The organism is Flavobacterium sp. ov086, from assembly GCF_900187965.1.
Classification (GTDB): Bacteria; Bacteroidota; Bacteroidia; order Flavobacteriales; family Flavobacteriaceae; genus Flavobacterium.
In genome coordinates this window covers 230686-346028 of record NZ_FZNL01000002.1, presented here as the reverse complement: position 1 = coordinate 346028, position 115343 = coordinate 230686, and the positions used below count along the sequence as shown (strand labels likewise).

Annotated in this window: 75 protein-coding genes (2 of these 75 only partly in view); 11 read left to right on the top strand and 64 right to left on the bottom strand. The window is 34.2% G+C overall.

Translation table 11 applies throughout. The features are described 5' to 3' along the window. From CHB81_RS03400 to CHB81_RS03350, 11 genes are all read right to left on the bottom strand, one after another. A protein-coding gene (locus CHB81_RS03400; RefSeq protein ID WP_089350480.1) for a SusC/RagA family TonB-linked outer membrane protein crosses the window boundary here: on the bottom strand, positions 1-1573 show its 5' portion. Its footprint begins 1454 nt before the window's first position; the window shows 1573 of its 3027 coding nt (coding positions 1-1573); its start codon is at positions 1571-1573; its stop codon lies off the left edge, out of view. A 45-nt stretch (positions 1574-1618) separates the two neighbouring features. Continuing rightward, a complete protein-coding gene (locus CHB81_RS03395) occupies positions 1619-3508 on the bottom strand; it encodes a RagB/SusD family nutrient uptake outer membrane protein (protein WP_089350479.1) in 1890 nt (629 codons plus the stop codon). A gap of 10 nt (positions 3509-3518) precedes the next feature. After that, on the bottom strand, positions 3519-6722 hold the full coding sequence (locus CHB81_RS03390) for a TonB-dependent receptor (protein WP_089350478.1): 3204 nt from the start codon (positions 6720-6722) through the stop codon (positions 3519-3521). A 675-nt stretch (positions 6723-7397) separates the two neighbouring features. Continuing rightward, entirely contained in the window at positions 7398-7643 is a 246-nt protein-coding gene (locus CHB81_RS26790) for a hypothetical protein (RefSeq protein ID WP_176427479.1), read from the bottom strand. 27 nt (positions 7644-7670) lie between these two features. Continuing rightward, positions 7671-8945, bottom strand: a complete 1275-nt coding sequence (locus tag CHB81_RS03380) for a glycosyl hydrolase family 8 (RefSeq protein WP_089350477.1) — start codon at positions 8943-8945, stop codon at positions 7671-7673. A 245-nt stretch (positions 8946-9190) separates the two neighbouring features. Next, entirely contained in the window at positions 9191-10153 is a 963-nt protein-coding gene (locus CHB81_RS03375) for a glycoside hydrolase family 43 protein (protein WP_089350476.1), read from the bottom strand. Between the two features lie 88 nt (positions 10154-10241). After that, entirely contained in the window at positions 10242-12851 is a 2610-nt protein-coding gene (locus CHB81_RS03370; RefSeq protein ID WP_089350475.1) for a TIM-barrel domain-containing protein, read from the bottom strand. 91 nt (positions 12852-12942) lie between these two features. Next, a complete protein-coding gene (locus CHB81_RS03365) occupies positions 12943-13257 on the bottom strand; it encodes a hypothetical protein (RefSeq protein WP_141130357.1) in 315 nt (104 codons plus the stop codon). A gap of 816 nt (positions 13258-14073) precedes the next feature. After that, positions 14074-16002: an RICIN domain-containing protein gene (locus CHB81_RS03360; RefSeq protein WP_089350473.1), complete on the bottom strand. Its 1929-nt coding sequence runs from the start codon at positions 16000-16002 to the stop codon at positions 14074-14076. An 837-nt stretch (positions 16003-16839) separates the two neighbouring features. Next, a complete protein-coding gene (locus tag CHB81_RS03355; RefSeq protein WP_141130356.1) occupies positions 16840-17475 on the bottom strand; it encodes a hypothetical protein in 636 nt (211 codons plus the stop codon). Further along, entirely contained in the window at positions 17475-18362 is an 888-nt protein-coding gene (locus tag CHB81_RS03350; protein WP_254920949.1) for an RHS repeat domain-containing protein, read from the bottom strand. The genes CHB81_RS03355 and CHB81_RS03350 overlap by 1 nt, the downstream gene beginning before the upstream one ends. Before the next feature lie 424 nt (positions 18363-18786). Between CHB81_RS03350 and CHB81_RS03345 the strand changes: the two genes are divergently transcribed. Then, positions 18787-19266 carry a CAP domain-containing protein gene (locus tag CHB81_RS03345; protein WP_089350470.1) on the top strand — a complete coding sequence of 160 codons (480 nt, stop codon included), beginning with the start codon at positions 18787-18789 and terminating at the stop codon, positions 19264-19266. 335 nt (positions 19267-19601) lie between these two features. Beyond that, a complete protein-coding gene (locus CHB81_RS03340) occupies positions 19602-20360 on the top strand; it encodes a glycosyl hydrolase (RefSeq protein WP_089350469.1) in 759 nt (252 codons plus the stop codon). Positions 20361-20623: 263 nt separating this feature from the next. Here CHB81_RS03340 and CHB81_RS03335 read toward each other — a convergent pair whose 3' ends face one another. From CHB81_RS03335 to CHB81_RS03275, 13 genes are all read right to left on the bottom strand, one after another. Further along, positions 20624-21676, bottom strand: a complete 1053-nt coding sequence (locus tag CHB81_RS03335) for an exo-alpha-sialidase (protein ID WP_089350468.1) — start codon at positions 21674-21676, stop codon at positions 20624-20626. 91 nt (positions 21677-21767) lie between these two features. Further along, positions 21768-23357 carry a SusD/RagB family nutrient-binding outer membrane lipoprotein gene (locus CHB81_RS03330; protein ID WP_089350467.1) on the bottom strand — a complete coding sequence of 530 codons (1590 nt, stop codon included), beginning with the start codon at positions 23355-23357 and terminating at the stop codon, positions 21768-21770. A 17-nt stretch (positions 23358-23374) separates the two neighbouring features. Then, complete coding sequence (locus CHB81_RS03325; protein WP_089350466.1) at positions 23375-26470, bottom strand: SusC/RagA family TonB-linked outer membrane protein; 3096 nt, start codon at positions 26468-26470, stop codon at positions 23375-23377. A 265-nt stretch (positions 26471-26735) separates the two neighbouring features. Next, on the bottom strand, positions 26736-29393 hold the full coding sequence (locus CHB81_RS03320; RefSeq protein WP_089350465.1) for a glycoside hydrolase family 3 N-terminal domain-containing protein: 2658 nt from the start codon (positions 29391-29393) through the stop codon (positions 26736-26738). Positions 29394-29407: 14 nt separating this feature from the next. After that, entirely contained in the window at positions 29408-31648 is a 2241-nt protein-coding gene (locus CHB81_RS03315; protein WP_089350464.1) for a GH92 family glycosyl hydrolase, read from the bottom strand. 8 nt (positions 31649-31656) lie between these two features. After that, entirely contained in the window at positions 31657-33141 is a 1485-nt protein-coding gene (locus CHB81_RS03310; protein WP_089350463.1) for an alpha-L-fucosidase, read from the bottom strand. A gap of 207 nt (positions 33142-33348) precedes the next feature. Further along, the gene (locus CHB81_RS03305) at positions 33349-35667 is read right to left on the bottom strand and encodes a glycoside hydrolase family 20 protein (RefSeq protein ID WP_089350462.1); all 2319 of its coding nucleotides are present in this window, start codon (positions 35665-35667) and stop codon (positions 33349-33351) included. Between the two features lie 7 nt (positions 35668-35674). Further along, a complete protein-coding gene (locus CHB81_RS03300) occupies positions 35675-38815 on the bottom strand; it encodes a glycoside hydrolase family 2 TIM barrel-domain containing protein (protein ID WP_089350461.1) in 3141 nt (1046 codons plus the stop codon). A 274-nt stretch (positions 38816-39089) separates the two neighbouring features. Beyond that, the gene (locus CHB81_RS03295; protein WP_089350460.1) at positions 39090-40169 is read right to left on the bottom strand and encodes a putative glycoside hydrolase; all 1080 of its coding nucleotides are present in this window, start codon (positions 40167-40169) and stop codon (positions 39090-39092) included. Between the two features lie 6 nt (positions 40170-40175). Then, complete coding sequence (locus CHB81_RS03290; RefSeq protein ID WP_089350459.1) at positions 40176-41243, bottom strand: carbohydrate-binding family 9-like protein; 1068 nt, start codon at positions 41241-41243, stop codon at positions 40176-40178. 8 nt (positions 41244-41251) lie between these two features. Next, a complete protein-coding gene (locus CHB81_RS03285) occupies positions 41252-42217 on the bottom strand; it encodes a glycoside hydrolase family 130 protein (protein ID WP_089350458.1) in 966 nt (321 codons plus the stop codon). Positions 42218-42377: 160 nt separating this feature from the next. Further along, positions 42378-44255 (bottom strand): sodium:solute symporter family protein, encoded by a 1878-nt coding sequence (locus tag CHB81_RS03280; RefSeq protein WP_089350457.1) that lies wholly within the window; start codon positions 44253-44255, stop codon positions 42378-42380. A 48-nt stretch (positions 44256-44303) separates the two neighbouring features. Continuing rightward, positions 44304-46547 (bottom strand): GH92 family glycosyl hydrolase, encoded by a 2244-nt coding sequence (locus tag CHB81_RS03275; RefSeq protein WP_089350456.1) that lies wholly within the window; start codon positions 46545-46547, stop codon positions 44304-44306. Between the two features lie 121 nt (positions 46548-46668). Here CHB81_RS03275 and CHB81_RS03270 point away from each other — a divergent pair, with 121 nt between their 5' ends. Both CHB81_RS03270 and CHB81_RS03265 read left to right on the top strand, forming a co-directional pair. Further along, on the top strand, positions 46669-47727 hold the full coding sequence (locus tag CHB81_RS03270) for a sensor histidine kinase (protein ID WP_089350455.1): 1059 nt from the start codon (positions 46669-46671) through the stop codon (positions 47725-47727). A gap of 68 nt (positions 47728-47795) precedes the next feature. After that, a complete protein-coding gene (locus CHB81_RS03265) occupies positions 47796-48509 on the top strand; it encodes a LytTR family DNA-binding domain-containing protein (RefSeq protein WP_089350454.1) in 714 nt (237 codons plus the stop codon). Between the two features lie 562 nt (positions 48510-49071). Here CHB81_RS03265 and nagB read toward each other — a convergent pair. The 15 genes from nagB to CHB81_RS03190 form a co-directional block, all read right to left on the bottom strand. After that, complete coding sequence (nagB, locus tag CHB81_RS03260) at positions 49072-50985, bottom strand: glucosamine-6-phosphate deaminase (protein WP_089350542.1); 1914 nt, start codon at positions 50983-50985, stop codon at positions 49072-49074. 139 nt (positions 50986-51124) lie between these two features. Beyond that, positions 51125-53224 carry an alpha-L-fucosidase gene (locus tag CHB81_RS03255; RefSeq protein WP_089350453.1) on the bottom strand — a complete coding sequence of 700 codons (2100 nt, stop codon included), beginning with the start codon at positions 53222-53224 and terminating at the stop codon, positions 51125-51127. Positions 53225-53419: 195 nt separating this feature from the next. Continuing rightward, positions 53420-54451, bottom strand: coding sequence for a LacI family DNA-binding transcriptional regulator (locus CHB81_RS03250; RefSeq protein WP_089350541.1), 1032 nt, complete (start codon positions 54449-54451; stop codon positions 53420-53422). A gap of 304 nt (positions 54452-54755) precedes the next feature. Then, the gene (locus CHB81_RS03245; RefSeq protein ID WP_089350452.1) at positions 54756-55610 is read right to left on the bottom strand and encodes a fumarylacetoacetate hydrolase family protein; all 855 of its coding nucleotides are present in this window, start codon (positions 55608-55610) and stop codon (positions 54756-54758) included. 81 nt (positions 55611-55691) lie between these two features. Then, positions 55692-56276, bottom strand: coding sequence for an LUD domain-containing protein (locus CHB81_RS03240; protein WP_089350451.1), 585 nt, complete (start codon positions 56274-56276; stop codon positions 55692-55694). Between the two features lie 26 nt (positions 56277-56302). Then, entirely contained in the window at positions 56303-57670 is a 1368-nt protein-coding gene (locus CHB81_RS03235; RefSeq protein ID WP_089350450.1) for a lactate utilization protein B, read from the bottom strand. 36 nt (positions 57671-57706) lie between these two features. Next, the gene (locus CHB81_RS03230; RefSeq protein WP_089350449.1) at positions 57707-58444 is read right to left on the bottom strand and encodes a (Fe-S)-binding protein; all 738 of its coding nucleotides are present in this window, start codon (positions 58442-58444) and stop codon (positions 57707-57709) included. Between the two features lie 7 nt (positions 58445-58451). Then, complete coding sequence (locus CHB81_RS03225) at positions 58452-59216, bottom strand: SDR family NAD(P)-dependent oxidoreductase (RefSeq protein WP_089350448.1); 765 nt, start codon at positions 59214-59216, stop codon at positions 58452-58454. Positions 59217-59243: 27 nt separating this feature from the next. Continuing rightward, positions 59244-60899 (bottom strand): UxaA family hydrolase, encoded by a 1656-nt coding sequence (locus CHB81_RS03220; RefSeq protein ID WP_089350540.1) that lies wholly within the window; start codon positions 60897-60899, stop codon positions 59244-59246. A 13-nt stretch (positions 60900-60912) separates the two neighbouring features. Beyond that, on the bottom strand, positions 60913-62202 hold the full coding sequence (gene fucP, locus CHB81_RS03215) for an L-fucose:H+ symporter permease (RefSeq protein ID WP_089350447.1): 1290 nt from the start codon (positions 62200-62202) through the stop codon (positions 60913-60915). Between the two features lie 288 nt (positions 62203-62490). Next, on the bottom strand, positions 62491-63270 hold the full coding sequence (locus CHB81_RS03210; protein ID WP_089350446.1) for an SDR family oxidoreductase: 780 nt from the start codon (positions 63268-63270) through the stop codon (positions 62491-62493). A 54-nt stretch (positions 63271-63324) separates the two neighbouring features. Further along, positions 63325-64155 carry an amidohydrolase gene (locus CHB81_RS03205; protein ID WP_089350445.1) on the bottom strand — a complete coding sequence of 277 codons (831 nt, stop codon included), beginning with the start codon at positions 64153-64155 and terminating at the stop codon, positions 63325-63327. After that, entirely contained in the window at positions 64142-64489 is a 348-nt protein-coding gene (locus CHB81_RS03200; protein ID WP_089350444.1) for an L-rhamnose mutarotase, read from the bottom strand. The genes CHB81_RS03205 and CHB81_RS03200 overlap by 14 nt, the downstream gene beginning before the upstream one ends. 368 nt (positions 64490-64857) lie before the next feature. Next, positions 64858-65724 carry an AraC family transcriptional regulator gene (locus tag CHB81_RS03195; RefSeq protein WP_089350443.1) on the bottom strand — a complete coding sequence of 289 codons (867 nt, stop codon included), beginning with the start codon at positions 65722-65724 and terminating at the stop codon, positions 64858-64860. A gap of 142 nt (positions 65725-65866) precedes the next feature. Next, positions 65867-66802 carry an aromatic alcohol reductase gene (locus tag CHB81_RS03190; RefSeq protein ID WP_089350442.1) on the bottom strand — a complete coding sequence of 312 codons (936 nt, stop codon included), beginning with the start codon at positions 66800-66802 and terminating at the stop codon, positions 65867-65869. Between the two features lie 365 nt (positions 66803-67167). Between CHB81_RS03190 and CHB81_RS03185 the strand changes: the two genes are divergently transcribed. After that, positions 67168-67578, top strand: coding sequence for a helix-turn-helix domain-containing protein (locus CHB81_RS03185; RefSeq protein WP_089350441.1), 411 nt, complete (start codon positions 67168-67170; stop codon positions 67576-67578). A gap of 253 nt (positions 67579-67831) precedes the next feature. Next, the gene (rsgA, locus tag CHB81_RS03180; RefSeq protein WP_089350440.1) at positions 67832-68884 is read left to right on the top strand and encodes a ribosome small subunit-dependent GTPase A; all 1053 of its coding nucleotides are present in this window, start codon (positions 67832-67834) and stop codon (positions 68882-68884) included. Between the two features lie 148 nt (positions 68885-69032). Here rsgA and CHB81_RS03175 read toward each other — a convergent pair whose 3' ends face one another. Next, positions 69033-69650 carry a Crp/Fnr family transcriptional regulator gene (locus tag CHB81_RS03175; RefSeq protein ID WP_089350439.1) on the bottom strand — a complete coding sequence of 206 codons (618 nt, stop codon included), beginning with the start codon at positions 69648-69650 and terminating at the stop codon, positions 69033-69035. Between the two features lie 105 nt (positions 69651-69755). Here CHB81_RS03175 and CHB81_RS03170 point away from each other — a divergent pair, with 105 nt between their 5' ends. Then, the gene (locus CHB81_RS03170; RefSeq protein WP_089350438.1) at positions 69756-70481 is read left to right on the top strand and encodes a hydrolase; all 726 of its coding nucleotides are present in this window, start codon (positions 69756-69758) and stop codon (positions 70479-70481) included. Between the two features lie 163 nt (positions 70482-70644). Here the strand turns inward: CHB81_RS03170 and CHB81_RS03165 are convergent, their stop codons facing one another. The 7 genes from CHB81_RS03165 to CHB81_RS03135 form a co-directional block, all read right to left on the bottom strand. Continuing rightward, on the bottom strand, positions 70645-73017 hold the full coding sequence (locus CHB81_RS03165) for a right-handed parallel beta-helix repeat-containing protein (protein ID WP_089350437.1): 2373 nt from the start codon (positions 73015-73017) through the stop codon (positions 70645-70647). A gap of 351 nt (positions 73018-73368) precedes the next feature. Continuing rightward, positions 73369-75006 (bottom strand): alpha-L-fucosidase, encoded by a 1638-nt coding sequence (locus CHB81_RS03160; RefSeq protein ID WP_199232489.1) that lies wholly within the window; start codon positions 75004-75006, stop codon positions 73369-73371. Between the two features lie 506 nt (positions 75007-75512). Next, entirely contained in the window at positions 75513-76766 is a 1254-nt protein-coding gene (locus CHB81_RS03155; RefSeq protein WP_089350436.1) for an alginate lyase family protein, read from the bottom strand. A gap of 338 nt (positions 76767-77104) precedes the next feature. Then, positions 77105-79198 carry a T9SS type A sorting domain-containing protein gene (locus CHB81_RS03150; RefSeq protein ID WP_254920945.1) on the bottom strand — a complete coding sequence of 698 codons (2094 nt, stop codon included), beginning with the start codon at positions 79196-79198 and terminating at the stop codon, positions 77105-77107. A gap of 719 nt (positions 79199-79917) precedes the next feature. Continuing rightward, on the bottom strand, positions 79918-81504 hold the full coding sequence (locus CHB81_RS03145; protein ID WP_089350435.1) for a glycoside hydrolase 43 family protein: 1587 nt from the start codon (positions 81502-81504) through the stop codon (positions 79918-79920). A gap of 506 nt (positions 81505-82010) precedes the next feature. Continuing rightward, on the bottom strand, positions 82011-82367 hold the full coding sequence (locus CHB81_RS03140; protein ID WP_089350434.1) for a hypothetical protein: 357 nt from the start codon (positions 82365-82367) through the stop codon (positions 82011-82013). A gap of 540 nt (positions 82368-82907) precedes the next feature. Beyond that, positions 82908-83954 (bottom strand): cellulase family glycosylhydrolase, encoded by a 1047-nt coding sequence (locus tag CHB81_RS03135; RefSeq protein ID WP_217899709.1) that lies wholly within the window; start codon positions 83952-83954, stop codon positions 82908-82910. Between the two features lie 741 nt (positions 83955-84695). Here CHB81_RS03135 and CHB81_RS03130 point away from each other — a divergent pair. Then, positions 84696-85619 carry a hypothetical protein gene (locus CHB81_RS03130; protein ID WP_089350432.1) on the top strand — a complete coding sequence of 308 codons (924 nt, stop codon included), beginning with the start codon at positions 84696-84698 and terminating at the stop codon, positions 85617-85619. A 138-nt stretch (positions 85620-85757) separates the two neighbouring features. On the opposite strand, the gene CHB81_RS03125 is transcribed toward CHB81_RS03130, so the two are convergent. The 8 genes from CHB81_RS03125 to CHB81_RS03085 all read right to left on the bottom strand — a co-directional run bounded on the left by CHB81_RS03125 (position 85758) and on the right by CHB81_RS03085 (position 101310). Then, positions 85758-87257, bottom strand: a complete 1500-nt coding sequence (locus tag CHB81_RS03125; RefSeq protein WP_089350431.1) for an aminotransferase class V-fold PLP-dependent enzyme — start codon at positions 87255-87257, stop codon at positions 85758-85760. A 19-nt stretch (positions 87258-87276) separates the two neighbouring features. Further along, positions 87277-89277, bottom strand: a complete 2001-nt coding sequence (locus CHB81_RS03120) for a cytochrome c biogenesis protein CcdA (RefSeq protein ID WP_089350430.1) — start codon at positions 89275-89277, stop codon at positions 87277-87279. A 118-nt stretch (positions 89278-89395) separates the two neighbouring features. Next, a complete protein-coding gene (locus CHB81_RS03115; RefSeq protein ID WP_089350429.1) occupies positions 89396-92185 on the bottom strand; it encodes a pitrilysin family protein in 2790 nt (929 codons plus the stop codon). A gap of 163 nt (positions 92186-92348) precedes the next feature. Further along, entirely contained in the window at positions 92349-93482 is a 1134-nt protein-coding gene (locus CHB81_RS03110) for a TlpA disulfide reductase family protein (protein WP_089350428.1), read from the bottom strand. 145 nt (positions 93483-93627) lie between these two features. After that, positions 93628-94830 (bottom strand): TlpA disulfide reductase family protein, encoded by a 1203-nt coding sequence (locus tag CHB81_RS03105; RefSeq protein ID WP_089350427.1) that lies wholly within the window; start codon positions 94828-94830, stop codon positions 93628-93630. Positions 94831-94897: 67 nt separating this feature from the next. Continuing rightward, positions 94898-96304, bottom strand: coding sequence for a RagB/SusD family nutrient uptake outer membrane protein (locus CHB81_RS03100; protein WP_089350426.1), 1407 nt, complete (start codon positions 96302-96304; stop codon positions 94898-94900). 17 nt (positions 96305-96321) lie between these two features. Next, the gene (locus tag CHB81_RS03095; protein ID WP_089350425.1) at positions 96322-99900 is read right to left on the bottom strand and encodes a SusC/RagA family TonB-linked outer membrane protein; all 3579 of its coding nucleotides are present in this window, start codon (positions 99898-99900) and stop codon (positions 96322-96324) included. 258 nt (positions 99901-100158) lie between these two features. Next, positions 100159-101310: a FecR family protein gene (locus CHB81_RS03085; protein ID WP_089350424.1), complete on the bottom strand. Its 1152-nt coding sequence runs from the start codon at positions 101308-101310 to the stop codon at positions 100159-100161. Positions 101311-101602: 292 nt separating this feature from the next. Here CHB81_RS03085 and CHB81_RS03080 point away from each other — a divergent pair, with 292 nt between their 5' ends. Next, positions 101603-102199 (top strand): RNA polymerase sigma factor, encoded by a 597-nt coding sequence (locus tag CHB81_RS03080; RefSeq protein WP_089350423.1) that lies wholly within the window; start codon positions 101603-101605, stop codon positions 102197-102199. Between the two features lie 97 nt (positions 102200-102296). Here the strand turns inward: CHB81_RS03080 and CHB81_RS03075 are convergent, their stop codons facing one another. Next, complete coding sequence (locus tag CHB81_RS03075; RefSeq protein ID WP_089350422.1) at positions 102297-103070, bottom strand: response regulator transcription factor; 774 nt, start codon at positions 103068-103070, stop codon at positions 102297-102299. Positions 103071-103171: 101 nt separating this feature from the next. Between CHB81_RS03075 and CHB81_RS03070 the strand changes: the two genes are divergently transcribed. Both CHB81_RS03070 and CHB81_RS03065 read left to right on the top strand, forming a co-directional pair. After that, complete coding sequence (locus tag CHB81_RS03070; RefSeq protein WP_089350421.1) at positions 103172-103927, top strand: DUF1349 domain-containing protein; 756 nt, start codon at positions 103172-103174, stop codon at positions 103925-103927. Positions 103928-104023: 96 nt separating this feature from the next. After that, positions 104024-104860 (top strand): hypothetical protein, encoded by an 837-nt coding sequence (locus tag CHB81_RS03065; protein WP_089350420.1) that lies wholly within the window; start codon positions 104024-104026, stop codon positions 104858-104860. Between the two features lie 220 nt (positions 104861-105080). Here CHB81_RS03065 and CHB81_RS03060 read toward each other — a convergent pair whose 3' ends face one another. The 8 genes from CHB81_RS03060 to CHB81_RS03025 all read right to left on the bottom strand — a co-directional run. Further along, positions 105081-105503 carry an SRPBCC family protein gene (locus CHB81_RS03060; protein ID WP_089350419.1) on the bottom strand — a complete coding sequence of 141 codons (423 nt, stop codon included), beginning with the start codon at positions 105501-105503 and terminating at the stop codon, positions 105081-105083. Between the two features lie 90 nt (positions 105504-105593). Next, positions 105594-106469, bottom strand: a complete 876-nt coding sequence (locus tag CHB81_RS03055; RefSeq protein WP_089350418.1) for an AraC family transcriptional regulator — start codon at positions 106467-106469, stop codon at positions 105594-105596. A 217-nt stretch (positions 106470-106686) separates the two neighbouring features. Next, on the bottom strand, positions 106687-107121 hold the full coding sequence (locus CHB81_RS03050) for a response regulator (RefSeq protein ID WP_089350417.1): 435 nt from the start codon (positions 107119-107121) through the stop codon (positions 106687-106689). 135 nt (positions 107122-107256) lie between these two features. After that, on the bottom strand, positions 107257-110295 hold the full coding sequence (locus CHB81_RS03045) for a PAS domain S-box protein (protein WP_089350416.1): 3039 nt from the start codon (positions 110293-110295) through the stop codon (positions 107257-107259). A 2-nt stretch (positions 110296-110297) separates the two neighbouring features. Then, a complete protein-coding gene (locus CHB81_RS03040; RefSeq protein WP_089350415.1) occupies positions 110298-111440 on the bottom strand; it encodes an FIST signal transduction protein in 1143 nt (380 codons plus the stop codon). Then, on the bottom strand, positions 111415-112797 hold the full coding sequence (locus CHB81_RS03035) for a sigma-54 dependent transcriptional regulator (protein ID WP_089350414.1): 1383 nt from the start codon (positions 112795-112797) through the stop codon (positions 111415-111417). Before CHB81_RS03035 ends, CHB81_RS03040 begins: the two co-directional genes overlap by 26 nt. 433 nt (positions 112798-113230) lie before the next feature. Further along, the gene (locus tag CHB81_RS03030) at positions 113231-113647 is read right to left on the bottom strand and encodes a hypothetical protein (RefSeq protein WP_089350413.1); all 417 of its coding nucleotides are present in this window, start codon (positions 113645-113647) and stop codon (positions 113231-113233) included. A gap of 61 nt (positions 113648-113708) precedes the next feature. Next, positions 113709-115343: the 3' portion of a beta-galactosidase gene (locus CHB81_RS03025; RefSeq protein WP_089350412.1), read on the bottom strand. It continues 450 nt past the right edge of the window; 1635 of the gene's 2085 nt are visible here — the last part of the coding sequence; the start codon falls outside the window, past its right edge; its stop codon occupies positions 113709-113711.

Genomic DNA, 115343 nt, shown 5'->3' with positions numbered 1-115343 from the left:
AAGCAACCGTTTGAGAAAGAGAGCTTCCACTAATATTCTCAATTCCAGTTTTTGAATCTTTTCCATACTTTGTTAAAGATGTAATCTGGTCTATGCCTGCATAATTATTCCAAGATGCTTCATAAGTCGCATAACTATTATTGTAAGATTGGTTATACGAATTAGAATAATCAACTGCAAAATCAGTATGAAAAGTCAGTCCGTTAATGACATCACCTAACTCAACATTAATACCTGTATTAAACTGAAACTGACGACTTACAAAGGTGTTGTGCCCACCTGCGTATATGGCTGCAAAAGGATTTGTAGGATTAAGCTGTGTGCCGCCCAATAAATATTGTCCATCAACTATATAATTACTATTTTTTACAAGCGCCATTGATGCATCATCAGTAGACTCAATCATACTAATAGGTACTAACGGACTAAATAAATAAGGACGTAAAGTAGCAGCACTGTTCCAGTAGTCTGTATTTACCCCTCTTGAATTACTGTATATTGCATTTGCCCCGATTGTTGCCGAGAAGCGGTCATTAATCCTAAGGTCTACATTACCTCTTACATTAAATCTATTATTTTTATTTTTTGCAGCTTCACCAAAATCTTGTAGAGGATCTTCTTGAGACGAAAAATTAACAACAGTATAGTATTGTGCAGATTTATTTCCGCCTGTTATCTCAACATTTGCATCATAATTAAAATAAAACTTCTTAACGTATTCTGGCGCATAATAATTAACATCGGCATATCTATATGGATTTTTACCTGTTGAATAATTGTAAATGGTTTCATCAGAATATGTTGGGTCTAAACCATCATTAACACGTGCCTGATTATAATAATGCATATATTCTGCAGAGCCTAAATATTTTGGAAGGCTCTTTGGAATAAATACTCCATTGTCAAATCTTGTGGTAATTTGTTGTTTTTGTACTTTCCCCTTTTTTGTTGTAATATAAATTACCCCTTTTGCAGCACGGCTTCCATAAAGTGCGATCGCAGAAACTCCTTTTAGAAAAGTAATTTGTTCAATTTCAGTAGATAATACTGTATTAATATCGCGGGGCACTCCATCTACTAAGACTAAATAACCTCTCATTCCCCAGATACTCTCATTATTATATCCTCCAACAAGAGCCTGAACTCCGTCTAAACTAGAAGTTGTATAGTTTTTTTCTAAAATTTCAGGCACATTTACAAAAGAAATGCCTCCTATTAAATCCTTACTTTCTTGCTTCTTAAAAGCAATCTGAACTAAACTTGAATTTTCTTTATCTAAATTTATGTCAGTTATATCAGTTGATGCTTTTATTACAAGTGTAGTATAACCAATAGCACTAATCTCTATATCAGTATTAGCTGTTACGCTTATTGAATAACTTCCGGTTTTATCCGTGGCTGTTGTAATATTATCTTTTTTACTAACAATAGTTGCATTTTCAAGTGGCTTTCCTTCTGATCCAATAACAATTCCGGCTAAATTTATTTTCTGATCAATTTGAGCAAAAATTTTGGCAGGTAAGAAAGTAAATAACACAAAACATAACACTATTTTAAGTTGTATATATCTCATTATTCTATAGTTTTATTTTTAAATTTTTTAAAACAATCATTTTAATTACCATCCCGGATTTTGTGAAAACTCTAAATACATATTTACATCTGCATTTTTTAACGGAAGCCAATAATGCTTTTCGCTAAAATTTCTCACCAAGATCACTTCCTCGCGAATATTGACAACTTTATTTTCGCTTGGTTTTGTTGCATCAAATGAAGATGCACGGTCAAATTCTATAGATTTTTTGATCGTATACGGACTTTCAATCAATAATAACCAACGACGTAAATCATTGAAGCGGTGTCCTTCAAAACTCAACTCTACAGCACGTTCACGTCTAACCTCGTTCATAAAAGAATCTAACGAACCTAAATACTCTGGTGCAATGTGTCCAACTCCGGCTCTGTCACGAATTACATTTATAGCATCTGTAGCATTTCCAGAATATTTTGGATCTTTTCCTGTAGCAGAACCATAACCTTGAGCTGCAGCTTCGGCATACATTATGTATATATCTGACAAACGCATCCAAGGAAGGTGGATATTTAAATTGTTACCATATCCAAATCCGTCGTCAAACTTATTTGCGCTTCTGGGAATAAACTTATAAAGCAAATAACCAGTTCTGCTTCCCGTACTAATATTTCGGTAGCTTCCGTTTGTATACAGGTTTGCATAACGGTTATTCTCTTCGGCAGCCGGCATAGAACCCGTGACACATTTTACACCATCATATACAATATCATTGTAAAAACGAGGATCACGGCCTTTCCAAGGGTAGTTTGGATCATATCCTGAATCTGGATCCGCTTTAGTTATGTCTTTAATAGGTTTTCCATTCGCCATTCCGTAATTATCAACATAATTAGCTGTAGGCAGGAATTTCACATCTCCATCACATATTTGAGGCGCTGGCTGATATTGTTTAGAAGTACCCCAATTAGATCCGTTTGCTCCCCAGTAAGGACCTCTAAAAATAGCTTCGGTACCTCCTGGCATTTTCCAGTTACTTCCGGTGGTATAAAAATTATCACTGTATTTTGTAAACGGCATTAATTTATATTGAGAAGCACCGCTTTCTGTAATACTTAATAATTCGGCAAAAGCTGCTGCTGCTTTTTTACAATATTCTTGATTATAACCGGCATTTCCAGTGGATACTTTATTCATTAGCGGACTTCCTGCCCACAAATAATTTTTACCTAAATATCCCAAAGCCATTATTTTATTGATCCTAAGTTCATTTTTTCCTAATGTTCTTTTTCCAATAACTGTATTATCCCAATTGACAGGAAGTAAGTCAGCTGCTGCTCTGAAATCACTGGCCGCTTTATCAGCACATGCTTGATAACTAAGTCTTGGTAATTTAAGTGGCTGATCACTAGGAAGTACTTCATCAATATAAGGAAGACCTCCAAAATACTGCATAAATTCAAAATGAAACCATCCTCTAAAAAACAATAATTGTCCTTTGATTAAATCTTTTTCTTCTTGAGTATATTCTGTCATCTTATCAATATTTGCAAGACCTATATTTGCCTTACGAATACCTGCCCAGCCCAATGTCCATAAATCCTTATGCATACGGTCATTATCCGTGCTTACATTATTTCTGTTCATCCAGCCTGCCTGCCATCCGTCATACTCTCTTTGCCAACCCCAAAAATCTCCTTTTTCTATCTTACATATAAAGTGAAAATCACGAGCAGTAGACTGAATTTCATCTTCTCCCCAATTCCATGAATTGGTCCAATATCCATTGGTAAAATCTGGAATGCATTGGTACAATTCCTCGGTGAATCCTTGAAAATTTTCAAAATTTTTAAAAGCCTCCTCAGGAGATATATCTGAATCAGGAGATTTATCAAGATAATCACTGCAAGATCCTGAAAGTATAAATAAGCCTAAAACTAAGCTGTACTTTAATATTATTTTAATATAATTCTTCATAATTAAAATTTTAGAATATAATGTTAGCCCCTAAATTGAACCTTTTTACAGTTGGATAAGCACCTTGTGATGCCCAGCCTGTTCCTGCATAATTTGCTTCTCTATCATCGGGCATATTAGACCATAGAAACAAATTATTTCCATTTAAATAAAATCGTATGCTTTGAAGCCCTGATGATTTTATCCAATTCCTTTTTCCGTCGAAAGTATAAGCGATTTCAGCATTTTTCAAACGAAGGTAGGATCCGTCATACATATACCTGCTCCCGTCGTTATATTCACTAGCTGTAGCGAGCCAACGAGGCATTGGTTGACTTGCATTTGTATTATCTTGTGACCAGTATGCTCCTTGATCATACACAACATGATTTTGACCTGATAAACTGGTAAGAACAACTTGTCTGGTCACATTATTTACACCATAAAACTGCACAAACGCACTGAACCCTTTCCAATTAACACCAACTGTATTATTATAAGTGTTTTGTGGTGTTCCTGTATAGCCATAAGGAATATTATCTTTAGCATCAATGATACCGTCACCATTGTAATCAAGGATATTAAAATTACCTGGAAGCTTAGTCGCATCATTTGTGCTATGAATTGTACTGGCATACAACTCATCCCAAGTATTGTAGTAGCCCTGGCTTACATACGAGTGAGCCTGACCAATAGAATATCCTTCGCTTTTTTGATAATTTGGCAACAACTCAGGATTATCTGCATTTATAATTTTATTTTTTGAATGAGTAAAATTGGTTGTCCACCATACATTTAATCCATTCCCAAAAGTATGATTGAACTTTAATTCTAATTCATATCCTCTATTTTGAACTTCACCTAAGTTTGCTACTGGTGCTACCGCACCGTAATAAGAGGGTATTGCTCTACTATTGCCCGGTAATAAAATATCTGTTCTATCTTCTTGATAATAATCAAATGTACCCGAGACGAATCCTTTAAAGAAAGCAAAATCAAGACCTATGTCACTTTTCTTTGCTTTCTCCCAGTGTACATCTTCATTACCAACTGTTGCTTGTTTATACCAAGTATAAGGGCTTGCTTCTGCTCCTTCTCCAGTTGTTCCTAAAACCGAATTACCGCCATAAGCCCACTGAGATTGATAAAGAAATCTGCCATTAACATTATCATCACCGATCTCACCGTAAGTAGCTCTAATCTTTAATAAATCAAGGAAAGATTCCGTACTCTTCATAAAATTTTCTTTTGAAACAATCCAGCTTAGTCCACCAGAAGAGAAAAATGCAAAACGATTCTCCTTGCTAAACTTTTCAGATCCGTTGTAAGCTCCGTTATATTCTATAAAATATTTATTGGCATAATTATAAGTAGTACGGAATACCCAGTCTTCTCTATAATGCGGAATTTCACTTCCAACAGCATACTGATCTCTACTAAAAAGTCCCAAGGCTGTTACATTATGATTTTCAGCAATTTTTGTTTGATAGTTTAACTGCAATTGATAAAAAAGTTTACGTGAAGTTGCAAAATCTCTTACACTGCCTCCTGTGGTTGTCCACTTTATACCTTCTTGAAAATCAAATCTGTTATTAGAATCATAATCTTTTTTGAAAAGAACAACGCCAGTAACCGGATCTATATACTTTTCTTGTACATCATTAAATAAATCACTTATTCCTCTATCACCCTCTACAAATGTGTTATCCAGAGCAACCATTCCTTTAAAACTTAGTCCTTTCAGCAATTTGTCAAAATTTTGTTCAATTGTAAAGTCCGTATTTAATCTTGTTGTTGTAACAAATTGAATACCGCTTATCGCAAGATTTCTCACAGAATTTGATGCTTTTCCTTGATTTGGCGCATAATATCCCCAAGAACCATCCTCATAATAAGGAAGAAAAACATCCGGAGCAGTTGAGTACGCAGCATCCCACATCGTATATTCACCACCAGAAGCACCCCAAGGGCTTTTCTTCTCTCCATGAGAGCCAGCAAGACCAATTTTAAACACTGTACTGGGGGTAACTTGGAAATCTAAATTACTCCTAACATTCAAACGATTATAGCCATACCCTGGATCATATCCTCTATTATTATTATATTTTTTAAACAAATCACCTTCACTTAAAAAATCAGCACTTGCAAAATATTTTACAGATTTCGTTCCGCCGCTTACATTTAAACTCGCATTATAAGACATGGCATAGTCATTAAATAAAGCCTTCTGCCAGTCTACATTAGGATAACGCTCAGATTCTTGCACATTTGCCGGGTATCGATACTTATCAATGATAGCCTGAGGGACATAATCACTCCAACTCGATGGACTTAATGCCAACTCGTTTTCGATGACCCTGTTTTTAACCATTAATCCATCATAAGAATCTAGCTTAGCAGGCAATTTAGAAAGGGTTTTAACAGTTGAATTAAAAGTAGTCCTTATTAATGCTTTACCAGATTGACCGCGTTTAGTAGTAATAAGTATTACACCATTTGCACCTCTAACTCCATAAACTGCAGTAGCTGACGCATCTTTTAATACCGAAACAGATTCTACCGAAGTTATCTCAACACTATTTATTGGTCGCTCTACACCGTCAACCAAAATAAGAGGTTGTGCGTTATTCCAAGTACTTGCGCCTCGTATAAAAAGCTGAGGATCTTCCTCACCAGGCATACCTGAACTGGCTGATGTTATCAAACCTGGCACATTACCAGTCAATGCGGCGCCGATACTTTGAACACCTCCGGCACGTTCTAAAACTTTTCCAGAAACCTGAGTAATTGCAGCTACTAAACTTTCTTTTTTCTGTTTTCCATACCCTACTACAATAACCTCATCCAGGATTGTTTTCTCAGGTGTTAATACCACGTTGATCTCTTTGTTATTGCTAACTTGCCTTTCAACAGTTTTAAACCCTACAAAACTGAATACTAAAACAGCATCAGAAGGTACATTAATTGTATATCTTCCATCGAAATCAGTAGTAACGCTTAAATTGGCTGTGCCTTTTACCAAAATAGTAGTTCCTGGCACACCGTTACCATCTTCTGATGATGTTACCCTACCACTAACTGTAATTTCCTGCTTAATAGTACCGTTTGTAATATATCTTGAATCAGAGAAGCGATTCTCCGCAGCTGATAATTGGGTGATAAACAAAAACTGAAACAAAACTCCTAAAGGCAGATACATGGCTCCGTTTAGAATTTTAGATAATTTTATTTTCATGTTATTTAAATATTTTGAACTTGATCTATACTTTATACTGCTATCAATATTTATCGACAAACAGATACAGACTTGATTAAATTAATTTTATATTTTTTCCAGCCGGAAATTGATAATACTTTTTACTTTAATTCAGGCTGCTATTTACAATCCCATATATTTATAGTTGTCACTGCCTAAATGAGATTATCTGAATCCGTGAATGATAAATTGTCTTTACAAAACTGACTGTACCCAGCCTCCAGTTGTTGAGCAAATAATTCTTGAATAGCTCTTTTGTTTTGCTACTCCTACATTCCTCATAAAGTTTGAGGGTTTCAGGCTGGTAAAGAAAACCAGCTCTTGAGTTTTTTTTCCGAAAAAATAAAATTTTGGTCATAATGGTTAGTTAATAAAGTTTTGGTTAATTATTTGGTTGTTTTTTTTCATTCTTAAATAGAAATTCTTTGCAATATTCACATAGGCCAATCACTACTCTTTAAATAAAAGAGATGCCATTTCTTTGAAACTACGTCGCCAGGTCAAAAATTCATGACCTGTATTTTCAGAAACATAAGAAACCGTTTTGCATCCGGAATCTTTCAGCTTTTTTTTTACAGATTCCGGCCTTTCACGGCTGCCACAGCTTATAAAAAGAAGCTTGATCTTTGATTCATATTTAATTAATCTTCAGGTTTATAAAACACCTACGCTTAGGAGCGCGTAATGAGAAAAAATCCAAGATTTACTACAATAGACTTGGCTTTGAGAACTAAAATTTGAAATCACGCATAACCTTGAGACTTTTGGATATTCTTGTCCAGGCTGATTAACTATTGAAGGTTTAAAATCTTCAAGAACTGAAGTCTGGCTCATTTGTCCAAAACCTGCACCACCAGACAAAACAAACATCCATAGAATAACAATTATATACTGTTTCATATTTTTATTCTTATTTTTTAAATTTAACTAACGCTCTGGGGCTATAACCTTATAATTTCCGCTAAGGTGCATTAAACTAAAGAGGTACATTAACCCGTCATAATATGGATCAAAGTAACCGTCATCATAAGGTTCGAGTTTGGCATTCCAGATCGCATGAACAAAATCGATACTATTTTTATCCTGATTGACTAATGACGCTGTTGCTGCTGTTGACACTAACCCCATAGAATGTCTTAGTTTTTTGACTGGCCCTGCCTGAAGAATAAAATCAGGAGTAGATCCATCCAGATTAAATTGATCTTCATAAGTATCTAATCCTTTAGATCTAAGGAAATTTTGAAATCTCTTCGCATAATCTTCCTGCCATTTTTTATCTTTTCCATACCAGGTATAATCCATCGCTATATTCATAGGAACACGCCATGAATCATAACGAAATGCAGGAGGCATCCACGGTGTAGGATGAGGCTCCCCGCTAAACTCTGTATAATCTGAAGTTAAACCTGTTACAGGATGGCAGGCATTATGCAAAAAATTACGAGAAACTTCAGCACATTCTTTATAAAACTGCTCATGCCCGTCTTTGGCATACAATGCCCATATTTCATAAAATGCAGGAACATGATAAGAAGGATCTGTCCAATGATATCCACCGCCTTCAGGCACAAAGGAAATCTGCTTATGCTCTGTATTTATAATATTATGCACATTGCTGGTACCGTCTTTTTTCCACATGGCATCCAATATTTTTCTGGCTTCCTTGTAGTAGTTTATTCCTGTATTATTGCCCCATTTATTAGACGCAAAAAGCAAACTGGTTATATAATACAATTCCCCATCTGAAGCAGAACCGGGAGAATTTTGTTTTTTGGTTACCGGATTCACACTCCATGCAAAATAGCCTTCTCTTGGTCCATCCTGATGCTGCATATATTTTACAGACCAACGCCATAGACGATCAAAAACTTCTTTTTTATTAAGTTGAACCGCGATCATCATTCCGTACGACATTCCTTCGGTACGGGCATCCTTATTTTTAACATCAGAAACATATCCTAACGAATCACCTTCTTCAAAATAAACTTTGTTTGGTCCTTCAAAAACATCGTAATATGCTTTTGTTAATTTCTTATCTATTTCAATTTGGCTGTAACCTGCTGCTGCAAAAAGATTACGATACTGAGGTCTTTCGAGTTCTGCTTTTGCTATTTTCTTTTTATTTTGACTAATAGCAAAAACCGGAATAATCAAGGCAAAAAACAACATTAAAAGTCGGATTGTAACCAAGTATTCTCTCATCCTTTTTATATATATGACCATATTTATCTTTTTATTACTTATGTGTATCAAGAGTTGAAAGTCTACAATTTGTGCCGTTAAGCACTAAATATTGGTAGAAAACATGAATTGGAATAAATTTAGCGTGCCGTAGGTACGCAATAGTTATCATTTTGTTGCATACCTACGGCACGCCAACATATTTCGAATCTATAATGACTATCAATATTTAGTGCCTAACGGCACATTTCAACTCTTGATTAGTATTACTTGATCTTACTTACACCTTCAGTGGTTTGTATTATTTTTTGAATGGTTCCATCTTTATTATAATGCATATAATCTACACAGATTGAGCGCCTGTAACTCCCACCTGTTGGTAAACTCCCGTTGTGATAAAAAAAGTACGATTTCCTCTTATAGTCAATAATTCCCGGATGTGTGGTAAAACTATTGTGTACATTTTCCTGAATAATCCCCTGATAAGTCCACGGCCCTGTTATATTTTTAGAGGTGCAGTATTCTATCATTTCTGGTTTTGTGCCTGTACTGGCATATACTAAATAATACAATCCTTTCCTTTTGTACACCCAAGGTCCTTCGATATAATTTTTAGGTGTAAAAGTGGTAATAGATCCATCCACCTCTATCATATTCTTTTTCAACTTTACCCATTTACAGCTTCCGTTTCCCCAAAACATATAGGCTTGTCCATCATCGTCAACAAATACGGTTGGATCAATATCATCCCAGGCATATTTCATGTCTGTTGTCATTTCATTTATTATGAGCGCTTTTCCAATTGCATCTTTAAAAGGACCTGTAGGACTATCTGAAACTGCTACACCTATTGCGGCACCGCCTCCACTTATCTCGTCTTTTTTATGAAATGTAGAAACAAACCAATAAAACTTTCCATCTCGCTCAATACATTGAGCCGCATAAGCATCACCTGTAGCCCAAGAAAATGTGCCGGGCGAAAGTACTGCTCCATGATCTTTCCAGTCTTTCATATTTGTTGTAGAAAACACATGCCAATCGGCCATTTTATAATTCGTATCGTCTTGGGTTGCTACATCATGACCTGTGTATAAATACAAAGTACCTTTATGCACTAAAGGAGCAGGATCTGCCGTAAAAACATCTTTGATAATAGGATTTTGCGCTTCGATACTTAGTACAGACAAACAGCACATCAGTAGAAATAAAACTTTGGTTTGGTTTTTCATTATTTGTTTTTTGGTTTGGCTTTTTGGTTTGGTTTTTTAAGTATTGAATACCGTTTTTAATTCCTTTTATCTCACTTAAATTTTAGATTTAATTTTTATCGGCTGATTTTTTTATCAGTACTTTTTCACCTGTATATTTTATTGTTTTTAGAATCTTTGCATTCTGATTTCCAGAGATCCATACAATATTCATTGTGTATATTGCTGTTTGATTCTTATAATTACCTATTCTTTTCCCCAGAGTCAGGCTTTGATTTTTTTCATTCCAGATTATAGGAATTTCAATATGTGCTCCTTTTTCATAATTATAATTATCACCTTCATCATCATATAGTGTAAACGTGCCATCTTTACCAGTATAAATCCGAATTTCGAGAGCATCCTGTTTAGAGTTTGTATTCTGGATTACATTGCCTATAGGTACAATTGAACCTTCTTTTACAAAAACAGGAATTTTATCCAATGGTGCCGGAATCGAAATGGTCTGTCCTCCTTCAAATCGTTTGCCGGTCCAGAAATCAAACCAAGCGTTATTTTTAGGCAAATAAACATCCCATTGGGTGACATCTGGTTTTGTAATCGGCGCTATCAACAATGCTTTTCCAAACATGTATTGATAAGCCTTACTTACGGCAGTCGTGTCATTATTAAAATCCATAATTAAAGGCCGCATCAAGGTTGAATTATTCTTTGATATCTGCCAGACTTCTGAATAGATATAGGGCAGTAATTGATATCGAAGATTCATCATAGAACGCATATTATTTTCTACTTTTTCACCATACTTCCAAGGTTCAGTTTCTGTTTGATAGCCATGCATTCGGAATATTGGATTAAAAACAGCCCATTGAAACCAACGAGTAAGTATTTCATGATACTTTTCATCTGTGTATTGTGTTGATCCGGGACGAAAAAACCCACCAATATCAGTCGTCCAGTATGGCATTCCTGTGAGATTATAATTTAGACCTGCCACTATTTGGCGTTTATAGGAGTCCCAATCCCATCCAATATCACCTGACCAGTTTATAGTACCATATCGCTGTTGCCCTAAAAAGGCCGAACGGGTAAGAATAGCTACTCTTTTTTCGGGATTTGCATTTCTTTGTCCTTCATAGATTGCTTTGCTGACAAATAACGGATAGGTCAAACGGTAAAAATCGCCCAAACCAAAATAAGTCTTCTTTCCTTTTAATGCATCATTTTCAGGTTCTGTGGCATCCATCCACCAAGAATCTACACCCAGGGTGAATAAATTTTTGTTTAATACACTCCAATGTGTTTTTTGGGTTTCAGGATTATAAATATCTATCCAGGGGCTGTTAGGAATGAATAAATCTTTCGATACATATTCCTTCCCGATTTCAGATTCTTTATTTAGATTTTCCCAGACAGAAATAGAAAAATGCGCATTCAAATCATGAATTTCTTTTATAAATTTTTCAGGATCGGGATAATGTGTTTCATCAAATTTTGGTACGCCCCAACCATATTTTCCCCAATACTGCCAGTCTTGTACAATAATGTCAACAGGCAAATTGCGCTTTCTAAATTCTTTGATTGTAGAAACCAAATCTTCGCCAGAAGTATATCGCTCACGGCACTGCCAAAAACCAAATGCCCATTTAGGCAACATTGGTACAGTACCTGTCAGGTTGCGATAATTCGCTATAATTTCGTCTGTATTTTTTCCTGCAAAAACAACATAATCAAGTGATTTTGCATTTGGAGAATTAAAAACCGTTTCATTATTAGAAAGTTTTAAACTAAGAGATGGCGTGTTACTCGATTTGCAAATTACTTTTACAGTATGCTCCCCCTCTTTTAATTGAACTAACTTGCTCACTGCCGGTGGCAGCCATAAATTAGATTGATTAATTACATCAATACCATCAATCAATACTAAATGACGGCTGTCCATGTCTCCCAGATCAAGCATGACGGAGTATTCTCCATCTTTAGCAATTGAAAAATTCCCGGAATATACAGACTGTTGTTCTGAAACTTTTTGTGTTCCTGAAGTTGTTGTTACTTCAATTTCTCGTTTTTCACCTTCATTTATTGTATTCTTAACCAAAGTGATACTTTGAGTTGTAGGGTTAAAATAGGTTAATCCGTACTGATGCCATAACAATCCATAACCTTTGCTGGATACTAAAAACGGAATTGCAATTTGTGTATTAACCTGGATTAGTTTACGGGTCACATTTTTTAAATTATAAAAACCATCCTGAAACTGCCCTAATCCAAATAAATATTCATCGTCAGGAGATTCAAAACCTTGTTCTGCTTCAAAACAAGGTTCCCCCATAATAGTGCCCGGTTTTAATCTTCTTGTATTTGCTTTTTCACTTAGAAATATTTTGCCTGATTTATTACTATATGTAATAACTCCCGTCTTTTTGTCGAATGTAACTATTATTGCTTTTGTACTAAGCTTTAAAGTGCTTTCCGTTTCTTTCAATACAAAAGCTGGTACTTTAGGCGTATTTATTACAACAAATTCCTGAGCTTCTTTTGCATTTTCTATTTGATATTGTATTCGTATAGATTTTTCGGTAAGCGGGATTATGTGTAAAATTCCCTCAGATAAATCTATAGATAATTGATCTTTCGTTAAGGTATGTCCTTTATACTTTTGTGCACTAACTGAAGTGAACAAACAGCTTAAAAGAAAAATATAAAAAAATTTTTGCATAGTATATCTTATTATAAGGGATTATTTTATCGGGATTAATGAAACCACAAAACCTCCTCTACGAAGTAATTTTACCTCTATTGTGCTGTTTTTATTTACTACCATAACTTATGGGCAGCTCATAATGTTCCTTTATCACTTTTGGTTTAGTTCCTTTAAAAAAAATAAGTTCTTTAAAAAAATCCTGATCATTTCTTGAAAGTCCTAAACTCACTTTTGGAAGTATTTCAGCTGTATTTTTATCTGTCTGGTACTTTATTTTAAGATACCATTCTCCTTGATTATTTTTTGTACCATACAAAGTGATATCGATTTTTTTATTAGGCGACTCTATTTGTATTTGTTGTGACCATACATTGCATAAGCTAGAAACAAAAAAGCTCAATAAAATAATCTTTAACTTCATAATTTTATTTTTTTCTATCTCAAAATAATTTGAAAGCCCAGTTCTAATCAGGAGAAGTGCCATTATGATTAATTGTAATTTTGGAAGTAAAAGCCGAAAGTAAATTTCAACTTCGGCTTTTTTAAAAACTAACTAACATAACTTCAATTCAGATTATTAAAACACTTAATTTTCAGGTAATTGTATTTTTATATACTACAGATTTCAAGTCTACAAACCCAACTTAAATAATAAGTGTATTTATTACAAATATAAATAAAAACAATTAATACACAATCGGTTGCATTTAATTTTATTACCAATTACACAAAAACAAGTCATAAATAAAACATTATCAATATTTTTATAGCTAAAAAAATGAATAATAAATAACAATATAAGTAGTCACGGATTAAAAATTGCAAATTTAAAAGCGCTAATTCATTTTTTTTAAAGAACTCGCAAAAATAACAAATCACCAATAATCAGACATTATTAACTATATATCAAGACGATAAAGAAGAAAAAATTTATAAAAAAGAAAACAAAAACAACCGTTAGCTTAATTTATTATATAAAATAAACTGCAATTAAATTAAGAAGTCTTAGCTATTTATAATTTCTAAGATCCCTTTTTTATTAATATTAAAGTAAATCAAAACCGTTTACTCCAAAACTTTTTTACCAGTCCAAATTACAGGCTGGTCGTTAAGTTTGGAGTAAAAAATAAAACCACTACTTTAATTTTAATTTAAAGTAGTGGTTTTGCAATAAATATAATGATGAATAAAATTATAACGTTAATCTCAAAATCTATATGTATTATTTTAGAATAGGCTATTCAATTACTATCTTTTTGGTTGTTGTAGTTGAATTTTGAGAAATCATTGCCATATATATACCTCTGGCAAGTTTAGTTCTAATAACTTGATTAGTATTAGATTTTAGATTTTTTGTTTCGTATAATACCTCGCCGCCTATTGAGTATATAGTTACAGAATAATTTTCGTCTGATTGTGAAGCGAAATAAATATTAAACTCTCCACCCTTTGATGGATTAGGATATACTTGGACACCATTACCTATTTCAACATTATTTGTTAAAATATTTTTCTCATCTATACTTTTTGAAGTGTTTCCTACTTTATTGAACTTAAATAATTGACATGAAGTCCCATAATATTCCCAAAGTTGAAGATTTGCTGTGCCATCCATATTACAATTAGAAATGTCCCAACTTTTTGATGTATTTATGGCTGATTTTATGCTATAATAACCATTACCCATATCGGTTACTAACCATTTTTGAGCATCATTATTATAATTATCCCAAAGTCTTATCGATTTTCCATTTGTTGGATCTGCGCTCTCAAGATCTATTACACGTCCTGTAGAACTCGCATTTGATTTAAAACGCCAATAGCCGTTTCCAGCATCAATAGCGATCCATTGTTGTGCTGTTCCTCCTAATCTATCCCAAGGATGGATTACAGCACCATTTGCATTAGTCCCATACTTAAGATCTATTACTTTATTTGAATTTGTTTTAAATTCAATTTCATAAACTCCATTGTTTACTAGTGAGGTACTAGTACAGCTTTGCGATGGTATATTATTATTTGCATATTCAGAGAACCACTGCTTAGTTGGTGCAGCACAAGCCTCCCAATTGTTGTTGAAAGCAGTTGTAACATTATATGGATCTGCATTAGTTATCAGTCCTTCTGGTGCAAGTAAATTCCAACTACAATTTCCAGCAGCATCAATTCTACCTTTCAGATTAAGACCAAAACCACTTGTTGTACCGGTACCCCATGTTCCGTCACCAGTAGGAGACCAATCCGTTTCTGTTACCATAATAGGTGCTATGTTAGCAATCGGTTGCACATTAGCATTCCAGGCATTATTAAAACTAGTGGTATTTTCTGCATTAGCTCCCCAATATCCCGGATAAACATGAACAGCATAACCTATATTACCTCCTGTTATTAAATGGTTTGGATATCCTTGGTAATGAGATTGATATCCCGTTCCTGGTATCCAGCAAATATTATTTGCACCATTAGTCTTAATTATATTTACTAAATCCTGAAAATAATTGTGTAAAGCGGCAAAATGCTCATCACCCGTTGCACCCCAATTTCCATTTGTTCCAAGTATTTCTACAGGCTCATTGGCTATTTCAAACATAACATTATCTACATTCTTTAAACTTGGATGGTTCGATAGATATTGCCATACCGTTCTTAAATAATTATGGTAATTGTCCCCATAAGCAATTCGATTTGGACATACGCCAGGAGGACGAAGGACAACATAGAGTCCTCTGCTTCTGGCATGATTAATTAAAGGGACTATAACTTGATTTACGTAAGTTACTAATCTATTGTAATCAAAGCATGAGATACTATTTTCTCCTGCTGAGCAACCAGGTGTATTGGTCCAGTAAGGATCAATATGAAGTCTTATATAATTTAATTTCCACCCGTTATTTGTATCCGTGAGCGCATCCATAACGGCATTATTATAATTAAGACAACCTTGAACATTATAGTTATCCCAACGACATTGATTATAAGAGCAACCATTAAACCAAGGACTGGGAGTAATGGCAACACCATGTAGTAAAATGTTTTTTCCGCAAGGATCCTTTAAATTTTTGCCTTCGATATGCAGAGGAGGCAATGGCATTCCTGGCCATGCAAATAATCGTATTAGAGGAATAAACACTAAAAATAGAATAAGTAATTTTTGAAATCTTTTCATAACATAAATGGTTAAATGGTTAAATAGTTAAATAGTTTAATCAAAAACCTACTCTTTACATTTGAGTAAGTATTTTACTGCTAATTTAACAATAAAAATAATTAAAAAACAACCGATTGTGTTATTTATTTTTTTCCACCCTTTTTCTAAATAATAATTTGATTTAAAATTTTCTCTTAGATACAACTCTCACCATGAAAGCTTTAGAAAGAATATCTCCATTAACTGTTTAACGCGCAAAATTACAAACAGCATCTCTTTCTTCAAATTGAATAGCAGTTTGTATAACTAAAAAAACAAACGAATTATTTAGAAGCATAACTTTATAACTACCATAATTAGCAGAAATATATAGTATTTACATCCTTACAAATAAACTTAAAAAGAGAGTTGGAAAAATGCCAATACCTTAAGATACACATGTCAAAACATTACAAAAATCCTCAAAAAACTGATTAGATATTGGAATGCTTACCACTACTAAATAAAGCTTCAGAGAAATCTGAAGTTTTATTATTGATTATGGTTTTAATTCTTTGTCAATTTCACTTTATGTCACACAAAAGGATTCGGGAGCGGGGCTTTTGTTTGTTTTAAAACACTTTGTTTAAAAAAATTGCAGTCTAGAGACATTTGTAGCTTTTCATAAGGAAAACTTCGGAGAGCGGCAAGTATTTAAAACATAAGTGGTCGGAATTTCTTCCGACCACTCTTAACCCAAAGGTTGTTTTAATTTTTACGCGATATTAATATAAATATCTGATTTTCTGTAAATGTTAGATGCAATAATTAACCACCAACACATCTGATACATTACCAACCTAAAATATTATCTATTTAACGCTTTATCTTTTTATTGAAACAAGTAAAATCAAAGTAAGCTTCATCATATATTTTGGATTTCAAAGTTGTATTAAGAAATTCTAGATTACTATTGTCAAATTCAATTAATTCCTGTATAAAGTCCAAATTTGCAGGATTATGGGTTATTCTAAACAAAATTAGACTTGCTACTAATTGTTCATTTTGATGATAAATAACAGTATTACGTATATGTTCTAAGTTTTTTACGAGTTCTTCGATGTATAATAATTTAATATTCTGGCTTAAATATTCTAAACAAGCTAAAACAAAGCAATCTTCGTCTTCATTCTCAATTAATAAAAACGATACTATCTTTTTGTACTCTAAGTCAAGCCCAAAATCCAAAGCTATATAAATTAAATCTGAAACAAAGTCTTTGTTTTTATGTTCTAAATTTTGATTAATGAAAGTTTCTATAAGAAAAAAATCCTTTTGCTCGAAAAGTGAATACTCATTAAAAAATGAATTAACTAGCTCAGTTTCTTTTATATTTAGAATAAAATTTATATCATCTGAAGATAGCTTAACCTTATCTTCACAAAGTTTTAAAATAATTTTATTAGCTTCAATAAATGTAAGCTTTTCTATATTTTTTAGAGTAGAATTCATCATTTCTTATTTTTACTTTGTCTTGAACTTCTTTGATTAGTGTTTTTTTCGTGCTTTTTTAATTTTTGCAAATCAGAACTAGATGCAGTACCGGCCTCTTTTCTTGCCTTTATCGCTTCTAATTCATCATCTTGTAATTTTCCATTATTATTTCCTCTTTGCGCAAAACTATCAAAAACAATTGAGGCTTCAACTGTTTCCATTAGCAATCCAAATCCTTCAACTATAGCTACTTCTAGAGCTACTGGATTTATAAGTACAATTCCATAAGTAGGTTTTACAGGTTTAATATTCTCAATTTTACCAATACCATTAGAAAACAGAAAATGATTACTTGTTAAATCATCTTGAACTATCTTTTTATCTTTTTCGTATGTTACACCATCACGTTCTTTACCTACAACTTCTCCACCACGTTTATTCAAATATATATTATCATCCCCATCATCTTTATGGTCAATTATTTTACCATTATTATCAACAACAGTAGAACTTAAATATTGCGGAGCATTCTTAAAGTTATCTGAATTTGTATCAAAATTAATATCCATTGGCTTAGCTTGCATTCCATCAGGGTCTATAAAAAAGACTGGATTATTAAGAGCATAAGTGTATGGATTAAATCTACGTGATTTCTCCGCCAGCGGATCAATGTTCATCCATCTGCCTAATGCTGGGTCATAATTTCGAGCATCATAATCATAAAACCCAAGCCCCAGCTCGTCTTGCAGTTCTTTCCCGTTGTACTTATACTTATTATTGCTTGGCGGCAAACTTATGTAACTAATAAAATGTTTTAATCCAAAAGGGTAGTAATTATCTTCATCAACAATTTCAAGAGCCAGAGTTGTAGAATTCTTAGCGTAATTTACCCTTATGTTTCCCAAATGATCCTTGTATTGAAATACATACGAAAGCCCACCTGCATTTTTAACATAACCTTCTGCTGTTGGGGAAAACTCTAAAGTATTGTTTTTATATTGAAAGCCTCTTAAATAATCTGTAATTACTGTAGGTTTGCTTGTTTCAACTACAATTTTCTGTAATTTTTGCCCTGCTGCGTTGTAAATATACTCAATGCTGCCTTATAATAAAAACAAGAATCTGGTACTAATGGAGGATATATCGAACGGACGAAAAGTAAGTGAATTATTAATATCTTATGATAAAAAAGGTTTTCTAAGAGCACTGCTGCTTACTTATCTTTTTGAGTAAAATTTCAATAACAAAATTGAAGAACCTTAATTTTAGAGACTCTTAAAACAATAAAAACAAATATCTTTATACCTCCTTAATAAATAATCGATTATTATGTCTCCAAAGCGTGTTGTTCATATTCTTTTGACTTCCTTATTATTTATCTCTTGTAATAGTGATAATGATACTTCCATAGATGAGACAGACGTCACCAATTCAGTTTTGATTGAAATAAACAAACTTAGAACTAAGGGATGTAAATGTGGAGCAGATGATATGCCTGCTGTACCTCCATTAGTAAGCAATTCAATATTGACAAAAACAGCTCTTAATTATGCTAATGATATGAATGCACGTAATTATTTCTCGCATATATCACCTGAAGGGACAAGTCCTATACAAAGAGCCGCTGCTATTGGTTATACAGGAAAATATGTAGGCGAAGTGATCGCTCGCAATTACACTACTGCTGCCGAAGTTGTACTAGGCTGGAAAAACAGCGAAGACCATTGCAAAGCTATGATGAGTAATACTTATATAGAAATGGGTGCTGGAAAATCAGGAAACATATGGGTTGCAAATCTGGGAAAGTAAACTAATTCTCTTCTCGAAATTGTTATTTAACTATATAACAACACTTTGACAAACAATTTATCTTCACTTCAAATAAATAAAAAAACAGGTTTACTCTTATTATAGTAAGAATAAACCTGTTTTAGTTTTTTGCAAATTATATTATTCTCAGTTTTTTATTTCATATATAGTCATTTTTACCATAACTAAAAAATATCTTTAAACTATAATAAATTATAATCTATTTTTTATGAATATAATTAAAAAACACACCTTTTTCTTAATAATTAATAAGATAAGTATGTAATTATTAATACATTAGCATTACTAATCATTTAACCTTAAACTAAAATTTTATGAAAAAATCAATTTTATTTGTAGTATTAACCCTAGCGCTTATGGGTTGCGAAAAAAGCGAGCTAAACAATGAATCAGAAGTTAAAGCTGCATGGTCATCATCTGATCAATATGCCAGTTGGTCAAATGGCGGTTATACCGTATATAATAACATATGGGGGTTTGGTGCAGGAAGCCAATCCATATGGGCAAATAATTACAGTAATTGGGGTATTTGGGCAAACCATCCAAATACAGCAGGTATTAAATCATACCCAAATTCAACCAAATACGTAGGTAAAGTGTTAAACACAATTAATACTCTTAGTACCAGTTTTAACGCAACTACTCCAAGTGGAGGAGCTTGGGTTTCGGCTTATGATCTTTGGGATAGTACTAAAGCCAATGAAATAATGCTGTGGTTAAACTACACAGGGAATTCAAATGGTTCAGGAAATGTAAAACCGATTTCTTATAATTATTCATCAACCGGCGCTTCTGTTCCCGTATATACAAACCAAAGCATTGGTGGTCATACCTGGAATGTATTCCGTGGAAACAATGGCTCTAACAATGTTTATTCATTTTTACGCACAACAAAAACCAATAGTGGTACAATAGATGCAAAAGCAATCTATAATTGGGTAAAAGATAAGGGATGGTTTGGTAACGTCACTGTTGGAGACATACAATATGGGTTTGAAATCTCATCCTGTTATGGTACGAACGGAAATGGGGCAAATTTTACTTGTAATAGTTATTCTGTTACTAGCAATTAGTTTTTTTGCAAGATAAAAACAGGCTCAATTTTTAAATTGAGCCTGTTTTTTATTTTAAAAATAATTTTAAACTTCCAGATACTTCACTGTACCAACAAATTTTTTAATTAATTTAAGTTTGTGAATATCACATTATCATTAGCTCCATTGGATATATCCTGGTTAGAAACTAAACCTCGAATCTTTTGGTTAGTTGGTACATTCAAGTATATAATTATCTTAAAAGTTTTCGCCATAAATAATGAATTATTTCAAAACTTGATTTATTTCTTCAGTTCAAATGCGACGTGTTTAATATATTTTCTATTGTAAGTATACAAAACATGAATTTTTTGATCTGCTGTTTGGATAATGGCAGGATAACTGAATTCTCCTTTATTTTGGTTTTCCAAATCAAATAATTTCTCCCAGATTACACCATTTCTTGAATATTCTACATCGAGAACATTTCTACCGTTAAACCAGTCTTTTCCCATTTTTAAAGGATTATTCACTAATAAAAATGATTTATTTAACAATGTTACTGCATCGACTCCCGAATTTGAATTTACAACATTAATACTATCCGTTCGCTGCCACGTTTTGCCATTATCTTCAGACCAACTCGAAATTAATTTATTATGCCTGCTTCTGCATAAAATCTGAATTTCTTTATTAGAATGAACCAAAAATGTGGGCTGTATAATGTCAAAATTTTTATTATCCTGAAGATCGGTTATAGTCCAGGTATCTGTTGCTTCTATATAAGTTTCTATAAAAACACGCCATTTATTATCAGTAATACTTTCGGTACTGCTTCCGCATAAAATAATTCCCGGAGTTGTCTCAATTGGTTTATTTCTAATAGGTCCCAATATTCCTTTTGGAAGATATTTAGGATTGCTCCAGGTGTTTCCGTTGTCTTTTGAAACAATCATAGCACCAAACCATTCTCTCGGATTTTTTCCCACTTTATAAAACAAATATAAGTTTTGGCTTTTACTTTTAAACAAAACCGGATTCCAGCAGGGTAATGTATCACCGTTTTTAATCAAGGGATCTATCAGCTTTTTGGGTGCCGACCACTTTTTTTCTTTATACGATGAAACATAAATACTTACATCACTAGCGCCTTCATGCTTACCTCCAAACCAAGCCGCCAAAAGTGTGTTGGGTTCCAGTTCTACTAATGTTGATGCATGACTGTTTGGGGTAACAGGATTTTCTGCAATATAATCCTGAGTACTATTAATCGCTTTTACTTCTTTCTTTAAGGAAGAACAAGAAAGAAAAAACATCATCAATACAATAAACGGATAATAGTTTTTTAAATTCATATCTGATTTTTATATAAAAACAAAAGGAGAGTTTCCTCTCCTTTTGCGTTTTTAAGTAAAGAATATGTGGGTCTTTACTCAACCAAATTAATTATTTAGTATCCCACCAAAGTTTTGTTCCTCCGGTATCAGGACCTTTTAGTTTAACGATTCCATCATTAACGGCATCTTTATTTGAAGAATATTCGTTTGTAGTATAAATGATTCTTTTCATCAAACTTTTACCAACTCCGGCATCATTATTATCGGTATTAAGAGGCGGATAAATAACTTTTGCATCACTTCTTCGTAAGTCCGCCCATGATTCCCATGATTCAGGAAAAATAGCCAAATACTTCTGAACTGCAATTTGAGTACGCTGACTCGCAGCTGCTGCAGACCATGCTACAGGCAATTTTACTGGAATATCCTGTAAGTCTAAAGTTGGATAAACCGTTAAGACGTTTGGCAAAGTTGGCAATGTATTTCCCGCAATGTAAGCGTTTATCGCAGTCGCATCTGTAATTCCCCATTGTGTTAACGAAGCTCTAATACCAGCTTCATATAAACTCTGAGCACTTCCACCCATGTTCCATCCGTTCAAAGCACCTTCTGCTCTGCTGAAATAGTTTTCAGAAGCCATGAATACTTCGATATTTTTAGATTCGCTAAGATTTCCTGCGGCACCATTCCCCATAACATCATTATTAAAAGCAGAGAATTTTGTGGTTCCAAACTGATCTTGTAAACCTCCAATAGGCTGACCACGATAAACACCAGTATCAATTTTAGCAAACCACTTAGCTAATCTTGGATCATTATATCCTACCAAAATACTTTCCATAGAAGCTGTCATGGTATAACCCCAGCTGTTTACGATCATATTTAAGTTGTTTGGTGTAATATTACTCGCTTTAAAGAAAGCGCCCTGCTCATTGGTTTGCATAACACCAGCAGCTACAGCAGCTTCAGCTTGTGTTTTTGCTTTAGCAGGTTCAATATCAGAGATTCTTAATGCTAAACGTAATCTTAAACTGTTTCCAAAAACTCTCCAGTTGGCAACATTACCTGCATAAAGACGGTCATTTGGCTGAAACGAAGCAACTGTCGTTACACCAGAACTACTTAATGTAGCATTTGCTTCATCTAATAATTTAAAGAAATCTTCGTAAATAAATTCTACGCTGTCATAAGGCACTTTTTCTTTCTTATTGCCTGCCTCTGTGTATGGAATTGGTCCGTAAGCATCTACCATCTGATTGTACATGAAAACTTTCCAGATTTTAAGAATTGCCAAAGCTTCGGCATTTCCTTGAGATGCTTTTATGGCATTGTTTAACGATGGAACAGCAACTGTGTAAAATCTTGTCCATCCACGACCTTCGTAACCGTTTACGAATGCATTTCTTTCTGTACCATATCCACAATCTAAGTATTGAATAAAAGTAGAAGATAAAATACCTGTTGCAATACCCCATGTTCCCTGATCATCAATACCTGATGGCGATGAGTAAGATCCGTTATGGATTCCGGCATAAATTGCAGATGCAAAAGATGGTCCTGCAAGAGTTGGATCCAGCTGATCTTCTGTAAGCGAATTAGGATCGGTGTTTATTTTATCAAAGTCGCTTGTACAGCTTGATAAAATAGAAACTGCCATTAATGCAACTCCTAAAGTTTTTATTTTAAAACTATATTTCATGATGTGTCTTTTTTTAATTAAAATCCAAATTTAACATTTACTCCATAATCTCTCGTTGAAGGAATGTTGAAAGATTCTATACCTTGTAAGTTTCCTGTACCAGCACCTGCTTCCGGGTCAAAATATTTGGCTTTATTTACGAAGAAGAATAAATTTCTTCCTACTAGTGAAAAGTCAATATTTGTAAAACCAGAGTTGCCTAAAAGACGTTTTGGTAAAGAATATCCAAAAACAAGTTCTCTTAATCTGATGTTTGTAGCATCATAAATAAAAGGTTCTGCAATAGGTGTTCTTTGTCCAATTGCTGTCCAGTATTGTTCTGCATTAATGCTTACTGTATTTTGAGTATAAGTTCCGCCTGGCCCCGCTACAACACCATCAACAACAATTCCGCCTTCTCTTCCTGCAAGCGTAATATCGCTTACCCCTAAACCAGCTTGTCTTGCCTGAGTGTAAGAGATAACCTCACCACCAATTCTAAAATCAACAAGAAAACTTAAAGAGAAATCTTTGTATTTAAAATTATTTTTCAAACCTGCAGTCCAGTCCGGATTAAAGTTTCCGGCACGAACATCAAAACTATTTGTTGCAAGTGGAATACCTGCACTGTTTACAATAATTTTTCCGTCAGGAGATCTTTGGAAACCTTTAATATACAGATCTCCATATTCACCACCCTTAATAACTTTACTTCTCACCAATCGTCCTTCACCAAGTACTAATTCTTCTCTTCCTCCATAAATAGATTTTACCTCAGATCTGTAAGTTGCATAGTTGGCAGCAACCTCCCAAGAGAAATTTGCAGTTTGTATTGGAGTTATGCTAAGAACCATCTCGATACCTTTATTTTGAACTTCTCCACCGTTTACTACCGCTCTCGAAGTCGAAGAAGATTCTGGAGTATTGATGTAAAAAATCTGATCTTTTGTATTCGTTTGGAAATAAGTAACATCTAATCCTACTCGATTTTTAAGAATTCTAACCTCTCCACCAAACTCAACAGAGCTTGACATCTCTGGTCTTAAATTAGGATTTGCTGCTGTTGTCTGAGAATACAACATACCGCCGTTACCACCAATATAAGATAATCTTGAACTGGTTTGATAAGGATCTGTATCATTACCTACTTTTGCATAAGAAGCTCTTAATTTTGCAAAACTAATCGTCTCAGGAAGTGTAAACATATCTGAAAGTACTCCCGAGATACCTATTGAAGGATAAAAGAATGATCTGTTTGCAGCCGGTAAAGTAGATGACCAGTCATTTCTGGCAGTTAAGTCCAAAAATAAATAATTTCTAAAACCAATTTGTGAGAAACCATAAATCGAGTTAATTCTTTTCTCTGAAGCTGTAGACGTTGACTGAATAGTTGCTACATTCGATAAAGCAAAAAAGTTTCTTTTACTTAAAACTCCTCCTGAATTTAATGAAGAACTATTTTGTTGCAAAGCATTCGCACCAGCATTAATACCAATAGAGAAATCACCAAATTTTTCATTATAAGAAAGTAAAGCATCTGTATTGAACTCGCTTACAGTCTCATAAGATTCACTGTATGAACCAAGATTGTTATTAAAAGCTACTGTAGCATATCTGTTTCTAACATTCTTATTGGTCATTTGGTCTAAACCAGTTCTAATCTGTAAACTTATTGTTTTTGTAAAATCATATTTAAGAGAAGCCAAACCTATAAATCTGTTTCTTTTGTCTGTACGTGCATCATCACGCAAAGCTGACCAATATGGGTTTCCGCCTGGAGATCCGGCCTCGTCTAAGAAATAGTTCATTTGTCTTTGTCCGGCAGCATCAAAATATTCAAAATCTTTGTACTCATTAAATTTCATACTACGTGGTAATAAATAAGCTGATGTACCAATAGATTCTTCTCCGGTTCTTAACAAATTATCGATATCCTGAACGATATAGTTCGTTTTTACATCTAATGATAATTTATCAGATACCTTACTGGTTAATCTTAAATTAAGATTATGTCTGTCTAATTGATTTCCTCCCACAATACCTTCGGCACTAGTGTTAGTGTAAGAGAAATAACCTTGTGCTTTTTCATTTCCTGCCGTAATAGTTAATGTATTAGCTAAATTATACCCCGTTTTATAGAAATCAATAACGTTGTTTGGTTGTGGAGTATAACTCGTTGTTGCAGGTCCTGAATAATTAGGATTACGAACCAACTGCCATGCAGCAACCTGTCTTCCGTCTAATTTTCCTCCCCAACTTGAGCTAGATGTTGAGTTGTAAGCGCCTAGAGTACCTTGTCCGTATTCGTTTTGTAAGTTCATCAAATTATATGCTGATGAAGCCATAAAATTAGACGATAACGAAACTGAAGTTCTTCCTGATTTACCAGATTTGGTCGTAATAACAATTACACCATTACTTGCTCTAGTTCCGTAAAGTGCTGCTGCAGATGGTCCCTTAAGAACGGTCATCGAAGCAATATCTTCCGGGTTAATGTTCGAAATACCATCCGGCTGTGTAGTTCCTCCTGTATCAATATCAGGATTTGTAGTGGTCGTTCCATTACTAATTGGCACACCATCTACCACATACATTGGCTGGTTGTTTCCTGTAAGGGATCTGTTCCCTCTTAAGGTAATTCTAGATGAACTACCAACTCCGTTTGAAGTTGTAGAGAAGTTAAGACCGGCAACTTTACCTGAAAGTGAGTTGGCAACGTTTAGCGATCTTGCTTCTGAAAGCTCATCTACTGAAATGTTTTGTGCAGAATACGTAATAGCCTTTTTCTCTCTTTTAATACCAAGAGCAGTAACTACTACCTCTCCCAATTGCTGTGTAGCTGCACCTAAAGCTACATTCACTGTCGTTTGGGTTCCTACAGCAACTTCTTTTGGAGCAGAGCCTACATAGGTGAAGACTAAAACTGCTGACTGATTTGAAACTGTAATACTGTACTTACCATCAAAATCTGATGATGCGCTGGTTCTCGTTCCTTTAACAACAACATTTGCACCAGGGATTGGAATTCCGCTTACTGCATCTGTTATCGTTCCTTTTATTGTTGTTTGTGCCTTCAGACCTTGAAATCCGAATAAGCATAAAACAAACAATAATTTTAGTACGTTCTTAATCATGTTTAGTTGTTTTTTTAGTTAATAACATGTTAAACTTAAGAATACATTCTGTTAACAAAATATAATTTCGACAAATGACAATTTTGAAAAGGCGTTGGGGAAACTTTAACATTTAAAAGAAATAAAACGACTTTATTTGTAATCTTAATCCTCTTTATACCAACCCCTACCACTTAACCATATCTAACTGTTTTTTGTTTTTTTTAAAGGTATTCTCTATTTAATACTTAAAACAATAAATATCTTATCGTTTTTTACCAAATCACTACAAAACCTTAAAAGATTTTTTTTGTAAATCAACAGAGTTACCACCTACCATAACTTCAAAATCTCCCGGTTCTACAACCCGCTTCATTTCACGATTCCACAGCGATAATTCGTCAGAAGTCAATGTAAACTCTACAGTTTTTGTTTCTCCTTTTTTAATAAATAATCTCTTGAAACCCTTCAATGTTTTTCTTGGAGTTGTTACACTACTATATACATCATTAATGTACAACTGCACAACCTCATCTCCATCATAATTTCCTGTGTTTTTAACGTCTATAGTTACTTTCAATTCTCCATCTGTTTTAATTGACGCAGCACTGGTTTTAAGATTTGAATATTCAAAAGTCGTATAACTTAACCCGTAACCAAATGTGTACAACGGATTTTCGCTTTCACTAACATATCGATGTATCGCAGATGGTTTTTGATTGTAATATATAGGCAATTGTCCAACAGATTTAGGAACTGTAATAGGCAATCTTCCGCCCGGATTATAATTCCCAAACAAAACATCGGCTACAGCCGTACCTCCTGCCTCACCCGGAAACCAGGCTTCTACAAGAGCAGGAATATTTTCGCTGATCCAGTTTGTAGAAAGCGGACGACCGTTTAATAACACACAAACAACCGGAGTTCCTGTTTTCTGGATGGCTTCGATCAATTCCTGCTGCATTCCGTGCAAGTCTAAAGATGCAACGTCTCTGTTTTCTTCTACCAATTCATTTGATTCTCCCAAAACTACAATCGCAACATCTGCTTTTTTAGCAATATCGATCGCTGGCTGAAAATTTACTTTTTCCAGATTCCAACGCAAGTGCGCTCTGGCTCCCCAGCCGCCCTCCCACATTTCGATGCGGACTTTATATTTTTTTCCGGCTTCGATATTTTTTGGAGTCGTAACCATACTTGTAGCACCTTTTGTCCAGTTATCGATAACCAATTGATCATCAACCCACATTCTGATTCCATCATCTGAACTTAAACCCAACCAGCCATCAAATGATTTTTCTGATTGAATATATCCTGTCCAGCGAATTGAGAAATCATCATCTGTAACACCATCTCCCGGAGACCAGGGCCAGTCAAATTCTAATTGATTGTCAATACGAGTTAATACTGGATTTCCTTCTACATTTCTGTTATTGAAATATTCTCCTTTTAATCCGTTTTGAGATCCGTCAGGTGTAAATAAATATTTCGACGGAATAATTTGTCCTTTCACAATTAAAGGAACACCTTCTTCATACAATACATTGGTTTTGGCACCAACAACTTGCTTAACACCTTCAAGAACAGTAGTTCCCACTTTATTTTTTACAGCATAACCACCTAATCTTGACGCATCAGCATTTGGGCCTATAACAGCAACTGTTTTTATATCTTTACTTAAAGGTAGAATATTATTTTCATTTTTTAATAAAATAATTGATTTATGACCCGCTTCTAAAGCAATTTCCTGATTTTCTTTGGTATGAAAACGTTCCTTTATCAGATTTTTATCCGTGTACGGGTTTTCAAATAATCCCAATAAAAATTTCAATCTTAAAACTCCACCCGCAGCACGGTCTATTTGCGCCATTGTTAGTTTTTTCTCGTTTACCAATTCAATAAGGCTTTGCTGCCAAAACTCATTTGTAAAATCATAAAACTGCATGTCAACTCCAGCAGCAACTGCTTCTCTAATACTTTCTTTAGGCGAATCTGTAACATAATGTGTTACCTGAAGGTATTTTATAGCACCCAAATCTGATACTACAATTCCTTTAAAACCCCATTCTTTTCTTAAAACATCTGTCAATAACCAATGGTTTGCTGCACAAGGAATTCCATCTAATTCAGAATACGCACACATGGTTCCTAAAGCACCGCCTTTTCTAAATGCTTTCTCAAACGATGGAAGATGGTCTTCACGGACCGAACGTTCTCCCAATAAAATTGGAGATGAATTTCCTCCCGCCTGTGGAATTCCGTGAACAGCGAAGTGTTTGGGTTCTGCAATAATGGAACGATCTGATCTTAAATCATCTCCCTGCATACCTTTTATCATTGCCAAACCAATCTCGCTGTTTAAATAAGCATCTTCACCAAAAGTTTCAGCAACCCTTCCCCATCTTGGTTCACGGCCAAGATCTAAGTTTGGTCCCAGCCCAAAATGAACTCCGTGTGCTCTGGCTTCAGTCGCAATTACTTTACCTACTTTATCCATTAGGTTTGTGTCCCAGGTTGCACCTAAACCAATATTCATGGGGAAAGCCGTACTGCCGTCATCCAGATAACCGTGAAGCATCTCGCACATTATAAGTGCAGGAATTCCCCATTTGTTCTTTTTAATTACTTCGCTTTGCAAATCATTGATCATTTTTGCCGAACGCGGATAAATGTCATGAATCGCCCCAATACCCAGATTCCCTATTTTTAGATCTGATTTTGATTTCGAAAAATCTTCTTTATCTTTAAAAAACTCCCCTTTGTACATATCCATCTGGCGTACTTTTTCCTCCAGACTCATTCGGCTTAATAAATCTGTAAGCCTTTCTTCTACCGGTAATTTAGGGTCTTGGTAGGGATATTTTTTTTGGGTGTAACCGTGGTTATAAAAACCAACAGCCATTATGAAAATAATGGCTGTTTTTTTCATTCTTACTTGTAACATAGTTGTGTTGTTTTTTAATTTTGAATCACTTTCAGCATCGTTCCATTCACAAAATCTTCGTGCGAAATAAAAAAGCTATTAAGTGATTTTCCGTTTAGCTCAATCGAATTGATTTTTCCATCATTATTTTCTTGTCTTTCAATTACAATGCTTTCTTTTTTATAATATCTTGGATCTAGTTTGATCGTTATTCTATGAAACATTGGCGTGGTAATAGTATAAATTGGATCTCCCGGCGATATTGGATAAATCCCCATCATCGAATAAACCAACCAGGCCGACATTGTTCCTGCATCATCATTTCCTGGTAAACCATTTGGTTTGTTTTGAAAATATTCTTTAACTAATTTTTTCACTATTTCCTGACTCTTCCACTCCTCTCCTTTTACATAATTAAATAAATAAGGATAAGCAATATCCGGCTCGTTTGCCATATCAAATTGTTTGGTATCGAATACTTTTTGCAATTGATCAGAGAAAGCTTTCTCACCGCCCATTAATTTCATTAGTCCCTTTATATCATGCGGAACCATAAAAGCATATTGCCACGCATTGCCTTCGATAAAACCAACATTTTCCTGAAAATTTGCTCCCGATGCTGGATCAAAAGGTTCATACCATTTTCCGGCAGCTGTTCTTGGTCGAAATAATTTTAAATCTTTATCATATAATTTTTGGTACGATAATGAACGTTTAGTAAAACGCTTATAATCATCTTTTTCACCCAAAGCTTTCGCCAAAAGTGAAATCGCATAATCTGAAGTATTATATTCTTGCGTTGTAGAAACAGGACCGCGATAATTGGTTGATAAATACCCTTTGTCGATATATTCTTTCAGCCCCGGGCGTAACGGATTATTTTCGGTTTTATCTGCCCCTTTTAGCATTGCATAATATGCTTTATAAATATCAAAATCCTGAATTCCCTTTAAGCAGGCGTCGACTATAACGATACTTGCCGGATCTCCAACCATTGTAAATGTTTCTGTCGAATTTAATTCCCATTTAGGCAACCAACCGTTTTCATCATACATTTCCAGCATACTTTTTATCATATCAGATTGTTGCTTAGGATACACTAACGATGTTAAAGGATGCATGTTTCTATACGTATCCCACAAAGAAAACGTCGTATAACGTGTTCCATCGGTTTTGGCAATTTTGGTTCTTTTTATTACAGGATATTCTCCATTAAAATCATTTAAAGTATTCGGATGAATCAAGGTGTGATATAATGCCGTGTAAAAAACAGTTTTATCGTCTTTTGAACCACCTTCGACCAAAATTTTAGAAAGTTCATCATTCCATTCGTTATATGTGTCATTATAAACCGCTTCAAACGATTTGTTTCCGGTTTCTTTTTCTAAGTTTTCACGCGCATTTGCGATACTCACGTACGAAATTCCAATTTTTACCTCAACAGTTTCCTGTTTATTAAATTTGTATCTAAAATAAGTCCCAATACTATCACCAACAACTGTTTTAATAGTATTGTCCATCATTCTGGTTTTGCCGTTGTACGTCATCCATTGTGCTTCAACTCCTTCATATTTTGTCGGTTTTTTCCAAACTCCAAATTTATCCGCAGCTTTAGAAAATTTCGCTACAAAATAAATCGGATAAGCATCCTCCGGACTATTATAACAAAATGAACCAACGGAACGCATTCCTTCAATTTCTGTAGATGAAACCACTTTTACCATCGCTCCTTCTTCATTTGTTAAACCTAAACCAAGATTTAACAAAATGTTAGATTGCCCTTTTGGGAAAGTAAATTTGCTTACACCTACTCTTTTAGACGCTGTAAATTCAGCCTTAATATTATATTTATCCAGATTTACACTGTAATATGCTGCTTTAGCAACTTCGTTAGAATAAGTTGAACCGTATTTTAAATGATTAGTCTCTATTTCTCCTGTCGTTGGCATTAATAACAAAACACCTAAATCCGGACAACCAACGCCACTGATATTTACCTGACTAAATCCGGTTAAAAACGTATTTTCGTTTACATACGGATTTGACAGCCATTGACTGTCTTTTTCTAATTTGTTTTGCTTCCCCGCAACATTAAACGGACTAATACTTGCCATACCTCTTGGTGCGATTGGTCCCGGAAAAGTGGCTCCGTAATTGGAAGTTCCAATAAGCGGATTTACAAAATCAGCAGGTTCCTGTGCAAAAATACTTATGCCAAAAAACAGCATGTAAAAAAAACATGCTGTTTGTATTGTTATCCTTTTATTTAAAAACATAATAATTTCTATCTGTTAATAGCTTCAATTTTTAAAGTCCATGCTTCTTTACAAGGTAAATTGTTTCTTAAACTTTCCGGAATTACAACTTTAAATCCTTCAGCTTCCTTAGTCCATTTCAGTGAAGTTTTTGAACCTAACATCGAAATTTTTGTTCCTTTTTTAGGATTAATTGACTTTATCACAATTTCTGCAGGAATTTTATTTTCTCCTTCTTTAGCCAGATAAAACAAGAAAACATTACCGGCTTTATTTTGTGTCATGCAAATGTTGCTCTCTTTAAAAGGCTCAATTGGTTTTGTGTTGTAAATCGCTGTGCTGTTTACCTTCATCCAATCACCGTAAGCTGCCAATAAATCATAAGCTCCTTGTTGCCATTCTCCTTCAGGACTTGGTGCAACATTCAATAATAAATTCCCCCCTTTTGCCACAACATCAATCAACATATGAATACCTTGTCGCCCTGTTAAATATGTAGCATCGGGAGTATATGACCATCCGCCGCCAGAGGTAATACAAGATTCCCACGGGTAAGGCAAGGTTTTTTCAGGAACCCTGTTTTCTGGAGTCAGATAGTTTTGGTTTTTTCCATGAACCGCTCTGTCTACTACAATTAAACCCGGTTGTTTTTGGCGTGCTTTTATTACTAATTCATCCATTTTAGGATCCTGATCTACGACTCTGTGTTTGATGAAACCGTTTTTTGCTTCGTTTTCAGCAAACTTTTCATCGTAGTTTTCTTTTATGTTTTGTTGGTCTCTTTTTCTAACCCATCCACCATCTAACCATAAAATATCAATTTTACCGTAATCAGATAATAATTCTAAAATTTGGTTGTGTGTAAAATCAACATACTTCTGCCATTTTTCAGGATATAAAGCCGGATCATAATTTACGTTTCTGTCGAAAGGAGGAAAATAAGGATCCCAGTAATTTTCGTTATGCCAGTCAGGTTTTGAGAAATAAGCTCCGGTTGAAATATTTTCAGCTCTAAACGCATTAAAAACTTCTTTGGCAATATTTGCTTTTGGATTAGTACTAAAAGCGCATCCTTTGTCTGTTACTTTATAATCAGAATATTTGGTATCAAACATATTAAATCCGTCATGGTGTTTTGTGGTAAAAACCATGTATTTCATTCCTGCATATTTCGCTGCTTTTGCCCATTTTGCAGGATCAAACTTTATTGGATTAAAAGTCTTTTTTAATCCTTCATACTCTTTTACATATTCATTGTAATTTCCTGGATTAGTTCCTTTTTTTCGTTCGCACCATCCATAATCTTCCGGACAAATTGACCAGGATTCTACAATTCCCCATTCGCTATATGTTCCCCAATGCATTAACAATCCAAATTTTTTACCTTGCCACTCGTCTAAGTTTTTTAATACTAACGGATCTGTTTCCGGCACATAACGTTCATCTTCGTAAATAGCCTGCGAAAACATTTGAACTGAAAATAAAAGTGCGAGTATGAATATTCCTCTTTTCATCTTTAATCTGTTTATTGTTTATTATTTTTTGTTTTTTGTTTTTTGGTATTATGCGTAATTCTGACTTTGTGAAAGCTTCAATCCATTTTTAAATAAAAACACATAGCTATGTGTAAGAAACTAGTTTCTTTTTATATTCTTTTTTATTCATTTCAAAATATAAATCTATGTTTCTATGTGTTTAAATAATTGCGCCCAACTGTCTATTTAATTCACAGAAATTTCATCAACAAATAACCATGAAGATTCGCCTTTAGGGCTTTTCTTTAAGTTAGCTGCGATTACTTTTACATAGCGTACATTTTGTTTTTCGAAATTGATTTTAAAATCTTTCAATTCCGGAACCGGACTTATCGCAAAAGGACGAGTCAGTTTTCCAACTTGTTTGTATGTGATGCCGTCATTTGAGACAAACACTTTAACTTCTATTGGAAAATTAACTCCTGCACCCTGACTTTCTAAAGTTCCAACTGACACTTCCTGAATACTTTCCTGCTTTTCCAGATCAACAACAAGTTCCATGTCATTTACCAGCCATGCTTGCCATTGTCCGTCATGGAAATTTTTGCTTCCGCGAATGCTGTTTACCATTGTATTGGCATCTCCTTTATAATTCTGATTAAAAGGAGTCAAATATTCTACTTTGCGTCCCACGGCTTTATGAAAAATAATAGTATCTGTAAACATTTTTCCTACCGGTTTGTCGTCTCGAAACAAAGAAGCTTTTAAGATTGTCGTTTCCTTAAATCCAATTGGGCTTGTATATTTTACAGCGTGATGATCCATATTTTTATTCCCTAAAACATATCGAATATCCGGATTTGGAAATTCATTTTTCAACTCAACATTAATTTGCATTTTGGCTAAATCAGCCGTTGAAGAAGCTGTTACCAAATAAGCACTTTTTGCGTAATTGATCCCTAAATAATCATAACGTCTTAATAATAAAAACAATCTTGTTGTAAAATCGTTCCAGTTGCGTTTTTCCTTTTGGCTCCATAATGTTTCTGATAATGCCGCTAATCTTGGAAAAATCATATATTCAGAATCTTTTGGGCCCGCCAGATGCTCTGCCCATAAATTCGCTTGTCCGCCTAACACGTGTGCAGCTTCCTGCGGTGTCATGGTTGAAACAACCGGATCAAATTCGTACACTTTATTTAACGGATTATAAGCATCAAAAGCCAATGGTTCTTCATTTTGAGGCCCTTGATAAAAATTAAAATAACAAGGAGATTCCGGAGTCATAATAACATCATGTCCCTGATCTGCTGCTTCAATACCACCTTTTGTACCTCTCCAGCTCATTACTGTAGCTTCCGGAGCTAAACCGCCTTCTATAATTTCGTCCCAGCCAATTACTTTTTTACCTTTAGAATTAATATATTTTTCAATACGTTTTACAAAATAACTTTGCAATTCATTAGTGTTTTTTAAGCCCAGATCTTTCATTCTTTTTTGACAATACGGACATTTTTCCCAATTGGTTTTAGTCGCTTCATCTCCACCAATATGAATGTATTTTGATGGAAAAACAGTCATTACTTCGTCTAATACATTTTGCAAAAACTCAAATGTAGATTCTTTTCCGGCACAATAAATATCCGTGATAGGCCATAATCCGCCAGACGGAACGCCAATACGCTGATCAAAACAAGCCAGTTCAGGATACGATGCAATAGCAGAACTTACGTGCGCCGGCATTTCGATTTCCGGAATTACTTCGATGTTTTTTGTTGCGGCATATTTTACAATTTCTTTTAATTCTTCCTGCGTAAAAAACCCGCCATAAGTCCCTTTTTCATCCGGATTTGTAGTCAATCTGGCATTCCAGGAAACATTTTCCTGATCGACCCTCCAGGCACCAACCTCGGTTAATTTTGGATATTTTTTTATTTCGATTCTCCAACCCTGATCGTCTACCAAGTGCAAATGCAAAACATTCATTTTATGCATCGCCAAACGATCGATTGTTGCCAGAATATAATTTTTATCAAAGAAATGGCGTGACACATCCAGCATCAAACCTCTCCATTTAAAACGTGGTTCATCAGTAATCGTTACATTCGGGATCTGCCATTTTTCAGATGTAATAGTATAATTACTTTCTATAGCAGCCGGAAGCAATTGTCTGACACTTTCTAAACCATACAGAAAACCTGCATTTCCTTTAGCCGAAATAGTAATACTTTTTTGATTTACATCTAATATATAAGCTTCATTTTTTAAGTTTTGATCGATTTTAAACTGGATAAAATTACTCACCGGAATTTTTGATGTAATTTCCGGACGCCAGCCTGCAGCAACTCCAAATTTATTGATTAAAGCAGTTGCAGCATCTTTTTGGAAATCGCCATTGACAACGAACTTTGTGTCTTTTGTAAATTCAAAAACACCTGCTTTTATCATTGTCTGATTTGGTTTTGGAATAATACGAATATCATTTTCCGTGTAAACTTTCTGTGCATAAGAAGACGTTACAAGCGCAAGAAAACCAATAATCAAACAGGACTTTATAATTCTCATATGCTAATTATTTTATTGATGGTGTTATTTTAAATTGATATTCATATTTTTTGTCTCTCAAAAGGTATTTTTCCATTGGCCAGGCTTGCCAGCTGTCTATACCACCAACTCCCATTTGTTTATAATCAATTTTAAGACTTGTTAAATCTCTTTCTTTCAATTCGGCAGCGTGTCGTTGGTCTTTTTTTAAACCATCATCCAAGTCTTCATTTAAAAAATGTAAAGCTGTAGTTGCCAACAATTCATTTGATGTAACCCTTATTTTCAATGTATCATTTGACAATTCCAACCAGCGAACATCAGTTTTATTACCGGTTTCCTGCGGACGGATGTATGGATAATATTGCTCTGAAACTGTTTGATTATAAATTCCAACTTGTGCACTATAATTTCTGTCGATATAATTTTCGTGTGGCCCTCTTCCGTAATAACTTATTGCACTAAAATCTTTAGGCAAAATTATTTCCATTCCAAATCTTGGTAATACCGGGGTTTCTTTTGTTTTATCGATATTCAATTGTTCTGTTACGCTTAATTCTCCGTTGCTGTTTATCTCGTAATTTAATTCTAAGGTAGCAGAAACTGACGTTAAATTATAAGTTGCTTTTACCTGAATTTTATTGTCTTTTGTACTCGTATATGACCAGTTTATAAGCGTAGGATTTTCTGTAGCTTCTTTCCATGCTTTTAAGCTTACCTGAAGATTTGCTCCAAAATCATTATCATTTGGCGCTCTCCAGAAATTTGGTCGCAATTGATAGCCGTCTTTTAGAACGGGTTTATTCTCGAATGAATAACCGTTTATAAATCCTGTTTTTTTATCGAAAGTTATCACGGCTTTATCACTTTTAAAAACGGTATTGTTTGCGTTTTTTTCTACATTTATTTTAGCCGCGCCATTAACTTTTATATTATTTTTCCAAATTCCTTTGTATGCCAATTGTTCTCTTGCGATTTCGAAACCTTTTGGCAAAAGCGGTTCGTCTTGTTTTAGCTGATAACTTATATTTATAAAAGCTTCACTAAATTGTTTATCGCCCAATTTAATAGGCAACGTATAGGTTTTTGACTGATTAGGATCGATTGCCAGATAGTCAATAACTCCTGAGTCTTGTGCAATACCGTCCAAAATTAATTTCCAGTGCAAAGTCACATTGCTTAAATCCTTAAACGAAAATTCATTGTACACTTTTATAGTTGCCGTTTCTTTATTCTCCCATGAAGTCAGAATGTTTTGCATTACATTTCGCATTTCAAAAGCATGCGGATTTGGTTTTCTTTCTACCGTAAATACACCATTATTGACAAAGTTGTTATCACTTCTTACATCTTTTGGTCCAAAATCTCCACCATAAGCAAGAATCTTAGTTCCGTCAGGTTGTATTTTATAAACCGACTGATCGATCATATCCCAGATAAATCCTCCCTGAAAGTTCGGATATTTACGAATTACATCCCAATAATCTTTAAAATTTCCCATAGAGTTTCCCATCGCATGCGCATACTCGCACTGAATATAAGGTCTTGACGGATTTGGGTTTGCCAGAATATATTCTTCCATTTTATTAGGCGAACTGTACATTGGGTCAATAATATCAGAATCCCATTCAAACTTCAGATCTTTTCCATCCCAAGCACCGGCTGTCGCTCTTTCGTACTGAATAGGTCTTGATTTATCGCGATTTTTAATCCATAAATACCCTCTGTAAAAATTGTAACCATTTCCGGCTTCGTTCCCCATACTCCATATAATGATCGAAGAATGGTTTTTATCCCTTTCGATCATTCGCTGCATTCGCTGAATGTGTGCCAGTTCCCAATCTGGTTTATTACCCAGCGTTTTGGTGATATCATAACCCATTCCGTGTGATTCTATATTGGCCTCATCAACCACATAAATTCCGTATTTATCGCATAACTCGTAGAAATATTCATCGTTAGGATAATGCGACATTCTTACTGCATTGATATTAAATTCTTTCATGACTTTAATATCCTGTTCCATGCGTTCTCTCGAAATAGTTTGTCCCGCAACCGGATCAACTTCATGACGGTTTACCCCTTTTATGTAAATTGCTTTTCCGTTTACTAAAAGTTGTCCGCCCTTGATTTCTACTTTTCTAAAGCCTACGTTTTGATTGATTACTTCGATAACATTTCCTTTTTTATCTTTTAAAAGAAAAGAAACCTGATATAAATTTGGGATTTCGGCACTCCATTTCTTCGGATTATTTACAGCGAAGTCAAAAGTTTGTTTTTCGCTTAAAGCGGAAATAGTTTTAGAGGTAACTATTTTATCACCGTCTTTTAACTGAACTTCTAAATTATAACCGTCTTTTTTATTTAAATCTGAAAATTCAGTTGCAATTTTCAAAGTTCCGTTTACATAAGAAGCGTCTAAATCCGGAATGATTTCATAATCTTTAAGATGTGTTTTATTTCTGGCAACCAGATAAGAATCTCTGGTAATTCCGCTCATTCGCCACATATCCTGACATTCTAAATACGAACCGTCATTCCATTTCATTACTTTTAGAACGATACTATTTTTGCCTGTTTTTACATATTTACTCAGATTAAATTCAGAAGGCAATTTTCCGTCTTCGCCATATCCCACATAAACGCCGTTCACCCAAACCGTAAGATTCGATTTTGCGGTACCAATATGTAGAAAAATATCTTTTCCTTCCCAAGATTTATCAATTGTAATATCCCTTCTGTAAATACCCGTAGGATTATATTTAGTGGGCACAAATGGGGGGTTTGGCGCCATTAAATAATCAAAATCATACGTGGTATTTACATAAACAGGATATCCATAACCATTTACATCCCAGCTTGCAGGAATTCTGAAATTATCCCAGGATGTGTCATTAAAATTACTTTTTTCAAATTCCTTCGGAAGATCATCCGGACTGTCAACATACTTAAATTTCCAGGCTCCGTTAATATCCAGATAATTTTTAGATTGTCTCCATTCATTTTTAGTTGCCAATGCTTCATTTTCAAAAACATAATAAGCAGCGTGCATCGGCTCCCTATTATCTTCATTGATTTTTTCGTTTTGCCAGAAAGGAACTTTTTCCTGTGCATTAACTGATCCTATTGAAGCAATCAAAACTGATAATATGGATATTGTTTTTTTCATTCTTTATTTTTTATAAGTGTAGTCCCTACGGGACAAAAAAATGGTAAAATAAATTGATCTCTACCAAATATGTAATCTCTCCGGGATATTTTTTATTACTCCGTTAGGAGTTTAATATTGGTAGAATTATCGAAAGACACACCATAGAAATATCCCATAGGGATTATACTTTTTTACAACCAACTTATTTGTTGAATTTTTAAACCAGCAACTTGAATTAATTATACGCAATTTGACATATCATTTATTTTAATCTTTTGAAGAGGTTAAAAAGCTATTTTAAACTTGCTTTTGTTTCTTTGATTGTCTTTAAATTACTATCAGACAATGCATTTCCGTCAAAAAATGAAACACCAACAGCTCCATTTTCTTTTGCCAACAAGATAGCTTCTTTTAACTCCTTATCGTTTTTCAATCCCGGAATATAAATTCCCGTATTGATTTTCGTTTTTTTATCTTCTAAATCAGTAACACCTTGTTTTGTGGCATAACCAACCCAGTCAATTTCTTCATTATAAAAACTATGATAAATCATAGGATATACTTCATCAATATTCCATTTGTCCCAACGTTGTCGTACCATGTGATCTGCCATTTCAGGATAAGGAAATACTGCTGCGGTTAAATTTTTATTGTGCTTGTGCGCAATTTTATAAGCATCGTCAACGACTGCTTTTATGGCATTTAATCTAAAGTTTTTCCACTCCATATCAATAGAAGTGTTGTGACTTGTTTTGGGGTTTTTATGATGTATTTTTTCAAATGCTTTTACACATTCATCACAATAACAAAAATCGAATTGGGGTAATTCTACATCTTGAACTAAGTTGTATTTTGGTAATAAACTTATCGGTAAAAAAATATCGGGAAAACGAATATAATCTAAATGTACACTTTCGATTCCTTCTACTTTTGCCAGTTCTTCTACCAAACCTAAAACGTGATCTCTTGATGCTTTTCTTGTTGGGCATAACCATTGATAATAATCCACATAAGGGCGGTTATCAAAACATGATTTTCCTTCTTTGCTAACCATGTACCAATCCGGATGTTGCAATGCAACAGAATCATCCGGTCTGTTCATAGCCATGATCCAGGCATGTACTTTCAAGCCTTCTTTTGTGGCAAGAGGCGCTAATCTTTTCAAGAGTTTTGGATCTGTTTTGGTATTGATTAATACTTCATCGATTCCGCCATCTTTATATTTTTTGAATTCTTTGGTGTAATCTGCATCCGATTTTTTAGGATCAGCGGTTGTCCAGACTCCAAATTTAAAATTGGTTTGTTCTTCTTTTTTAGCGCAGGAAAAAATGCTGAGTGCTATTAAAAAAAGTAATAGTTTTGATAGTTTCATAGTAGTTTATTTTTGTATTATTTTGCCATCTTGCCTGATAATAAATGTTTGATTAGAAAATGGACTTTTTATCGAAATGTTGTATCCCGTTGAATGATTTTCTACTATTGGTTTTAAAATTTTACCATCAACACTAATAGTTTCTTTGGTTAGATTTTGTATAGATTTTGCCCACACTTTATTCTTCTGATAATATTCTTTTTGGGCTCTGTACAAATTATAAAGTTCCCATTTTACTTTTTCTTCCTGCGGAATAGTAAAGTTGTCTTTTCCATCTTTGGAAGAAAAATAAACATACCCCCATTTCTCCGGTTCGTGCATATTGATTACGCCCATTGGCGACCAAACCCAATTGTACTCCGGTAAAAATTTTCCGTCAGCATCTTTTTTCCGTTCATAACTGCCATTCGTAATACTATGTTGCCAATTGACTCTTGAAAAATTAACTCTCCAAAATTTATCTACAGGCACATTTTTATCAAAATAAGATGTTTTATAAGATGCCCAGGGAATCGCCATTTCTAATATCCAACCTTCATCTGTATCGTTTGCATTATTTAGCGTTCCGTTGATTTTTACTGCTGATTTCAGGCCCGGAATATTCCAGTCGTTTAAAACAACATTATCATTTTCTCTGTAAGGCTTTGACAAAAATAGATCCCAAGCTGTATTTAAGGCATTTATCTCTAATTCATAATAGTTAAAAGTGTCGCTGTCGGGATCTATAAAAACTTCAAAATCATTATTGTAAAAGATAATCGTATCACGCTGTTTTAAATTTGCCCAAACGTGCGGTTCCTCAATTTTTGCTAAAATGTAAAAATTGGTTTCATCCCAGAGCATTTTAACTTTTGTTGCATATTTTGGTTTTACATTATTTTCTATGTCTTCAAAAAGATCAGTCCAATCTACTTTATTCCATGAAGCATCAGCTTCGTCTCCATCGATTACAATTGGATTTCTAGTTTTAGCAGCAACGTAAGTTTTAGGTATTATGGTATTTTTCGATTGTGAGTAACCACTAATCGAGAGAAATCCTAAAACTACTTTTAACCATTGAATTTTTAAACGCATGCTTTTTATTATAAACTATTATCTTTTGTAAACTGAATAACTTCACTTAATTTACCAAATGCTATCGCTACAACGGTATCTGCTGCACCGTAATATACGGCTAATTTATCTTCTTCAATATCATGCAAAGCGGCACATGGGAAAACTACATTTGGTACGTCTCCAACCATTTCATAAATTTCTGCCGGACCTAATAAATAAGGTTGTGTTCTATATTTTACCTGATCTGGTGCGTTTTCATCCAAAAGTGCTGCTCCCATCGCATAACGAAAACCATTGCAGGTATTGATAACGCCGTGATAAATCATCAGCCAGCCTTCGCTAGTCAAAATTGGAATTGGTCCTGCGCCTACTTTGGTACATTGCCATGCGCTTTGCTCAAAAGGAGATGGTTTCATAACCAAACGGTGTTCTCCCCAGTATTTCATATCCGGGCTATAACTAATCCAGATATCTCCAAAAGGCGTATGACCATTATCACTCGGACGGCTTAACATGGCATATTTTCCGTTTATTTTTTGTGGAAACAAAACTCCATTTCTGTTAAATGGCAGAAAGGCATTTTCGCATTGAAAAAATTCTTTGAAGTCAAAAGTATATCCAATACCAATTGTAGGTCCATTGTATCCGTTACACCACGTAATCCAGTAACGATCTTCGATAAAAACAACACGGGGGTCATATTTATAAGCAGATTCGATCATATCAGTATTACCGGATTGCATTACAATTGGTTCGTGATTAATGTCCCAATCGATTCCGTTTTTACTGAAACCTGCAAAAATGTTCATTTGTACCGCTTTGTTATCACATCTAAAAACACCTGCAAAGCCATCTCCAAAAGGCACAACCGCACTATTAAAAATACTGTTTGATGATGGGATTGCATATCTGTCGATAATTGGGTTTTCAGAATATCTCCACATTACGTCGTTGCTGTTTTCGGGTCTGTCTTGCCAAGGAATAGTACTCATGCTCTCTTTACTTTATTATTATAGTTTGTTTTTTTGTTTTTTGTTGCTGTGCGTATTAACCTTTGTCAAAGTTTAAAACTTTGACAAAGGTTTTTCAGTTCTTTTAATTATCTAATTTTCTAATTGGCTAATTATCTAATTGACTTATTATCTAATTTGACTAATCCTCTATTCTGCGAACTTTATCTAACCAAGTAAATTTCAATATTGTTGTCGTTACTAAAAACACAACCAATGCTATAATTGCTTTTGGATAATCTCTGATAATGAAAAATATTGGAAGCAAAATCATACTGGACTGCCATACAATTCCGATAATACAATTGAGCATATCTTTCCAGAAATCATTATTTTTTTCGAAACTCTGATCTTCAATTTTTAATGTTTTATAAACCGGATTCCACCAACCCCAAGGTCTTACATTGGTGTAGAAAGATCTTAAAACTTCTATATCTGTTGGTTTGCTCAGGAACGTTCCTAAAAGACAACCTAAAATAGAGAAACCAAATATTAACGGAAACAGATAAATTGCCTGCACTTGTGCTAAATCGTATAAAAATGATCCTTCGGACAAACTTCCTTTAGCCTGACCTAAAGCAAATTGTAATGACGCTACGATTAATCCGGCGAACATTCCCCAGAAATAACCCCAGCCGTTAAAACGCCACCAAATCCATTTCAGGAAATTGGCTGCAACGTAACCTCCATACAAAGCACTTGTAATCCATAAAGTTAGCGAATTTATAGAATCTGCAAAGAATCCCATGAAAACCCCTAAACCAACTACAAGGAAAGATGAAATCTGACTCACCTTAATATAGTGTGCGTTTGTTGCAACAGGTTTAAAATATTTTTTATAAATATCATTTACAATATAAGCTGGTCCGGCGTTAACGAATGCCGAAAATCCGGACATGAATGCTGCTAATAAACCGGCAAGCAGAATTCCTTTTATTCCAACCGGAATGTATAAGTTAACGACTTTTGGCATTAATAATTCCAAATCGGCTCCTGTTAAACCTGTATTAGCATTTAGTTCCGGTGCCATGTTTACCAAAGCAATTACCACAATTCCGGTAATTAATAAATATCTTGGTATAAACAAAATCAGGTTGGTAAAACCACTCATATATGCCGCTTCTTTTACTGATTTTGTAGAAAGAATTCTTTGTAAATCGTAGCTTGGTGTTGGTCCTGCAATACTGGCGAAGAAACCTTTGAACAATGTCATTCCGATAAAAGCGCCAAACATTTTGTATCCTTCAGAATCAATTAAATTATTGAACGTTTGGAATTTATCAGTCCATTGGGTTTCAAATTGCCATCCGAAGAAAACATTTTTCCATTCATCAGTAATAACTGAATTAATCTGAATATCTGTGTAATTGATAAAAGCATAACCGGCAATTAAAACTCCGGCAATAATCATGATTAAATATTGCACTACTTCTGTAGCAACTACAGAAAACATTCCGCCTTTTACGGTATAAATTGTCGTTAATAAAATGATTATTAAGGCATAAGAACGTTCTGAAGTCAGTAAAATTAAATCGCCATAATGAAGCGTTAAATCCCAAGGCAAAATAATGGTTACAAATTTCCCGATTCCTTCAAAAAAGTAAGCGATAAAACCAATTGTTGAGATAATAGCAAAAACGGCTACAATAATATGAGACGCTTTTCCGGCTCTGTCACTTCCAAAACGGGTTAAAATCCATTCAGAACCTGTCATTACTTTTGATTTTCTAATCCAGACTGCGAGAAACATCATTACAAAAATCTGATTCCATATGGGCCAAAGCCACATAAACATAAAACTTTTTACACCATATAAAAACAATACTCCAATCATCCAGGAGGTTCCGGAGACATCAAACATTCCTGATCCGTTGCTCAGACCTAAGAAATACCATTTGATTGTTTTCCCGCCAAGGAAATAATCATCTAACCCTTTTGATGCTTTTCTTGAAATCCAAATTCCTATTCCTACCGATAGTAGAATATAGGTTACGATGATTGATACGTCAATAATATCCATTAATTTTTGTTGTTTGCTGGTTAGTTATCTGATTAGTTATTGTGTTAATTATTTTTTTAATCCCCAATTTTTATTGGGTTCGGCGCCCATCATAAAATGTAAAACTCCGCCTTGTACGATTTGTTTGTGTGTGATTACTGTTTGATTGAATTCGGCTCCGTTTAAGGTTGCCGATTGTATATAGAAATTTTTGTCTGAAACATTTTCGGCTTCAATAACAAACGATTTTCCACCTTCGAGATTGATTTTTACTTTTTCGAAAATTGGACTTCCAATTTCATATTCTCCAGAAGCGGGATTCATAGGATACAATCCCATTGAACTGAAAATGTACCATGCTGACATTTGCCCGCAATCTTCATTTCCGCTTAGTCCGTTTGGCGTTGTATTGTATTGCGTGTCCAGAATATGGCGAACCCAATATTGCGTTCTCCACGGTTGGTTTGCATGATTAAACATATAGGCAATGTGATGACTTGGCTCGTTTCCGTGTGCATATTGACCTATTAATCCTGAAATATCTGCCGAAACATTACTACCTGTAATCTCTGAACTTTCGGTAAAAAGTTGTTCTAATCGTTTTGCAAATATCTCATTGCTGCCGTGCAATGCAATAAAATTATCTACATTTTGAGGCACAAACCAGCTGTGCTGCCAGGCATTTCCTTCGGTATAATCCGTGTGTTCTCTGTGGTTCGAGTGTTTGGGATCAAAAGGTTCGTTCCATGATTTTCCGTCTTCAGATTTTCCTCTCATAAATCCGGTTTTCGGATCAAATAAATATTGATAAGCCTGAGATCTTTTTAAGAAAAATTGATAGTCTTCATTTTTTCCTAAAGCTTTTGCCATTTGCGCTACACACCAATCGTCATAAGCATATTCTAAAGTTATGGTAACGGATTCGTCTAGTAAGTTATACGGAATATAACCGTATTTTTTGTAGAAATTTAATCCTCGCTCGTCCTGCATCATGGTGTTTTTCATGGCTTGGTAGGCTTTTTCGGCATCAAAACCTTTAATGCCTTTTTGGTATGCGTCAACAATTACCGGAATGGAATGATATCCTGTCATGGTATTCGTTTCGTTGGCGTAGAGTGTCCAGACCGGTAATATTTTTTTAGTATCGTAATACGCTAACATTGAATTAACAATATCTGATGTTTTATCCGGAGCCAGTAAAGTCAATAGTGGATTTTCTGCCCTAAAAGTATCCCATAGTGATAAGGTCGAATAAGTGGTATAACCTTTTGCTGTTGCAATCTGGTCATCCTCTTTTCTAAATTGACCGTTTTTATCACTATAGGCTACAGGGGCAACTTGGGCGTGGAACATCGCGGTATAGAAAATGGTTTTCAATGAATCTATTGGGGTTTCAACTTCAATTTTACTCAAAGCGGCATTCCAGATTGTAGCTGCTTCTGATTTTGTTTTTTCGAAAGTTGATTTTTCGTCGTCTAAATTATCTTTGGCATTAGCCACACTAACAGATGATAAAGCTACTTTTACAAATAGTTCATCAGTATTATTTGCATTAAAAAACAGTTGTGTTGCTGTATTTTCTCCTTCGGCAGATTTTCCTGTAACAACCTGTTTATTTGCTAATAAAACAGATTCTGAAATGGGCTTTGAAAACTTTGCCACAAAAAATACTTTCTGATTTTTTGCCCAACCAGTACTAAAACGGTAACCGCTTATAGTATATTGGTCTTCGATGGTAATTCCGGTTTTTAGCGTTTTATCCCAATTAATAGCAAAACCAAGATCGATAATTACGGATTGTTTGTCGTTTTTGGCAAATGTGTATTTATGGAATGCTGTGCGTTGTGAAGAAGTTAATTCTACATTGATTTTAGGATCCTCAAGAAAAACCTGGTAAGAGCCCGGTGTTGCTTTTTCGTTAACATGACTGTAAGTTGATTTATAAGGTAATTGATCTCGTGAAGTTGTTTTGGTTGTTAAATCGAGTTTTTTATTAGTGGGCATAAATAAGATATCGGCCAAATCACCAATTCCGGTTCCGCTTAAATGCAAATGACTGAATCCCGCTACGATAGAATCTGAATAATGATAACCGGAACACCAGTCCCAGTTCGAAATACCATTGTCAGGACTTACTTGCAACATCCCGAAAGGAACGGTCGCTCCGGGATAAGTATGTCCATGTCCACCAGTACCGATAAAAGGATTTGCATGATTAGCAAAAATATTTTGCTCACTTTTATTTTTGTATGTCTTTATTTTACAACTTGCAAACAGAATTGCAAATAAAATCACCAACGTAAAATTCTTCATATAAAACAACCTTAATTTAACTTTAAATTTAAACAAACCAGACTTTTATTAAAACTAATTTAGACGGACGACGTATAAACTAAGATAAACATCATAAAAAGTCACAAAACGCATCATTATTATGAATTTCAATTCCAGCAAACTATATCGCATACCATTGCATTATCACATCATTTTTTGGCTTACTTACTTTTTATTTAACACATTTAGATGGGGAAGCTATTTTAATGATTATCTCTATTCGCTTAAGACAAACTTGTTGGGCTTTCCTATTCACATGACATTATGTTACCTGAATATTTTAATTTTTATGCCTTTTTTGGTTTATCGAAAAAAATATCTCCTTTATATTCTTGCAGTTTTATCTTCGATATTTATAATGGTGATTTTAAAATTCAATCTTACCTATTTATTAATAACACATAATGTATGGCCTGAAGGACCTGAAACGATCGATAAATTAACGCTTAATTATACGATCGACATGATGATGGGTGAACTTTATGTGATTACCTTTGTAACGGCTATCAAGATTACTTTAGACTTTTTGAAAGAACAAAAAAGGGTAACAGATCTTGAAAAATCACAATTAGAAACTGAATTGCTTTTTTTGAAATCTCAAATTTCTCCGCATTTTTTCTTTAATACTTTAAATAATATTTATTCTTTATCTGTAGAAAAATCAAACAAAACCCCAAAAATTGTTCTTAAACTTTCTGAGTTAATGCGTTATATGTTATATGATACCAAAAGTAAAAGACAGACTTTAGAGAATGAAATTCTTTGTATTCAAAATTATCTTGATTTAGAGCGCATTAGAAACGATGATCGATTAGAAGTAAATATGTCTATTTCCGGAGATATTCATGATAAGGAAATAGCTCCTATAATATTATTGACTTTTGTAGAAAATGCTTTTAAACATGGTGTAAACAAGAATACAGGAAAAGTAATAATTGACATTAATTTTAAAATAAAAGGTGATTTCCTACACTTTACCATCTCAAACCCAATGGCAGAAATTACACACCACAAAGACAATTTTAACAAGTCAAGTGGCATAGGTATTGAGAACGTTAAAAAAAGACTTGAACTAGGTTATAATAAAAATGACTATAAGCTTTCATTTAAGAATAAAAAGAATATTTTTGTCGTAAAGCTGGTGATTAAAGTAACCTAAAATAACTTTTCCTCGTATATAGATTTACCAGCTAAACTATTTCGCTCAAATAACTTAAGACTATAGAAATGAAAATAAATTGTTTGATTATCGACGATGAACCTTTGGCGATTAATGTTATTAAAAATTATTTAGAAGCAGTTGAAAATTTTGAGGTAATAGACACTTTCAGCAATCCAATAGAAGGTTTAAACTTTTTGAAAAACAATAAAGTTGATGTCATTTTTCTTGACATTAACATGCCTGTTCTTGATGGTATTAATTTTATAAAAAGCCTTGAAAATCCACCAATCCTTATTATTACAAGTGCTTATAGTCAGTTTGCAATTGAGACTTATGAATTAGATGTTTTAGATTATCTGGTAAAACCAATCGAGTTCCCAAGGTTAATGAAAACGCTGAATAAGATTAGTAAAAGACTCGAAATTAAAAATAATATTCCCCACGAAAACATTCAGGAAAGTCCTTTTATCTTTGTGAAAATCGATAAAAAAAGAATGAAAAAGATCTTCTTTAATGAAATTCTGGTCATCGAAAGCTTAAAAGATTATCTAAAAATAAATACTCTTACCGGCAAATACATCATACACAGCACATTATCTGATTTTACAGACTTATTACCCGAAAGAAATTTTTTAAGAATACACCGATCTTATACTATTGCAATCGATAAAATTGATGCCGTTGAAGGAAACAGTATTGAGATTGAAGGACTTAGATATGTAATTGGAAGATCTTATATCGATCATGTAAAGCAGAGGATTTTGAATTCTTCGATCTAAACAATTGTTAGTCTGAGCGAAATCGAAGACATTTTTATATAACGAAACCTTTGTCAACATTTTAAAACTTTGACAAAGGTCTTTTTATTTATAAACTGTGTCATTTTAAGGAATCTTCATTAGGAACACTATGACGATTGGTAATTTCTATACGGATTTTCTAGTGTGATTTTTCGTACCGAAATGACAAGATTGGGTTTTGATTGCGAATGATGGATTAAAATCCATCTCTACAATATATTTTGTTCCTACGGAACTGTCTAAAAAATTCAGGAGGAATGATTTTGTAACAACGTCCCGAGGCTTCGGGATTAATTCGTTGAAACTAATAAAGATTTGGTTTTATCATAGAAATTGAAATGATAAGATTGTAATGAAAAATCACATTGTGGAGCTACTTTACGCCCTTCGACTTCGCTAAGGGTGACATAAAATGAGTCAAAATATTCGTTTAAATTAAGCACAAAAAAATGCAGCCTAACCAGGGCTGCATTTTCAAAATTGGTAACTAACCAAAATAAACCACATGAAATAGTTTATTATATTTTAAAAGACAAACAATCTAAAAATAATATCGTTTAAAAGCTTCGATTGCAGAGTAATCTGCTAATCCTAAAGCGTGATATTTTTCGGCTGTTAATCTGTTTCTGTCTTCTACTCGTACCCAGAATTCGCGACTGTCATCACCCTGGAACATTACACCATCCTTTTGAGATTGATGATAAAAGATGGCATGACGTTTTTTAAGAACCTGATCAGGGCTCATTGGAACCGCCATTTCGATTTGGTACGATTCCCATTCATGCCATGCTCCTCTATACAACCAAACCCAACAATCATCCATATAACTGTTGTGTTTTACTCTTTTTAAAGCTTCAAATAAGCTATCCAGACAAACTTTATGGGTTCCGTGCGGATCTGCTAAATCTCCAGCTGCATAAATCTGATGTGGTTTTATCCTTTCGATAATATCACACATAATTTGAATATCAGCCTCTCCAAGGTTATTTTTCTTAACTGTTCCAGTTTCATAAAATGGTAAATCTAAAAAGTTAACATTAGAATCCGGCACGCCCAAATATCTGGTGGCTGCAACAGATTCACTTCTTCTAATTAATCCTTTTAATTTTCTAACTTCTAATGAATCAATATCATTCGCTTTTTTGCTCTTTAAAAAGTTTATAATATTTTCAGATTCTGTAGAATTTGCATTCAATGCTTTTGATATTTCAGCAAATTTTAAAGCTTCTTCGTTCGAAACAGCAATATTCCCTGAGGTTTGATAGGCAATATGTACTTCATGTCCTTGCTCTACCAATCTGTCAAAAGTTCCGCCCATTGATATAACATCATCATCCGGATGCGGACTAAAAATGATGATTCTTTTTCTTTCTGGCGTTGCGCGTTCCGGTCTGTAGGTATCATCTGAATTTGGTTTTCCTCCCGGCCAACCTGTAATGGTTTGCTGCATTTTGTTAAACATTTTAATGTTTAGATCATATGCAGTTCCTTCTTCTGTCAAAAGGCTCGACATTCCGTTATCGTTGTAATCCTTATCTGTTAGTTTCAAAAAAGGTTTTTTGGTCAATTCACTTAACCACGCTACGGCTTTCAGTTTTAATTCTTCTGTCCAGATTACAGACTTAACCAACCAGGGAGTTTTTACTCTGGTTAATTCTGATGAAGCTTCTGTATCTAAAACAAATGTTGTGTTGTTGTGCTGTTGTAAATACGTCGCCGGAACTCGTGAAGAAATTTCTCCTTCGATAGTATTATTTATAATTTCAGCCTTACTGATTCCCCATCCAAGAAGTACAATTCTTTTGGCATTTTTTACGGTACCAATTCCCATTGTGATCGCTTTTCTGGGTACATTATCGATTCCTAAAAATGAAGATGCAGCATCGATACGTGTCAAATGATCTAATGTAATACTTCTGGTAGCCGAGTTAACATGAGATCCCGGTTCGTTAAACCCGATGTGTCCGGTTCTGCCTATACCTAAAAGCTGAAAATCTAATCCGCCATAGGCTTTAATCTTCATTTCGTAATCTATACAATATTGTTGTAAGTCTTCATTGCTTATGTTTCCGTTAGGAATATTTATATTTTGTGGTAAAATATCAACATGATTAAAAAGATGCTCGTGCATAAAATACCAATAACTCTGAATATTATTTTTATCCATTGGATAATATTCATCTAAATTGAAGGTTACAACATTGGCAAAACTCAAACCTTCTTCTTTATGCAAGCGAACCAATTCTTCGTAAACTTTTACTGGCGAAGATCCTGTTGCGAGTCCTAAAACGCATGGTTCGTTTAACTCATCTTTTCTTTGAATTATATTGGCTATTTCCTGAGCAACTAATACCGAAGCTTCCTGAGATGAATCGAAAATTACATTATGAATCTTCTCAAAACGGGTTTCTTCGAACTTCCCAGCTTCTTTGAAATTTATATTTTCTTTAACCATTTGACTATTGTTGTAATTATTTATCATAAAATTAAATAATACATGACGTATATAATCAAAAATTCGACTAATAACCTGTTACCTTCGGCAGAAGACATAATTGGAAACTTTAAGTAAAAAGATTGCTAATTAAAGTTGCTTATAGTGTTTCCATTACATTTATTTCTGCGATCGAAACCGTAGTTCCCTTTCCAACTGCTGTTTTTGCAACGAAACGAATGTATCTTGCTTTATCTTTTTTAAAGGTCTTTATCTGCTCGATTGGATTGTTTCTTATATTCGAAAATTCGCCTTGTGACTGCAATGTCCATTTTATATTATCTAGGCTGGTGTAGAACTCATAATTCGATATCAAATTGAGATTATTACCTACTTGCTGTGGCACATAAGTAAAGCCGTTTAGGGTTAAAATATTTCCCATATCGATTGTTATTTCCTGTGGAAGTTTATTATTGTCACCTCCAAAACTCCAATCTGTATTTGGATTTCCGTCTATAATTCGGTTTGCAGAATTTAAATCTCCGCTGGAAGCTGTAACTATTTTCCAATTTTCTTTAGATGCACCATATTTGGCAGTTTTTATAGCACTGCTAATATTCTCCGTTCTATCAATAGCAACGGCTTTAATTTCAACGGCTTTTTCATACTTAAATACTCCTTTGTATAAGATGCTTTTTTTCGTTGGATTTTTTCCGTCAAGCGAATAATAAACGGAATTTCCGTCTTCGGATTTTATGGTGACATTTCCATTTTTATCTCTCTGAATTTCAGGCATACGCACAAAAGTTGGTGCATTAAAAGCCTGAATATTCGAAATAACAATACTTGCTTTCGAGTCGGTGATATTTATTTTTAATGCCGATGCTGTAACTCTCTCAATTCTTAAAATTCTTTTATAACCAATGGTGGTTTCGTTTGCAACGGTTGTCCATTTCCCGTCTACTTTAGCTTCAATATTAAAAGCTTTAACACGCTGCCCTAACGGAATATATTCCTGAAGTAAAATTCTATTTAAAGCCGTTGGTTTACTGAATTCAAAAACGATTGAAGCGTTTTTTATAGCATCGTCTGTTGCCCAATAAGAATCTTTATTTCCATCTGTGACATTTTTGGCTGCAAATTCTGCACTGTTTCCTCTCACATTATCTGCAGAAATTTTAGATCCCGCTAATAATTCCGTTTTAAAATCAGCTCTTATGGTCGAAACTAATTCTTTTAATCTTGTCTGATCATTTTCATGAACCAAACCTCTTTTATCAACCGGAAGATTCAGTAATAAAGTAGCATTTCTGCCAATTGATTCATAATAAATATCGACCATTTCGTCCAGCGAACGTACTTTATCATCTTCTACAGCATGATAAAACCATCCTGGTCTGATCGAAACATCTGCTTCTCCCGGAACCCATTTTTCTCCATCTTCATGACCGGACATAAACTCAGTATAATGTACTTTTCCTGCCAATTCATCTTTCTGGCGCAAAAGGCTCCAATTTGTTTTTCCCGCACGCCCTTCTTCATTTCCAATCCATCTTGCTTCTGAAGGTCCAACTCCCCAAACCAAAGTTTTAGGTGCTGTTTTGTAAATCAATTTATAGGTTTCATCCCAATTATAATATTCTAAAGTATTAATTTTTCTGGTTTCATTTGCCCCGCCATAATAGCCATCGCCGCCATTAGCACCATCAAACCACATTTCAAAAACATCTCCGTAATTGATCAGTAATTCTTTGAGCTGATTTCTAAAATAAGTGATGTATTCAGGTTTGCCGTAATCTGCACGGCTTCTGTCCCAGGGCGAAAGGTATAATCCTAGTTTTAAACCGTATTCTTTGCAAGCGGCAGCCAGTTCTTTTACGAGATCTCCTTTACCATTTTTCCAGGGAGAATTTTTCACTGAACGTTCTGTATAGGCAGATGGCCATAAACAAAATCCGTCATGATGTTTGGCTACCAAAATAATTCCTTTCATCCCGGATTCCTTAACCACTCTTGCCCATTGGCGTACATCAAGATTTGAAGGATTAAATAGTTCCGGAGATTCATCGCCATAGCCCCATTCTTTATTAGTAAATGTATTTAATGAAAAGTGTACAAAAGCATAAAACTCCATTTCTTGCCAGTCGATTTGTTTTTGTGTTGGCAATGGACCAAATGGCGCTGGAGATTTTATTGTTTGTTGACCGCTAACAGGTGCGATCATGCAAAAAAAACAGAATATTAGAAACGTATTTTTCATTGCGCTGTGTTTAATAACTTATTATTAAAATAGGAAACACAATATTACTCTAAATTACGAACTGAATTATATAATTTCGACCAACGACAATTTTAAGAGAGTTTTTGGAGCCATTAAAAAGATAAGACTTAAATTATAATGTCGCAGAGCCAGTTAAGATAAAAGTGGAGTTGTTCTCTTATTTACTACAAAAAGTTAAGGCTGTCTCCTTAATGAAGACTCCCGAATAATAAGCTCTGTTTTTAGCACTATTTTTTGAGTATTTTCTCCTATCTCATTTTTCTTTAAAAGAAGAAACATCAATTCCATTAGTTTAGAACTAATTTCGAATAGCGGCTGGGCAACACAACTAATAGAAGTTGAACATAACTTAAACATATCATTATCATCGAATGCAACAATGCCAAATTCATTTAATAAATTACGACTACTCTCCTTAAAAACTTCTAATCCGTTTTGTGCAAGATAATTGGTTCCAAAAAAAATAGCATCCAAATCATTATGATCATTCAGGAATTTTTTAATATACTCCTTCCCTTTCCCTTTAAAAATTTCACTGTAAGGAATTTGCAAAACGTTTGATTTCAAACCCTTATCATCAATTGCTTTATAATATCCTGACAATCGATCTCTCATTTGCGTTTGATTGGAATCTGTAGTCACAAACCCAATGTTCTTAAATTGATTATTTACCAAATGTAAGGTTGCATCATAAGAAGCTTGTTGATTATCTATACTAACACTATTACAATCTAAACCTTCAAAAAAACGATCTAATAAAACAACCGGTTTATTATCTTTTATTAAGCCTTCTATAGTATCTTTTATTCCTGAAGAAGGGACAATAATAAAGCCATCAACTTGGCGAAAATTAAACAATTCAATCAATTCTTTTGATCTTTCATCATTATTTTCGTTGCTGCAAAAAATGACTTTATATCCTTTGTCAAATGAAATATCTTCAAAAATTCGAGCTAATTTAGAAAAGAAACTATTTGAAATATCTTCTACCATAAAAACCAAAATTTTTGATTTCCCTGTTCTAAGGCTCTGTGCAATTTGATTTGGTCTGTAGTTTATTAGTTTTGCATAATCTAAAACCTTTTGCGTTAGCTCTTTAGAAATGTGTTTTTCTGTTGCTTTTCCATTCAATACAAAAGAAACCGTTGTTATGGAAATCTTTAGTTCATCAGCAATATCCTTAATAGAAACCGGTTTGTTTTTCATATCAATATTGTTTTTTACCGCTTCTAATTTATCCGGAAAAGCCACTGCTCTTCCAAATTACTTATTATCAATGCATCTACATTTTGTTTTCTATGGCGCTTATTAATTTAATGTACTTTTTTTGACTTTTTAAGTAATACAAAGCCATAAATAATTATTAAGAAAGCTGTCGTAAGATTATCTTTATTGATAACGACCAAACTTGTTTGTGATTAGTTTACAAACAAGTTTGGTGTTTTTGCTTGCTTATAGAGGTTGTTGCGGAATGCTATTTACTTCCTATGGCCTCCATCAAATTTCAATTTTACTTAGTATACGCAACGGCAATTTGACTGCTGCTTCCTAAACCTTCAATTCCAAGCGCTATAACATCTCCGGCTTTAATATAAATTGGGTCAGGTTTAATTCCTAAACCAACACCTGGAGGCGTTCCTGTACTGATTATATCGCCCGGAAGCAACGTCATAAACTGGCTTAAGTAATGTACTAAAAATGGAATTTTGAAAACTAAATTTAGCGTATTACTGTCCTGATATTTTTTACCATTTACAGTAAGCCACATTGACAAATTATCAACATCTTTCACTTCATCTTTAGTAGCCAAAAAGGGTCCGAGTGGTGCAAATGTATCACTCCCTTTTCCTTTTGCCCATTGACCACCACGCTCTAGTTGAAAGGCTCTTTCACTATAATCGTTAAGTAAAGCGTATCCTGCAACATAGTCTAATGCTTCAGATTCTTCTACATAACTTGCTTTTTTACCGATAACAAATGCCAGTTCCACTTCCCAATCCGTTTTTTCACTGTTTTTAGGAATAATCAAGTTATCATTTGGTCCACATAAAGAAGTAGTTGATTTAAAAAAGATAATAGGCTCCGTAGGAATTGGTGCATTAGTTTCTAAACAGTGATCTACATAGTTTAATCCAATACATATTATTTTTGAAGGTCTTGTTATTGGTGAACCCAAACGAATTGAAGCCTCAACTTCTGGCAATACAGGATTACTTTCTAATGCTTTTTTTAATTTTTCTAATCCATTTTCTTCAAAAAAAGCCTCATTATAATCGGTTACTATTGAAGATACATCAAATCTTTTCTCTCCTATTAAGATACCTGGCTTTTCTTTACCGGCTTCTCCAAATCGTATTAGTTTCATTTTATTCTTTTATTATATTATACTTCGTCTAATTTATTCTAAAATCATAGTGCTTTATCAAATAGAATATGTGATTCCTTATTATTCAATCACATAAATTGTTGCACTTCTTGCACCGTGCGCACCTATTACTAAAGACTGCTCTATATCTGCCGTTTTTGAAGGTCCTGCTATAAATACCCCAAAACCTTCTTTTGAAACATCAATTTTTTCGTATGCCTGATGTAAATTGTCTACAATATTTTTTTTCTCAATCACCAATATCAAATGCTGACATATAAAAGGAACAAGTCTGTTTATCATCTGGCTTTCATAAATCCATACAGCACCATTTTCTGCTACTCCAACAGTGCCCTGAACATACCCTTTTTCAACTTTTTCTAACTCAAATGCCGATAAAAAAGCTGCTTTTTGATCAACTTCTCCAAGTGTTTCTATCGTATTTACTACAAATTTTCCGTTTAATCTATCAGAAATTAACTGATCTTTCAGTACCGTTAAATCTGAAATTAATTCCACTTTTCCGCCAATACTTTCTAATACTGTTCTAAACTGGGCATATGAATCTTCATAATGAATCGTGGACGCAATATCAATAACAGGAAGTTCAGCCAATTTGGGCTGATTCATCGCAATGGCTTTCAATATGTTTTCTCTTGCACTCATACACTATTGCTGTCAGATGTTTATTTTTAGTTTTTTCTGTTTTTTAAATACCAATCGCGAAATGAATCTTTTGGAGCTTCCGGCATTTCTCTTTGTTTAAACCAAACATTTAGTTTATTATTTATCATAAAAGGAAATAAGTGCATGATGCCTCTTCCTGTTTTCCCTATCAAACGATAAATTTTAGGATTAGAGAATACAAAACGCATTCCCAACATGCTTATTTTTTTACTTGTGTCCACATATCCCTCAGCAACAATCACTTGTCTCCATTTCCATAATTGTTCATGAATATTAATTTTTACAGGACATACATTAGTACAACTACCACATAAAGTTGATGCAAAGGGTAAATCTGCATTAGCTTTCATATCCAAATTTGGATTTAATATAGAACCTATTGGGCCTGCTACAGCAGTATGATAACTGTGTCCGCCACTTCTGCGATATACGGGGCAAGTGTTAAAACAAGCAGCACAACGAATACATTTTAATGAATTTCTAAAATCTTCTCTTCCTAATTGTTTACTGCGTCCATTATCTACAATTACCAGATGCATCTCCTGATTGGATCGCGGTTTATTGAAATGACTCGAGTATGTCGTAATAGGCTGACCTGTGGCGCTTCTGGCTAATAATCTCAAAAAAACAGACAGATGCGCTGCTTTTGGAATCAATTTTTCAAACCCCATGCAAGCAATGTGTACAGGTGCTGTGTGAGCTCCCATATCAGCATTACCTTCATTGGTACAAACAACAAAACCTCCAGTCTCGGCAATGGCAAAATTGACTCCTGTAATTGCTAATTGTGATTCTACAAACTTATTGCGCAAATGTTGTCTGGCTGCTTCAGTTAAATATTGCGGATCATTATTTCCTTTTTCGGTTTGCAAATGCTCATGAAAAGTAGCACTTACATCTTCCTTTTTTAAATGAATTGCAGGTAAAACAATATGACTTGGAGGTTCTTTTCGAAATTGAACAATACGCTCCCCAAGATCAGTATCAACTACTTCTATTCCCTTATGCTGTAAAAATTCATTCAAATGACATTCTTCAGTTAACATGCTTTTGCTTTTTACAATCTTCTGAATGCCATGCTTTTGGATAATTTTATGGATTATCTCATTGTGTTCTTGGGCATCCGAAGCCCAATGTACTTTTATGCCATTTGCTGTGGCTTTTTCTTCAAATTCTTTTAAGTAATTGGATAGGTTCGAAAGCGTGTTGTTTTTAATCTGTGAACCCCATTCCCTTAATTGCTCCCATTCCGGTAAACCATGAGCTGCCTTATCCCGCTTTTCACGAACAAACCATAAGGTTTCATCGTGCCAATTGGTTCTAGGCTCGTCAGCTATAAACTTTTCCGCTAATTCAGCGTGTTTTACCGCCATACTTTTAAATTTTTAATCTTTATAAAGACTATTTTTTTATAACACACTATTCAATATCTCAGCAATATGAATGGTTTTTACCTTACTTCCCTTTCTTCTTAATATACCTTCCAGATGCATCAGGCAACTGGTATCTCCTCCGGTAATATAATCGACGTCGTTATCTTCGTGTTCTTTTATTCTGTCTTTTCCCATTTTAACACTTACGGCTTCCTCAGAAACACAAAATGTTCCACCAAAACCACAACATTCATCATTTCTTTTTGGTTTTCTCAATTCAATACCTTTTACCATCTTTAACAATTGCTCAGGTTTAGAAAATTCAGGCAGCATCCTTTCGGTCATTGAAGAAAGATTTAATCCTCTTTGTCCGTGACAACTGTTGTGCCATCCTACTTTATAAGGAAAAGAAGCATTAATATTTTCTACTTTCAGAATATCGGTCAGAAACTCAGTAAGTTCATAAATAGTATTTCTGAGCAAGAATGCTTCGACTGGATGCTTGTCACTATGCAAATGTTCCTTTACATGCAAAACACAACTTCCAGAAGGGGCAACTATATAATTAAATCCTGAAAAATTTTTAATAAAATTCAGATCACAACCTTTACTCAGACTGGCAAAACCGCTATTAGCCATAGGTTGACCGCAACAGGTTTGCTGCAGCGGAAAACTTACATCACAACCCAGCTTTTCTAATAATTGCAGAGTAGCAATACCCACATTGGGATAAAACTGATCAATATAGCATGGTATGAATAAGGCAATCTTCATTTGTAAATTAATTATTTAATTTAATAAATCCTCCATCAATTGGATAATCGGAACCGGTTATAAAGCCAGCTTCTTCACTGCATAAATATAAGGCCAAAGCTGCGATTTCATCTGGTTTCCCCATTCGTCCAATCGGTTGTGATTGCGATAATTTTTCGAACATTTCCGCTTCTTTTCCAGCATAATTTTTCGAAATAAAACCATCAACAAAAGGCGTATGAACTCTTGCAGGTGAAATAGAATTACAGCGAATATTTTCTTTTATATAATCTTTTGCAACAGATAATGTCATTGCCATAACTGCACCTTTTGCAGTTGAATACGCAAATCGATCCGGAATTCCAACCCACGCCGCAATTGAAGCCATGTTGATAATTACACCACCATTGGAAAGTCGAAATTGCGGAATTGCAGCAAATAAACAGTTGTAAACTCCTTTTACATTGACATCCATCACACGATCAAAATCAGATGCCGGCGTAGTATCTACTTTACCAACATGCGCGATTCCGGCGTTATTGATTAAAATATGAATGTTACCTATTTTTTCGAATGTTAGTAATACTTCTTCTTGATTGGCGACATTACAAGCGTGAGAAAATACTTTTCCTCCATTTGCTTTTATTTCATCAACAGCAGATTTGGCACTTTCTTCTGTTAATTCAATAATATGTACTTCTGCTCCCTGTTTTGCAAATAAAACCGAAATAGCTTTTCCAATTCCACTGCCACCACCCGTAACTACTGCTTTTTTGTTTTGTAATGAAAACATTTTTTTTAATTTAAAGATTTTTTAATTTTATAAAGACACTCCTCGTTTCCACGGAATAAAATCGTCCTGGTTTAATAACACTGCTTTGGGAATAATTTCGCCACTGGCTGCTTTAATACAATATTCCAAAATATCTTCACCCATTTCTTCGATGGTTTTTTCGCCACTAATTATGGGCCCACAATCAATATCAATAATATCACTCATCTTTTTTGCCAGAATAGAATTTGTAGCCACCTTAATAACAGGACAAACCGGATTACCTGTTGGAGTTCCTAATCCTGTGGTAAACAAAATTAATGTTGCTCCGGAGGCTGCTTTACCCGTTGTTGCCTCCACATCATTTCCGGGTGTGCAAACCAAACTCAAACCTGCTTTTGTTGCTGGTTCTGTATAATCTAATACATCAACTACCGGGGCTGTTCCACCTTTTTTTGCTGCTCCGGCACTTTTTATTGCATCGGTTATTAATCCGTCTTTGATGTTTCCAGGCGATGGATTCATGTGAAAACCTGAACCCACTTTATGTGCTAAAGCATCATAAGACTGCATCAAATCAATGAATTTTTTTGCTGCTGTTTCTGTTGTACAGCGGTCAATCAGGTTTTGCTCTGCTCCACATAATTCAGGAAACTCGGCTAATAAAACCTTAGCACCCAAAGCCACTAATAAATCTGATGTATATCCTACGGCAGGATTTGCAGAAACCCCACTAAAACCATCACTTCCACCACATTTTACACCAACACATAATTCGCTTAATGGAGCCAAAACTCTTTCTTGTTTGTTTATTTCAATTAGTCCTTCAAATGTTTTTTTAATAGCGTCTGCAACCAATTGTTCTTCACTTTTAGATTGCTGTTGTTCAAAAATAAAGAGCGGTTTATCAAAAGACGGGTTTTGTTTTTTGACATCATTTGTAAAATCCTGTACTTGTAAATGCTGGCATCCCAAACTCAGCAGTGTTATACCTGCCACATTTGGATGATTTGCATAAGAAGCCAGTAAAGCACTTAAAGTTGATGCATCCTGACGCGTTCCTCCGCAACCTCCTTGATGATTTAGGAATTTTATTCCATCTACGTTTTTAAAGACACGCTTGGCACTATTATTTGGTGTTAGCTGCATATTGACTAAATCAATATTTTCTCCATTTTGATAAGCCTCCAATAATTGATGGGTATATTGTGTGTATTTATCACTAACAGAATATCCCAATTCATTATGCAAGGCTTCTTTAATTACATCTAGATTTCGGTTTTCGCAAAATACTGTTGGTACAAATAACCAATAATTGGCGGTACCAAAACGACCATCATTTCTTTTATATCCTTTAAAAGTCCTGTCTTTATACTTTGAAATATCCGGTGCCTGCCAGGCAAAATTAACATCACGATATCCATAAGGTTCTGCTGCGTGTTTGAGATTATCTGTTGTCATAAGACTTCCTTTGGCGACATCACATTGCACTTTTCCAACCAAAACACCATACATAATTATCTCAGCTCCTTCTCTTAAATCACTCGTGTAAAATTTATGCTTTGCCTTAATTGTGTCTTGAAGGGTATAAGTCTGTTCTTCAAAAGTCACACTTTCTCCTTTTACCAAATCTGTTAAAGCTACCAGAACATTATCTTCCGGATGCATTTTTATCACTAATCTTTTAACTTCGTTTTCTAACATTATAATATAGAATTTATGCTTTATTTGTTTTATATCCGTTAACTGCAAACAATAGTATTACTGAGAAACAAATTAGCGGAACTACATAACCATTTTGAATATTTCCTGTAACATCTGAAATAAATCCTAAAACCGGAGGAAGTAAAGCTCCTCCAACTATTGACATTACTATCAATGAAGATCCGATTTTGGTATTATGTCCAAGTCCATCAATTCCCATTGAAAAAATAGTAGGAAACATGATACTCATAAAAAATGCAATGGCTATTAACGTGTAAACCACTAGCATTCCTGTACCGATTATGGCTGTTATTGATAGCAGAATAGTGATGATCGAATAGATAATTAATAATTTTCCCGGCTTTATATATTGCATGAAAAATGTTCCTGCAAAACGTCCTAACATAAATGTTAAGCCGAAAAAGCCCAGATATTTTGCAGCAGTAGCTTCATCTAAACCTGCTGACGTAGTTGCCATTTTAATAAAAAAACTAGCCACACAAACCTGTGCGCCCACATAAAAAAATTGTGCCAAAATTCCCCATCGTAAACGCATTGATTTCAATGCTCCGGCAAAACTTGCTCCATCTGCCCCTTCTTTATTTTCATCTTTTACATCTGGCATATTGGTAAAATAAAAAACTACGGCTACAGATAAAATAATCAATCCCAAAATAAGGTAAGGCATTTTTACGCTTGCCGCTTCTTCTAAAATATGAGCATGAAATTCTGCAGGTGCCATTGCATCAATCTCGACTTTAGTTAAATTTTTTCCGGATAAGATCATCGGTCCAATATATGCAGGAGCAATAAAAGCAGCCAATCCATTAAATGATTGAGAAAAATTTAATCTTTTGGTCGCTGTTTCAGATGGTCCTAAAATTGTTACATAAGGGTTTGCAGCCGTTTCCAGAAAAGTAAGTCCGCAGGCTATAACAAACAAAGCACCTAAAAAATAAATATACTGCAATGAATTGGCGGCTGGTACAAACAAAATTGAACCAATACCAAACAAAATCAATCCTATCATAATACCCGATTTATAACCGTATTTTCTCATGATATAACCCGCTGGCAAAGCCATGACAAAATAGGCTATAAAGACTGACGAATCAATCAAAGAAGATTCTAAATCTGTAAGATTAAATGCTTTTCTTAAATGCGGAATAAGTATGGGATCTAAATTGTGTACAAATCCCCAGAAAAAAAACAAACTGGTTACCAGTATAAAAGGAAACAACAATTTTTTACCCTCTTTAGAACTCACTTTATTCTCAACGTCCAACTGAGTTGTTAATGCCATATCATTTTTATTAAATTAATGAATTTTTATCAATATAAAAATACAATACCTGCCGTATACTAACTGATTCAATATTGCCATTGTTTAATTGATAATTATCTTTTTTTATCTAAAAGTCTTCCAATGACAATTATCGGAGATTTATTTTGTTGAATAAGGTCTGTCTTTTGCTATCACAAAAATCAATTTACATGTTTCATTGATGGACTTCAATAACATAAATTCTATCGGGTGTTTTTCTTCTGACAGAACAAGATTTTAGCAGAAATAAAGATTATAACTCTAAGATTATAAGGAACGGTCTAAATGAGTATAACCTCCATCCACATAAATTAACTGGCCTGTAGTGTGACTTGATTTATCTGACAATAAAAAAACGGCCATATTTGCAATTTCTTCTACGGTTGTCATTCTGTTTTCAAACGGAATTTTAGCTGTGATTTCTTTTAATTTTTCTTCTGGGTTTTCAAGTGTTTTAATCCAGGTATCATATAATGGCGTATAGCATTCGGCGACAATAACCGAGTTTACCCGAATTCCATATTTTAATAATTCAACGGCCCACTCTCGGGTTAATGCATTTCTCCCGCCATTTGACGCCGCATACGCTGAAGTTTTTCCCTGTCCTGTATCGGCAATTTTTGAACCTATATTTACAATTGCTCCTTTTGTTTTTTTCAATTCCGGCAAAGCGTATTGCGCCATCAAATAATAGTGTACCAGATTTTTATGAATCGATGCCATAAACTTTTCATAATCTCCACTTTCTAAACCTACGCCATCATTTACACCGGCATTATTAATTAAGCCATCAATGCGCCCACATAATGCAATTACCTGCTCAACGGCACTTTTACAAGCTTCCGGATGGGTTAATTCGGCCACGAAAGACAATGCTTTTCCGCCTTCGGCTTCTATTTCTTTAACCGCAATTTGGTTGTCGGCATCCGCTCTTCCAATAATTACAGGAATAGCTCCCTCAGCAGCCAAAACTTTACAGATCCCAAGTCCTATTCCTTTTGCTCCACCGGTTACGATAATTATTTTATCATTAAGATTAAGATTCATTTTGTTCTCTAAATTAAGTTCGACAGTTTTTTTATTTATAAAATTCAGGTGATTTTATTCTAAACGATAAAAATCAATTGCGTTTTTTCTCCAGATTTTATCTTGTTCTTCTTTCGGAAATTTCGAAAAATAGTGCCCTGCAATGTTACATGATTCGGCATAAGATGCAGCAAGTAAGCTTACTGGCCAATCACTGCCAAACATTAAACGATCCATTCCAAATACCTCAGTAACCACATTTAGGCAATAGATAAAGTCTGTTACTCTCCAATTATTCCAGTCAGCTTCTGTTACTAAACCTGAAACTTTACACATTACATTAGGAAATTTTGCAATCGCTTTAATTCCCGTTTCCCAATCGCTGAATTCCTTATTTTTGAAATCTGGTTTTGCCAAATGATCAATAACAAATTTTTGTTCGGGAAATTTAGCAACCAATTTTATAGCATTTTCCAGATGTTTTGGAAAAATCAAAATATCATAGGTAAAATTGTATTTTCCCGATTTTGAAATTCCATTTTGAAAACTTTCCCACAACATGAAATTAATATCTGCTTCGGCCTGAACTATATGTCTGAATCCTTTTAGTTTTTCATATTTGCAAAAATATTCTAAACGCTCTTCAATATTTTCAGCACATAAATCAATCCAGCCCACAACGCCTTTGATAAAATCATTGTCTTTTGCCAATTCCAAAAGAAAATGTGTTTCTTCTTCACTCTGATCTGCCTGAACAGCCACACAGCCATCAAATTGATTGTCTGTCAATAAAGGTTCTAAATCAAAAGGTAAAAAATCTCTTTTGATTACCTCCATTTCTTCATTGATCCAAGCCTCTTTTACAGGGTGATATTTCCAAAAATGTTGGTGGCTATCTATTCTCATGCAAGTCAAATATTTTTTCCATCAGCATCCATTTTTCACCTTCTTTTGCCCAAGGCAGTGCTTTTTGATATTTCCACATCAATTCTTCCCATTTCTGAACCACGGGATTATTCACATCATTCTTTTCTTTTTTCTCAAAAGTAAAAGTTTCATTGGCCTCAATAATCATAAACAATCTGTTGCCAACACAATAAATATCGAGGTTTTCAATCCCTGAATTAACAATACTTTCTGTGATTTCTGGCCAAATTTTTTCATGATATTTCTTGTATTCGGTTATTAAAGATGAATCTTCATTCAAATCTAATGCAAGACAATATTTTTGCGTTACCATATTATTTTATTTAAGGCTTAGAAACCTGAAACCATTGGCTTGGAGATTGAACATCTTTTAATATCCAAATCAATAAAAACAGGTTATTTATTAAAACGTTTTAAATTTCCAGAAGCAGCGTTTTTGATACAATTTCAAAAAAATAAAATTATTGCATTCTAAAATTTAATTTTAGCTCAAAATTATCATTAATTAAGCATTTATTATCTTAACAATTTATTCGTTAAAAAAACACGAAATAAACACAAAATTTAAGGATAATTTATCAAATAAACACTGAGAAAACATCTCTAATTTTTGAAAAATAGAATTTAGTACGAATTATTCAGGAGGAAAAATTAAACAGCAAAGAAAAGTAGTCTAAAAATCTAAACTAAAGCTTTTTTTCGATATTCTTTAGGAGTTGTTCCAATTAATTTTTTGAATAGCTTATTGAAGTTTGAAGCTGTTTTATATCCACATTGATACGCAATTTCCGAAATACCTAAATCAGTTTCTATCAGATATTTACATGCGTTTGCCACTCTGATTTCGTTCAAATATTCTACAAATGGTTTTTTGGTTTTTGCTTTGAACATTCTACAAAAAGAAGTAGGTGTAAGATTGGCGATTTTAGAAATTTCATCAAGAGATATTTCTTCTTTATAATTTGATTTCACATATTGAAAGACCTCTGAAAGCCGGTCATTTTTATTATCATCACTGACAGAAACATAAGAGTTATCATTGATATATCTAAGATCTTTGCTTTTTGATAAAAGAAACAAAATTTCGATCAGTCCCATGATAACTTCAAAACCTTTCTTTTTTAGTAATTTTTTCATTTTTTTAGCCACCAGCACATTTGTCGGTCCTGCGATGGATACTCCTTTTATGGCCTGAGAAAAAAACTTTTTGACTTCCTGAGCTTCCGGTAATTCATAAAAAGAATTCCCAAAAAGATCTCTGCTAAAATAAATCACAATAGCTCTGGCTTTCAAACTATTAATTCCTTTATAAAAAATCTCATCGTTGAGCCAAACATGTGGAATATCGTCTCCAAGAAAAACCATATCTCCAGATTCAAATGCTTCTACAGAGTTTCCAATAATACGTTTTCCGTGACTTTCTAAGATATAAACCAACTCAAACTCCGGATGTGAATGAAAAGGCGACTGAAAAAAAGACTCTTCACGAGAAAATACAGAAAGAGATGTATTAGTATATGAAGCTATTTTTGTTTTTACAATTTTCATTTCCGGGAATAATAATGGTAATTAAATTAAGGATAAAATTGAATTAATTACTTAAAAAAATAAATACAATTTGAGATTTCATAAAAACAAAAATAACAAAAAAACCTTACCACAAATCTAAATCGTATTAACAAAGCAAAATTTAAAAATAATTACATAGACTCCAATCTATATTCTTTTCTGCCCACTCTCTGGCAGAAGTCGTCTTAATTCCTTTTTGAAAATTAAAGGTTGTATTAAATTTCCAAGATACACCTCGCCCATCCCCAAAGATAGATCTGTATTTTTTGACAAAATTTGTTGGATCACTTTTCAAATCATTTCCTAACTCCTCTAAATCAGAAACTGTACATTCAAATTTTTGTCCTGACAACGACTCTATAACATCGCCAAGTTGTCTGTAAGTAATTGTATCTCCACCAATGTAAACAATACTGTTCTCAATTACTGGTTCTTCAAAAAAGATTTCTGCAGTTAACCTGCCTATATCTTCCGGAGTTGTAACGGTTACTGCGGTATCTAAACTTCCCAATGCATTTACAACTTTTTTATCGAAATCTACAACACCAAAAAAAGGTTCAAACAAATAGCTTGTAAACATTCCCGTTGAGATAATAACCCATTTTGTAGCACTTTGTGATCTAAGAAGCTCGCGTACATCCAGCTGCTCATCAAATATATCTTGCGCACTCCCGCGTCCGATAATTTCAAAATCAACACCAAATTGCCATGGAAAGTAACGTTTTACCCCAGCTTCCAGCACGGCTCGCGCCAATTTTAGCTGAAATCCACCAGCGCCGCTGCCATATCCTGTACAGGAAACAACAGCATCAAAATTTTTAAAAATCGAAACTAATTCTGAAGAAGGAGCCGAAAGATCCGCCGCAAGCAATTCTACCCCCAGAGCTTTTAATTCGTCAATATTTCGTTTCTTTACAAACTCCTCTGATTCAATAGTTGCATGACGAAGCAGCACTGTAATTATTGTATTATTCTTTTTTGCTTTTTGAGCCAAATTACGGATTACCGGCAAACCTAGTTCACCAGCTCCCAAAACTAAAACTGATTTATTTTCCATGTTTTTATAAAAAATGTGTTAATTGGAAACTTTATTTTTGCTGAAAACTTTAAACTTTCTAAATACATTTTCAACGACAAAATTAGGGCCGCCAAAACTTTAAAACAATAAGGCACTGACATGTATGTTAGTTACTTACAGGTTAGTATTTTGAATACCAGTCTCAATATTTATAACTTTATATATAAATTAACATGGAGATAATTTGTATTTTTTGTATTCCTAAAAGTTAGGATGAATATTTAGTCCTTATATAATTTTACAAATAGCATTATAACTATATTATTCTACCTTTATATTACAGATAAAATTTTCAAGACAGATAATTAAAGCATATGCTGCCTTAAAAACATAAATTAAAATATATGGAAAGATGTATGACTGACGATGAAATTATAAATGCGTGGGATGATATTTGTAAAGTTTTAAATAAAGATAATGATGGTCTTAAGAGTGATATCTTAAATCATGTTGGAAACAAGTGGTCGTTATTTATCATACACGCTTTAGGTATAGATGGACGGATGAGATTTTCCAATCTGCAGAAACATATTAATGGAATCAGTCAAAAGATGTTGACAAAATGCCTTCGCGAACTGGAGCGTGACGGATTAATTTCAAGAACTGTTTATCCGGAAGTTCCACCAAGAGTAGAATATGAATTGACACCTCTTGGACGTGGTTTGCTGGTTCAGGTAACGCCTCTTTGGTACTGGATTGCTAATTCTGTTAACCAATTCAAAGAAGCAAGGATTAATTACGATAAATCTCAATAATTATAAAAGCTGTATAGAGAAATAGCCTGTAAATAAACATTAAAGTTTTTTTTATATCTTTGTTTCTTATGCAAAAACAACTATTTACATATTATAGTTTGATGATTGAAATGATTGCCTAATTCCGGGTGTTCTTGTTTCTAAAATCATTGGTTTGGTAGTTCCCGTATTGCCAGAGATGATTGGTATGGAACAAACCATTCGGATGATAGAGAATTAAGCAATTTTATTTTATCATTTTAAATTATAAGCAGTGAATAACTTATCATTATATGGTTGGAACGATACTTTGTTCCAACTCAAACAAACCTCACAATACAAACATCTTTTTCATGGTCGTGTTGCTGCAGTAAACAAAACCAATTATGAGATCATTGCACAGAGTGGTCGGCTGTTGTGCGAACTGGCAGGTAATGTGCTTTATGGAAAGTCAGCATTTGAACTTCCGTGTACAGGCGATTGGATTATTTTTCAACCTTTTGACGATAACAAAGGAATAATCCTTGATATTTTACCCCGTAAACATACGTTATATCGAAGAAAGAGCGGTACAATATCTGACCGGCAAGCTATTGCATCCCATGTCGACAAGGCATTTATCGTACAAAGTCTTGATGCCAACTTCAGTGTTCGCCGAACGGAACGTTTTATGGTTCAGGTTATTGAAGAAAACATTCAACCTATATTGATTCTCACTAAATCTGATTTAGAGTTTAGCCGTCATCATATAGAGGAATCGCTAAAACATATTAAGCATCAAATACCAATATTTTTCACAAGCATTCTTTCTCCTGAAACAATACTTCCTGTGCGAAAATTTATCAGAGAGGGGGAATCCGCCGTATTTGTAGGATCATCAGGAGTTGGAAAAAGTTCTTTAATCAATGCATTGTGTGAACAGACAGTACTTTTTACATCTGAAATAAGCAAATCCTCAGGCAAAGGACGACATACCTCAACTCGAAGAGAAATGGTACTTATGGAGCATAGTGGTATTTTAATAGATACACCAGGCGTTAGAGAATTTGGCTTAGCCTCAGACAGTTCTGAGACATTAGCAGCTATATTCGATGTGTCTGATTTTGCTGAATCCTGTCGTTTTACGAATTGTACGCATGTTGACGAACCCGACTGTGCAGTTGTCGAAGCTGTAAACAAGGGTCTTATAGAACCGGAAGTATACAATAGTTATCTTAAATTGCGAAAAGAGTCATGGCATTTTTCTAATTCTGAACACGAAAAACGCAAAAGAGATAAATCTTTTGCTAAAATTTCAGAAGAGGCTAAGAGAATAAAAAAACCTTGATCTTTCTATTATTCCGTATAGGTGTTTCACTATTTGTTGAAACACTTGTACAATAGTAAGTACTGTTTGTGTCCTAGAATGGATACTCTCTTAGATTAAAGAAACTCCCGCCATAAGGTGGGAGTTTTTTTAATCCAAGATTTCAAAATTACGTCTTTCGTAAGCCATTGCTTTTCATCTTGCTTAAGAATTCAGGTGTGACGCCAATATAACCTGCGACGTACTTTTGTGGTAATTTAAGCATCAGGTCGGGATATTGGCTATAGAATTTCCAATATCGCTCTTCTGCACTGAGACTAAGAATTTCCAGCGTGCGTTCCTGAAAAGCAATTAATGAACGTTCAGTCAAAATTCGGAAGTATCTTTCGAAAACTGCACCTGACAAAAATAGTTTTTCTTTAGTCTCTTTTGTAATGAATAAGATTTCCGTATCAAGTATAGCCTGAATGTTCAGCTGGCTTGGTTTATCATTGTAGAAGTTCTGCAAATTTCCTGTCCACCAGCCGGGCGTTGAAAATCCAAGAATGTGCTCTGTCCCTTTATTGTCTGTTATGTATGTCCTAAGGCACCCGCTTAATACATAGGAACTCATGGCTGCTACTCCACCCTCATGGAGGAGATATTGATTTTTTTTTATTTTCTTGTACTGAACCAGAGAATTTAGTGCCAAGATTTCATCTTCGCTCAAACTTACATAGGTTTTGATATGATTTTCGAGTGAGGAAGTGTCAAATTTTGGATCAGTTATTTGGATAGGTTTAGTCATTTCTTAATCTAGATTAAGTCAATTCAATAATGTACATTATTACACTGACGCGCACGAAGTTCTAATTTTGAGTTAGTAAATAACTCTAATTTTAAAAACAAATTTATGAAAAAATTAATGAACTCGTCAGTTATAAAGGCGCTATCGATTACGTTCGTTTTATGCTTTAATTTTACAGTAACGAACGCTCAGCAAAAAAAAACTGCGCTGATCAATCCGGATGATGCTGTATTTTTATTTGTCGACCATCAAAGTGGTTTGGTTCAAACCATTCACAGTATGCCGGTTGGTGAATTAAGAAGAAATCTTGCCGCTCTTGCAAAAGCATCCCAATTGTTGCATATCCCTGCCATTTATACTGCATCCGTTCCAACAGGACCAAATGGCCCTACACTGCCTGAGGTTAAAGACAATGCTCCAAATGCAAAGTATGTTATCCGACAAGGAGAAATTAATGCCTGGGATAGCAAAGAATTTGTCAATGCAGTTAAAGCTACAGGTAAGAAGACCCTCATTATCTCCGGTATGTGGACCAGCGTATGTGTAGTCTATCCTGCCTTGTCTGCCCTTGGAGAAGGCTATACTGTTTATGCAGTTGCAGATGCCAGCGGAGACATTACGCCTGAAGCACATGACCTGGCTATGTTACGTTTGACCCAGGCAGGCGCCATCCCGGTAACCTGCGGCGCTGTGCTTCCTGAATTGATGAAAGACTGGAGAAGGAAAGAGGCCGGAGATTTTGCCAAACTACTGGCAGATATGGTGCCTAATTTCCAGGCTGTTATCGAACAATACTATAAAGCCCAGGAAGTTGCAAAATCAGAAAAATAAATACGTGGCCCCCTGTATCCCAATGATACAATAAATACCTAGCCAATAAAAAATGGTTGCTCCTAAAAAAAGCAACCATTTTTTAAATTGTAATTATATAATACGGCTTAAGCCTGATACCAATTTTCTATGCCGTTTTTTACTGCAATCTCCAATTGGTGTACTATTTTTCGCTCTTCAATTCAATCCACTTTTTCACTTCGTTCTGATTTCGAAAAATAACTACTTCGGTTTTACCTTCAATAACCGACTTTTGAGCTTCAGATAAATCGTTAAGCTTATCAGTTTTTAGAAAGTTGTAACTCAGAATCACATCATTGGCCTGCAAGAACTTAGATGCGTAGGAACCAGCAGTTACTTCTATTACCAATATCCCCTTAATATCATTCATTCCTGTTGCCGATTGTTCTCCCAAAGTTGCCAGATTCTTCACCTTTGCCCCCATAAAATCGATAATTTCATTGACATCATCATTGTTTTGAGCAATAACAGAAGGTATAGATACCTTTTTTGCTATAGCCTTCAATCTTGGCGAAAGGACACCAAAATTATCCATAGCAAAATTCTTGAAACCAACACTAAAGGCAATTGAACCATCCTTTATCCGAAAATCACCCGCTTGGGGATTTCTAAAATTTAAGCCTCCGTAAACAGAGTTTTTATCTGTCCCTCTTTTCTGTGCATCTCTAAGTGAAACCAAATCAGGAAAAACATTATAATCTGTTTTCTTCCCCCAAACATCAATGCGTATAGGTTGATATCCTGTGGTAACAATATTATGCTCAAACACATCATTACTGTTTTTAAACCAGACATGCGGATGAAAACTGTTGTTTATTAGAATGTTGTTTTCTACAATTCTATTGACACCTTCACGAAGTTTTATTCCTCCATTCAAACACAGGTTGTTCCTGATAATATAATTACTGGAACCATCGTCCAAATCAATATCCCAGCCATGGTCACATCTCATACGGTTATTCTGAATAACAATAGGCTTTACAACATCAGCCAAAGCCAGATTGTAATTGTTATCAACAATAGAATCAAGAATTTTTTTATTAGGATGCCAATAACGATCACGCCCCCATGAGTTGAAAGATCCGTGATCGCCACTTTCCTTAACAGTATTGAACACATCATTATACTCGATAATGTGGCCTCCCCAGGTTCCTTCACTTACATTGATTCCTGCACGAGGCACATCATAAATAGTATTGTGGCTTACCGTAATGTTCTGACACATGGACAGCTCCACTCCTGCTGATTGTTTCTCAACAATCCCTAAATTAAACATCAAGTTGTCGAACACCTTACAATCTGCAGGATAATTATCTGTCTTTGGACCCGGAGTACGATCTATCTGCTCCAGCGGCACAAACTGATTATACTCAAAACTTGGAGATCGTACAGCAGCAGGATCTCCGACAAAGCAAAAGGCACTGGCACCAATATCCGAAATCAAACATCCGGACACTTCGCAATTGCGGTTATAATTATTAAAAAATACGGCATTACCTCCCAGGTCATTTAGGGAACAGTTTTTAAAGGTACAATTTACTGCTCCATCATAAAACACAGCTGCACCACGGTAAATAGTCCAATCACTACGTAGCAACGGCTCTTTATTTTGCATGAAGGTTCGCAGAGTTTGTGTGAAGCCAAGACCTTCAATTACAATATTTTTTACCGGCTCTGTTTCTGAACCTTTAAATTCAAATAAATGAGCTATTTGCGGCGCTTCAAATTTTGCGTTTTTGATATCTAAACTCTTTGGCGGATAATAGTACAGCGTTTTGGTTTTCTTATCATAAAACCACTCATTTATGGTGTCTAACTCTTCGAAAATATTTTCCACAAAACGGTATTTGTCATGCATTGGCATACGACGATTATTTTGCCAGCCTCCTTCAAGAGCCAGCTCATCCTTCTCATTTTTTCCGTTAATTCTATAATGAAAGTCCCCCCACATTGAAGAATGCAATGCATGCACATAACCTCCGTCTGGAAATTTCCAGAGTGCTATCCGCTCTTTTGAAAGAGCATCTGCTGATGTTCCTCCATAATATTGAGCCGTGGGATCGAAGTTCGGATATCGAGCCATTCGCTGCAACTTCCCATTTACAAACAGTTGATCAAAAATGAGATCCTGTGATACTTTTGCCTGCCAAATCCCATTTTTATACGCTTTCCATTTCAAATTCAGAATTTTACTTCCACTTATGATCACTTTCTGATTATCAAAATTTTTAATGGTGAGTTTTTCACTTTCTTTTCGGGAATCTTCTGATGTAAATACTACGGGCTGCTCTAAATAATAAGTCCCTCCTGTTAGGTATATATCTATATTTCCAAGGGTTTTACGTGCTTCAGCAACAGCCTTACTGATAGAATTAAAAGGCTTTTTTTTCGTTCCCTGACCAGCATCATTCCCTTTAGGAGCTACATACAAACTTGTCTGGGCAAACAAACTTACCGAACACAAAAGAATGAATGCTATAATTATTTTTTGAATTTTATTCTTCTTATTTTGCATATATTTTTAAAAAAGGCAAACGATTACTAACTTGCTTAATCCACCCAAGAGCCATCAGTTCATGGCCAAATACAGTTGGATACACATCGTCCCAAATCCAATAATCAATGAGATTCCTCACTTTCTATTGGAGCTACACTCTGTATATTTGATTGGTAAAAACATATAAAGCTTTAAAAATAAAAGTCTTGTAAAAAAAATCTCGTATTCAAAACCAATAAGCTTACAACACAAAAACTGTCTGCCAAACAAAAACAACCCAATACATTTTATTTTATTTTTCAGATTGAAAATTGAATATTAGAAAAATTGTATCATTATATTGAGACTATTATTCTAAATTAGAAACAATTACTTCATAGCTATTTTAAAGACAATCGCAATATCATTGGGAATAGATTTTGGTTGTATAATTACTAATGAATCTGCTTCTTGTTTCCAAGAAATTTTTTCTTTACTGCCAAGAAGTTCAATTTTTTTAATTTTTCCTGTTCCTTCTTTTTTTGCCAGCGACTTCAATAAAATATTTTCTGTTGGTTTACCCATCACCGTAGCATACAATACATTTCCTTTCTGATTGTATCGAATATCTTTTGCTGAGTATTGTATTTTTCCTTCATTAAATCCCTGGCTATTGATAGGGTTCGACTGATCAACGGCTGGTCCTTCACCGTACAGTTTCCATGGGCGGGTATCGAAGATGCTTTCTTTGTTTATATCCATCCAGGCTGCAATACCTTCAAGAACAACAATTTCTTTGTCATCAATTGTACCATCTCCACGCACAGGAATATTAAGTAATAAATTTCCATTTTTACTGACAATATCTACTAAAGCACGAATGACACTCGCAGCCGATTTATAACGGTTTTCATCATACACCTTTCTATTATAATGCCAATCACCTATACAAGTACAAGTTTGCCATGCTTTTTCTTGTGGTTTGTCAGGTGCTCCACGTTCTACATCCCACACCATACATTCCTTTTGTTTATCTGAAAGTATTTTGCCGAATAAGACAGCTTCTAGTTTATTATTATGGGTCATCATGTTATGATTGTAATAATGAGCAGCTATTTTTAAACCAGCATCGCTAACCGGATATAATGGGAGTGCTGTGTCATCAAAATATAACAGGTCGGGGTTGTACAAATTAATAAGATCCATAGTGCGGTCATAAAAATTTTCACAGTACGCCTGAGAAGGCCATGAGCTTTTATCTTGCCATTCCCAATTCCATCCCTTTCCGTTGCTTAATTCATGATTTTGTGCATACAATCCCTGAGGGTCCAACCCTTCCCACCAAGTACCTTTTCCAGCTGCTTTTGTAAGTTTTCCATCGTACGGAATACCCATAAATTCTCCAGATTTATCGGCTCCTTGTGCTGTTTCGTACCACATCCATGCATGGGCAGCATGTACACTCAATCCAAAAGGAAGCCCCTGTTTTTTAGCAGCTTTCGACCAACCATTTATAATATCCTTTTTAGGACCAACACGAACAGAATTCCATTCTTGGTACTTGCTGTCCCATAAATCCAGGTTGTCGTGGTGATTGGCCATCGCAACGAAATATTGGGCACCCGCACGTTTGTATAACTTTACCAATTCTTCAGGATTCCAATTTTGAGCTTTCCAATCGTGTATTACATCTTTAAAGCCTACTTTAGAAGGGTGACCATAATGTTGCACATGCCACTTGTAGTAATCAGAACCTTCTTCATACATGCCACGTGCGTACCAGTCGCCCTGTTCAGGCTGACACTGTGGCCCCCAATGTGCCCAGATACCAAATTTTGCATTGCGAAACCAATCGGGAACTTTGTATTGGCTAAGAGATTCCCAAGTTGGCTTAAACTTTCCCGTGGCAACCTGTTCCTTACCTTCTCCCACAGGCAACGGAAAATTTTCCTGAGCCTTCAGGAAACATGAGGATAGCATAAAAACTGCTATGGATAGACTAACTTTCATTGAAATTTTTAAGTTCATAATAATATTATTTTGCTTTTTACTAAACGGATATCTATTGATAACTATTTATATGTTAGTTAATTAGATTATATTTAAATTTTTTAAAACTACTTTTCTTCCTCCAAAGTACAAAGACCTGCTTGTAAACTCAAAAAGGTGAATCAAAAAAATTGTTATTAACCTGAATTCAATGGTTGGTCCTCTCAGAAGATGAGAAAGTCCATTACACACTTGCAAACGGTACATTAGACATTATACTCAGGTTATTATATTATTTTCAATGGTTTATAAAATAACAACCGTTCTGCCATTTTTTACAAATTCCCGAATCTTAGCGGCGGTTTTTTCGTGCATCACGGTTACTCCTGATACAAAAAGTAACTTATAATTCAGGGCACTTTTGCTTATCTCTAAGATGCAGGCACCATGTTGCGGAAATAAAACAGGTCAAAGCAAGCCCTTAAGCCGGTCATCGTGTTTTGCAGGAAAAGCATCGCCTGACATAATTATACAAAACAATGACTTTACTTAACTGCTGATCCTGCCTTTTCTCCCGGAGCAATTTGATGTAATAATCCATCACCTATAAAAGGATTTCCCCAACCATTTCTTGATGTTGGATCAACAACAATTCCGGTCATTACATTCGCCATAAGTTTAGTATAAGAAGTCGTTGTTGGCAAACGATTCAATCGATAATAAGCATGATAAATCATATTACATACTGAGCCTTGTGCTGTAGGCTGACCTCTATTTGTATCCGAAATTTTAGCCCATGGTCCCCATCCCGCTCTGCATCTGTAAACAGATACGTCAAAAGGTACTTCTTGTCCTAAATTATACTTACTCCAGTATTCCACACCAGTCAACAAACGATTTGATCCCAAAGTATATGGATCTAATCCTTGATGATATGCAATTTCAGCAATCCCTGCTAAAACTTGATAAGATGACCAACTATGTACCTGATCACGTCCCGATTCTACATTTTGTCCGTTTTCTGCTATATTCTTATAAAGAGAATAATCATTTGGGCATCCACTTTTTGAATTAAAGGCTTTCCATGCTGCATTGAATCTTGTCAAATCATCAGTAAATACAGCTATTGCCATTGAAGCATACATACATGATGTGCTAAAATTAGCTCCATCGGCCGGATCAAAACCATCAATAGCGGGCTGGAAAATATTAGTCATCATATTCTTAGCTCGTGTGATATCTGCTGCTTGCCATCCTGAATTGGTATAGGCAAGGATTTCACCAGCCTGCGCCCAAAGCGGAGCCTGAATCCCTACAAGAAGTTCTACATCTGCTCCCCCAACAGAAACCAGAGTAGTTGACCAAGAATTAATGATGTTTATTGCATTTTGAGTATATTTAGTATCTCCTGTAATATATCCCAATAATGCCTGTACATAACAGGCTGTAGCATCTTTACCATGTTCAGACCAACCAGTAAAGTTACTGGTCTCTCCTGAACCAGTACGAGAAATATTTAGGAAAGGTCCTTTCATTTTATAGTTTATACTACCTGATGCAGATGCTTTAAGGGCTGCTAATTCAGATTTCCAAGGTTCACTGTTTTGATTATCCTTAACAATATTTAATTCATAAAGAGTGGTTAACAAACCAAGGTGAGTAATTTTTGTTAATGTAGTTACTTCTGTACTAGTTCCTCCCTCGCTACCACCATTATCTGTTCCTTCATCATTGCTTTTATCACAACTAATAAATACAATAAGAAAACTTAAAAAAATTGTGGTTAAAATCCTATTCATAATTTTTCTTTTTGTGTATTATATCTCTTTTTAAAATAAAACCTCATATAAAGTTACTTTTTTATATCTAATTCTTTTTTGAATTTCCAGTCATCCCTACTCTTCTGGCTTTAATAAAATCTCTCAATATTTTACTAATGATTTCTATTTAGTGTTTCATCCTATTTACAATCACCCAAATAATAATTGATTCTGTTTGATTGCCCTATAGAAAAGAAAAAGCATAATAAAAATGCCAGCATTTTAAAGTCATAACATAAACTTTTTATAATATTCATGTTATGACTCTACTTAAAGCTTTATCTATTCCAAAATAAATTACGAATAAAAACAATTATCTATTTTTTAATAATCTTAAATGATTTTGAGAAATTTGAGTTTACTCCTTTAACTTTTACTATGTATAATCCGGGTTGCAATGAAGACCCCATTAACAATTGCCCTGATTCAGGAGTGGATTCTGCTGTTTCTACTTTTTTTCCTGTAATATCAAAAATGTTAACACGAATTGGTTCATTCGTTTTTGTTGCTTCAACCTTAAAACCATTAACAAATGGATTTGGAAAAAAATTTATCAAAAAGTTTGACTCCTTTGAAATCTGATCTACAGACAAGGTACCAGAAGCATCCCAATAAATTAAACCTCTTCCTCCGCTAGCACTCATGTATACTCTTCCACCAATATTCATATCTCCGATCAGCATTGGTGTTCCTCCAAACTCATGGTCATCATCATTCATCCTAAGCCATGTAGCGCCCTGGTCAGTTGATCTGAAAAGACCCGTAACGCCTGACACGGTTCCCCAGATAAAAATGGTAGGATAGCTGGCCCCGGTTATTGTCTTTCCTATCCCAACAGTTGTGCAGTAAGGTACATTGGAAAGAGTCGTATAAGTCGCTCCATGGTCTGTAGAATATTTTAAACCATTGCCTCCAAGAGGCACCCAAATATGTCCTTCAAAGCCAGGTACCGAGCGAATCAGGGTTGTTAATTCCCAAGACCCAAATGTATTGGTACCAGGATTACCTGCTACTGAAAAGCTGACTCCCTTATTGGAACTTGAAAACATCTGTCCGTTAATTGGATTATAGATATAGAAGTAATTTGAATTTACCTGGTCAGCCACAGGAACAGCGTCTGAAGACGATACACCCGAAGAACTGGACCAGCTTGCTCCATTATTGGTCGTGTAGTACGTAGTTGTGGAACCTCCAGGGCGGTGCAGAATCGTACCTCCATCGGCGCTGATGGTCACCCTACCGTTTGCACCCATATTAGTAGCAGAAGCCGTCCATGTAGCCCCCTTGTTGATAGAATAGTAAATAACGCTTCCGCCACTCGAAGCTCTTACTACTTTGTTTGTGTTGCCGGCAGCGTAAGCAATACTCTGGTTATTTCCATCTGTAGGAGAAAGTTTTGCTGATGGAAAAGAAGTTAGCGGATCATGTACAAAGCCCGTTACGTCTCCGAAAGAGGAAATAAACGGTCCTCCGGGTATACTTATCCCATCGAGAAATGCAGTCTCTTCAATTCCGATCACATCACACTTCCATGAAGGATTCGTAACTGCAATATCGGAACAGGTATATACGCCTCCGCCTCCTATTACCTGTACTATTGAAGGATTAACAGGGTCAAACACAATACAGTCCATCCAGTTAACCGCTCCATCGCCTGTCCATGCCATGCCGTTATTGTTATAAGTGGCATTAGTGCCATTCTTAAGGGTCCAGGTCGATCCTCCATCAGTAGAGAGGAAAATAAAGTCTCCCCAGCCACCACCGTACTGGTTGTTACTATAACTACCACAAGAAGAAACTATTACCCGGTTTACATTAGTTGGGTCTATACTTACTCCGCCGTATGAATGGTCCTTCCAACTAACAGGGGTAACGTTTGTCCACACTCCTGTAGCCGTGTTGAGCTTATATAACTTCCCATCGCCATTAGTGGCCGGACCTGCACCATCCGCATAGGTGGCATACATGGTAGTTCCCTGCAAAGCAACCCGATGTGGCATAAAACCAGTGGTTGCGGAAATGTCTGTAAAGGTGGCACCTCCGTCTGTACTTTTATAAATGTTTCCTCCCCCGGTGCGGGAAACGCCAATGTAAATAGTTTGAGTCGCCCCACTTACTAAGCTGCTTGAAGGATCAAATTGAACAAAACATATACCGTTTCCACTGGAAGTGGTGGTTACGCCGTTCCATGCCTGATTCCAGGTAACGCCACCATCTGTACTTTTCCATAATCCGTTAGCCCTGCTTCCGCAGAATAATATGTTGCTGTTATGAGGATCTACGGCAAGGCGTTCTCCGTTCCCGCGTCCATTCCCATTTCCATGTGTTTTAAACTTAGCCGTAACATCTGTATAGGTAAAGGTATTTCCTTTGTCTGTAGATTTCAATATAGCCGTTCTTCCCTTGCTCATATACTCAGTGCCACAAAGCATGTAAACATTATTAGCATTCTGCGGATCAAGTGCCAAAGCATCCACGCCAATAAATCCACTTTCCGACTCGTTGAGCCAGTCGAGTAGTTGAATCCATTTATTGTTGGCTGCATCCCAGCGGTAGGCTCCGCCCACATCCGTTCGGCAATACTTATCGCCGGATGTTTGGTGAGTAATGATTCCCGTCACAAACCCGCCGCCGCCTATGGGGGCATTCTTCCATGTATATTGGGCATAAGATTCATAAGGGGAAATGAAGCAAACCCATACAAATACCAACATTTTAACAACTTGATATTTATGAATATTCATAAGTTTTAATTCTTTTAGCATAAGCTTTAATTTTTGTAGGTTAAAATTATCTTTTGTTCTTTGTTTTTATAGTAAAATCTTCCCTGTCTTTGTAAGTGTTATCAGCAGCAAGAAGATAGGATAAATAAACGCTGCTGGCCATACACCGTATTTGACAGGATAAGCATAAATAAAAACGGTTCCATCCCAAGTTATTGGAATGTTTTTCAAAAATCCAGTTCAAATGCTGGGGCATTTGCTTTGAACAGGATTTTGAAAAAGAACGTTTATTGCCAACTGAAAAGCATCAATTGACAATCGTTCCCTTTGCTTTTACGTTTCTTTTATTAAGGTGATTCTAATTAGAAACTCACTTGTAAATTTTTTATCTGTTATCATAACTTATCTTAATATTTAATTCTGAACCAATTAAAATCAGCATAACCGCCTATTTCTTTTGTGGCGTAATTGAATAAAGCAAAACGGTAGCCCATAAAATGCGGAATACTGTATTTCATCTTCAAAGGTTTACCTATTGGTTTCCAAACTTTTCCATCAAGGCTGTAAAAGAAACTAGCCTGATCTTTCCCATTAAGAGTGTAGAGATTATTAGCTTCATCGTTCATGCCGGTGAAATCGCAATCGATTCTGAAGTAAATTTGGTCCTGATCCAACGGAATTCGTTCTACTTCGACTGGCTTATCATTATCAGTAGTAATCATTACTATCGCCTTTTTACCCCCATCAATTTTAACCCCAACAGATCCATACTCTTTTTGGAAAGCTGAGAATCCGGCAAAATCACCGTCTTTCATTTTGGAAACCTCCAGGGCAACGGAAGCTGAGCTTGTTGGACCAATAGTGCGTTGTGTAAGTGTGTTTCTGACCTGAAGAAAATCAGTGTCGATTCTTCCTGTTTTGAGGCGCAAAAATCCTTTTCTTTCAGTTACAGACCAGAGTGCATTATCCGGATTATGATTCCATTGCCATACTAAAGGAAGTGCTGCTTCTCCTTTTTTTCGATTGAATTCATCAGAAGCAACCAAATTCGGAATCAAACCTTTACTGGCTGGCAGGTCAAGCTTTTGCGGGACTTTTCCGTTTTCTCCTAATACAGGCCAACCGTCTTCCCACTTAACAGGAACGAGATAAGGAACGCGGCCAACGGCAGAAAAATCGCGGAAAAGATAAGAGAACCAACGTCCATCGGGAGTGTCTATCAATCCTCCTTGAGCGATTCCTCTATCCTGTAAGCCAACTTTTCCTTCCCAAGGGCCGTTGATATTATCTGCCCTATGTATAATTACAGTTCGCATTTCACCGCGTGGTGCACAAATATTAAACAGATAATATTTCCCTTTTACTTTAAATAATTGAGATCCTTCTGCTCCAAGACCTACTTCTTTTCCTGTTGGTGCGCTGCCGTTCTCGATAAGAACCCTCTCCGGAACGCCTTGTTTAACTCCTGTCAGATCCTCATTTAATTCAACAATTTTTAGCTTTTCTGCGTTATGAATTAAATATACCTTGCCATCATCATCAAAAAACAAGGAATTGTCATGAAACGCCGGTTTAAAAGAAATTCGTTCCCAATTTCCTTTTTCTATATCTTTTGTTTTAAAAACATAGGTTTCACCTGTGGTGTATGCAAAAGTGGTTACGTAATATATCCCCTTATGATAGCGCAAACTACTTGCCCAGGAGCCCTTGCTATATGCGTTTTGACCGTCTGTCAAATTTAGTTCCGGCAGATCTGCCAAAGTATCGTAAGCATAGTTGATGATCTTCCAATTTACAAGATCTGTAGATTTCATAATAGGCACACCCGGGTTCATATGCATCGTGGTACTGCTCATATAATAATTTTTACCAACCCTGATCATAGACATATCAGGCACATCGGCAAAAATGATTGGATTTTGGGCTTGCGCCAAACCAACGGCCTGCACAAGCAAAACTAGGAAGACAAAAAGGAACTTAATTTTTTTTTTCATGAATAAAATAATAATGGAGAATAGAACTTACTTGATTTTGCTAAAAGCTTCAAAAGATAAATAGCCAAAAACGACAAGTAGTTTTTTTTCTCATGGTTTAAAAAATGGGTCAATGGTTAGTAAATGTTTTCTTAAGTAAACAAAGTAATAGGAAAACAATACCACACAACGTTTCCTTTTGTATCACAAGAGTGCACAAATTGTATTAAATAAAAAACCTATACTATCAAATACATTTATAAATCAATTCATTATAAAATTATAATCAATTAAGTAATAAAAGAGTATAATTCATTGAGCTGATTAAAAACATAAGAAGCATCATTTAAATTTTAATCATTAAAGTAAATAAGATGTAACGTAAATTATTTAAAAAAACATCTTTTACTTCTGGTAATTTCTCTTTTTAGAATTTAGGATAACTGGAGTGGATACCTTTTTTTCTACAAAAAATTAATAGTTGCTAATTTAAGAGACATGACAATAACCAGATAGTACCTCTTTACTCAGTCTTCGAGTTTTGTTTCCATATCCAGCCGACTATTTGATAATAATATCAATTTTATTTCTTTTTTTAACCCTACGAAATCCTTAGCATAATACCTCTTAAAAAAATGTACAAATTCATCCCAATTCCCAAGTTTAATTTGCATTTGCTTATCTTGATTTTTTCCGTAAATGAAAAACAAATCTAAGTTTTTATGAATCTTTAGAACGTATTCCTTCTCTGTATGGCCAACCCAGAAAGTACCATATTCATCCTCTATTCTAATTATTTCTTCAATAGCAAACTTAACATCTTCGACTGTCGCATTATCAATTGATTCCCCCCATCCCTTCTCTATCCAAAATTCTGTTGTCATCTATCTTATTCTAAAGTTTTACTTTCTATATAAATCCTACCATGCTTTTTTATTTAATCAAAACTTATCAAATTTGATTTTTTAAAAGGTCCTGCAAAAGTCAAATCTTCGGCGTATTCTGTTTTGTCACGATTAATAATTATAGTTCTTTGTTGTGTTGTTAAAAAAAAAGAAAAACCAGGGAGACTATCAGGCTCCCTAGTTTTAAAAGCAAACTAAACTTAAACGCAACTCTTCATGCAATAAAAAATTGTATAGGCAAACCTCGCTAAAATCTCGTTGTGCTATGTTATTCTTTTGTATCAAAGAACTACCTCTTTTGTTGCGGTATTACATTCAAACAGTTATTGTCGTTTCTCTTGAATCAATATTACAATACCAAGCGAATTAACTCGTTCAGCAACTCAAAAGATCTTAAAGATTCTATACTCGTCAGGCAACCCTGATCTTCAAAATGCAATTAAATAAAGATAAAATGACCGGACGAAATTCCGGCCATTTTATTGCTTACTGACTTTCTTAAATTAAAATAGACTTCGATTAATTCTCCCCCCAGCCGTATCTTATACGAAATACACCAGAATTATTAACCGTATTAATTGTAATATTTGTTCCGCTTCCTCCTCTGGTAAATAAGCTATAAGAATCTCCATCTCTCAAACCAGGCCAATATACACTGGCAATATTGTCTGTTCTACATACATCACTGGTAGCAACTATATAGGCAATTTCATTATCAGACTGATTACCATTTTGATAATCTTTGCCAGAGTTCATTGTAGCTCCAAATTCAGTTATCACTGTACGACTACCATAACTTCCTATTCGGCTGCGCCAGTCGGCTCTCCATTGGGTAACTGTTCTGGTTGCCCAATAAGCATAATTGTGTAATCCCAGTAAACAGCCATTAAAACGACTATCTGCTCCAACTCCGGTAACATTTTCCGAATATCCTGTTCCGCCCAAGATTATTCGCCCTTTTGGAACATTCGGATAAGTAGAAAGAAACTGAGCATAAATAGTTGTTAATTGTGCTAAAGTGTAACCATGAGGCTCGTTGAATGGTTCAAAATATACATTCGCATTATCTTGATATTTATTTACAACAGTAGTCCACATATTCCAAAAAGCTGTGCTATTGTCGATCATACCATCTTTTGATGATGAAGACTCCCAACAGGCAATTATTACTTTCCAGCCCTTACTGGTTGCTTTATCTATCACTCCTTGATAACTAGCCCACCAACTCTCTGAAACTGAAGGTGGATTAATTGGGATACGTATGGTATTTACTCCACTTATCTTACTAGTAAAGCCATTTAATATTGCATCTGTTTTTGCCGCAACTGTAGCATAACTATCACCCGCTTCTAAACCTGATGGAATAACCCAGCCGTCTACAAAATTATCTCGCCCGTCTGCCCAATTCAGTCCGGCAATCGACGCTGCTCCAACCTTGGCAGAAGAACTACCACTTTGTACTACATCAGAGGTTTTCTCCATTGCACTTACCTGATCAACTGCTTTGTCGTCTGTAGAGCAGGCAGATAAAATAATACCAAACATTATTACAAATCTTTTTTTCATTGAAATAAAATAGTTTAAATTGTTAAATTAATTTCTGAATTCTCTTGTGAGGCATTATGTAAAAAATCTACCTTTTCGCATGCACGTAAGTCAGGCAAAGGCCTTTACAATATTCAAAGGCTGACACTAATTTGAAAAACTTATCAAAAATTAGTCGGGATTCTTTTATGCATCATCTATTTTCACAATTAATCATAAGGTTTTTTCATAGGTTTTATTGGTTTAGTTAGTAAAATGTAATAGGATTATAAATAGGTATAGATAAATCTATTTGAATTAAGCTGACATTATATTTAACAAAAAAATATTCACAACTTAAATACAAAGTAAAGTAGGGTCACAATATATGGAAGGGGGTAAATTCGAAAAAAAAGATGGTTAAAATAGTAATTTGATATTTTTTTAATATAAAAAAAATATCATCAATAAAAATTTACAAGTATTTTTATTCATAAAGCATTCTTAAAAACAAAATAAGATGACTTTGGAAACTAGTAGTTATATGAAGATTTACAAATAGGCAAGGCTCAGAATTCAGGAAGGTGCAATATTTCTTCAAAAAGGAAATAAAATATAGGCAAGAATGTTTTTATCTCCTTCGGCAAAGCTTACTAAAACATAAATAATTAGAATTTTAATTTGTATTTTCGTTTAGCTGAAAACATTCTGCTATAAATAAGCCTAACTTTTATTAAGTAAGTAAATTGAGGTAATAAATTATAATGTCGAAAAAAAATCAACATGAAGCGACTGAAAATATTTACTGCATTAATGATGATATTAATACTTATTTCTTCATGCTCAACGGTTTTAAAGAGTACAAAAATTGATTATTTGACAAATAATTATTGTCAGCCAACCATTCAGTATGATTATTCTCAACTTAAAAATTCAGAACATAAAGTTCCCAAACAAGATAGTATTTTAGAAACCAATTTATCAAAGCATGATATCTTAGTGAGCAAAGCTATTGGACTTGAAACTTATTTAGCGGAGTATCTTCAAATAAAAAAAGATACCTTAAAAAGGTTAGTTTTAAAACAAAAAATTACTGACCGCCTAATACTTACGAGCATAGAAATAAATGCATTAGCCTCAGAATTAGACTGTAATGGTGAACGCATCAATAAATTAGCTGATTTTATTGACAACATCAATAATAAAAAGACAAAAAATCTAACAGTAGCTTCAGTTACTTTAGGAGCGCTGACTACTGTGGCAACCGTTTTGATAAAAAACAATAATGCCAGTAATATCATTGGGGTGAGTGGCGGATTGCTAAGTGCTGGATTGGGAGCGTTGACTATTTCTCCAAAAGGTAAAAAAATTGATCTAAAACTTCAAAGGAACCTCTTAGGTAATATTTGGTACAATGATAATTCAAACCAGGCATATCCTAACTCAATCTGGACCATTCTAAACGAAAAACAATTTAGTAATTCCGGAGAAAATGACCTGCAGGAAAGTATAAAAAACAGGTGGTTGCAATACAATTTTGACGGAAAAATGGATGCTGAAACGCAAAAGCTTTTTTTTGATGACGGCGGAATCTATACTGCGGATGATTTACATTCAAGAGCTAATATGCTAAATGAACTACAGGCAACCGTCCGTTCTCTTGAACAAGATTTAAAAAGTTTAGCTGTAAAACTTAATAGTTTTTAATCCGGTTAGTTTAAGAGTTTATCAAGGTTATAAAAAGATAGCTTTAGTTTTCAAACTAAAAAAAACCTCCAAAATCATGCGACTTTGAAGGTTTCTAAGTTATGGAGTCCAGAACAAAATAGCTCTAAATTAAGTGCATTAATCTAAACAAAACCAAAATTTTACCTGCTCAGCTATCGAACTCTCTTTATGAATACTTTCAAATTCATTATTAGATCGATTATACTGATATGCCTCTTGCCATTCTTGATAAGAAGAAGCTACTTTTTGTATTGCATCACAAATAAACAAAAGTTCTTCATTGGTCATTGTTGGATGTAATGATATACGCACCCAGCCAGGTTTATCAGTTAAATTCTTCTCAAGAATTCCCTTTGTAATGGTAGCCGATTTTTCTTGATCAATCTCAAACAAATAATGCGCATAGGTACTAGCACATGACCAGCCCCCACGGACCTGAATTCCGAAACGATCGTTTAAAATCCGGACGATTAAATTGTAATGTATATTTTCAATGGTAAAAGAAACGCAGCCAATTCTCTCGGTATTTAAATCTCCTAAAAGAGATAAACCTTCAATCTTTTGAAGTTCTGAATAACAAAGCCCTAAGAGTTCTTTTTCTCTGTTTTTCATGTTTTCAATACCCATTTGCTCTTTTAATTCTAAACATAGAGCCGTTCTCATCACTTGCAAAAAACCAGGAGTACCACCATCTTCTTTTATTTCGATAGCATCACTGTAATGATAACCTCCCCAAGGATTTGTACATTTTACATTTCCTCCTCCGGGATTATCAGGAAAATTAGACTGGTACAATTTTTCATTAAAAACCAAAACACCACAAGTTCCCGGACCTCCCAAAAATTTATGTGGAGAAAAGAAAATCGCATCTAATTTTTCCTCTGGATCCTTGGGATGCATATCAATAGAAACATAAGGCGCCGAAGCAGCAAAATCAACAAAACAATACCCTTCATGTTGGTGCATTATTTTAGCCAATTCGTGATAGGGTGTAATAATTCCAGTCACATTGGAACAAGCCGTAAATGAGCCAATTTTCAAACTTCGATTCGTGTATTTTTTAAGTTCTTGTGACAATATCTTCGGATCAGCCAAATTGTTTTTATCAGCTGGCAAAACCACTACATCGGCAATGGTTTCATACCAAGGAACCTGATTGGAATGATGCTCCATATGGGTAATAAAAACTACCGGTCTTTCATCATCAAATTTCAGCTTTATATTGTAAATATTATCCAGAGAACGAAGTCCCATAATACGCTGTAGTTTTGATAAAGCAGCTGTCATTCCTGTTCCGGTTGTAACCAGACAATCCTGTTCATTAGCATTTACATGCTTTTTAATCAGGTCTCTTGCATGTTGATACCCATAAGTAGAAGCTTTGCCTGTTTCGCTTGAAAACGAATGCGTATTGGCAATCATCGGTCCTATTTTATGGAGCATAATATCTTCGATCGGATGGTATAATCTTCCGCTGGCAATCCAATCTGCGTATAATAATTTTTGCTTTCCGTAAACCGATTCAAATGTATGATTAACACCAATTGTATTTGCTCTAAATTTAGAAAAATACTGCTCCAATTGCGTTACTTTTGTTTTATCTAAAATAGTTTCCATTGTTCTCTTTTTAAAAAACTTATTTTTTAAAATTCCTGATTCCCGAATTCAACCAATTGTAATAGTTCTCAATATCCGGATTATAAGCAGAGGGTTCTGCCAAATTAGTGCTGTTATGATCTACAATTACATAAAATGGCTGAGCGTTGGCTTTGTAGGTTTTGATTTGTAAATCGCTCCATTTGTTCCCAATGGTCTTAATCTTTTTACCTGTTGTTTCAGAAACATATTGCTCCTTTTCAGGCAAGTCTTTTTTGTCATCTACATATAATGAAATCAAAACCACATCATTTTTTAAAACTCCCAAAATTTTTGGATCCGACCAAACCAATTCTTCCATTTTTCGACAATTCACACAAGCATATCCGGTAAAGTCTAATAAAACTGGTTTTCCCATTTTTTTAGCGAATTCCATTCCTTTATCATAATCGTGGAAAGTGATGATATCCTGCGGCCCAAATTCAGCTCCTTCAGGCAAAACCGACACGCTTCCTGTTCCGGAATTCTTGGAAAAACCAACACCGTAAGGCGATTCACTGTATTGCATTGGTGGGGCAAATCCGCTGATTAATTTTAAAGGTGCGCCCCATAATCCCGGAATCAAATAAATCGTAAAACTCAAAACCAACAAGCCAAAACTGAGTCTTCCAACTGAAATGTGATTTAAAGGAGAGTCATGCGGCAATGTAATTTTTCCGAATAAATAAAAAGCCAATGTTCCGAAAACAGCAATCCAAATCGTTAAGAAAACTTCTCTTTCCAACCAATGTAATTGCAAAACCAAATCAGCATTAGATAAAAATTTAAACGCTAAAGCCAATTCTAAAAATCCTAAAACGACTTTTACAGTATTCAACCAGCCACCAGATTTTGGAAGCGCATTTAACCAGCCAGGAAAAGCGGCAAATAAAGAAAATGGTAATGCAATCGCGGTTGAAAATCCTAACATTCCAACAATTGGTGCAATACCTCCTTTTGAAGCAGCTTCAACCAATAAAGTCCCCACAATAGGTCCGGTACAAGAAAACGAAACAATTGCCAAAGCCAAAGCCATAAAGAAAATTCCAATCAACCCTCCTCTGTCTGCTTGTGAATCAACTTTGTTTGCCAATGCATTTGGCAGCATAATTTCGAATGCACCTAAAAAAGAACAAGCAAATACAACCAATAAAACAAAGAATATCAAATTGAACCAAATGTTTGTTGACAAGGCATTTAAGGAATCAGCACCAAAAATAGCTGTTACAATCGATCCCAATAAAACGTAAATAATTATGATTGAAAATCCGTAAATCAAAGCATTTCTAATTCCGGCAGTCTTGGTTTTGCTTTGCTTTGTAAAATAACTTACTGTCATTGGAATCATCGGGAAAACACAAGGTGTCAACAAAGCCGCAAAACCAGATAAAAAAGCAATTATAAAGATGCTCAGCAATCCTCTTGATTCATTTTTTTTGATTGGGTTTCCAGCTTCTATTTCTGCTTTTTTTTCCGTAGCAACAATTACTTTCTCCTCTTTTAATGAATCTTTTGGAACAGCATTTACTTCAGCGGAACCCATTTGTTTTGCATTTGGGAATTTAAATGATAATTCTTCTGATGAGGGCGGCAAACAATTACTGTCATCACAAACCATAAATTCAACCTCAGCAGAAATGTTTGCACTACTCTCTGAATTAAGTTTTATTTTTTGCGTGAAAATTGCTTTATCTTCAAAATATTTAATTTTCATATTGAAGATTTTATCCACTACTTCATGTCCCTTTTCCTCAGTTGTTTTACCTACTAATTCAAAGTTTTTCTTTTCATTTTTAAAAGTAAAAGCTGTTGGCGATGGTCCGCCTTCTTCAATATATTGCCCATATAAATGCCAACCTGATTGTATCTTGGCTTCCGCTTTAAGCAGATATTCTTTTTCTGTAATTTTTTCTACAGAAGTTGTCCATTTAACTGGATTATACATTTGTCCAAACATGCTGACACTCACCAGCAGCATTATGGTAATTATGATATTTTTCATTTTTTTTGATTTGATATTTTAAAAAAAGAGCTGTCGGCAAACAGCTCTTTAAGGTCTTTCACAGAAATAATAACTAATTCAATTCCAAATAAAAATGATGAAAGACGACTATTAAAATTTATTGTAAAGGATTACCGTCCTTATCAAGTGAACCAGCTTTTATAACAATCATTTTATCCAGCTGAATGTATTTTTTAATCGCATTATTAACTTGTTCAAGTGTTGCTTTTTCTATATCTCTTGGATATTGTTCTATATAATTTGGTTCCAAACCTCTTTCTACAAAACTTAAAATCGTTCTGGTCATTCCGTTTGTAGTAGACATTCCAACTTTAAAACTTCCAATTAAATTGGTTTTCTTGTTTTCTAATTCCTCTAAAGTTATTCCGTCATTTACCCATTTTTTAACCTGAACCATAGTGGCATCCAATCCTTTTTGAAATAAAGTTGGATTAAATGATGCATTAACAAACCAATAACCTCCAGTCGCAATATTGCCTCCCAAACCGGATGAAATATTATAAGTTAAACCATCATTATCACGAACCGTCTGCATCAAACGGCCAGCAAAACCAGCACCTAAAGTATAATTGGCAATATAAAACGGAATATAATCCGCATCTGCTCTTTTTAAACCTGTGTATTGTCCGATGAATAATTCGGCGCTTGGTTTTTCAGCAATGGTAATGACTTCTGTTTTTGAGGACGATTTCACAGCTTCTTCAATCTTCATGTTTTCTACAACTCCACCGCTCCAGTTTTTGAATGATTTCTCTAAGGATGCCTTTAAGTTCGCTCCTTCAGTATCTCCCACAATTACCAAGTGCATCGATGCCGGTCCAAAGTATTTTTTATGAAAAGCTTTAACCTCATCCAGAGTTGCATTTTTAATGTTGGCTAAATCTTCTTCAACACTCAAACTGTAATTTGGATTTGCTTTTGGATAAATAGCCTGCGACAAAGCAATACTTCCTCTCTCGTTTGGATCATTTAAACTTTGTTGTGTGTTTCCGATGAATTGTTGCTTTAAATTCTCAAATTCTTTTGTATCAAATAATGGTGAACGTAATTCTTCTGCTAAAAGAATAATTACCTGATCCAGATCTTTTTTCAAACACTTAAAACCAATATTGATTTTTGTATTTGAAGCACCTATATTGATGTTTACGCCTAATTTTTGTAGTTTTTCAGAGAATTTAAACTTGTCATTAAGTGTTGTTCCTTTAGATAACAGAGATGCCGTTAATGACGAAATGATTGTGTTTTTTGTTTCGTTTGCATAGTTTCCTAATGAAATACTTGCTGCAACGGTCACGAAATCCTTAGCCGAAGTTTTAACTGAAACCACATCAATTCCTGCTACTTTTTCTCTTTTATACCCCGAAGCTGTTTTTTCGATTACATTCTCGCCTACTATTACTTTCTTACTATTTGTTTGTTCTGATGAAATGGATTCAGCAGTTTCTTGGTGATCGTCTCCGTGTTTTGGATCTCTGTAATAAAAAGGTCCATTTTCAGGCATAAAGTTATTGGCTTGAGCCGCATCTTTATTTTGTGCACCAGCTTGCTTGGGAATAAAATACCCGGTCGTACTTTGGTCTTCAACTAAATATTTTTGAGCGACACGCAAAACATCTGCAGGAGTAACTTTCTTCAATCTCTCTACTCCTGTAATATAATCCGTCCAATCTCCGGCCGCAATGGCTTCGTTCAATTCAGATGCAATAACTCCCGAACCGTCACGAGCTAAAATAGTTTGTGCGCTGATTTTGGCCACAACACGATTTACCTCATCCTGAGTCACGCCTTCTTTCTGAATTTTAGCGACCACTTCGCTTATTTTCGTGTCAATATCTTCATGTTTAGAAGTGGTTGGAAAACCAACTCCAATTGTAAAGAGTCCAACTTCTTTAAAATTTGTAGCACTCGCATAAGTGTAAATTCCCAAACGGGTATCTACAAAGATTTTATTTAAAATCGCTGATGGTCCGGAACCAATGATTTCGCCTAAAATATTCAAAGCCGGTAAATCTTCATGCAAAGCTCCGGGAATTTTATAGGCTTTGTTCACAACACCTAATTCTCCGTTTTTTTTCACCACTATTTTACGAGGCCCATATTGCTGAGGCTCTTCTGTATACGGCTGTGGTATAACCTTTGGTGCTTTGGTAATTTTACCGAAATACTGCTCGATTAATTCGAATATATTTTCTTTTTTGAAATCTCCAATAATAGTTAAAGTTGCATTATCAGGCCAATAATAGGTATTGTAGAAATTACGTAATACTTCGATTGGTGCTTTTTCTATATCTGATTTCCATCCAATGGTCGAATGATGGTACGGATGCGCAATATAAGCTGCTGCCCAGATTTCCTTATCTAACAAACTGTTCGGGTCGTTTTCGCCACGCTCGAATTCGTTACGGACCACTGTCATTTCAGCTTCTTTATCTTCTTTTAATAATAACGAATTTCGCATTCTGTCTGCTTCAATTTGTAACGCTAAACCAATTTTATCACTTGGCAGGGTTTCAAAATAGTTGGTACGATCGTACCAGGTTGTAGCATTTAATTGTGCTCCGGTATTTTGCAGGACATCAGTAATGCTGCTTCCTTTCTTTTTGTTGAAAGTCGCTGTTCCTTTGAACATCAAATGCTCTAAAAGATGCGTTGATCCTGTGTTTCCTAAAACTTCATTTTTAGAACCCACACGATAGACAATTTGCACCGTTGCAACCGGCGAGGCGTTGTCCTGCAAGAGCAAAACATTCATCCCGTTGGGCTGGTACAAATACTCTTCAATTCCACCTAACTCTTTTATTTTCTTAAAGTTAACAGATTTACTTTGCGCTGAAATTAGGGTACAGAAAGCTAGTGAGCAATAGCCCAGAAAGATATACTTTTTCATTTTTTGTAATTGGGATTAAATAATTTTAACGCATAGAAAAATAGCTATTACAGACCTAAAAAAAGCGCTTCACTTGTTTAAACAAACATAGCAATGCTTTGTCAGAGTTCTTTTTAATTTTTAATTTAAACTAAAAACTAAGTTTCTATGCGTTGAGGATTTATTATGATTTACTGAAAATCTCTTTCAATTTAGATTGAAGTTCTGCTTCTCTAAGGTTTTTAGCTATGATTTTTCCGTCAGGACCAATCAAATAATTTGTTGGTACTAGTTTTACACCATATAAAACGGCAACATCATTTTTCCATCCTTTTAAGTCTGAAACGTGTGTCCAGGTTAAGCCGTCTTTTTCGATTGCTTTTTCCCAAAGCTTCTTTTTATCATCCAATGAAACTCCTAAAACATTAAATCCTTTCTCGTGATATGTTTTGTAAGCCAAAACTACGTTTGGATTTTCTTTTCGGCATGGTCCACACCAGCTTGCCCAGAAGTCAACAAGAACATATTTCCCCTTATAATCTGATAATTTAATCTCTTTTCCGTTAACATCTATTTGCGAAAATTCAGGAGCCATTGCCCCGATTGCAGTTTTCTCATTAAGATCGATTGTTGCTTTTAATTGTTTTCCGTAAAATGATTTTTGAATCTCAGGAGACAAAACAGCGTAGTATTTTTTCAATTGTTCAGGCGTTCCGTATGATACAATACGATCGCTGATTACTAAAGCTGCGCCAATTTTATCTTTATTCTTTATGATATATTTATCTGTTAAACCATCAGCAAAAGCAGAAAGGTCTTTCCACTTTTTGTCCATCATGGTTTGTTGTTCCGTAGTTAATTTTACTTTGCCATTTTGTTGTAATGAGTCAGATAATTTATAAATCGGACCAGCTATTTTTTGTATTTCTTTGAATTCATTATCATAATAAGATCGATAAATTTCGTTTTGAGTCGCTCCGGTAATTTTAGCTTTGTAAATAGAATCTTTTTTAGCTTCGATTTTAATTTCCTCGTTATCTAATAAAAGAAAAATACCATACTCCTGTCCTTTCAATTTAATACTATATAACAAAGGTTCTTCAGCTTTCCCTTCAAATGCAAAGGCTCCGCCTACTATTTGTGCTGAGTCTGTTATTTTTTTGTCGCCTTTTTCATCTGTCTTTTCCAGATAAACCATTCCTTTATCTAATCCGGCAATGGTACCGTTGATTGTAAAACCTTCTTTTTTAGAACAAGAGGTAATTGTGGTTATAAGCGCCAATGCCACTAAACCCGATTTAAAGATTGTATTTTTCATATTGCTATTTTTTTATTTTTTAAAGTCTGTGGATTTTTTTTAAAAACACCTAGTAATCTGGCTATAGAAAACTTAAAAAGGCTTTCTATAGCTTTAAATTCACATCGCTATGTAAATCTTCGTGTTTTAAATTTTTAATTGCTAATTACGATTTGAATAATTCTTTTAATTTTTCTTCTAATGCTGCACCTCTTAAATTATCACCTATTATAATACCTTTACTATCTACTAAATAAGTAGCCGGAATTGTTTTAACATTAAATGCATTACTCACTTTATTATCATCTAAAAGATTATGCCATTGCATATTTTCCTGCCCTAAAGCTTTAAGCCACGCTTTTTGATCTTTATCAATGGAAATACTCAAAACTTCAAATCCTTTTTCAGCATAATTGGCGTATGCGGTTTTCAAATTTGGAATTTCTTTACGGCAAGGTGCGCACCACGATGCCCAAAAATCAATTAAAATGTATTTTTTTTCTGCAACAATTTCTTTTACGCTTAGCGGTTTACCATCTTTATCGTTTAGTTTGAAATTGGCAATACTGCTCCCAATTAAAGATTTTGGATTTAAATCTTTATCTACCAATTGTCCATAGTAACTCTTTTTAGCCTCTTGTGAAAATTGCTCAAAAACTGGCTTTTGATCCGGAGTAAAATAACTGTACTGGGTCATCATAAAAAAAGGTCCCCACCAAGTTGCTTTGTGCCTGGAAATTAAATCCTCAGAACTTGACTGTACTTTTGTGAAAAATGCTTTTTCTTTTGCTTCAAAAGTTTTCCATTCTGGTGTATTACCAATAGAGTCCATTACTTTTTTATCACCTGTTGTCCTGGCTTTAGAATATGATTTTGAAAGCTCTTCGGTTCCTTTATGATAGTCTTGGTAATCTTTGTTTAATTCTTCTTTAAATGCAGTTTGCTTTTTGTAATAATCGTTCGATTTAGAACCTGTAATCACTTCGTTTTTAAAAGTAATTCTCTCATCTTCCTGTTTTGAAACTTCAGCATCTGCTGTTAATTTTATTTTAGAATTTTCGACTAAAATCGCAATATATCCTTTGTTTTTGCCAAACTCAAGATAAAACAAACGAGGTTCATTTAATTTTCCTGCAAAAGTAAATTTACCGTCTTTAATAGTAGTTTCAGCAACTGCAGACTCCGATGAATGTGTTGCTCCGGGAATTAATTTTATAGTTGTTCCGTCTTCAAGTCCTTTTATATTTCCCTCAAGATTATAAGAGGTTGCCGCTGCAATTACAGGCTTTTTCTTTTGCGCCTGAGTGTTGTTGGAAAATGCAAATAAACAGATGCATAATCCAATTACTTTAAATTTAATTGTATTCATTTTTTTGATTGATATTTTAAATAAAAGCTTCCTTTTCGAAAGTCCTAATCAGGAAGCTTTAAAGTTTTTATTTTGCTACGTTTTGAGTTATAGTTCCGTTTCCTGGATTTTTTGTAGCTCCTTGAGGAAATGGCATTGTCCATAAATGAGAATCTGTTGCTAATGCGTAATTTACTCCACCAGCAGTTTTTGACAAACTCAATTTATATGTGCCTTCAGCATTTAAACGACGTGCATCTGCAAAAGGAATAATGGTCAGGATAAGTTCATTATACTTCGTTTTGAAAATAGCGTTTAGGGCAACTGTTTTATCTGCAGTTACAATATCCTGATAAGCAGATGGTTCAATACGCGTTTTACGTACTTTATTTAAAACGTCTAATGCATCACTGATTTGTCCTGCACGAGCCAGACATTCTGCTTTAATCAAATAAACTTCTACAGTTGTGATTCCGCCATAATTAAACATTCCTGACAAGGTTCTTCTGTAATACGTATCGGCACCAACTGTTCTCAGTTTCCAACGGGATTTAAAACGAACATCTCCAGCTTCAAAACGTTGTGCGCGTTCTACCGGAATACTGTATTCTGTAGACAAATAGGTTCTTTCGCCATGACGGTATGTGTAATTCTCAACATAGTCATATCCCATTGGAGATGGCGTTGCAGTATAAGAATTAGGAATATCAATTATCGCTTTATTAGCATTGTAATAAGCAACCCAATCGTACAGTTTATTATTTTCGGCCAAAGCCAAATCAGCGTATTTCAAGGCTTCTGTATAATTATTCATTTGCAAATAAACGCGGGAATAAAATGCATAACCTGCTCCTAAATTTGGATGCAAAGCTGTTTGAGAAACTTTTGGTAAATAAGGCAATGCATCTTTTACATCGTTCAAAATAAAATCATACAATTCCTGAATGGTCACTTGTTTGCTTGGCGCATTAATATCGGCACTTGTAATTAAAGGCACAGACAATTTTGTTTTTGCAGTTGAAGCCACATAAGTATCTGTATAAAAATTAACTAAGTTATAGTACGACATTGCACGTAAAATTTTTGCTTCTGCCCAAACTGCTCTTTTTTGATCTTCTGTTGCTTCTGTTGTTGTTAAAGCATTTGCAATAATCAAATTAAAGGTCGAAATTCCGGCATATTGTCCATAATATTGTCTTTCGTCTGCTTGGTTTAACTGGATACGATCTGCAGATTCATCCCACATATAGTTGGCTTTTGTCAAACGCTGCGCTGCAAGAGTTGCAATATCGATAAACTTATCGTTGATCAAAGTCGAAGCTTGTGCAATATCTACGCTTTGATTGGTGTATTCATCGCGAAGAAAAGCTTCATAATCTGCCAATGTTGTTGGGATTTTAGATCCTTTTGGCGCATCATCTAAATAGTTGGAGCAAGAAGCTAAAACCAATCCTAGTGCTAAAATGCAAAGTATATTTATATATATATTTTTCATAGTGTAGTTTTTTTAAATTAGAAGTTAATGTTTACACCAAAAACTAAACTTGGAGATTGAAAGCCATTTAAAAGGAATTTAGCATCTCTGCTTTTAGCGAAAGTATAGACATTCTCTGCATTCAGATTGAAGCGAACATCTTGTAATTTTACTCTTTTTATAACAGACGAAGGCAAATTATAAGCAAGAGAAATATTGCTTAATCTGATATTTGAGGCATCAAGAATATTGATATCTGCATAACGATAAATGTCACGAGAATCTGATGTAAAATCGGCTTCGTACTCGTAAACCGCGCGAGGAATATTTGTAAAAGCTTCGTCGCCTGGTTTTTGCCAACGGTTTTCGATATTTTTATTTACAGTTGTAATATCTGTTACATAACTACCTATTCCAGCCGAATAATTATTCTCTAACATTGGTAAAAATGTATTTCTAATTTTATGTCCTAACTCATAGATAAACAATGCCGAAAGTGAGAAATTCTTGTAGTTTACAGCCGTATGAAATGATCCGCTGTGTGTAGGAACGGTTGAACCATAATCATGAATTGCATTTAAATCTGCCGGATTATAAATTACTTTTTCGCCTTTTGCATTATAAACCTGAGGCAAACCTTTATCAGTTAAACCTGCCCATTCGTAACCATAAATTGTATTGTAATTATTACCAACTTTAGGATACGCATATGGAACATCTAACTGCAGATAATAAACAGGAGCTTCAACTTTTACGTAATCGACTTTGTTTTTATTATAGGCATATAGCACTGAAGCATCCCAAGAGAAAAAAGCTGTTTTTACGATAGTTCCTCTTAAAGTAGCTTCAACACCTTTATTGGTCATTTCTCCATTGTTTATTTTATAGGTAGAATAACCAAATCCTTCTGTTGGGATTCCGTTACTGTTTGCTAATAAATCCTGTCCTTTTTTGTTGTAAACATCAAAAGTTCCGCTTAATCTATTTTTGAAGAATGAAAAATCGACACCAATATTCGTTGTTGTTGTTTTTTCCCAGGATAATTCCGGATTTGGTCTTGAATTAACATAACCCTGATTTCCTCCTACATTTGGGTTAGCATAATAAGAAGCTGTTAAATAAGGCGCTGCATCTTTGGCAACATTTCCTCCAATACCATATGAAGCACGAAGTTTAAGTGAGTTTATCCAATCGACTGCAAAGAATGATTCTTTATCAATATTCCACGCTGCTCCTGTAGACCACGTTGGTTTATTTTGATATTTATTGTTTGTTCCCCAAAGGTTAGAACGATCCCAACGCAAACTTCCTGTTAATGAATATCTTCTATCATAAGTATAACCCCCAGTTGTGTAAAAAGAAACATAACGGTTTACCAATTCACGATTTGCAGAGAAATCATTTAATCCCATATAGCCTCCAAAAACAGATCCGTAAACTTTTAGCAAATCTGCCTGATTTACTGGGGTAAATGACAAGGTTTGCTCATCCCAGCCATAACGGGTATTGTCACCATATTCTATTTTTGAATGACGAATCTCCATACCTGCAATTGCAGTTACATCGTGTACTTTATTAAAAGTCTGATCAAAATTTAATTGCTGACGGAAGTTGTAAGCATTAGAAAATTGATTTGTTTCTTTTAAAATGTCACCATATGGCAAATTATAAACTGCAGTATTTGAAGGAGAAATGGTTACCAAACTATTTACCTGAGATCTAACACTATAAGATTCTTTATCTCTCAATAAACTACCACGATCTACACCATATTCGTATTGAAACATTGCATTGTATGTAAATGCTTTACTGAATTTTACATTAAACTTTGCAAAAGTCCTGTTTAGGAAGTTTTTAGTCTCATTTACATTTCGCCCTAATTCATCCATTGGCGTAATATCCATGTTATAAAGACCGTAAGTCTTCATGGATTGAAGCGTGAAATTATTGTATCGGGATGCCGCTGTAGAAGTAAAATTTGATCCGTCGTTATTCACTAATTGATTGTACATCTGAGTCTTATAATCTTTCTGAGTAAGAGGATCGTAAGTTTGTGTATTACTTTCTCCATAATTGATATAAGCACCTAAATCTAAAGACAACCAGCTTGTAATATCAGTTGAATTTTTCAAATTAATTCCAACAGATTGATTATCAGAATAACGGTCTTCAAATTTATTTCCTTTATAAGTCAACGAAGCATTAAAAGTATTCGATTCAGTTGCTTTGCCTAAACTTACATTATGCTGAATAAAATATTGGTCGCGTTTTGCATATTTGGCAATATCATCATAATATCTGTATCCTTGCGAGCCCAGTTGATTTAAGCGATTATTCATATCCGTTTGAGAAATATTTCCTGCATAACCATTTAAAAGAGTCTGCATTCCCTGACTGGTAAATACTGCATTTTGCAACAATGATTTTGCATAAGTACTTGCATTTGCACCTTTTAAACTTGGATTTGCATCTGCCCAGCCTTTTTCCAGACCAATAATATCACCTGCATCTGTAAGATTTCCGGTGTAATTTCTATATGGAGTTACGGTTAAATTGCTTGAAAACGAAATATTAGTTTTTCCGGCTTTGGCTTTTTTAGTGGTAATTACTACAACACCATTTGCTGCACGTGCACCATAAATAGACGACGCTGCTGCATCTTTTAAAACTGTAATAGTTTCAATATCTTCTAAATTTAAGTTTGGAAGATTTTCTTCTAAACTATAATACTGATTATATTTTGTGTTCTCTATTGGGAAACCGTCAATTACATATAATGGAGTGGTTAAACCATTCATAGAGGTTGTACCTCGAATTTTACCATCCTGATATCCAACAATACGTCCCTCTAAAATTTTGTCTAAACTACTTAATCGCTGTTCTTGAAAATCTTTTGCTTTTAAATTAGAGAAAGATCCCGTGGCTTGTTCTGTCGAGATATTTTGATAACCTGTAGTTAACACAACTTCGCCTAGTTCAAGTGTATCTTCTTTAAGGACAACATTAATAACGCTTCTGCCGGCTACTTTTATTTCTTGTCTTACAAATCCCAGATATGCAAAAGCTAAAGTAGTTTCTTTGCTAACAGCAATAATTTGAAATTCTCCATTAAAGTCCGTCTGTACACCTCTGCCTGAACCATTGTCTGAAACAGCGGCACCAACTAATGGAACGCCCTTTTCATCCGTCACTTTACCTTTTACAATAAAATCTTCTACTACTTTTTGCAGTACAACTGGTTTTTCTACCGGAGCTTTTTTAGGTGTTAAAATAATATGTGTTCCTGAAATTTTAAAATCAGTTCCTGTATTATTAAAAATCGCATTTAGAATCGTTTCTATAGATACATCGTTTAGTCTGACGTCTATTTTTCGATCTAAATCAACTGATCTTACATTGTAAACAAATCTATAATCGGTGGTATATTCAATTTTTTCAATTATTTTCCCAACGGTCATATCACTGGCATTAAATGACATTTTTGCTTTTTGCGAGTAGCTTACTCCCGCTTGCATCACTGTCAAAGTGGTTAATAAAAATAATGTAGTCAATTTCATCTTCAAATCAAATTTCAAAAAAGGCTTGTCGAACCTGATTTTGTTCAATACTTTTTTCATACTTTTAAATGTTTTTATTTGTGGTTGGTTAGGTTAACTGATCGCATTTTATTCTACCGGGAAATGTTGGCGCATTTTCCGGTTTTTTTTTTAAATAACGATCCATTTTTTTCTGAACGTTTTTTACATAGGCATTTTTAATTTTAAATTATATTTCTTTATTCTATTTTCTTTATTCTATTTTCTTTATTCTATTTTCTTTATTCTATTTTCTTTATTCTATTTTCTTTATTCTATTTTCTTACCCAATTATACCTTCTACTTAATAGTAATCTTATCCTCATCGATCACATAATCAATCGCATAACTATCACTGAAATATTTCAAAACAACTTCTATGGGTTCATTATCAAAACGGGCGTTGAAAATTTCTCTTCCAAGTACTTTATTTTTATTGATAAAAGTCACATTATAATGACGCTCAAGTTTTTTGATAATATCATTAAATGAAGCATTTTTAAAAACCAGACTTCCTTTTACCCAAGCCGTATAATAATCTGTATTGACGCTTTCTGTTGTAATTTTTTGTTGTCCTCTTACTGATGAACCTTTTAATCCCGGTGTTAAATACACTTGATTATCGGTTGCTTTTTTGTCTTTGTAAAGTGACACTTTTCCTTCAACCAAAACGACATCTGTACTTACCTCTTCGGTATAGGAATTCACATTAAACTTAGTTCCTAAAACTTCCACATTTACCTCTTGCGTATTTACCGTAAAAGGGTGTGCTTTGTCTTTTGCTACTTCAAAATAAGCTTCTCCAATTAAATAAACCTGGCGGCTTTGATTTTTCAAAAACTGAATTGGATATCGCAATGAAGTTCCGGCATTCAAATGCACCACGGTTCCGTCTGATAATTGCACTTCGAATTTTTTACCGTATGGAATTCTCAAGGTATTATAAACCAATTCTCCATTGGAATAATTATTTGAATACACCAACCTGTTTTTCTCCTGTTTTCCAATTATATTTCCGTATTTATCAGTCACATTTCGTGCTTCTGATGTATCAATGGTTTGTACTGATTCGTTATCTAATTGTAAAACAATTTCATCTTGTCTTGGCACTACAACATTTTGTTTTGAATGAAATGCATTTGAATTTTTATAGAAATAAAAGCTTCCTAAAGCCAAAACTAAAATAGCCGCATATTTATAATAGGATGAAAATCTTCTTTTATAAAAAACATTATTTTCTTTTTGAATTCTTTCTGATAGTATTCTTTTTACTTCAGTAGAATCAAAGTTATTCATGGCAGAATCTATTGCATAATTGGTTTTTACAAAATCCTTAAATACAACTTGATTTTCTTCTTCTTTCAGCCATTCAGTCAAGGTTTCTATTTCCTGCTGACTTGCCTGATTTGTGATAAATTTCACAATTAGTCGCTCTGACTTTTTCTCTGTCATTTTATTCTTTTTTAATATTATTACGAAGCTAAAAAACAAAACCCTAACAATTTGATAATCTTTTTTTCATTTTGCTGTTTTTTTTATTATTTGAAATATTTTTCTTTCAATACAAAAAAGACAATAACTCTATTAATTACATATAATTAATAAACAAATTACTATATCTTTGCGATTTTAAATCGTTTTCTATTTGTAATAAAATTCAATGAAAAACAGAAAAAAAAGGCATTTTTAACGAAAAGACTAACGATTTAGACCATAAAAACTATAAATTTATATATTTGTTTCCATGAAAAGCGAGGATTACAACCAAAACGATGTACTAATTGAATCTCTAAGAAACGGAGATGAACAAGCCTATGCTTACCTCATTGATACGTATCATCATAAACTTTGTCTATATGCAAACAGCCTTGTAAAGAATGTTTATAGTGCCGAGGATATTGTGCAGAATGTATTTATCAAAGTTTGGGAACAACGCACTCGATTAAAGTCAGATCATGCCGTAAAAAGCTTTCTGTACAAATTAGTATACAATGAATTTATAGATTTGTATCGCAAAAATCAGTCTTTATTCTCTTTAGAAAAATCATATTACGATGCTTTAAATTCGATTGTTTCAGACGATGATTCAGAGTCTTTGCAGCGTATGATAAATGTAGTCAATAAAGAAATTCAAAACCTGCCTCCAAAATGCAAAGAGGTTTTTATTTTAAGTAAAAAAGAAGGTTTAACCAATATCGAAATCGCAGAACATCTTGAGGTTTCCATAAAAACTGTTGAAGCACAAATAACCAAGGCATTTTCTATTTTGCGCTCTTCGCTTGACCAAAGAATGAAAAGTTTCTTATTCTTATTATTCGGAAAGAGAAAGTTACTTACTTAAATTTGTCTTTTTAAATCAGTAGGCGATGGTTATAAAAGCAAGCCAAGCCAAAAGCATCGGATGTATCCGAATCAATCTCCATTAAAAATAGTTTTCCTTAAATAGAAATAATTCCCATAATCATTGCCGTTTTTACAGCTTCGGTGGTATTGGCTACTTTCATTTTCTCTATTATATTTTGCCTGTGGCGACGAACAGTATAAACTGAAATATTGAGCTGTGTTGCAATTTGCAAACTATTACTTCCTTTAGCGACATGCGTCAGGATTTCCAGTTCTCTTTTAGATAGTAATGTTTGCTGGTAATGCTTGTATTTTTCGATCGCAATAACCTCACCGGTTTCAATATTCACTATTTTACCGTCAATTCCCAAGCGGGGATGAATGTCTGCTGAAGGTGCATAAAGACATAAGGCTAACCAGACACTCCCGTTGCTGAAACTTTTTAAGTAAATTGTCCTGTGGTTGATATAAGCACAGTTCTCGATTGTATTTTTAGTTCGTATCCTGCTTGATGTACTGTATTTATGACTGTCCTGATAAGGCAGACTTTTGAGGTATTGAAAATAATTTAATTCTAATATATGACGTTCAATTAAATCATCCGGATGAATTTTGGTAAAGATACACTCTTCAAAAGCAGAATCAATAACGGAGTTTTCAGAAGGTAATCCAAATACTTTCCCGAAATTACCGGCATAAATATAACTACAATCTGCCTGGAAATCAGACAATACTGCCACACACTGATCAAGGCTCACATAACCTGCTACTAATTGTTTGAATGTTTCTATATCATTGCATTCTTCTATCGAAAATGCTTGTTCTAATAAAGTAGCTGATAATTGATTCTCAACGGATATATTTGACATAAATGGAACTTAAAATGGTTAATTTTACGTATTGCAGCTTTTAGCAAGCAGTGGTATTTTTGATTAACTAAAATATAATTTTTCTATTAAAAAAACATTTTATGAAATCAAAAATTTATGGTTTGTACATTTTATCGGGATTAACTTTGTTAACAAGTTGCGGGAACAATAATCAAAAAGAAGCAGCTGCTGTAACTTCAAAAAACAATACAAAAACAAACTCTGCTTTTGTAAATGGCAGTCCTTGTGATATTAAACTTCTTAATATTCATTTTACTAAATCAGTTAATGGTGCTGATACGCTTGCAAAAGTAGATTCTAATGGTAAAGTAGTATTTCGTGCTGGCGAAAAGAAAGATTATTTTTCTGATCCCAATGGGGAATTATCCAATAATAATGCTCCTATTCTGCTGTCGAAAGTCGATAATACAAAACCTTTTACTTTAATCTCTAAAGTAACGCCTGAATTCACAGAGAAAGGATTATACAATGCCGGTGTTTTATATATTTATGTCAATGATAATTTCTATCAGAAATTCTGTTTTGAGCAAGATGAGCGTGGCAATCATCGTGTTGTAACTGTTCGTACAATTGGTACTTCTGATGATAACAATCATGATGTTGTCAAAAGTCCAACGATATATATGAAAATATCATCTGATACCCGTACTGTAGCGAGTTACTATTCTTTGGATAAAAAAAACTGGCAGATGGTTCGTTTGTATAAAAACAACTATCCTACAACCATCTGGATGGGAATTAGTACACAATGTCCTGTAGATAAAGGAACCCAAAGTATTTTTGAAGAAATTAGTCTGGATCAAAAAAGTGTTACGGATTTTAGAATGGGGAATTAATTATTTAATTAAGACCCTCGCATCAAAGGAGCAAGATTTAATTTCTACAACAAACGGTAATCACAAAATATAGTGTAACCATTTAAATATTGAATAATGAAAAAAATAAGTCTCTTGTTATTTGTTGGATTAATTCCTGTTATCGTTTTTAGCCAAAAAATCACAAAAGTATGGGAATCTGATTCCCTGTTTTTTAAACCGGAATCGGCACTTTATGATTCTTCAAAAAAGATTATTTATATCTCTAATATAAATGGTGAATACCTTGCCAAAGATGGAAATGGATTTATTTCAAGAATTAAAACAAATGGAGAAATAGAGATGTTGAAATGGATCGACGGCTTAGATAATCCACAAGGTATGGGTTTATATAAAAACAAATTATACGTCGCAGACATTAACAGAGTGATTCAGATTAATACCAATACGGCTAAAATAGAAAAAATATATAAAGTTGATTCTGCCAAATTCTTTAATGATATAGCATCCGATACAAACGGAGATATTTACGTTTCTGACTGTTTTGATAATAAGATTTACAAAATATCAAATGAAAAAATAAAAGTATGGCTTGAATCTGATTTTCTTTCTAAACCAAATGGATTATTGTGCACAAAAAATGATGTCTTAGTGCTGAATATGAAAAATCAAACTGCTTTTGCTATAAACAAATTGACTAAAAAGTCTCAAGAAATTTTTAATGGGATTGATAATTTAGATGGTATTGTTAGTGATGGTGAAAACGGATATATAGTGTCCGGGGCCTGGCAAGGACAACTGTTTCATATCGATTCAAACGGGAGTAAAACACTAATTATTGATTTGGGTAAAGAAAAAATCATTACTGCCGACATTGAGTATATTGTAAACGAAAACTTATTGATAGTACCAACTTTAGATAAAACAGTAATTGGATATCAATTGACTAAATAATATACTACTCATTTATGATGGTGTACTGAAAATTTTCATACAACATAAACAAAAACAAGAGCATCATGATGCAACTTTACGAAGTGATAAAAAACATTTAATCCAATTTATTTAAGACAGCAATTGACAACAAAAGAGACATTTTAAATTACGTCCGCATTGCGGACGTAATTGAAACAAATTGTACGGGACGGTGTATAATTGAAGTTAGTAAGATATTTTATTTATCTAAATTTGATAGAAAAACGGTTTGAAAATTTTTAATAACACTATTCATTTCAACTTTTTGTTCTGAAAACACTTCATATACGGATTCAAATAAAACAGAACATTTACCGCTATCTATGTTGGTTACTATTAAGATTCCTTCATAATTTTCAATGGGCATTGGTGTAGAAATAATACTAAATCTCATTTCCATTTTATCAAAATTAACTAATGTCAGCTTTTCAATTATTTCGCCCCCACCTTTAATATAAACTTTTCGTATTGAACCAATACCATTACCTTCTACTATGACTTTTTCAATGAGTTCGGGTACAAATTTTTCGGTACCGCCAAAACCAATTAATTTTCGCCAAACGATTGAACCATCCAGATTAACATTTCCTTCCGATTTAACACTTTCTTTTTCCTTGCTCATTTTTTATATTTTAAAATTTAAGCAAAAATAATTGCTCCTAAAAAAGCAAAATATTAGTTAAAGTCAATTCTATCGTTTTTAGTTCAAAAGTTAAATTGTTTTACTTATTCTGTGTTTAATAAGAAATTGTTTTGGGGTCAAACCATAATGTCTGCCAAAAATACTAACAAAATGAGATACATTTTCGTAGCCAACTTCAAAAGAAATCTGCTGAATTGGCTGATCAGTAGAAGATAAAAGATGTTCTGCTTTTTCAAGCCTTTTTTTTATGAGCCATTTCCCTGGAGATGTATTAAACTGACGTTGAAAATCTCTTTTGAAAGAGGAAACGCTTCTGCCTGTTAAGTATGCATAATCTTCTATCGATAATGATTTATCAAAATTTTCCAGCATTAATCCCTCAATATTTCTTTTCTTCCTATTATTTAATGAATAAAGTATTTGTAAAAATTCTTTTTCCTGTTCAGAGTTGTATATAAGATAAAGCAGTTCTAAAAGTTTAATTTTAGTAACCTCTTTACTGACTGTTTCCGTATATAAATTCAGAATGCTATCAGTAAATACCCTAATTTTATCTGTATACTTAAGTACTAAATTAAGATCTTGCGTTACTACCAACTCTGTTTGCTTTTTTATAATTAGTAAAAATTCATTTAAGAGCTCTGCTTCAAAGAAAAAAAATACAGCTTCAAATTCACCATTTTTCGGTATAATATCTGAAATCATATACCTTCCTTTTGGAATAAATACTAATTGATTTTTTGCTACAAAATACCTGTTTCCTTCATAGTATGTTTCCAGCTTTAGTTCACCTTTAAGTACAACGGACAAAACATGAGAAGCGAGAAAATGATCTGTATTAACATCTATTGTATCAACTGTTTTATGAACAATACATGATAGTCCGTCAACCATTATTTTTCGAACATTTTTATGTTTATATAATAATTGTGGGACTACTTTCATTTGGTTAATTCTTTTTCCTGTGTTGAGTTTGTAAAAATAATGAACCAGATTTTAAAAAAATAGTCCAATAATTAAAAATGTATAAATCCTTAATTATCGAATCAATATAACCTCACAATTCTTTGTCTATAAAACGGTTTAAATCATCCAAACAAAATCTAAGGCTGCATTATGATTAATGGATTAATAGTTTGAAAAAATGACACTTTAAGTCGTATTAAAAAATCGAGAGTAAACGTTTAATAAATCCCGGATAAATTGCCTTTAATTGCTCTTTAACAGTAATGATTTTTTTTATAATTAAATTCATTTTTTCGTAAATATCATTTCCTTTTATTACATAATCAAAAGCGCCAAACCTTAAAGCGTCAACTGTAGTTTTAGTATTTTCTTCTCCGGAGATTATAATCACGTATATACCAGAATTATATTCCTTAATTTTTTTAAGCACTTTAAATCCATTAATATCCCCCAGGTTATGATACAGTAAAATGATATCCGGATTTTGATGTAAATTATCAATACAATCTTTGGTATTTGTATAATAGGTAATATCCGTAAAACTCATGTTCATGAGGTATTGTTTGTACATATTAGCACTAAAAACATCCTCATCGACTATGAAAAATTTAAATTGTGGTTGATTATCCATATTATCCTATTTATATCTGATAACAGGTAATCCATAGTCAAGCCAAAAACATAAACACTTACAAATAAACAATTTACATTTTTATATCTAAATATGATTTTCCAAAAAACAGAAAATTTTCCAATTTTTGGAAAATCAATCTAAAATTTCTTTCTGCAACTGGTCTACAACTATAAGCAAGGTTTGTTTTATTTGAAAAAATAAATGGGCGACTTTTTCTTTTACAGGCTGTGCTTTTGTAATTTTTTCCAGAGTATTAATCTCATCTTTAATACCTGCTATTCCCATACTTTCGATACTTGGCTTGATCTTATGAATAAGTTGATTCACCAATAAAAAGTTACCTGAATATATTGCGGCTTCTGCCTTTGGAAGTATTTCCTGTATTTGATCGATAAAAATTATAATCATTTTGGATACAAATTCTGGATTCCCTCTACTAATTTTTTGCAAAACTTCTAAATCGTAGAGTTTCTCATTGCTCTCAACAACAGGTTTATCTATATTACTAAATTCTTTATTGGTAAATCTTGAAATGGTTTCTACCAAATCAAACTCTTCAAAAGGTTTGGTAATATAATCATCCATACCGGCATTTTTACATTTTTCAACTTCACTTTTAAAAGCATTGGCTGTAAGGGCAATTATAGGTGTTTGTAGTTGCAATTCTTCCCGTATTTTTATAGTGGCCTCAATACCACCCATTTCAGGCATTTGGACATCCATCAGGATAATATCAAATTTCTTGTTTTTTAAAATTTCAATCGCCTCTAAACCGTTGGTGGCTTCCGTTACCTGACAATTAAAATAATGAAGAGAATTAATTGCAACCATTCTATTGATAATATTATCTTCTACTAATAAAACAGTAATTCCTGAGATATCAACATTAATCTCATGTTGGATTTTTTTAACATTATTGATATCTCCTTTTTCAAAGTTTAATATAAAACTAATTGTAGTACCCAGATCTTTCTCGCTCTGAACCTTAATCTCACCTTTCATCAATTGAATCAATTCCCGGGTAATCGCCATTCCCAAGCCTGTGCCTCCAAATTTTCTGGTTATCGCTTTATCCTCCTGAGAAAATTTATTAAAGATGATATCTGCAAAACCTTGCTCCATTCCAATTCCCGTATCCACTACAGAAATTTGCAGTCTCTGAAAGGTTTTCGTATCTTTTATAATTTCACATTTCAGATATATTTTTCCTTTATTTGTAAACTTCAAAGAATTACCAACCAGATTAAATAAAACTTGCTCTAATCTTAAAAAATCTCCTTTTAAAGCAGTACTAATATCTTGTGAAATCTGCGAGATAAGCTTTAGCCCTTTTTTCTTGGCAAGGGGCTCAAGAACTGCAACTACATTATTAATTACATCTTTAAAAATAAAATCTTCTTCTTCAAGAGACATTTCCCCTGCTTCAATTTTAGATATGTCCAGGATATTATTAATGATTGATAGTAAATGTTTTGAAGCTACGGTACTATTCTCAACATATTTTTTTTGCAAATCAGTAAGTTGCTGTCTTTCCAATTCGCGCAAGAAACCAATTATACCATTAAGTGGCGTACGTATTTCATGACTCATATTGGCTAAAAATATCTCTTTAGCTTTTGAAGCTTGCTGAGCTTTAATTTTCTCATTCTCCAGTTCTTCCTCCATCAGTTTCTGCTCTGTAATATCCAGATGAATCCCAATAGAACCAACCAGATTACCTTTATCATCATAATTGGGTGCTCCACCAATAGCCCACCATCTTAACTCCCCTCTTTTATTTTTAACAGGCATTTGATACACATCAGAAATTCCCTGCTCACGCAATTTATTCTTAGCTTTTAACTTTTCGATATTTTTTCCAAGTACAAACGTCTTGGAAGGATTCGAGCCAATGAGTTCATCAATTTCAAATCCTGATATATTGGCAAAACTTTGATTTGCATATTGAATTACTTCATTCTTATCCACTTCAATAAGACCTAAATTCATGTTGGCAATAATATTGCGATACTTTTCTTCCTGAAACTTTAATTTAGTTTCAACTTTTTTTCGCTCTGAAATATCCTGAATAAAGGAGCAAAAAAATACTTCTCCATTTTGTTCTATGGGTATAATTGAAATTTCTACAGGAAATTCATGTCCTTTATTATTTACTGCCGGAAGCTCTATTTGCTTGTTTAAAACAGGCCCTCTACCCATGCCCGTCGCTGCATAATATTCAAGCCCTTCCTGATGTCCTTTACTATGTCGTTGAGGAATTATAGTATCATTTAATGTTTTACCCAAAACCTCTTCCTTTCTCCATCCAAAAATAATTTCGGCCTGGTTATTCCAAAAAGTTATTTTTCCTTTAAGATCAATCGTAATAATAGCATTAAATGAAGAATTCATTATAATACGATTACGCTCTTCACTTTGTTTTAACAGATTTTTACTTTTAATTCTTTGTGTCACATCTGTGGATTTCCAAAGATGTCCAATACATTGATTTTCAACAAAAATAGGAATATAATCTCTTTCAAAGAAACGATTATCTACCGTTTCAAGTACTTCACCAAGTACAATTTCTTTTTTTAATAAAACTTCATTTATCCTCTTTTTATAAGTAGAACTATCTTTAAACAATGCTTTGGCCTCGTTTATGTATTCACTTGTTTTTTTACCAATCATTTCATCTGGAGAAGCATTGATACTGCGTATATCGCATAAATATTGATTAACAAATAAAATAGTATCGTTATTGTCTACAACTAAAATTCCCGATTGTAAATTCCCTAATAATGTCTTTAAGAATTGAACGGTTTCAAATAATTTTTTTTCAGTTTCTTTTCTTTTAGTTATTTGTTCTCCTACATATTTTGAAATAAAAAGAAGATCATTTTTTTCCTCTTCGTTTATTGATCCATAACCTTGATCTAACTCTGTAAGACTTTCATAGAGATTTAAAATAGAATGTTGTTTTAATTCATATTCTTTTTTTAAATTCTCGTTTACCTCATTATATTCTTTTTCACTCTCTTTAAATGAATGATCCATTAAATCCTTGTCTCTTTCAAAGGATAAATAAGAGTCATTAACCGTTTTTATAAAAGATTGAAATGAGGGATCATTCTGAAGACTTAGAGGTACATTTTTAGTAATTTGTCTTTGCAAAAGTTTATGAATATCCATAACTAATCGATTTCATTAATACAGGTAATAGTCATTGTTTGGTTGTGAAGGATACAATTGCCAAATGGTTTCAAGGGTGAGATCTCTCCGTAGGAGTAAAAACCAGAAAGAATTGTTTTATCACCAAAAATATAAGAAACAGCTTCCACTTCCTCGTCTATTCTGGTTCCCAGGATTAATTTTCGTCCAACACAACTAATTAGAAGAGCTAATTTTGGATTAAAACTATTTACTTCTAAACAAGAGGATGCTGCCTCACTTGCGGCATCTATTAATCTGTCAAAATTGGCTTTCATAAAACGTACCTTACTGCCTTTTGGCACATCGCCTGCAAAGGTCATGGTTTGATTCGTTTCATCTATTGATAAAATGGTTCTGACAATTGGCTCGTCAACTCCGTCAATCTTGATTGACAAGGGAAAAAGTAATGCAGAGCCCGGCAATTCTTCAGCATATTTTCCTAAATAAATTTTATAGAGATCCAATACATTCTTTCCATCAATTTCGTATAAAACATTGCTTTCAGATTTGGTCACTATTCGCTCTAATCCAAAACTTTCCCATCCTCCTAAAGATCCGTGAGATACAAGTAATTTTTCGCCATAAAAACCAATACCTATAATTTTTCCCTGTATTGGAGTTGTATTCAATCCTACAACAGTTTTTTCAAATCGTGAGCCGTCACCAGCAAGCCCTCCCACAATTAATACTTCATCTTTTTTAACCGCATTCATTCCATTGACTAACTCACTTCCGTTTACTTTGCCACCATCTGAGAGTATTAGAACCAATTTTAAATTCTCCTGATCAAATTTACCAATTAGAGAAGACCCCGCCTGAAAACTATTTTCAAAAGCAGTTATATCAACCTCGTAAGTTTTAATTAGAGTTGAAGAAAATTTAATCCCAGTGAGAGATATAGTATTATCTAAAACTTCATTTTCATAAACCTCACCAGCTGAAGAACACAAAATCAATTGTGAATCTGGAAATTTATTTTTTAACTGATCAAAAACCTTCTCATCTGATAATAAATCTCTTGAACCAAAACCCAAAACTAAGTCCAAATCGTTGAAATCTAAATTATTATTATTCAATTCTCGCACAAAAGAATTGTTTTCAAATAAAACTGTAGCTACTTTCATTTAAATCATTTTTTTTAGTTTGACTCGATTGAATTAAGTTATAAATCGTAGATTTTCCAATGTCTAATTGCTTGGCTGTTTTGATAACATCTTCATTATTTTTTTTTAAGTAATGCAATATAATTTCAGAGGTAAACTCTTTTAAAGTTTTATCCTCAGACAAGAAAAAATCACTGTCTTTTATACTGGAAAAAGTTAAATCTTCAACAGAAATTTCATTATTCTCACACATTACACAAGCTAGTTCTATAATTGATTTAAGCTCTCTTATATTTCCGGGAAATTTATATTTGAGTAATTTATCTTTAGCCTCTCTTGAAATACTAATTGTTTTCAATTTGTTTTCTTTTGCAAAAAGCTCAATAAAATGCTTTGCAAGGAGTAAAACATCGTGACCTCTTTCTCTTAAAGGCGGTAACTCTATTGGAAGTCCTACAATTCTATAATAAAGATCTTCTCTGAAGGTTCCTTTTTTTACCTCTTCTTTTAAATCTTTGTGAGTGGCAATTATGAGCCGTACATTAAACTTAATAACTCCTTTTCCGCCAAGTCTTGTAACTTCTCTTTCTTGCAATGCCCGAAGCAATTTACTTTGAAGATTTAAATCCAGTTCAGCAATTTCGTCCAGAAAAATTGTACCTCCATCAGCCTGTTCAAACTTACCAATCAATCTTTGATTCGCTCCGGTGAAAGCTCCTTTTTCATGACCAAAAAACTCACTCTCAATCAATTCCTTTGGAATGGCCGCCATATTTAAGGCTACAAATGGTTTGTGTTTTCGATCAGAGTTATAATGTATAGCCTTAGCTACCATTTCTTTACCGGTACCAGTCTCTCCGGTAATAGAGATATTTATGTTTGTTGTTAAAGATTTATTTATTTTATTTAAAACAGCTTTTATTGCCTCACTTTGCCCTAATATGGTATTCTCAAAGCTAAATTTCTGCTTTAACTTTTCTTTTAATTCCTCTACCTCATCAATGAGTTTTAAATTTTCCCTGATTTTAATAATCGAATTCCAAAGCAGCTCTTTGGTATAAGTGTTTTTTACAATGTAATCTTTGGCTCCTGATTTCAAAAAATCTACAGCAACCTCAATTTCTTCCTGACCACTTATAACAATTATTGGAATTTTATTATTTGTCTGATGGATTTTTTTAAGTAACAAATCACCGGTTATATCTGGTAAACCAAAATCCAAACAAATGATGTTGGGATTCTGAAACAGATTATCCAAACATTCCTTCCCATTCTTAAATAAAAACACTTCAAAATCAGGATTTAATTTAAGATGATATTTTAAAGTCTCTCCGAAAAAAGGGTCGTCTTCAACTAAAAAAATTTTAAATGATTTCATCTGCAGCCTTTTAAGTTTTAACTTATACCAAACTACAAAAAAAATCCTACACAATTACATTTCAACGACAGTTATTGCATTTCAACGAGATTGTTTCGTATTTGATATAAATTATAGCTACCTAATTGTCAACCAAAGGAAAAGAAAAGAGGTGTTTAAAAATCAGATTCCTTCATTATTATAGCCACAAAAACTTATACCCTTAAGTAATTATGTAAATAATGCTTTAGAACTAAATCTTTAAATACTGGAGGAAATACATTTTTTACCACAAAAAAAAGCAGTGACTACAAGATAGAATACACGTAAAATGTATAAAATTAAAAAGTTTTGTGGCAGAATTTTAGACGGTCATTTCATTTTGAGAAACAATGATTATATACACTGGTTTTTCCAACACAGAAAAACCAGTGTATATGATAATATTAAAATCTCACAATTCTTTCTCCATAGAGCGGTTTAAATCATCCAAACAAAAATCTAAGGCCGCATTATGATTATGTACTAAATCCGGTACATCATTCAACTTAAACCATCTTTGAATTGGAAGATCAGATCCAAAATTGATTCTGTAATGTTCACTATCTATTAAAGCATAATATCGTAAACGTGCCTCAGACATATTATAGAAAATTGAACAATTAATTTCTTTAAAAAAAATAGTAGAATGAATATTGAATTTTTTCAACAGACCATGTGCAGTAGCATCAGTAGCATTCGTATTCTTAACTATACCCGATAAAAGCCCCCATTCTGCAAGGCCGATTCGTTTATCTTGTTTTACGAGAAGAACTTTAAGATCATTTTCTTCATAACAAAAAACAGCGCAATCTACTGAAATCTTATCCATACATCAATTAATTATTAACCTGTCTAAATTTTTTCATCTCTAATTGTTTTCCCGGAATTAATTATTCGCTCCAAACCAAAACGCCCGCAGGTTTCAGTGTTTTCTCCCCTACAAGTACTTTAGAGTTTGCCGGTATTGTCAATGTATAATCGTTTGAAGAATAATTTACAGCTATATAAAATCCATCACGCCAGTAAACGTATATTCCTTCCGGATAATCCTCGGTAGCAGCACCGGCTTTTGCATAAATCTCCTGCAAAATATCTTTCTCCAGTTTTGAGTCATCCGTATCTACACCTATGTAGGTAACAGTTCCTTTTCCTAGCTTACGTTTTACCACCGCAGCTTTACCTTTATAGAATTGATTAGTGTAAGCAGCAAGTACTTCTGTGTCTTTATTGGCTTCAAGTAAATCTGCCCAATTGTTCCAGCCATAGTGAGACGATTTCATCAAAACTTCTCCCTTGGCAGAACCAGAAAGCATATCAGTGGCTTTGACATGCGCACCAATAAGATTAGAAATAGGAGCTGCACACTCCCCTTCCCAAAAATGTCCGGCACGATCTTTAGTAGCTGTACGACAGGTAATGATCAGATGACCTCCGTTTGTTGCATAATCGTTCCATTTCTTTATTAATGCAGCATCAGCCAACTCATAAGCCGGAACGATAAGAAATTTATATTTAGAAAAATCTGCTGTTTCAGAAATTACATCAGTGGGAGCCCCAAAAGATTTTGTCATTTCAAGGAATTTAATCGGATAGTTCCAAGTATCCCATTGAAAAGTTTGTTTTTGTCTCTCGACAGACCAGTAATTTTCAAGATTCCAAAGAATAGCAGTTGATCTGGCTGCTAGTTTTTGAGGCATCTTTGCATTTGGTTTGTATTGTTTTCTAAGCTCTTTTATTTCTTTTATAAATTGAATATAATCCTCTCCTCCTTGCGATGGCGTCACCCCGTCTGTCTGAATTACACCAGCGTGGTATTGCTCAGAGCTGTACAAGACCTGTCGGAAACGGTAAGAACAAGCAAGTTTACCTCCTGCTGCAAAGCTGTGATACAACCACAAACGCACTGTACCAGGCATTAAAAGTGGGTTATAAGATCCCCAGTTTACGGGTCCGGGCTGCATTTCCATCACTCCTGAAACACCTCCAACTGATTTATAATACTCAGCTGCAAAAAGAACGACTTTACTATTGCCTAAGCGAAAACCTAATTCTCCAATATTATCGCTGCCTCCATTTGGATAAGCTGTATAGGTCGCAAAATCCATTTTCTTAGTTCGTCTTGGATCAGATCCTGTACAAACAGCAGTATAGTTTGTAGTAATGTATTGTCCCTTCGAGATAGAATTTCGCAAAATATCAGCCTGAAAATCCAGAAACTCAGCCTGCATATCGGCCAGATAACGTTTAAAATCAAGCAATGCATGAGGATTGTTACCCCACCAGCCTACCAAATCGGGGTTAGGAATGATCACCTGATCGAAACTCGTAAACCATTGGCTCCAAAAGGCTGTTCCCCATTCCATATTCAAAGTATCAATGGTTTTATATTTATTTTTCAGCCATTGCCTGAAAGCTTCCTGAGAAGAAGGACTGTAATCAGAAATTGCCGGAGGCTCATTATCAAGCTGCCATCCAATTACGTTTTTATTCTGTCCGTAACGTTTGGCCATTTCAATCACAATCTT

Bases quoted from the DNA above. Each gene is read 5' to 3' on its own strand.
- CHB81_RS03395 (WP_089350479.1), bottom strand. From the start codon at position 3,508: ATGAAGAATTATATTAAAATAATATTAAAGTACAGCTTAGTTTTAGGC.
- CHB81_RS03390 (WP_089350478.1), bottom strand. From the start codon at position 6,722: ATGAAAATAAAATTATCTAAAATTCTAAACGGAGCCATGTATCTGCCT.
- CHB81_RS26790 (WP_176427479.1), bottom strand. From the start codon at position 7,643: ATGAAACAGTATATAATTGTTATTCTATGGATGTTTGTTTTGTCTGGT.
- CHB81_RS03380 (WP_089350477.1), bottom strand. From the start codon at position 8,945: ATGAGAGAATACTTGGTTACAATCCGACTTTTAATGTTGTTTTTTGCC.
- CHB81_RS03375 (WP_089350476.1), bottom strand. From the start codon at position 10,153: ATGAAAAACCAAACCAAAGTTTTATTTCTACTGATGTGCTGTTTGTCT.
- CHB81_RS03370 (WP_089350475.1), bottom strand. From the start codon at position 12,851: ATGCAAAAATTTTTTTATATTTTTCTTTTAAGCTGTTTGTTCACTTCA.
- CHB81_RS03365 (WP_141130357.1), bottom strand. From the start codon at position 13,257: ATGAAGTTAAAGATTATTTTATTGAGCTTTTTTGTTTCTAGCTTATGC.
- CHB81_RS03360 (WP_089350473.1), bottom strand. From the start codon at position 16,002: ATGAAAAGATTTCAAAAATTACTTATTCTATTTTTAGTGTTTATTCCT.
- CHB81_RS03355 (WP_141130356.1), bottom strand. From the start codon at position 17,475: ATGAATTCTACTCTAAAAAATATAGAAAAGCTTACATTTATTGAAGCT.
- CHB81_RS03345 (WP_089350470.1), top strand. From the start codon at position 18,787: ATGTCTCCAAAGCGTGTTGTTCATATTCTTTTGACTTCCTTATTATTT.
- CHB81_RS03340 (WP_089350469.1), top strand. From the start codon at position 19,602: ATGAAAAAATCAATTTTATTTGTAGTATTAACCCTAGCGCTTATGGGT.
- CHB81_RS03335 (WP_089350468.1), bottom strand. From the start codon at position 21,676: ATGAATTTAAAAAACTATTATCCGTTTATTGTATTGATGATGTTTTTT.
- CHB81_RS03330 (WP_089350467.1), bottom strand. From the start codon at position 23,357: ATGAAATATAGTTTTAAAATAAAAACTTTAGGAGTTGCATTAATGGCA.
- CHB81_RS03325 (WP_089350466.1), bottom strand. From the start codon at position 26,470: ATGATTAAGAACGTACTAAAATTATTGTTTGTTTTATGCTTATTCGGA.
- CHB81_RS03320 (WP_089350465.1), bottom strand. From the start codon at position 29,393: ATGTTACAAGTAAGAATGAAAAAAACAGCCATTATTTTCATAATGGCT.
- CHB81_RS03315 (WP_089350464.1), bottom strand. From the start codon at position 31,648: ATGTTTTTAAATAAAAGGATAACAATACAAACAGCATGTTTTTTTTAC.
- CHB81_RS03310 (WP_089350463.1), bottom strand. From the start codon at position 33,141: ATGAAAAGAGGAATATTCATACTCGCACTTTTATTTTCAGTTCAAATG.
- CHB81_RS03305 (WP_089350462.1), bottom strand. From the start codon at position 35,667: ATGAGAATTATAAAGTCCTGTTTGATTATTGGTTTTCTTGCGCTTGTA.
- CHB81_RS03300 (WP_089350461.1), bottom strand. From the start codon at position 38,815: ATGAAAAAAACAATATCCATATTATCAGTTTTGATTGCTTCAATAGGA.
- CHB81_RS03295 (WP_089350460.1), bottom strand. From the start codon at position 40,169: ATGAAACTATCAAAACTATTACTTTTTTTAATAGCACTCAGCATTTTT.
- CHB81_RS03290 (WP_089350459.1), bottom strand. From the start codon at position 41,243: ATGCGTTTAAAAATTCAATGGTTAAAAGTAGTTTTAGGATTTCTCTCG.
- CHB81_RS03285 (WP_089350458.1), bottom strand. From the start codon at position 42,217: ATGAGTACTATTCCTTGGCAAGACAGACCCGAAAACAGCAACGACGTA.
- CHB81_RS03280 (WP_089350457.1), bottom strand. From the start codon at position 44,255: ATGGATATTATTGACGTATCAATCATCGTAACCTATATTCTACTATCG.
- CHB81_RS03275 (WP_089350456.1), bottom strand. From the start codon at position 46,547: ATGAAGAATTTTACGTTGGTGATTTTATTTGCAATTCTGTTTGCAAGT.
- CHB81_RS03270 (WP_089350455.1), top strand. From the start codon at position 46,669: ATGAATTTCAATTCCAGCAAACTATATCGCATACCATTGCATTATCAC.
- CHB81_RS03265 (WP_089350454.1), top strand. From the start codon at position 47,796: ATGAAAATAAATTGTTTGATTATCGACGATGAACCTTTGGCGATTAAT.
- nagB (WP_089350542.1), bottom strand. From the start codon at position 50,985: ATGGTTAAAGAAAATATAAATTTCAAAGAAGCTGGGAAGTTCGAAGAA.
- CHB81_RS03255 (WP_089350453.1), bottom strand. From the start codon at position 53,224: ATGAAAAATACGTTTCTAATATTCTGTTTTTTTTGCATGATCGCACCT.
- CHB81_RS03250 (WP_089350541.1), bottom strand. From the start codon at position 54,451: ATGAAAAACAAACCGGTTTCTATTAAGGATATTGCTGATGAACTAAAG.
- CHB81_RS03245 (WP_089350452.1), bottom strand. From the start codon at position 55,610: ATGAAACTAATACGATTTGGAGAAGCCGGTAAAGAAAAGCCAGGTATC.
- CHB81_RS03240 (WP_089350451.1), bottom strand. From the start codon at position 56,276: ATGAGTGCAAGAGAAAACATATTGAAAGCCATTGCGATGAATCAGCCC.
- CHB81_RS03235 (WP_089350450.1), bottom strand. From the start codon at position 57,670: ATGGCGGTAAAACACGCTGAATTAGCGGAAAAGTTTATAGCTGACGAG.
- CHB81_RS03230 (WP_089350449.1), bottom strand. From the start codon at position 58,444: ATGAAGATTGCCTTATTCATACCATGCTATATTGATCAGTTTTATCCC.
- CHB81_RS03225 (WP_089350448.1), bottom strand. From the start codon at position 59,216: ATGTTTTCATTACAAAACAAAAAAGCAGTAGTTACGGGTGGTGGCAGT.
- CHB81_RS03220 (WP_089350540.1), bottom strand. From the start codon at position 60,899: ATGTTAGAAAACGAAGTTAAAAGATTAGTGATAAAAATGCATCCGGAA.
- fucP (WP_089350447.1), bottom strand. From the start codon at position 62,202: ATGGCATTAACAACTCAGTTGGACGTTGAGAATAAAGTGAGTTCTAAA.
- CHB81_RS03210 (WP_089350446.1), bottom strand. From the start codon at position 63,270: ATGAATCTTAATCTTAATGATAAAATAATTATCGTAACCGGTGGAGCA.
- CHB81_RS03205 (WP_089350445.1), bottom strand. From the start codon at position 64,155: ATGAGAATAGATAGCCACCAACATTTTTGGAAATATCACCCTGTAAAA.
- CHB81_RS03200 (WP_089350444.1), bottom strand. From the start codon at position 64,489: ATGGTAACGCAAAAATATTGTCTTGCATTAGATTTGAATGAAGATTCA.
- CHB81_RS03195 (WP_089350443.1), bottom strand. From the start codon at position 65,724: ATGAAAATTGTAAAAACAAAAATAGCTTCATATACTAATACATCTCTT.
- CHB81_RS03190 (WP_089350442.1), bottom strand. From the start codon at position 66,802: ATGGAAAATAAATCAGTTTTAGTTTTGGGAGCTGGTGAACTAGGTTTG.
- CHB81_RS03185 (WP_089350441.1), top strand. From the start codon at position 67,168: ATGGAAAGATGTATGACTGACGATGAAATTATAAATGCGTGGGATGAT.
- CHB81_RS03175 (WP_089350439.1), bottom strand. From the start codon at position 69,650: ATGACTAAACCTATCCAAATAACTGATCCAAAATTTGACACTTCCTCA.
- CHB81_RS03170 (WP_089350438.1), top strand. From the start codon at position 69,756: ATGAAAAAATTAATGAACTCGTCAGTTATAAAGGCGCTATCGATTACG.
- CHB81_RS03165 (WP_089350437.1), bottom strand. From the start codon at position 73,017: ATGCAAAATAAGAAGAATAAAATTCAAAAAATAATTATAGCATTCATT.
- CHB81_RS03160 (WP_199232489.1), bottom strand. From the start codon at position 75,006: ATGAACTTAAAAATTTCAATGAAAGTTAGTCTATCCATAGCAGTTTTT.
- CHB81_RS03155 (WP_089350436.1), bottom strand. From the start codon at position 76,766: ATGAATAGGATTTTAACCACAATTTTTTTAAGTTTTCTTATTGTATTT.
- CHB81_RS03150 (WP_254920945.1), bottom strand. From the start codon at position 79,198: ATGAGCAAGGGAAGAACGGCTATATTGAAATCTACAGACAAAGGAAAT.
- CHB81_RS03145 (WP_089350435.1), bottom strand. From the start codon at position 81,504: ATGAAAAAAAAAATTAAGTTCCTTTTTGTCTTCCTAGTTTTGCTTGTG.
- CHB81_RS03140 (WP_089350434.1), bottom strand. From the start codon at position 82,367: ATGACAACAGAATTTTGGATAGAGAAGGGATGGGGGGAATCAATTGAT.
- CHB81_RS03135 (WP_217899709.1), bottom strand. From the start codon at position 83,954: ATGAAAAAAAGATTTGTAATAATGTTTGGTATTATTTTATCTGCCTGC.
- CHB81_RS03130 (WP_089350432.1), top strand. From the start codon at position 84,696: ATGAAGCGACTGAAAATATTTACTGCATTAATGATGATATTAATACTT.
- CHB81_RS03125 (WP_089350431.1), bottom strand. From the start codon at position 87,257: ATGGAAACTATTTTAGATAAAACAAAAGTAACGCAATTGGAGCAGTAT.
- CHB81_RS03120 (WP_089350430.1), bottom strand. From the start codon at position 89,277: ATGAAAAATATCATAATTACCATAATGCTGCTGGTGAGTGTCAGCATG.
- CHB81_RS03115 (WP_089350429.1), bottom strand. From the start codon at position 92,185: ATGAAAAAGTATATCTTTCTGGGCTATTGCTCACTAGCTTTCTGTACC.
- CHB81_RS03110 (WP_089350428.1), bottom strand. From the start codon at position 93,482: ATGAAAAATACAATCTTTAAATCGGGTTTAGTGGCATTGGCGCTTATA.
- CHB81_RS03105 (WP_089350427.1), bottom strand. From the start codon at position 94,830: ATGAATACAATTAAATTTAAAGTAATTGGATTATGCATCTGTTTATTT.
- CHB81_RS03100 (WP_089350426.1), bottom strand. From the start codon at position 96,304: ATGAAAAATATATATATAAATATACTTTGCATTTTAGCACTAGGATTG.
- CHB81_RS03095 (WP_089350425.1), bottom strand. From the start codon at position 99,900: ATGAAAAAAGTATTGAACAAAATCAGGTTCGACAAGCCTTTTTTGAAA.
- CHB81_RS03085 (WP_089350424.1), bottom strand. From the start codon at position 101,310: ATGACAGAGAAAAAGTCAGAGCGACTAATTGTGAAATTTATCACAAAT.
- CHB81_RS03080 (WP_089350423.1), top strand. From the start codon at position 101,603: ATGAAAAGCGAGGATTACAACCAAAACGATGTACTAATTGAATCTCTA.
- CHB81_RS03075 (WP_089350422.1), bottom strand. From the start codon at position 103,070: ATGTCAAATATATCCGTTGAGAATCAATTATCAGCTACTTTATTAGAA.
- CHB81_RS03070 (WP_089350421.1), top strand. From the start codon at position 103,172: ATGAAATCAAAAATTTATGGTTTGTACATTTTATCGGGATTAACTTTG.
- CHB81_RS03065 (WP_089350420.1), top strand. From the start codon at position 104,024: ATGAAAAAAATAAGTCTCTTGTTATTTGTTGGATTAATTCCTGTTATC.
- CHB81_RS03060 (WP_089350419.1), bottom strand. From the start codon at position 105,503: ATGAGCAAGGAAAAAGAAAGTGTTAAATCGGAAGGAAATGTTAATCTG.
- CHB81_RS03055 (WP_089350418.1), bottom strand. From the start codon at position 106,469: ATGAAAGTAGTCCCACAATTATTATATAAACATAAAAATGTTCGAAAA.
- CHB81_RS03050 (WP_089350417.1), bottom strand. From the start codon at position 107,121: ATGGATAATCAACCACAATTTAAATTTTTCATAGTCGATGAGGATGTT.
- CHB81_RS03045 (WP_089350416.1), bottom strand. From the start codon at position 110,295: ATGGATATTCATAAACTTTTGCAAAGACAAATTACTAAAAATGTACCT.
- CHB81_RS03040 (WP_089350415.1), bottom strand. From the start codon at position 111,440: ATGAAAGTAGCTACAGTTTTATTTGAAAACAATTCTTTTGTGCGAGAA.
- CHB81_RS03035 (WP_089350414.1), bottom strand. From the start codon at position 112,797: ATGAAATCATTTAAAATTTTTTTAGTTGAAGACGACCCTTTTTTCGGA.
- CHB81_RS03030 (WP_089350413.1), bottom strand. From the start codon at position 113,647: ATGGATAAGATTTCAGTAGATTGCGCTGTTTTTTGTTATGAAGAAAAT.